Here is a 98,379-nt window from a genome sequence, read left to right on the forward strand (position 1 = left end):
AATACTGCTGTAAACTCTAATAGGGAAGTTAATGTATCCCAGCCTTGTGTGCCAAATGTGGAAGCACTTATCGCAAAAATACCGATTGGAGCGTAAAGGAGGATACCCTTCAAAATTCTGAAGAACAACTCATTCGCAGCTTCAAAAAATGTTTGCAGCTGGGCTCCATAGTTTTGGATTTTTTCCTCATTAGCAAATCTCATCCCCGAAATCGTAAAGCCAATGATGATTGCCAGGAACAGAATCGCCATTAAGTTTCCTGATGTAAAAGCCGAGAAGAAATTATCCGGTACAATATTGAAAATCACGTCTGAGATGGAAGGTGTCGCAGGCCTCTCAACCTCGGCATTAGGTAGTGAAAGGGAACTTCCTGGATTGATCCACAATGCAAGGCCGAGGCCGATCAAGACGGCAGCTGCCGTTGTCGCCCCATAATAAAGCACCAGTTTCCCGCCGGTCCTGCCTAGTTGCGCAGGATTCATTTGATTGACTGCAAGCACAACCGTCAGGAATACAACCGGAGTAGCAATGAGATTAAGCAATTTTATTAACAGTGTTCCAAAAGGTTTGAAAATCTCGGCCTCCGCCCCAAATAGAACACCAGCTAAAATACCAAGTACAAAGCCGACTGTCATTTTTAAAATGAAAGATGAATTTTTGTATGAATGCCAAATGTTCAATTTCTTGTATCGCCTCTTTTTCATAAAATTGTTATGCACTGGATAAATAGTACTAACTATTAAATTACACTTGTTCCGCACAGCAGACAATAGGATTAGCTATAAAAAGATATGATAAAGTTTAAGTTTTGATTGCAAAAACAAAAAAAGGGACTATAAGAAACCTATTTAGCGTGTTCTTATAGCCCTTATATTTTTGAAGAATTTCGTAACCACTTATTCAATACTACGCAGTTATACCTTCCGATCAAAAGCCTGTGGCGGCTGTTCTAGCCATTTTTCGGTGATTGTCAGGAGCAGGCCTTTTCCGTAAAACTTCTTCATTTGGGTGGAAATCATTGTGAATTTGGTGACGATATCTGTCCTCAAACTGGAGGTCAGAGCCTGGTTAATCATAATGAAGCAGAACATTCCCAGGCATGTATTCACGAAAAACAGCATCAGTTTATCGGAAAAGGGTGAATTTTTCACATCGAAAGTATTATAATCCCCTGAAGCTGAATAGGGGATGTTTTCTTTTTCAAAGACATCTCCCAGCGTTTCCAGGACTTTTTCAAGCGAGTCTCTTCCTTTGCTGAAATGCTGTTTAACATCTTTGTGGGAAGCGAGTTTACTGAAAGTGACAAGGACCATTTTCGAAAAGCGAGCTCGATGAATGACTCTTGACAGATTTGCAATCTCAGCGGCATTCACTGGCCTTGAGCGACCGAATAGGCCATTGAGGTATTTCATTTCATCAACCAGATCGACTGTATGGTCCATTGCCACCTGAGGCGATTTCAAAAAGACGCCTTGTGACAACATCAAATCAGTGATTTCATTTTGAATTTGGATGGTGTATTCTATAGCATTTTGAAAATAATTCCGGACATCCTTCCTGGTGCAATCGGGAAAGGCAGCTGGGTATGTACTCAATGACAGCATCGTCATATCATGACAAATATATAAGATGAAGGTATCAGAAAATACTTTATCAACGTCCAGCCTGACATCCTTTTCGGTGAAACCTAAAGGAATTGTCATGTTTTCTTTTATAAAAATTTCCTTAAGGTCATCAAGACTCTTTTGTGAGTACTCCACCATTTTTCCAACAATGTTTTTAACCTCGAGATTCTCTGCAGTTGCATGGAAATATTGAAAGAATCTTAGCTCCATACTGCTTTTTAAGTAGGAAGACCATAAATTCGATATCTCTGTCGAAGTCAGTTCTACATTTGTTCCACTCATGGTACTAGTCACTCCTTTGTTATTATTGTTCAACTTTTAATGAGATTTATTACAATTAATATAATTATTATCAAGATTTTACATTTTGGTTTTAGTCTTTCGACAGGGAACCTGATTTTACGGAATGAGATTACATAGAAAAATAAAGCATAGGAAAAACTTCATCAAAAGGAGGTAGGAAAAATGAAAAAGCTATTGTTTATGTTTTTATTGGCCATTTCGATGTTCACTGTGACAGGCTGCGGCAATGACGCACCGCCTGAGGAAGGGGAACAGCTGGAAGATGTTGAGGAAGAAGATGAAATTGGTGACGGCGAAGTAGATGATGAATAAGCAAGAAGAACTAAAGGGTCAACAGCTATTTTGCTGTTGGCCCTTTCTTAATGGATAAGAAAGTATAAATTTATCCACTTAGATTAGTCTCTAGCTCCAGCGCCTAGCCCCTCGAGACGTTTGTCTAGCTGCGACTCCTAACTCCTCGAGTCACTTCGGTCCTGCCAATGAAGTCAAAAAACGACTTCAATGTCAGGCCCTCCAGCGCTTGTCGGAGTTGGGCAGTCGCCTCCGCTTTTCGTTTTCGGTCCGCCCGATGAAGTCAAAGAGCGACTTCAATGTCAGGTCCTCCAACGCTTGTCGGGGCTGACCAAGGCGCTTGCGCTTTTCTTATGGTATTAGTGGACTATTAGGTAAGAGCCGTCCCTGCTTTTTGATTATTGAATAAGATATTTCAAGGTTTATCAGGTCCTAAGTCAAGTACCACGGTAGGCCACTTTACTATGAAAGGAGCAATTAACTTGGAAGTTGGTCCAATAAATGCGCTGAATGGGTTTCCGGTTTGGTATAAGGATGAAAACGGACTCCGGCTGCAATTAAACACAGACCCAAACGACCTCTTTTCAGGACTTACACCAGCTGACCTGCCTAATCCCGGACAACCAGTTTCCTTTCCGGACAATTTTCCTGCTGAAGCATTTTATTTTGCTGCAGAAGCAGAGATGGAAACAGGAACAGGTGAGCGGGCTCGATTAGTTTTGGCTATAGAGGCTGCTTTTACAAATGAAGTGCCAGCGGAAGGCGATCAGACTGTGTTTGGCCGAGTTCGTATTCGAGTGGATGGATTACAATCTGGTGTTGAGTATAAGGTTACCCACCCATATGGTGTGGACACTTTTATTGCTGAACCCGGCGGAGATGGTTTTGGTGAAATAAACTTCACAGAAGATATCGGTATATGTCCTCTTGAATTTGAACAAGTGTCCAATAGCCGTGTACATCCTTTTTTACAATGGGATCCATCCGTGGCTCCAGCACCGCCGGCGGGATACATCGGAGACCCGAATGTGTTGCATCCAGTGGTCGGCAGTACGTATGTTGACCAATTTGGAGAACCACAAAATATCTTCAGGATTGAGGGTCCTGGGATAGGGATTGGTTCCCCTGATCGTTCTGTTTCTCCCGGGTTAAATCCAGACAATGCAATTGAAACCAGGAATTTTTCATTATTAGGGAAGGTCTCCACCATTTCAGGAGTTGATGTCACAAGAACAACTTATACCTTAGCAGATGCCGGTGGCGGTTTTATCGATGTATTTGCCAAGTCAGATGTAACACCACAACAAATTGAGGTAACAGGGGATGGGATTGTCCCTACTATGCTCCAAGGAGGAAGTGGACTCTATTTTGGACGTGTGGCCTTTACTGGCAGCAACCCTCCAGGAACAGTGACGGTGACGAACATGGGGGATAATGACCCAGCGAGTATAAAGCAATCAGTTCCCGTTGATTTGATCACAGCCGCAGCAAATTATGACAACGACACACATACCCTGGAAGTAACCGCTGTTTCAAGTGATGCAGTCAATCCTGTTGTCCTTTCTGTACAAGATTTTGGACTTGGAAATATGCCTGTTCCTCCTGATGGTCCACTTACTTTGAATTCTGCATTTTTGCCTCCGAAGCTTACGATTCAATCAATAGCTGGAGGGGAAGTGGTTGTCCCGGTCATTGTTACTGGCTCGCCTGATTCACCAGTTGGTGTAAAAGCAAACGCAGGCCTTGACCAGACTGTATTGATAGGTTCACAGGTCTCCCTAAATGGAAATGGTTCAACGGGACCAATTACTTTATATAACTGGATCCAAACTGCAGGTGAGCCGGTAATATTGGAGAATGCGGATACTGCTGTGGCATCTTTCATGGCACCAGGAACACCGGGGATTCTGACGTTTGAACTAACTGTTGAAGGTGAGGGAGGTCCTTCCTCGGATACTGTAGATGTTGAAGCAGTTGATTCAGCTGCTGCGCCGGTTGCTGACGCAGGTCCGAATCAGTCCGTTCAACAAGGCACTCTCGTTACATTAAATGGAACCGCCACTGGAGATGTAACAAGCTATAACTGGATACAAATATCAGGTCCTGCTGTCCAAATCCTCAATTCTGCCGCAGCCAATGCCTCATTTACTGCACCAAAACAATTAGCTGAACTTACTTTTGAACTCACAGTCAGTGGCCCGGGAGGCAGTTCAACAGATTCTGTTCAGGTGTTCATAAATCCTGACAACTTAACGATCACCCGTGCTGAATATAGAACCAGAGACAATGAATGGCGAATCTCAGGGACTACGGATGTGCCAGGTCCAGGCGTTGCCATCACAATATACAACGGAAGCACATTAGATGGACCATTACTAGCACAAGTAGAAGCAGATGCTCTTGGACAATGGGAGTACAGGATTGAACCTTCTGCTGTCCAGCCTGACGAAACACGCTCTATTTCAGTACAATCCAGTTCAGGTGGAGCCTTACTTAATATCCCGGTTACAATTCGTCAATAAAAATGTTAAATGAGAGGTGAAAACGAGATGCAATATTGTTCTAGATGCAAAAGATGGTACTGCAGATGTGGTCAAGGAAGATGGAAAGATGAACCTAATTGTGAGCAAGGACCGGCTGGACCGAAAGGGGATCCGGGACCTCCTGGCCCAAGAGGTGAACGGGGACCCCAAGGTATTCCTGGACCTAAAGGTGACCCAGGACCAGCAGGACCAAAGGGAGAGCGAGGTAAAAAAGGCCCGCCGGGTCAAGATGGTGCACCTGGTCTCCAGGGTCCTCCTGGACTGCAGGGGCTTCAAGGACCCAAGGGAGATCCAGGTGAGCAAGGTCCTCAGGGAGAAAAAGGCGAACCAGGACCGGCTGGAACGCTCAGTACGAGTTTTGGTTTCGCCTATTCACCATCTACTAGTACACAAAGCGGCAACGTAAGACTCACAATTGCAGGTCCTCTACAGGACTTTGAATTAACAAGTGACGGTTTAAAAACATTAACATCGGGCATTTTCCAAATAACATATAAGGTAAATGTAATCAATGAGGTTGGCTCTGGCGAAGGAGCTAAATTCCACCTGGTGGTAAATGATTCAATCACAATCGGTTCGTCCGTGACCGAAGCTAATATGACAACAAATTTGCAGTCCACTCAGTTATTTTCACTGTTAGAAAATGATGTGATCAAACTGATCGCAACCATTCCTCAGGGTGTGAGTTTTTCTTTGCCAGCATTGCAAATTATAAAAGTAGGTTAATATTCTTAAAGAGCAAAGAGTTCTTCTTTGCTCTTTTTTTGATGACTAGCTTTTTTCTCTGACCTGCCGAATCTTACACACAATCAGATTGACAAATGACCAGTCAGTCAGTAAGATTATTATCGTCAATAAAGTCATTTTGAGGTAGGTGCAGTAGTGAGAAATTTAGTCAATTTTGTACTTGGAAATAAACTGGCCGTGTGGCTGCTTACGATTATCATCACCGTATCAGGAATCTATTCTGGCACACGGATGAACATGGAGACCATCCCGAATATTTCAATTCCATACCTGATGGTTATGGATGTATATCCTGGGGCAACTCCTGAAAAAGTGATGGAGGATGTCTCGATCCCGATTGAAAAAGCGGTAGAGGGTCTGGAAGACGTTAAATATGTCTATTCGAATTCATACTCCAATATGTCGAGCATCCAGGTAGAGTATGAGTACGGCATTGATATGGATGAGGCCAAGCGTGCTTTGCAATCGGCTTTGGATGCGGTCAAGTTGCCGGAAGGAGCTCAGGAACCGACCATCACAGCGATCAGTATGAATATGATGCCGGTAGCGGCATTGAGTGTCAGCAGTTCAACTGAGGATATTGTGGAGCTTACATCCACCGTTGGAGAAATCATTCTTCCGAAAATCGATAAAATCGATGGAGTTGCATCTGTCACTATGACTGGTCAGCATATCGAAGAAGTTAATTTAACGTACGATGAAGCAAAACTTGGGCAATTTGGATTAACGGAAACGAATGTAAAGGAAATGATTCAAGCCAGCAATCTGGGCGTTTCATTAGGCCTTTTTGAGTTCAAAGAAGGAGAGCAGGCCGTTGCCGTCGATGGCAAGTTCACAACAACTGATGAATTGAAAAACATGTTGATCCCGGTTACGCCATCAGCAGGCAATCCATCACCTTTTGTAAAACTTAGCGAACTTGCCAAAATTGAACTGGTTGGTAAAGTTCAATCCATTTCCCGCACAAATGGTGAAAATGCGATTGCCCTGCAGATTGTTAAGGAGCAGCAGGCGAATACCGTTGATGTAGTTAATGCTGTGAAAGATTTAGTAAAAGAAGAAGAGGCTAAAATTGATGGATTGGTTATTGAAGTATCGCTTGACCAGGGGAAGCCAATTGAAGAATCAGTTTTTACAATGATTGAAAAAGCTTTATTTGGCGGATTAATCGCAATCCTTGTTATCCTGCTTTTCCTGCGTGACTTCAAATCTACGATTATATCAATTGTCTCAATTCCAGTATCGATTTTTATGGCATTGCTGCTATTGAACTGGATGGACATCACGCTTAATATCATGACGCTTGGCGCGATTACTGTAGCGATTGGCCGTGTTATTGATGACTCGATTGTCGTCGTGGAAAACATTTATCGCCGTCTGCATTTAAAAGAAGAAAGATTAACAGGGCGGGCACTGGTGCGTGAAGCGACAATCGAAATGTTTAAGCCTATCCTTTCGTCCACACTTGTGACGGTTGCTGTATTCGCACCGTTGATCTTCGTAGGCGGGATGGTAGGGGAATTATTCACTCCATTTGCCCTGACGATGACATTTGCGCTCGGTGCTTCACTGATTGTAGCGATTACAATCGTACCAGCATTATCTCACTTTTTATTCAGGAAGAAGTTATATGGTGAAAAGTCTGAAAGCAGCCATAAGGAAGTTGGAAAGCTGGCTAATTGGTATAAGGGTGCATTGAATAAGTCTCTAAACCATAAGGTCATTACTTCACTCATAGCTGTTGTAATGCTTGTCGGAAGTCTTGCGCTGACACCAATCATCGGATTCAGCTTCATGGGCAGTGAAGAAGATAAAGTAATGTATCTGACTTACACACCTAAAGCAGGTGAGCTTAAGGATGAAACAATTGAAAATGTTGCAGAAGTAGAAGAAGAAATGCTGAAACGCGATGACATCGATATCGTACAGGTATCGATCAACGAAGAGGCAGATCAGATGGCGGCCATGATGGGCGGAGGAGCAGGCGGAGCATTAATGTACCTGATCTTTGACCCGGAAATGGAGAACTTTTCAGAAGTAAGGGATGAACTAGAAGATTATGTCTTCAACATTGGCAACAGCGGTGAATGGAAGAGCCAGAACTTCGGCGGAATGTCGATGCCTGAGAATGAAATCAGCTATACCTTGTACAGTGAGGATTTAGGCAAGTTAACCAGCACTGTTAAGATGGTGGAAGATGAACTGAAGACTGTACAAGGTTTGGAGGACGTAACTTCCAGTGCGGAAGATGCTTATGTAGAATACACCTTCAAGGTTGAACAGGATGAATTGCTGCAATATGGATTGACAGCAGGACAAATCGTTATGATGCTCAATCCGAACAAGTCAAAAGAGGTCTTGACGACTGTTGAAAAAGATGGAGATTCACTTGATGTCATTGTTCAGCAGGAGCAAGCAGAACAGCCTGAATCAATCGATGATATTCTTGCCACTGAAGTACAAACAGCGCGGGGTACCACTATGCCATTGTCTGAATTGGTGAAGGTTGAAGAAGGGTCAACAATGAACACCCTGGCCCGCAGCAAAGGCCAGTATTATGCTTCTGTATCAGGAACTGTCGTCAGTAAAGATATTTCAAAGGCAGCTGCAGAAGCTGAAAAAGCAATCGATCAATTAGATCTTCCTAAAGGAGTGGAAGTCGGAGTAGATGGCGTCCAGGCAGATATGACGGAAACATTCACCCAGCTAGGAGTTGCGATGCTTGCTGCGATTGCGATCGTCTACTTTATCCTGGTCGTTACCTTCCGAGAGGGTGTCGCACCATTCGCGATCCTCTTCTCACTTCCATTCGCAGTCATTGGATCGTTCGTTGGACTGCTTATCGCAGGTGAGACCATCTCTGTCTCAGTCATGATGGGTCTATTGATGCTGATTGGTATCGTCGTAACGAACGCCATCGTGCTTGTAGACCGGATCATTCACATGGAACGTGAAGGGCTCACAATGCGTGAAGCAGTCCTTGAGGCAGGCGCTACACGTTTACGTCCTATCCTGATGACAGCAATTGCAACGGTCGGTGCCTTAATTCCATTAGCGATAGGATCAGGCGGAGGCGGACTGATTTCCAAAGGTCTGGCGATTACCGTAATCGGTGGTTTGACCAGTTCGACACTATTAACCCTGATGATCGTACCGATTGTTTATGAAGTTTTATCTAAGATTTTTAAGAAAAACCGTAAGGAAGTTGTTGAAAACTAATCAAAAAGAGCCCTGGTGGATGACCGGTCGTCCTGCTAGGGCTTCTATCTATACTGAAGTCTCCTGTAATACGATAGGAATATCACCGAAACTTGGCTATAATTAAGCTTAATATCAAATAACGGAGGCTTCGAACATGTCTAATTTGCCTAATTGCCCAAAATGCGGCTCAGAATATACTTATGAGGATGGCACCCTCCTGGTTTGTCCAGAATGCGCCCATGAATGGGATCCTGCTGCTGATACTTCTATTGAAGAGGATAGCAAAGTGATCAAAGATGCGAATGGCAATGTCCTGAACGATGGAGACACAGTTTCTGTCATCAAGGACCTTAAAGTTAATTCTTCTGTGATAAAAATCGGAACTAAGGCTAAAAATATCCGTCTAGTGGATGGCGACCATGATATTGAGTGTAAACTTGAAGGATTTGGAGCAATGAAACTTAAGTCTGAATTTGTAAAGAAAATATAGAACAATTATCGCCAGGCATTTTGCCTGGCTTTTGTTTTGTTTCGCTCTCTTCTTCCTCTTTCGCCAGGTTTCGACTGTTTCAGGCTCTAACCATCAGATAGGGGAGGGGAGTTGTTCCATTCACCATACCCAATGACTTTTCGTATAGCTAACATCGGAAACAGAGTTGGGTTCTATATTAGTTGACGACATTTGATGTGCATGATTCATCGTACCTTTGATTAAAATATCTCCTCATAACTTACAAAGCGCCTAATCAATTTCCCCCTCGCAGTTTCTCAATATTCCCAGAAGCACCCCATCTGAATTAAAATCTTTCCGGATTTCTTTTTGTGCTGGCTAAAGTTTTTCTTTAGATACGAGTATACTCACAGAAAAATAATAAGTAAGGTGAGTAGGGGAGGTGAGATAAGGTGAGAATTTATGGGAATTAATTGAAATTAATAAGAACTAAAATCAAAGTATACAAACTTGTAAACAAGTATACGTTTTGTAAACAAGGTGTTTACAATTATGTTTACATGTATACAAAGTTGTATACATCTTGTTAAACCAACATGTATACAACTTTGTATTCATTGTGTACAATTATGTATACAATTAGTGTGAGATTTACAGCCTGTTTACATGTTTACATTTATATTTCTTTTTACTCGATTTTCTTGCAGTATCTATTATTTACCTTTACCTTTAAAATAGTAAGTGAGTATACATAAACTTAGATTATTGAAAAGGAATGATAGAAATGACGAAATCTAGAATTGCAGCTGTTGATGTTGGTAACGATTCTATTAAAGCTATTTTTGGAGAATTTGATAATGAGTTGAACATCCCTAATATCGTAGCAAGGGACACAGAAGACCGTCCTGTCATCGGTATCGAGGAGCTTGATACGAAGGATCCTCTCGATGGAATTCATGTTCGTGTCCACTCCCCTGCCCTGAAGGATAATAACGCTATTTATCGTGTCGGCAATCTGGCGACTAAAAGTGATAATGCGACAGAACTTGATCCTGGAAGCAGCAAGTCCGAGGAAGATCAGACATTGATTATGTTGTTCGCAACTCTCGCATTAGATGCAGTCAATGAAGATAATGCAAAGCTTTTTCCGAAAAACAAGAATGTCATCGATGCGAATTATACCCTTGGTACTGGGCTTCCGCTTCGTGAAGTCAAGGAAGGGAAAGATGCTGGCTACCGTTCTAAGCTGGTAGGTTCTGTCCACCAGGTAGAATTCCTTGTTACTCCTAAATACCAGGGTCTGAAAGTGAATATCAAATTTGATGAAGTAAAGGTTTACCCTGAGGGCTTCGCTGCTTATATCAATCTAGTAATGGACAATAGCCTGAAAATCATCAACAAAGACCTTATTGATAGAAGAATCCTTATTCAGGATATCGGCGGCTTATCAACAGATATCGCTGTAATCAAAAACCGCAATGTTGATGATGATAAGGCACAGGGCTTCAACCTTGGTGTATCTGAGGCATTAGAGCAAATCAGGGAAGAAATCCGCAGCAAGCATGGCGTCGAGTTAGACAGCCGAACAGATGTTGTAGAAATCATCACGCGCAAGAATGACCGCAACCACATCATGGTTAAGGGAAGCCGGACAAGCGTCCATGATATCACTGACCGTATCCTTCTCGAACTGGCTAAGAAGCAATACCGCCTGCTTCGCAATGTCTGGGCAAAGAACTCACAGACTGAGATCTGCTACTTTGTCGGCGGCGGCGCAACAGTTTTAAAAGAATACATTAAAACATTAAACAACAATCTTGATGGCTATAACATCGAATTCTTCGAGGATGAAAAAGAGAGCATCTGGATGATGGCCAATGCTTACTATAAGCTCATCATGGATTATGTTAAGAAATCAGAGAAGAGCAGCAAAGCCGCTTCTGAACCTGTTAAAAGCTAAAATAAGGTGATTTTATGAAAAAAACCAACCCAAATGAGATTAAGAGGGGACAGGCACTATCGTTCCGGATCCCATCTGATACACCAGACCATATCTTAAGGCATCTTCAAAAATTAAAAGAAACCGAGAGAAGAAATTTCTCCAGCAAGATTGCCGATTTTGTCTTGCAGGGTGTAGGGAATTCATATTCCAGGGAACGCGAAACGATTACCATCCCTCTCCCTCGCAATCTTAGCAAATCGCAACGGGATTGGATTAAGCATGAGCATTCAGAAGCTTTGCTGGGCAATATCGTGTATCACCTGATGACAGACCCAATACGGGCAACGGCACTGCTTGCATCATTGAACAGTAAGTCAACAGAAATTGATGAAGCCCTGTACCTTCAGGAAGAGGAAATGGACCTTCCACCGGTGAATGCAGCAGAGGATTCATCGGTAATGGAAGAGACTGCTTCAACGACTGAAAACGATTCAGTGGATGATGACCTTGATTCATTTGTCTGGGAGTCAATTGAGCAGGCTGATAAACCAAAAGAGGAAACCGAAGAGAAGGAAGAAGATTTGGACGACCTTCTTGGAGATTTCCTTGCTAAAATGAATAAATAACCAGAAACAACCCATGGGTGCAAAGCTGCCCATGGGTTCTTTTTTTATTGTTCACGGAAATTATAAAATCATTTAGGTGTGGATAACTGCCTGTGGTTTTCTTAATCCAGCTCCAGCGCCTAGCCCGTCGAGTCGCTTGTCTAGTATCGCCTACTAGAAACTCCGAAACTTCAACTCCGCCGGCAGAAGCAAAAAGCGCTTCTTTGGCGGAGTCTCCAGTTTCTGCGTTTCTGGACAGTCGGCTATACATTTCTATTTCGAGACGCCCATTGAAGTCAAAGAACGACTTCATTGGCCGTCCCTCCGAGGCACAGGACGTGCTAGACCCGCCAGCCACACGATGTGGCGTTTCAGGCGGGCAGCGCTTGTCGGGGCTGAACGAGTCGCTTGCGGTTTTTGTTCTTATTGATAAGATTGCTCAAGTTCGTCAATCAATGAACCGACATAAGAAACTGCTTTCCGCACTGGTTCTGGTGTCGACATATCCAGTCCTGCATGTTTCAGCAGCTCGAGTGGTTTCATGGTGCCGCCCGCACGGAGTACCTCAAGCCAGCGGTCTACAGCAGGCTGGCCTTCTTCCTGGATCAGCTGGGATACGGCCGTTGATGCGGTCAAACCTGCAGAGTAAGTGTATGGATACAAGCCCATGTAGTAGTGAGGCTGGCGCATCCAGGTCAAGCCGGCTCCTTCATCGATTTCCACTGTATCGCCCCAGAAGCCTTTAAGGACGTCTGTTTTGATTTCTGTCAAAGTTTTTGCTGTCAGGGCTTTGCCGGCTTCAGCATGGGCGTATACACGCCTCTGATACTCTGCCTCAAGCAGATGTGTGACAAAGTTATGATAGTACGTTCCCAGGAGCTGCAGAATGACCCAGCGGCTCATTTGCGCATCATCTTTATTTTTTTCGAGAAGATGCTGTGCGAGAAGCATCTCATTCATCGTGGATGGAGCTTCGATAAAATACATGGACGGTCGTACGTTCATGATGCGCTGGTTTTCGTTAGCCAGGTAGAAATGTCCAGCATGCCCGAACTCGTGAGCAAGTGTGAAGCAGCCGCGCATATTATCTGCCCATGTAATCAGGATATATGGATGTGATCCATATGGGCTTGAGCAGAATGCTCCTGTGGATTTGCCGACATTATCGGCAAGGTCTACCCATCTCTCTTCAAAACCTTTTTCAATCATAGCAGTATAATCTGAGCCCATTACTTTTAGTGCCTCTGTAATGACCGCACGGGCCTCTTCATAGGTGATTTCCGGATCAAATTCCGGGTCAAATGGAGCCTTTAAGTCACAGAACATCATTTTGTCCAGGCCTAATACCTTTTTCTTCAATTCTGCAAAGCGTCGCATATGCGGTGCCAGTTCTTTATAGATGATATCAATTTGGTTATTGTACATCTCGGGTGTTACCTGCTGTGACTCAAGGAGCATATGTGTAACGGATTCATAATTTCGCAGCTTTGCTAGAGTAACCTGTTTTTTAACCTCAGTTGCATAAGTTGCAGCAATTGTATTTTGATATTGTTTTAGTGTCGAGACAAAGGAATCATATGCTTTTCTGCGGACATATGTGTCTGGAGAAAATTCATAACGGCTCTCAAATAATGCGAAAGAGACTGGCAGTTCATTTCCCTCTTCATCCTGAATTGAGGAGAACTGCATGTCGGCAAGCTTAGCCATTCCATAAACATTGTAAGGAGCAGAATGGACCTCACCAAGCGCCGCTAGTACTTCTTCAGTTTCAGGCGACAGCTTATGCTTTTTGGTTTCTAATAGTTCTAATAAGTTCTTTTTGAAGGGTTCCAGAGCAGGTTCTTCCTGAAGGAATTCTTCAATTTTTCCATCCTCGAAATCCAGTATTTCAGATGAGATAAATGATAGAGCAGACATAGCTTGTGTGCCTATGGCTGCTACTTTAGCGGAATTTGCCTGATTCACAGGGTCGGTACCATCAGCAGATTGCTTCAAGCTTGCGTATGTACGGACTTTGACCAATTTTTTCGTTAGCTCTTCCTGAGCAGTAAGGCATTCCAGCAATGCCTTTGAACCTGTATGTAAGCTACCTTTAAAATCTGTCAATTTTTTGACGTCATCTTCAATCTCTTTCAACGCCGTCTCCCATTCTTGGTCAGTTTGGAATAAATCATCCAGATTCCATGTCAAATCAACAGGGACCTCAGAACGGACAAGGCGTTTTTCAATCGTTTTAGTCAAATTGATCTCCTCCTTTTATAAGTTAATATTACTACGATATTCGAAATAATTTAAGTTAAAGTTGAATTATTTAAAAAATTTTAAAAACTAACCGCATTAAATTCTATGGAAAAGGTGTTTTCTCTGGTTTATGATAATTAATAAATTCGCATTTTATAGGTGGGAGTCAGTTGATTCTAATAGATTACATCATAAATCTCTCTATGCTTTCTTTATTGATCAGTACTCCTTTAATAATCCGTTCATATTTGAACTTTAAGCCACTCAAGCAGCTGCGGATTTGGGCAGGATTATATGCGGGAATTGTTTCCTCCGTGCTCGTTAGCTTATCTTTCCAGGATCAAGGATATTCATATGATATCCGTTACGCCGTTATTATTTTGGTCTTTGCTTATCTTGGGCCAGGCCCAGGCATGATTACCGGCAGCTTTGCATTGGTGTCCAGGTTAATGGTATCTGAAAACTGGTTTCCAGCAATAGTTGGCTGGTTAATCGTCATGACGGTTTTGATCGTAATTCACAAATTTATTATTCATTTTAATCCAGTCAGACGCTACATAATTTTACTGTGTTCTTACATAGTCACTTATATTATTACGGTCCCGATTGTTTTAAACATAGTTAGAGACAATTCAGTTTTTCATCTTCAATATTTACTTTTTGTTTCAATAGGAGTTCTTTTGGGTGGATTATTAATAGAATCATATGAAAAGTTATATAGAATCATCCAGGAACGGAAGAGGATGGAGCAGACGCTGGAGGAAAGTGAATCAAAATATCGTCTCATCGCTGAGAATACATCAGATCTCATCATGGTAATGGATAAAGAGCACTCAATCAGTTACTTCTCTCCTTCTCATGAGCTGGCGTTGGGGTACAAGGTTCCAGAGCTTGAAAAAATGAAAATCTGTAAGTTGATTCACCCAGATGACGTTGTGAATTTCAGGGAAACAATCACAAAGATCATGGAATATAAAGAATCACTGCCAGTAGAGTTTCGCTTCCAGCATAAAAATGGAAAATGGTTGGATTTTGAGTCCCGCTGCATGCCGGTTATGGATGATTCTCAAACAATCGAGCATATTGTGATCATAAGCAGGGATATTTCTGAGCGCAAAAAAGCGGAAGAGATTCTTTTGCAATCCGAAAAGCTATCGATTGTGGGGGAATTGGCAGCAGGTGTAGCCCATGAAATACGGAATCCGCTTACGACAATAAAAGGGTTTGTCCAGTTGTATAGAAAAGAAAATGAATCGAATGAAATACACGACTTGCTTCTAAGTGAACTAGAGAGAATCGAAACGATAACAAGTGAAATGCTTTCTTTAGGAAAACCGCAGGCTATCCAGCTTAACCAGGCCAACTTGTGTGATTTAATCGATCATACTGTCGAATTCCTATCCCCGCAGGCCAATATGAAAAATATACAATTCATCCGAAGTTATCTGGGTACAGATTTCTTCATAACCTGTGAGAAAAACCAGATTAAGCAAGTGATCTTGAATATTTTTAAGAATGCTATGGAGGCCATGCCGAAGGGCGGAAATATTGATATTAAACTGCAAAAAGGGATAGATGGTGAATGTATTATTTCTGTTCAAGATGAAGGTTGCGGAATTCCAGAAGAATTGCTTCCGCGCTTAGGAGAGCCATTTTACACATTGAAGGAGAAAGGGACGGGGCTAGGGTTGATGATTTGCCATAAAATCATTAAACAGCATAATGGGACGATTTCTTATCATAGTAAGATAGACAATGGGACCTTAGTTGAAATAAGACTCCCCTTAGCGAATTAAGAAGGAGGATGGCGAAATCAGCCATCCTCCTTCTTGTTTTATTGGTCCAATGAATGGGAAGGTTTTGATCGTGCCTGATAGAATTGGTACAAAATCAGGGCAACCATCGATAAAACAATCCCTGAGATATAAGGCATACCAATGGCAATCGAGAACAGCCATCCTCCTAATGGAGGTCCAATGATCCTGCCGAGGGAATCAAAGGAAGAAAGCAATCCAGTCGTGCCGCCATGTCCGGTCGTTGATTTTTTTGTCAGCAATGAAGATACACTAGGGCGAATCAATCCATTTCCTATTCCAAAAATGGTCAGGAACAATGCGGCAGTACCAAATCCTTCTGTCAGGAGGATTAATCCGAAGCCTGCCGCAGAAATGATGATGCCCAGCTGGATGACAATGCCCTCGCCAAGCTTCTTTGTCAGCCTGCCGACAAGCCCTCCCTGTACGATAGCTCCTGCCAGTCCCATGATCATGAAAATATATCCTAACTCGACGGAACCCAGCCCTGCTTTTTCAGCCGCAAAGTAAGCAAATGTTGCCTCGAGTCCGGACAGAGAAAGTGAAACGAATAATTGAAGCAAGAACAGCATGGAAAGTGGTCCATTTAAAGCTTGCAGTAATGAGGTTTTCTCCTTATCCTGACTGCTGCGCTGTTCAGCTGAAAGCGACTCTTTCAATACAAAAGTAACGAATAAGAACGTAACCAAGGATGTCGCTCCTGCAAGATAAAAAGGGGTGCTCAGGCTTGATTGAGAGAAAACCCCGCCGATTGCCGGACCGAAAATGAATCCAAGTCCAACTGAAGCACCGATGATCCCCATGCCTTTTCCGCGGTCTTCCTCGGATGTGATATCTGCGACATAGGCCATGACAGTTGGCATATTAGCCGATGACAAAAATCCTCCGATGATCCTTGCCGCGAACAGCATCCAAAGCTCTGTGGAAAGTGCCATCAAGAAGAAGGAAAGCGACAGTCCCAGTATACCAACCATGATGACAGGCTTCCTGCCAATCCTGTCGGAAATACGCCCCCACATTGGAGCGAATAAGAACTGCATCAAGGAATAGACCGCCATCAATAAACCTAATTGAGTAGGTGTTGCCCCGATTTCTTCTGCGTAAAAAGGGATGACCGGAATAATGATTCCAAAGCCGACCATTACGAGAAACATAACTAAAAATAAAATAGGCAAAGCCTTTTTAGTATCCATCTTTATATTCACTCCATTATCTCAACGGTATCATTGCTTTTAAGTACACAATAAAAAAATTATATCAGAAACCCCAGAGGTATAGCGAAAATAACTTTTCGAGAGTGGAAACTTTCTTTCAGCTATCTAATGGCTTAGCATTTGGCTTTTTGAGTTATATAATTCAAAAGTTTGATTATTGTAGGAAGATTATTTCATTACTTCAAGTCTGAGCAAAGAATTTAATAAGACTTCTAGTACTGCGTTAAGGCTATTAAAGTTTGAATGAGAGGAAAATAGCAAGGCACGCCCTTCTTTGAGTCTGTCGATAAACTTCTGTAAAATGAAATCAAGAATCTTTTATGAAAAGGTGTAGTAATGAAAACATATATCGTCATCGGAGCAGGAATATTAGGCGCTTCCACTGCCTATCACTTAGCGAAGGAAGGTAAGAATGTAACGATCATAGACCGTGAAGAACCAGGACAAGCGACGGATGCTGCTGCTGGTATCATATGTCCCTGGCTGACCCAGCGCAGGAATAAGGCATGGTATTTCCTCGCAAAGAATGGGGCGGCCTTTTATCCATCACTGATTAGGCAGCTTGAAGAGGACGGCGAGAAGGAAACAGGCTATCAGCGGGTAGGTGCCATCAGCCTCCATCATGATCGGGAAAAACTTATGAAAATGGAAGAAAGAGCGACTGTGAGGCGTGAAGATGCTCCGGAAATCGGGGAGATTCGGCAGTTGAACCAGCGCGAAACAAATCAACTTTTCCCGCCATTATCAGAAGAGTATTCTTCTGTGCATGTAAGCGGTGGGGCACGGGTAAATGGACGGTTACTGCGAGATGCTCTTTTGAATGCTTCACAAAAACATGGAGCTTCCATGATAAAGGGAGATGCCCAATTAGAGTGGTCTAACGGGAAAGTGACAGGTGTTAAAGTAGAAGATACAAGATATGAAGCTGACAGCATCATCATAACCGCAGGGGCATGGGCACCTGAGTTGCTGAAGCCGCTTGGGATGGATCTCAGTATCGCCCCTCAAAAGGCACAAATCATCCATCTGAAGCTTGAAGGTTCAGAGACCGGAAGCTGGCCAGTCGTCATGCCGCCGAACAACCAGTACATTCTTGCGTTCGATGGAGGAAGAGTTGTCATCGGGGCAACACATGAAGACGAGAAGGGATTTGACTCCCGCCCGACTCTTGGGGGCATGCATGAAATCATCGATAAAGGATTGACGGTCGCACCGGGACTGGGAGATGCAACCTATCTTGAAACAAAAGTGGGATTCCGTCCGGTTGCACCGAATTTCCTTCCGATTATTGGTGCCGTTCCAGGTTTTGATAACCTATTCATGGCAAACGGACTCGGCGCTTCAGGTCTCACAGTCGGACCATATCTTGGAGCCCAGCTCGCCAAACTGGCATCAGGCGAAGACGTCGAACTAGACCTGAAGCAGTACGATGTCTCAGGAGCCATCAGCGACAATATTTCCTAGGCAATGAAAAAGCAAGCAGAAGAACCTTTGAATGAAGGTGCTTTACTTGCTTTTTTTTGTGTGTTTGTAGCGCTGAAATCAGGTTCTGCACTGCCCGGAATGAGCTGGAAAGTATGAAAAGGGTAAAAGGAGAGGCTCTGCACTGCCCGGAATGAGCTGGAAAGCATGAAAAAGGTAAAAGGAAAGCCCCTGCGTTACCCGGAAGGAAGCGAAAGCTAAGAAAGGGCAAAGGATACTTTAAATTGATCTCATTTGTGTAAGTGTATTGAAATCGGAAAATGGCTGTACTCTGCCGGGTAAAAAGCAGACATGTTAATTACCAAAAAAAATTATTTTCGGAAAGGCAATATATCGCTTATATGCGGGTATAACACTAAGGACATCCATTAAAATTTTTTATCAGTGTTTAGCATATAGCAGGAAGGAGCCAACATCATGCAGTGGAAAGGCAGAAGAGCGAGCAGCAATGTGGAAGATAGAAGAGGGATGGGTGGCGGAGGCATGCTCATGGGCGGCGGTCTTGGCGGCATCATCCTATTAGTGATCATGACATTCCTAGGCGGAGGCGATATGGGGGACGTCGTCAATAATATGACAAACGGTGGAAACCAGTCTCCTGCTCCTTATGAGCAGTCAGCGGAGGAAGAGGAACTTGCCCAATTCGTTTCAGTGGTCCTTGCTGACACAGAGGAAGTATGGTCCAAGGTATTCGCGGAAGAAGGCATGGAATATCAAGAACCAACACTTGTTTTGTATTCAGGAAGTGTCCAGTCAGCCTGTGGAATGGCTGGCTCACAAGTTGGCCCGTTTTATTGTCCGGGTGACCAGAAGCTCTACATTGACCTCAGTTTTTATAATGAACTTCAAACAAAATTCCAGGCACCAGGTGATTTTGCGATGGCTTATGTGATTGCCCATGAGGTTGGTCACCATGTTCAGACATTACTTGGAACGAGCGATAAGCTTAATTCACTCCGCGGGCGTTTGGACCAGACGGAATTCAATAAATATCAAGTCCGATTTGAGCTTCAGGCCGATTATTTAGCAGGCGTTTGGGCGCACCATGCCCAGGGAATGGGAGTCGTGGAAGAAGGCGACCTGGAGGAAGCGATGAATGCGGCCAGTGCGGTTGGGGATGACACAATCCAGAAGCGGTCCCAGGGTTATGTCGTGCCGGAAAGCTTCACACACGGGACGTCAGAGCAGAGGAAAAGCTGGTTCCAAAAAGGCTATAAAGCTGGCAACCTTGAACAAGGTGATACGTTTAACACCAGAGAATTTTAGGTACAGATAAGCATAGACCTTTTTTGGTCCATGCCATCAAGTTAACATTTGTGGGTGGCACCAACTTATAGAGTTTTACTCCTCAAAGGAGCAACGAATTCAATATAGGAAAGGAGCAATTCACAATGGGAACTCAAATTCGATCATTTTTCGCAAACGACACAGGTGATATACCTAATAATCCAACTTTACCGGTCATTGTTTATGAAGGTGTTTTTGATGACAACTTAAGCATGGAAGACCAATTTGAGCAGCATAACTGGACAGGCACTTGGACTGGCGATATTTACAATTATCATCACTACCATACAAATACCCATGAAGTCCTTGGTGTTAAATCGGGCAGTGCGACAGTCCAAATTGGCGGCGATTCCGGAGAACGTCTTGAGCTAAAAGCAGGCGATGTTGTCGTTCTTCCGGCAGGAACGGGTCACAAAAAAATAGACAGCAGCCAGGATTTCAAAGTTGTAGGTGCTTACCCAAATGGACGAAGCCCAGACTTGAAGGAAGAAGATCCTGGTGTCAGGGCTCAGGCATTATCTCAAATCAAAAATGTCCCTATTCCGGAAACAGATCCGGTATACGGTGAGACAGGTCCACTTCTTCATAAGTGGGTAAAATAATAGATATCAAAACAGGCAGCAGTTTGGTTTTACCACCAGACTGCTGCCTGTTTTTTAGGTGGATTTGTTTCTCTTTATACCTATACGGGTATATAATATCAATAAGTAAAACTCATGGTAGTTAATCATTTGGACAAAATAATTAGTCGTAGAAGATAAACGGAATGAAGGAAGGGAAGCCATATGGCTAAGAAGAAGTTTGTTTACTTCGTTTCATTGAGCTCTAATGTTCCTTATGTTTTGAAAAAAGCACTGAGAGACGCTGAGGAAGAGAACGAGGTTGCTATTTTCTTTGATTTGGACGGAGCGCGTGTCCTGGATAAACGATATTTAAAGATTATGGAGAGAACCCACAATATTGATTTGCAAAAATTGATGCAGCAGGCTTTGGATAAAGGCATAAAGTTTTTCGGCTGCCAGATGAATGTATTGATCGCTGATGGACTGGAGCTTGTTGAAGGCGCAGAGTTATCAGGAGTTGCAACCTTTTTAGAGACCGCTTACCAGGCGGATGCAGTACTAAGCTATTAATGGGAGTGAAAGCTTATGGAAAAGAAAAAAGTAGTGGTTATGGCACTTCATGATCAGCTGGAATCTGCGTACCCTCCTTTGAATGTGGCCGTGGGGGCTGCATCATCTGGGGCAGATGTCATCCTGGCATTTTCCCGCAGAGGAGTCAATATTCTGGATAAGCGATATGTATCCGTCCCGTCTGAGGACCTGGAGTACCTATCAAATGCATTGAACGACTTTGGCGTATCTTCCGTCCATGACCTTCTAGGATTCGCCGTAGAAATGGGAGCCCATCTCTATGTCGTGGATCTGGATGTAAACGATCGTTTTGATTTCATCCATCCCGCAGAACAGGTCCCAATCAAATGGTTACTAAACGAAGCAGCATCCGCGGATTTATTTATGCACTTTTAAAGACATATAAAGTTTGAAGAATGAACCTAACGGATGTATTTAGGCAGGTTTGGTGTTCAAAGGAGAAAAGCTGTCAAGAAAACCTTGTTATTGTGACAGGTTTGAGGTGCAAAGCAGAAAAGCTGTCAAGAAAAGCTCGTTATTATGACAGGTTTGGGGTTGAAAGCAGAAAAGCTGTCAAAAAAAGCTCGTTATTGTGACAGGTTTGGGGTTCGAAGCAGAAAAGCTGTCAAGAAAAGCTCGTTATTATGACAGGTTTAAGGTGCTAAGCAGAAAAGCTGTCAAGAAAAGCTCGTTATTATGACAGGTTTAAGGTGCAAAGCAGAAAAGCTGTCAAGAAAAGCTCGTTATTGTGACAGGTTTGGGGCTCAAAGCAGAAAAGCTGTCAAGAAAAGCTCGTTATTGTGACAGGTTTGGGGTTGAAAGCAGAAAAGCTGTCAAAAAAAGCTCGTTATTGTGACAGGTTTGGGGCTCAAAGCAGAAAAGCTGTCAAAAAAAAGCTCGTTATTGTGACAGGTTTGGGGTTCAAAGCAGAAAAGCTGTCAAGAAAATCTCGTTATTATCACAGGTTTGGGGTTGAAAGCAGAAAAGCTGTCAAAAAAAGCTCGTTATTGTGACAGGTTTGAGGTGCAAAGCAGAAAAGCAGTCAAGAAAATCCCGTTATTGTGACAGGTTTGGCCTTGCCAAGCGGAAATCCTGTCATAACGGCATAACCCTGCTAGCACAGAAAAAGACAGAGAGTCGCTTCTCTGTCTTTTGTTCTTGTCCTCATCCTGTTTGTCGGGAAAGCTCGTCCTTAAAGGTAACTTTATTTTTGCCAAGGTCCTTCGATTGGAGCAAGAGCTGGTCTGCAAAGATATACCCTTTTTCCATCGAAGTGTACTGGTTGACTTTAAAATAATACAATCCAAATGAAGAGGTTATTGAAACAGCATGCTTCTCGGATTGATAATCAACCTCCACTGAACTGATCTCAATCCCATGGCGAATCTTTTCCACAAGCTCGATGTTCTGGCTGAAGGATCTATTCCTTAAGATCAAGGTGAATTCTTCCCCTCCGCTCCGGAAAACATGATCGTCCTCAGACAAGTAGCTTTTGAGTGTATTGGCAAAATGCTGGATCACCCGGTCGCCAACAGCATGATTGTAGGAATCATTTATCAGCTTGAATTTGTCGATGTCGGCTACAACAATGCCAACCTTTTCGCCAGTATTGTTTAATTCAAACATTTTCTTATCCATGTATGCGCGGTTCGGGATCCCGGTCAGGAAGTCGGTATAGGCCATTTGCTCGAACTTGTCCCGCTCGATTTTGTTCTGGATGCTTTGCGATTTTGATTGGAAGGAACGGCTGACGAGATAGTTCAAAATGAATAATCCAACGACCATTTCCCATCGCTGTTCCTTTAGCAGCAGCAGCAGCAAGCCATTCGTGAATGCTGTTTTTCCAAGATCCAGCCAGTTATTGCTTTCTTTAAAAAACTTGATCGCCTGCTGCAGGCTCTTGATTTCTCCCATAATGTAAAAGGCGGTAGACAGGAAGGTATAGGAAATCAACGTGGTCGTTACAGCAAGGATGCACATGAGGATAAAGAATCCGAATGGGATATTCTCTATAAGTGGATATCCGAGCTGGAACAGAAAATAACCAATCGAGTAGATCAGAACATGAGCGCCTATATTGTAAAATGTATCGGAAAATTCACTTTCATCGGCGGTTTTCGAACTCTTCCTTGAAAAATAGACTGTGAAACGATAGATTGCTTCAAAAATGAACAGGCCAGCCGGACCTGCGAAAATCCCGAACGATAAACTATAACTAATGCCATAATCAAATTTCAGCGTACCATTTTTCGCTGTGATTCTTAGGTGATTATAAAGGGTTGAAAATAACCAATAGATAAATAGTGCTATAAAAAAATTGTTTTTATCTATAGTGAAGGTACCTAACCCAAAAGCTACGGCAACAGCAGTAAAGAATAACGTAAAATCATATAACCTAGCTTTCAGCATAGGTAAAAAATCCCCTTTCCCAAACTCTACCACATAATTTTATCCTATATATAAATCTAGTTGCAAAGTAATTTTTTGATTTATGGAAATTTTTGAACCATTTGTTTTGTCTATTGCATAACATAAAAGGCTATAATGGAATTATCGGCAAAAAAAGATTTTTGTTCATCCAATTGTTACTGACACAGGGATTTTTACAAGGTTTGTCGAATAATTTTATAATATATATTCAGAATATTTAATTAATAAAACAACTTTAATCATAAGGAGAGGGGTTAGATATGGATCTTATTTTTGGCGGGATATTAGTCCTATTATTGATAGCTGCTGTCAGTTTGTCATTGTATTATCAGCGGAAAAGCCGCATTAATCAATTGCCTCACAATAATCCGAAGGCTTTCCTGGAAAAAGGCCTTCGCCAGGAAGGCAAGAAGCTTGTGGCGGTAATCGGAGGTGATGTTGTTCATGGCAACATCAGCTACAATTTTGTCGATGACACAGCCAGGAGGAAAAACTGCAGGGATTATCAATTCATTAATGCCGGAGTGAATGGAAGTACCGCTTATGATGTTCTTCAGCGCTTGGACAGTATAATCGCTTGCCAGCCTGATTTCATAGTAATTTTAGTCGGGTTGAATGATGCTGCTGCTAAAATAGCCCCAGACCTTGCAAAGAAGAACATCAAGCTGGCTCAGCAATTGGAAAAACCGTCACTATTGGTGTATGAAAAGAATCTTGCGTTAATCGTCTCAAGGCTTAAATCAGAAACAACTGCGAAAATCGGGTTACTATCACTCCCTGTCGTTGGTGAGAACTTATTTTCGAAAGCAAATAAAGAAATTGATCAGTACAACGAGGTCATCAAAAAAACGGCGGAAATGACCAATGTACCTTACCTTCCTTTTAACGAAAAATTAAAGGCCTATCTAAAGGGGAAAGGACATACGAGGGGACGGTCGCTGAAGGACGGGACGAAGCTTTATGAAAAAGCGGTCATCGAGCATTTCGTGTACGGATACAGCCTTGACCGGATATCTGTCCGGAATGGATATTTGCTGCTGACTGACGGGATGCATTTGAACAGTACAGCGGGGATGATGGCAGCTCATCAAATTGAGTTATTCCTGAAGAAGAATGAATTGAAAGCAATCCAATAAAAAGGATACTGCATCATCTGCAGTATCCCTTTGGCTTTTATGCTACGACCTCGCTCATGAATGCATGAGTGTTTTCCTCTGTATCCTTGAAGAACACCATCCATGTTTCTGTATCGCCGATTTTAGCGACAACATGGGGCTCGCCAATGAACTCCACTCCACCTGAAAGCAGCTCTTCATACTTTGCCTTGATATCCTCAACCTGTAAATAGATGACCGAACTAGGATGAGCAAATTGCTCGTTTTCCGGTAGGGTCAACAGAAGACGGACGCCTCCACATTCGAAGAACGCCATTGTATCCGTATTGAATAATAACGGCAGGCCTAATTTCTCCTGATAAAAGGCAGTGGCCCTTTCAATATTTTTCACAGGTATGCCAATCTGGCCGATTTTTTGTACTGGATTTGACTGCATCACTTGCCTCCTAATAATGGTTTTTTAAAAACTCCTTGATATCTGTATGAATTGTTTCAAGGTGTGCCGGGGACGGAAAATGTCCCATCTGATATTGTTTCAATTCTAGCTGGTCACCTAAAATCCCTTCCGTTTTTTGGGAAATTTTGTTTGCTGGGAAAAATACATCTTCTGTCCCCGTTATGACAAGAGTGGGTGCACTGTAATCCCTCAATTCTTCCGCAGTCGTCAGTTTGGGCATTTCCTGTTCTAGGGTTGTGTGTTTAAAAATATTGCCGATGATGCTTTCATCCAGCTGCTTCATACTGTTGGAGGACATGACATCGGCGATTTTGCGAAGGCTCTTGGCCGAGCCGTTTATTTTGTAAAAAATCATCGGGAAAAGGATTTCCTTGATCATTTTAAGTTTTGAGCCAAGGCTTATTCCGGCAGGTGCGACAAGGACAGCGCACTGAATTCTTTCTGGCTTAAACGCCGCAAGCCTGAGGATAATGCCGCCACCGTAGGAAGGACCGATAAATGCACATTTTTCAATTTTATAATGGTCCATCAAATCGCCAATCCAGTTGGCAAAGCTTTCGTCTGAAGCAGATATTCTCGTTTCGTTACTGTATCCTGGATGTCCGATCGTGTCAGGTGCATAGACCTTATACTCGTCCAGCAAGCCTTTGAACCAGGACAAGGTGACTGGATTGATGCAATTGCCTCCCTGGAAAATAAATAGAGGCTTCCCGTCTTCCTTCCCCAATATCAGGACATGTGTACTCCCAAATCTCGTCTGAACGTAATCCCTGCTAATCAGTGAATCGAACTGGGTCAGATACTCTTCATATTGGTTAAGAATCTGCTCTTTTCCTTCCAGGCTTTTATAAATGGTTTTCATAGATTGATAACCTCTGCTTTAATATGGCTTAATTCATTGATAAGCTGTTGTTCGATCAGTGCAGCATCATCAGGGTGAAAGAGATGTGCCGATTTCTCCATCCAGATGAAATTTTTATCATGGTTCGTTTTCAGGGTGCTAAGATAGTCTTCTGCAAAGTGGGCATGAACATGGACATCCTTCCGTCCGTGGATGAAGGTGACGGGAACATCCACAGATGGCACATCTTTTTGCACATCAATCATTGGTATATTACGGATGAACTCGTCTGTGTAGATCAGTTTGAACCCGCTGTAAAACGAGTGGAATACATCTGTTACTCGATAATCACTTGAATTGAGCATACTCATGGACACTTTTAAAAGCCCTGGATGCTTGATTTGGCTATCGTTATAGACCATGGTGCTGTATTTCATCTGCCATTTTCGCAGGACACCCCATTGCTTATAGCCCTCTGTAAAAGGCGGATCGCCAACAGCTTCCAGTTCATTCAATGCTTTGAAGTCCCCGCGCCGTTTAGCTTCTTCTTTTGCCCAGGTGATGCTTTCCCGATCATTTTCAGTCCAGCTGATGATCTGCGAAATCCCTACATAGGAATGAAATTTTCCAGGATGCTTCTTCAGCAGGTACATGCCGATTAAGGTACCGAATGAATGAGCGGCAAGGAAGATTTTTTCCTGATGAAACGTTTCTCTTAAAAAGTCAGTCAGTTCTGCTGCGTCTGATACGAGTTGATCAAAGGTCATCGATGTTTGAGGAATATTTTTATGATAGGATTTGCCGGTGCCTCGCTGATCCCAAAAGACAACGGTAAAGTGCTTGACCAGCTCTTTCGTGTTGGTAGCGACAGTGTAGTTTCTTCCTCTTGAAGAGACACCAGGCAGGGGCATGGAAGGGCCGCCGTGCAAAAACAGCAGCACCGGGTTCTTTGGTGAGTGGGACTGGATGAGGATACTCTGCTTGATGCCGCCGAGTTTAATCGTATCAATTCGGTCAATTCCGTCTTCCGGAATATGAAAATCAGGCTTAGAAGAGAAAAAGCCCATTACATCACCTCGTTCGTTATACTATGTACATACATAGGTAAAATTCCATTTATTACTATATTACTTCAGTGCTAGGAAAATATCTCGAAAAAGCTGAAACTTTTTTTGCCTGGGAGTGCTCTAAAGAGTGAAAGGAGGTCAGGAAATGAAGGAAGCTAAGCTTGTGAAGAAAGCAATCAAGGGAAATGCAAAGGCGTTTGAAGCGTTACTGATTTTACATAGTGAAAGATTGTATAGGACCGCTTATTTATATGCAGGAAACAGGGAGGATGCCCTTGATATCGTCCAGGAAACCTCCTGTAAAGCATTTCTGGCAATAGAACAGCTGAAGAACGAAGACTACTTTTTAACATGGCTGACTAGGATCCTGATCCATTGTGCGTACGATGTTTTGAAAAAAAGAAAAAAAGAAATGCCAGTTGAGAAGCTCGTTGACCTGCCTTCGAGCAGTGAACATATGGTCGCAGAGAATCTCGATTTAATGGAGGCAATTACTCTATTGAGAGCTCAGCACCGGACCGCGATTATCCTGTTTTACTATCATGACCTGCCAATCAGCGAGATTGCCAGAACGATGGATGCACCTGAAAGTACGGTCAAAACCTATCTGCAGCGCGGCAGGAAGGAATTGAAAACTAGATTGGGAGGCGAGCACGATGGAAAAGAAAATGTTTCATGAATCGGTGAATCAGATCGAGGTTCCTGAAGAGGATGTCTTAAAAGCAATTAAGACTGGGGTCAACAAAGGGAACAAAATGAAGGCTAGGCAAAAACCGCGATTCAAAGTGATTGGAGTGTCAGTTGCTGCTGCCGCAGTCCTGTTCGTTACATCAGGCTTCATGGTGCCATCGGTAGGGAAGGTGATGGCGGATATTCCTTTCCTGGCGAAGCTTTATGAACATGACAAGGTTGCTGGAAATCTCGCCTCACAGCAGCTTATCACTGAATTGAATGAAAAGGCAGCTTTTGAAGGAATTGATGTGAGAGTTACAGATGCTTATTATGACGGAGCAATAATCGGCGTCACGTTTGATGTAAAAGGTGAAGTGAAGGGTAACGAGAATGAGATATATGCATTCTATGAAATTTTCGACCGAGATCCGAATATTTCAGAAACGATAGAACTGGTGAAGCTGCTGCCTGCTGAGGGAGGATACAAAGGGCATATCCAGTTAAGCTATCCAAGAGCAGAATTGCCGGCAGAAACCACTTTGCCATTCAACATTATTGGGATCGGAGAAATCAATGACAACTGGAAGGACGAACAGGGAAAATGGAATTTTGACGTGCCTATCAAACAGCTTCCATTCGAAACAGCTGCGCTTGGACAGGCAAGTGAGCTTGGTGATTATAAAATTACGTTCGATAAGCTGATTACCGGAAAATCTTCGACAGCCATTGAATACACACTGAGTTATCCTGAAGAAGGCCAAAGAGTGATGCTTGAACTGTTTGATGATAAGGGCAAGCGAATTTATGGCGGAACTTCTGACGGAAAACTAGAAAAGAAAATCGAGAATGGAACGGTAACCGAGAAAAGGCGGATCACAATCCCTATGGTGCCTGATTCAGATTTTATTGAAGTCCAGCCGGCAATAGATTCGGGAGGAAAGTTTGACTCTGTTAAAATAGATCTTTAAAAATGAGGCGCTGGAAGTCATCCAGCGCCATTAGTTTTGGATTTGTATTTTAGTGCTGCAATCTGTCCATAGCTTTCTGTGCCAGTTAATTCGAAATTCGCAGGCAGTGTGCCCTTCGGAAAAAGCAGGATTCCTTCCCCAATTAATTTCGGGATGATATAAAGCTCCATTACGTCAATCAGCTGTTTCTCTAGGAATTGCTGGACAAGCTCACCTCCGCCGACAAGCCAGACATACCCGTCGGACTGTTCCTTCAGACGCGGAATCAGGGATTCCAGCTCCTCATCTGTAAACGTGACATGAGAGTTGCGTTCCTGAGGATGACGAGATAAAACATAACACGCCTTACCACCATACGGAAATTCATCCGTCAGTCTTAAAACCTCTTCGTACGTTTTACGGCCCATTACTACAGTTCCAACCTTGCTGTAGAATTCACTGTAACCATTATCGCCAGCGCTTTCCACATCATCGAGCCAGTCAACGGCGCCATCAGGCCTGGCGATATAGCCATCGAGGCTCATCGCGATATAAAGTATCACTTTGCTCTTTTCCATCTAACATCCTCCAAGCAGGTGTATAATAACGATATTCTATCAAAAATGGGAGGCATATTCATGCTTGCGTTGAACATCCCAGGCAGAGGCCAATTTACTATTCATCATCTTGTTTTGGATTTTAACGGGACCATAGCTTTTAACGGTGAGTTGATTCCAGGCGTAGCTGAAAGAATCACACTTTTAAGCAAGGATGTAGAAATCCATGTGATTACTGCAGATACGAATGGAACCGTCGCCAGACAATCCAGCGGGCTGCCTGTATCGGTGCAGATTCTTCGCTCTGATGACCATACAGGTGAAAAAGGGGATTTCATCGCGGGACTAAATGGGACAGTGTGTATCGGGAATGGAGCAAACGATGCCTCCATGTTCGAAGAAGCTGATCTAGCGATTGCTGTGGCCGGAAGAGAAGGCTGTGCAACGGCGACACTGCTGAAAAGTGATGTTTTGATCGATAATATCCTTGATGCAATGGATTTATTGCTGAATCCAAACCGGATAATTGCTACTTTGAGGAAATAGATAGGGAAACATAAAAGGCTCATCCACAAAAGGATGAGCCTAAGCTTATTTTATCTTCTGTAATTCATCCAGGAAGGCTGGACGCCTTGGAAACTTGCTCATGAGTCCCTCAATCAGCTTGGTGCTGTTCGTTTCTCCGCAGGCTTTTTTATATTTCCTGATGTCCTTGCAGACTTGCTTATATAATCTCCGCTCAGATGCATTTTCAGCATCATGCATAATCATGTCTACGAATATATTGTTCACTTCCGGTAGATGGTGATCTATCAGGTAAGGGTATAATTCGACAATGCTTGAAGGCTTCGCAGTGGCGTATTCCAATATGCGATCTTCCAGTTTTTCCTCTGTAATAATCGTTAAATATAAGCCCCGGCTATGTCCATTTTCTAATTCAAAGAGCAGTTTCTCGAAAACTTCCTGCCATTCCTCCGGGCTAAAAAGGTTCTTTAACCTTTCATAATCCTTGTATTCATAATATCTAGTGACCAGTTCGTGCGCGAGTCTCCGCTGGCGTTCGAAATCTCCTTGCTGTTCATACACTTGATAGCGGTAATCCTTCCATTTATAGATCAAGCCAGCGTAGGAAGTATCCTGTTTTTCACCCTCTATGCAGAGCTGCTCTGCTTTTTCATAGTCCTTTCTTTCCAAGGACCGCTCAATCGCCTTTTCGCGGAATTTATCGTGTCTCAGGTTTTCCTCAATAAAGCCATCAATGGTGCTTTCTTCTGCACCAGATACCTCCAGAAGGCTAAGCTGAAGCTCTTTAATGCTCTGCTCTGTATGCCTCCGGCTCCATTCGTTTTGAGGAGTATTCTCTAACAGCTTGTCTAATTCTTTTTCCAATGTCGCCCTCAGTTTAGGCTCCTTGCCGAGTGGGATCATCGCCTCCAACAGGTTAAAGCGCCACTCATCCCAGCCGTTATATCGCTTGTTTTTCGCTTCCTTCAGCACAGTTTTGAAAATTTCCTTTTGTTCATCAGGGGAAAGCTCTTCCATCCCCATTTCGACTGCATTCTTGATCACCTTCATCGTTTTTCTGGTGACGAAGGTGATTTCACCGCCCGAATCGTCTGCGTACTGGGTCATGGAAACAACTGGCGGCATGATTTCAAGTGCGAGCTTCACAGCCTGAACATAGTTGCCGCGTTCGTTCTTCTTTTCAGCGTTATCGAGCACCATATAGGCTCCCTGCATCGCTTCATCCATCCGTCTCCAATGAATGAATCCGCTGCTTTTGGCTCCTTTAATATAATCCCTGATCAGAGCTTTCGCGGTCGTGATTTCTTCTTCCGGCGATGCGTATCTCAACAACAGCTGCCGCTCAACCTCCTCATGGCTCCTGGCAAACTGAAGGATGATTGAAACTAAATCCTCTTTGGATTCCTGTTTGAGTAACTGCTTTAAGTCTTTTTCAGAGCTTTCAACATCCTGGTTCTCAACTGGAGCTCCTTCTCTCAGCGCAAGGAAAACAGCAGCCTGGTGCTTGCAGGTTTCGCTCCAGTCATAGGGACAGCTGCAGCTAGCCTGTTTGATTACCCCATCACCTTCGAGGAAAATCTCGACACTGTAGGTTTGGGAGCCATGGACAGATGCCAACACTCTGTTTTCCTCCAAATGCTGCAAATTCTTGACGGCCCCTTTTTTAAAAAGCTTATGTCCTCGTTCTAAAATGACCGGTTCGAGGAAACTTTCAAAATCTGCAATGTTCATATTTCATGCCACCGCCTCATTCATTTCTTTTATACTATCATTCTAGCCATAAATTTACTTTTCTATCGTCTTCTATAAAAATATATAATAGATTCACACACTACTTTTACCATTATTAAGAAAATCTTAAGATTTATCCTCGGTGAATATTAAGGTTCACTGTCTAGAATAATCAATATCAAAGCTTGCCTGTATGGGAAGGGGGTTTTTCATGTGGAACAATACAATGTGCTGGTGGTTGATGATGAAAAAGAGATTCGTGATGCGATAGAAATCTATTTGAAAAATGAAGGAATCAGGGTGATCAAGGCAGCAGATGGAATCGAGGCGATCGAGAAGCTGAATGAGCAGCCGGTCCATCTGATCCTGCTCGATGTGATGATGCCGCGCCAGGACGGAATTACGACGACCTTCCGAATTCGTGAAGACAAAAATATCCCGATTATCATTTTGAGCGCGAAAGCAGAGGATACGGATAAAATTCTCGGGCTTCAGGTAGGCGCTGATGATTATGTGACGAAGCCATTCAATCCGCTCGAATTGATTGCAAGGGTAAAATCCCAGCTCAGGAGATATGTCACGCTCGGTACATATGAAGGGAAAGCAAAAGTGATCGACCTGAACGGATTGACTTTGGATCAGGCTTCAAAGGAAGTCACCGCGCATGGTGAGCCAGTCAAGTTGACGCCTATCGAGTACAAAATCATTGAACTGCTGATGACGAATGCCGGAAGAGTATTCTCCATCAATGATATTTATGAGCGGGTATGGAAGGAACCAAGCTATAACGCCGAAAACACGGTAGCAGTCCATATTCGCAAAATCCGCGAGAAAATAGAGATTGATCCGAAGAATCCAAGATATTTGAAGGTGGTGTGGGGGATTGGATATAAAATCGAAAAGTAAGCATTTGTTTGTCGTATGGGTGATTCTCATTGCATACGGAATTAGCGGGTTATTTTCAGCGCTGGGAAATGGGAGTCAATACATGCAGGGCGATTACCTTGAATCTGAGGAATATGCCAGTCAAATGAACCATTTTGTCACTCTGCTGCATGTCTATGAACTGAATAAAATGTCAAAAGAAGAGATGAAAAAAGAAATTACTGTATCCGAGGAAGAAATTGAGGAACACCGGATGCGGTACGGGAATCTCGGAGATCAGATTTCCAGCATTAACATGCAATATGAACAACAAATACAAGAGGCGGTCGATTCTGGCAATAAGGCCGTCGAAGAAGCGTTGACAAAGGAAAGAGATGCCAAAGTCGCAGATATAACGGAAAACTTCAATAGCGACGAACATGTCCATGCTAAAGTGATCAAAGAAAAGGAAAAAAGCATAGACGAGTTCTTCCTTAGACTGGAAGAATACCGCCATGACTTTCTTAACCTTGAGCAAGCCTACAAATATTATCTTAAAGACAGGAATACTGACGCTGTCTTTACGAACCTTAACCTCGGAAAAAATGACTCTGTTTCTGACTTTATGAATAATAAAGAAATGTATTATGTCCAGGATTACACAGCATTGCAAAATATGATTTCATACACAGGAATGATTGAGAACTTCATGCCCTATAATGAGGTGGCTGAGGAAATACTTCAAAAGCAAAACCACAATTTCACTGGTCAAATTGGTCTATCGAAACAAGCACCGGACAGACACTTTGCGATCAGTAATTATAAAGATTACCAGAAACGGCAGATGCTCTTTATCGGTTATCTGATCTCTAGCATCGGAGCGCTGATCATCAGCTACTTCCTGGCAAAAAGAAAACCGGCAACAGTGTTCGGCTCATTTGAACACTTGAAGCCTATCTATGGCAGAATTCCGCTGGATGTAAGGGCAGTGATGCTTTTATTGACAGGAGTCATCCTATTGCTGTCCATGACACTGATCAGTGAACAGTTTGTTTATTACCATTCTGACCTCTTCTCCTCACTGATTGAACTCGTCATCAGTCTAATAGCTGCAGCCTCGATGCTGGCGTTTGGATTTATCCAGCTGAAGTTTCTTTCAGAGTACCAAAAGGACTGGCCAAAGCTAAAGGAAGACTTGAATAACAGTCTTTTGGTAAAAAGCTACTATGCCATTCTTGATGCCTTTATTGTCAAGAGCATCGGACTCCAGCTGCTTGTCATCCTCGGAATCGCGTTTGGAATGGGCGTGTTGTTTGTTGGGCTCCTTATAGCATTCGGAAGAGATTTAATTCTTATTGCTTTCGCTTTTGGTGTGATAAGCCTTCCAATTTTCATCTTCATCATGAGGAAGGCAGGCTACCTGAATAAAGTAATGAAGCATACAGAAGAACTTGCTGCAGGCAATCTGGGTGCGGACATACCGGTAAAAGGGAAATCTGCGATCGCGAAACATGCGGCTAATATCAATGACCTCAGGAATACAGTAAAGGTATCCCATAAGGAACAGGCAAAAAGTGAGCGCCTGAAGACGGAATTGATCACGAATGTAAGCCATGACCTCAGGACTCCGCTGACATCGATCATTACGTATACAGAGCTTTTGAAAACACCGGATCTGGCTTCAGAGGACCGTGCCTCGTATCTCGAAATTCTCGACCGTAAATCCAAACGGTTGAAGGTGTTGATTGATGACCTGTTCGAGGCGACAAAAATGGCGAGCGGCAATATCGAACTTCACAAGGAAAAGGTCGATCTCAATCAGCTGCTGCAACAGGCATTGGCAGAGCATAACGAGGCACTGAGCCAGTCGTCCCTGCAACTGAGGGTTTCTCAGCCCGACCAGCCAGTGTATGCTTTTGTTGATGGACAAAAGCTGTGGAGGGTGTTTGATAACCTGATTGGCAATATTCTCAAATATGCTTTGGAGAATACGAGGGTCTATATTTCGGTAAAAGAAGAGCAAAACCAGGTTGTGCTTACTTTTAAAAACATCACAAAATATGAATTGGGCGAAGATTTGAATGAATTGTTCGAACGCTTCAAACGCGGCGACCAGTCACGTCATACAGAAGGGTCAGGACTCGGTCTCGCAATCGCAAAATCAATCGTCGACCTGCATGAAGGCTCGCTTGATATTGAAGTGGACGGTGACCTTTTCAAGGTAACGGTCATCCTTGAAAAACTAGATTAAACCAGAAACCCCCTTTGCTTTCCAGAGGGGGTTTCTACTTTTTTAAGCGGATTTTTAAATATAAAAACCTTGAAATAAAGACCATTATTGCATGGAAGGCAAGATTCCAGAGCTTGTTTAACCGCAATTTCAACAGGCCGGTCCGTTCCAGCAGAATATCCGTGCCGATGGAGCCTGTGAACATCATCAGTCTTGGGAACAGTCCCGGTTTTGCTGAATTTTTGACCAGCAATAAAGATCGAATCAGACTGTAGAGCGGTGCAAGGATAAAATGCTCCCGCCATGAGTGATGGATTCCCCTTCCAAACCTAACTTTCCTGTTGACCGCAGATATATAGAGCAAGGTTACCTCGATGACCTGTGTTGACAGGTATTGGGCGATTATCAGCGCCCATTCTTTTTTCGCGTTCAGCGCTTTGTGAAACCAATCGCTGATATAAAAATAGACATTCATTAAAAATACAGTGTAGTATGGCTTCCACCAATACGCCTTATAGATCTTCAAATGCAGGAAACAACGTTCAATACCATAATAAATCAGCGTGCTGCCAAGCTTCCAGTACCGGTTCTTTTTGTACAGTGTCAGGAGGGTTGCAGTAATGGGAACATATAATGCCTGGGAGAAAATAGCTCCAAGAATTTGGTCATGGGCCCGTTTTTTAAGGATATACGGTTTATATGCATACCCTTTGAACAGATTAAGAACCGGGTACTCAAACAAATATGCCATTCCTATATTGGAAAGCAGGAGGGTCCATATATTCTTTTGACGGCTACGTTTTGCGAAAATGACAAAAAGTAAAATATGGACGGCTGCCAGCAGCAGAAAGGGAAGGGAGTTCTTTTTAAAGAGCTTGTTTTTTCTCAAGGGACACTCCACCTTTTCAAGGTTGTAGTTATAATGTCCGCATATTCTTTGAAATTATTTATAGGGTACTTTTATCATGACTCCTGTAAAGACACATGGTAATATAGAAAAGCAACACAATCATTATGTTAAAACAAACAATTTTAGGGAAACTACTTGTATCTCTGTAGTGGTTTAGGAGGCTTTTATGAAAAAAACGGAGGAAATCTCAGAAAAGAAGCTGCTCGGGATTGCAGGTCTTGGCTGGATGTTCGATGCGATGGATGTGGGGATCTTGTCCTTTATCATCGCCGCATTGCAGGTTGACTGGAATTTGACGGGTAAGGAAATGGGCTGGATCGGCAGCGTGAACTCAATCGGAATGGCTGTCGGTGCATTTGTATTTGGCTTGCTGGCTGACCGGATTGGCCGGAAAAATGTCTTCATCATTACATTATTGCTATTTTCGGTCGGAAGCGGGATTTCCGCGATGGCAACGACTTTGTCATTCTTTTTATTGCTAAGATTTTTTATTGGAATGGGGCTTGGAGGAGAGTTGCCTGTAGCGTCCACTCTTGTTGCAGAGAGTGTGCCGGCTGAGAAACGGGGGCGTGTTGTTGTCCTGCTTGAGAGCTTCTGGGCTGCAGGCTGGCTTGTCGCAGCTTTAATCTCATACTTCATCATCCCGAAATTTGGCTGGCAAATGGCGTTAATTCTTAGTGCCCTGCCAGCATTGTATGCCCTTTACCTTCGTGTAAATCTTCCGGATTCACCAAGGTACCTGGCAGTTTCCAAGAAGGAAAGACTGACCATGAAGGAAAGCATTGCTGAGGTCTGGTCAAGGGAACACTTCAGGAAAACAGCGATGCTCTGGATTTTATGGTTCAGCGTGGTTTTTTCCTATTATGGAATGTTCCTCTGGCTGCCGAGCGTGATGGTCATGAAAGGCTTCACCTTGATCAAAAGCTTTCAATACGTATTGATTATGACCCTGGCCCAGCTTCCTGGATACTTCACAGCAGCTTGGCTGATTGAAAGAGCAGGCAGGAAGTTCGTGCTGGTTGTCTATTTAATAGGAACAGCACTGAGCGCCTATTTCTTTGGAACGGCAGACTCGCTTGCATTGCTGATCACTGCGGGTGTCCTGCTGTCATTCTTCAACCTGGGTGCCTGGGGAGCGTTATACGCTTATACACCAGAACAATATCCAACAACAATCCGCGGATCCGGTGCAGGAATGGCCGCATCCTTTGGCCGAATCGGCGGAATCATCGGACCGCTGATGGTCCCGTATTTATCAGCACAAAATCTATCGATCACTGCCGTTTTCACGATTTTCTGCATAGCCATTTTAATTGGTGCTGCAGCCGTCTTTTTCTGGGGTACGGAAACGAAGCAGAAGGAGCTTGCGTAATGGAAATAAAATCGTCCGCCACAACATTTGGCGGACGATTTTTTTGTTTTTCGAATAACTATAAAAATAGGTCCTAATACCTAGTTAATGTGCCGTTTTTTACTTGTAATAGAGAAAAACATTTCAAAATATAGCAATATATTCACTTATTTCTGAAAATTTTGCATGTTATACTTTTTATAGTTATTTCGTAGGATGAAGGGAGAAAGAGAATGAAATCTAAAATACTATCAATTTTAACAACAGGAGCACTGGCTCTTTCACTGGTTGCACCAGTAGCGGCTGTGCCGAAAGCAGATGCCGCAACAACAGCAAAATGGGATATTGAAAGATATGGGGACAGGGTTGACATTGACAGCCGGCTCGACCAGCTTTCAAAGGACGAAGACTTCCTGAAGAAGGCGGAGCAATCTATCAAGGAACAAGCTAAAGGCATTCAGTTCGGTGAAACAGTAGGAACTCAAAATAGCTCTAATGAAAGCACTTTTAGTTATGATGGGGGAACGAAGAAGTTTTTGAACAGAAACTTGAAATTCAAAGATTTTACCCTTCGCAGTGTGGGTGAAAACGTTGAAATTTGGGTAGCAAATGATCTAGCCTTCGGACCAAATGATCCAAGACCTGCACACATTGTTACTCAAGAGCAGGTGGACAAGCTTCGCGATGAGTTTGACAGCAATATTTACCCAAAGGCTACTGAATTTTTTGGTACACCTGATGTTCACGACGGTTCTCATTCTCCTCTTCCAGATATGGTAGGTCTGCCGGATGGCTATTATGAGGGCAGTGATAAAGTCATCATGCTGGTAGACAACATCCAGGATGATAACTATACCAACCCTGATTATCCTTTCTTCGTTGCCGGCTTCTACTGGCAGACTCTTGAGAACTATATGGATCGCAATATCATCACAATCGATACAAACAGCTGGGAAACACGCCTTGAAAGCACGTTCTTTGGAACAACAATCCATGAACTTCAGCACTTGATTCATGCTGACAATGATGGAGCAGAAGAAACATGGATCAATGAAGGGATGTCCACTTTCTCTGAATATCTTGGCGGATACGGACATGATGATCGTTCAATCAACTTTTATCTTGACCACCCGGAAAATTCACTTGTGAATTGGGATGACCACCGTTCTGCAACAACCGGTCCAGAGACCATTGCCGATTACGGACAGGTATATCTGTTCACACTTTATATGAACGACAAATATGGAAAAGAGTTTATCCGTGACCTTGCGACAAGCGATGTAGTGGGAATTGACGGTGTTAACCAAACTCTTGCCAAGCATGGATATACAGAAGACTTCACACAGGTATATCAGAACTTCATCACAGCACTCGCTCTGGACAGCAACCAGCCTGGAGAAGGTGTCTATAACTTTGACAGCATTGACCTACGTGACCTTGTGGTAGACAACGAAGGTACTAAGCGTGGCTATACTGTAGATTATGAAGGCGCACTTGATTATGAAAAAGACGGCGTTCCAGCATGGGGCGGCGATTTCAAGGAGCTTGACTTCGAGGATAAAATCGATGGTATTTCCTTTGATGGTGTCGACTTCCTGCCAACATTATGGGAAGCAGTAGAGGATCCAACAGATGAAACGAACCGTGTGCTTTGGGGCAACAAGGGTGATGAAGCAGACAATACATTGATTTTTGAGGCGGATCTTTCAAATGTCACAAACGCTACTTTGAACTTCGATCATTATCTTGATATCGAAGAGCACTGGGATTTTGGTGTAGTTCAGGTTTCAACTGACGGCGGAATGACATGGACAAGCTTGGCTAATGAAAATACTACTTCGGATGTCGTCGAAGAGGGCTATCCAAAAATCAAGGAAAACGTACCAGGATTCACTGGAAACGTAAAAGAATGGACAAATGAATCATTTGATTTAAGCGGATATGCAGGGCAAAAGGTTCTTGTATCCTTCCGTTACCTTACAGACTGGGGCTATAATGACTCTGGCTGGTTCATTGATAACGTCTCAATCCCGGAAATCAGCTTTAGCCAGGACGGTTCATCTACTGATGCGTTCACGTCCATGAATGAGATTTTAGGTAAGTACGTAGAGTACACAGTAACGTTCCTCAATGAGAAACAGGCTGCTGGCAAAAAGCCAGTTTATAAGGTAGTGACGGTCGATCCGTTCAATGTAACTGAAGAGGATGCTCTTCAGCTGAGACAGTTATTCAAGGATGGCAAGAACTATATGATCACAAGTTATGCAGCACCTGCAGATGATAAGAATCCAGTAGAATTCAGCTATGAAGTTCAATTAAGAGAGAAAAAAGGAAAGAAATAATTTAAAAAGCTGCGGCCAAAATATTTGGCCGCAGCTTTTCTCCTTTATTCAGCTATTTTTCCTGGTCAATATTATACCTTTACATGCCTAAACACATTCACCAAAAACAGAATGCCTCCGATAACGATGACAAGTGATCCAAGGATGGCAAAGACGGTGAAAATGACTCCCCCTATCAACATCGATAATGTGATTCCGCCTTGCATGACGGGTACCCCGATATTATGAAGCCAGAAATGCGTAGAGGCTAGCTTGCTGTTCCCTGCCGCGGGAAAAAGATAATAAATTGTCCCGAACAGGGCCATTGATACCCAGCCAAGGAGATTTAAATGGGCATGCACCGAAGTCAGTGTGAAGTCATGCACGATCCCCATAACAATTCCTAATATAATAGCAATAACAAAATAAACCGCAGCGACCTTAAAAAAACGAATACTCATACTGTTTCCCCCCTTCATATTTAGTTCTTTTAGATTATATTAGTTTTCTGAAAATTTATAACATAAGTACTAACTAAATAGGCGAAAAAAAATTTTAGCGATTTATGATAGTAAAATAATAATAAGTTCAGGATGACACAAAAATATCACCATTGGTTTTATCCTATTTTCGGAAATTCATGATATAATAGTGCAAACGTTTGTACACCTTCTAAAAGGAGATAAAAGCTATGAAAAGATTATTTGGGATTGATAGCTGGAAAATCGTCGAAACGGACTTGCATAAAGAAGATTTCCGCCTTGCAGAAAGCATCACAAGCCTCGGAAATGGCCATATGGGTATGCGCGGAAACTTTGAAGAAACTTATACTGGAGACTTCCATCGCGGTTCATATATTGCAGGCGTCTGGTTTCCAGATAAAACACGTGTAGGATGGTGGAAAAATGGCTATCCGCACTATTTTGGCAAGGTCATTAACTCAACGAACTTTATTGGCATAAAAGTATTTGTTGACGGAGAGGAACTAGACCTTTACAAAGCAGAAGTGAAGGATTACTACCGTGAACTTGATATGCAGCATGGTGTCTTGACGCGCCGTTTTACAGTCGTTCAGAACGGCAATGAAACTGAAGTGGAAGCAATCCGATTCCTGTCAGTTGCCGATAAAGAACTGGCTGTGATCAAGTATTCAGTTACTGCCAAGAACTATAATGGAAACGTTACCTTTGTTCCTTATCTCGATGGTGACGTGCGCAACGAAGACTCTAACTATGATGAAGACTTCTGGTATGAAATTAGCAGGGATGCTTCAGAACATAATGGCAGTCTTGTAATGAAAACGAAAGACAACCCATTCGGCACACCGACATTCCAGGTTGCGACAACTATGCAAACGGTTGTCGAAGGAAATGAAGCTAAGGTCGAAGTTAATGAAAAAGAAGAATACGTAGAAAATGTGATTGAAGTTAAGGCCGAGCAGGGAAAAACGGTAACACTTTATAAATATATTGCTGTCACAACAGACCGTGATTATGAAGCCGGTGAGCTTGTTTCCAAAGGCCGCGAAGTACTTGCGCGTTCCGTTGAAAAAGGTTTTGAAGAACTATTGGAAGAGCACAGAAAAGGCTGGCTAAGCCGCTGGGAAATCGCTGATGTTGAAATCGCAGGCGATGACGAGGCACAGCAGGGAATCCGTTTCAACCTGTTCCAGCTGTTCTCTACTTATTATGGGGAAGATTCCCGTTTGAACATTGGACCAAAAGGTTTTACAGGTGAAAAGTACGGCGGTGCGACTTACTGGGATACAGAGGCTTACGCAATTCCATTATACTTGTCTACTGCAGAATCAGAAGTTGCGCGCAACCTGTTGATTTACCGCCACAATCAGCTTGATGGCGCATACCATAACGCAAAGCAGCAGGGACTTAAGGGTGCACTTTACCCAATGGTTACTTTTACAGGCGTCGAGTGCCACAATGAGTGGGAAATCACGTTCGAAGAGATCCACCGCAATGGCGCGATTGCATACGCGATTTATAACTATGTAAACTATACTGGAGATCAAGATTATCTTCATGAATATGGAATCGATGTGCTTGCCGGCATCTCCCGTTTCTGGGCTGACCGCGTCCACTTTAGCAAGTCCAAGAACGTCTACATGATGCACGGCGTAACAGGCCCGAACGAGTACGAAAACAATGTCAACAACAACTGGTACACAAACCGTATCGCTGTCTGGACACTTCGCTACACACTTGAAGTGATCGAATCCTTGAAGCAAAACGGCCATGAGGCGCGCCTCGCAGGCCTAGAATTCTCTGATGCAGAGCTTGCAAAATGGCAGGACATCATTGAGAAGATGTACTTCCCGTACGATGAAGAAAATGGTGTATTCGTCCAGCACGATACATTCCTTGATAAAGACCTGATGACTGTTGACGAGCTTTCAGCTGAAGACCGCCCGATCAACCAGAACTGGTCTTGGGATAAAATCCTGCGCAGCTGCTTCATCAAACAGGCAGATGTTCTTCAAGGCTTGTACTTCTTCAATCACGAGTTCACGGAAGAAGAAAAGCGCCGCAACTTTGAGTTCTATGAGCCAATGACAGTCCATGAATCTTCCCTGTCCCCAAGTATCCACGCAGTCCTTGCTGCTGAACTTGGCATGGAAGAGAAGGCGTACGAAATGTACAACCGCACAGCGCGCCTTGACCTTGATAACTACAATAACGACACAGAAGACGGCCTGCACATCACAAGCATGACAGGTGCATGGCTGGGAATCGTCCAGGGCTTCGCGGGCATGCGTACGGCGGAAGGAACACTATCTTTCGCGCCGTTCATCCCTAAAGCATGGAATCAGTACAGCTTTAACATCATCTACCGCGACCACTACCTCAAGGTAGAAGTGAACCAGGAAAACGTCGTCCTCACACAGCAAGGACCAGAACTTGCGATGAAGCTTTATGGTGAAGACGTAACAATCCCGGCGGAAGGCAAGCTTTCTGTAAAATTGAAATAAATTATGATGAGATCTTTGGGGAAGCCTGAAGGTCTCTCTCTACCTACTGCGACCGCCCGGCACCATATCGCGGTTTAATAGACATTTTGTAGTGTGAATGGACCTGAAATGCCCAAGAACCAGGGTTTAATAGACATTTTGAAGTGCGAATGGACCTGAAATGTCCAAGAACCAGGGTTTAATAGACATTTTGAAGTGCGAATGGACCTGAAATGTCCAAGAACCAGGATTTAATAGACATTTTGAAGTGCGAATGGAATTAAAATGTCTAAGAACCAGGGTTTAATAGACATTTTGAAGTGCGAATGGATCCAAAATGTCTAATATCACTACAACAATATGATTCGTGAAGTTATGTGTACGAATCTTGAAAGGAGTTTGAACATGACTAGACCACTAAATGCGTTTATTTTTGACCTTGATGGCGTCATTACTGATACAGCTGAATATCATTTTTTAGCGTGGAAAGCACTTGCTGAGGATTTGGGCATTACTTTTACCCGTGAGGATAACGAGGAACTTAAAGGCGTCTCTCGGATGGATTCCCTCGAGAAAATTTTGGAGCTTGGCGGCCGCGCGGGGGACTTAACGGCTGAGGAAAAAGATGCATTGGCAGACAAGAAAAATGATCATTACCTTACGCTTATCCAGAACATCACAGCAGCTGATCTTTTGCCGGCGATCAAAGAGCTGATTACGGATATTAAAGCAAAGGGACTCAAGCTGGGCCTTGCTTCTGCAAGCAAGAATGCGTTCACCGTAATGGAGTCACTTGGAATGAAATCCGAATTTGATATTATCGTTGATGCGAAGACTGTCGTGAACGGCAAACCGCATCCGGAAGTTTTTCTGCGCGCAGCGGAAATGCTTGGTGTTGAGCCAGAAGCATGCATTGGTGTTGAGGATGCTGCAGCAGGCGTACAGGCGATTAAATCCGCAGGAATGTTCGCTGTCGCTGTGGGGCCAAAGGAAAGCTTCGAGAATGCCGATATCGTCTATGCCAGCACGGCTGAGCTTTCTTTAGAAAGAATTCTAGAAGTATATAATGCATAACTATTATGGAACCCGGTCGCGAATGCGGCTGGTTTTTTACTATTTTTGGATCAATGGGAGAATATTTGGGTTGAGTGAGAGATTACTTGCTTCTATTGAGAGATTTTTTCGATCCATCGAGAGAATAAAGCTTTTTATCGAGAGATTGACCGTATTATTCGAGAGATTATTCCTACTCAGCATTAAAAAAGCGATCACTCTGGGAGTGACCGCTGCAATTCATGGTAAAAAACATCTGGTTCGTCGACATTCAGGACGATTCGGTTCACTTTGCGTTTAAAGCCATAGATAAATAGGGCATTTTGCGGCTCATGCAGCAGGATTTCAAACATCGGCTTTTCCTGGATCAAATCAGGCACTCTGGCATCATAAAGTCCTTTTTGCTCTTTTTTGCTGAATTTTTCAGGCCCATCGTAATGTTTGATTTCCTTGATATTGCTTAAAGGCAGGTGCATTGAACTTGAAAATCCTGTCTGCAGTAAAAGATGGTCCTCTGTCAGCAAAAATGGTGACAGTCGTGTGGCTTGAAGCTCGGCCAGCATGAATAGAATGCCGTATATGTTCAAAATCAGCAGGATATAGGAAACAATAGGATTCCAGCTGTGCAGGAAGTAATGCAGGCCAGCCGATTCAATTGCGATGGCATGTATGATCATAATGTAGACAGCGTTCACACTTGTTTTTTTATGATAGGTAAAAGCCATGCCGTGATCGATTTGAACTTTCTTTTTCCATGAGAAGAGAGCGTAATGGAACATGGAAAATTCAGTGACAAGGATTCTGGCAGCAGTATGATCTGGAAGGCTTTTTTCTACAGCTTTTCGTATGTTGAAAAGAAAGAACGAATTTGTGCTGGCCAGTGTTTTATACTCTTTCAGCAGTTTCGGAAGCCTGGTGATGACGGTATAGGCAATATATAGTTCAAACAGCAGGAATGCGCCTTCCGAAACAATCAATAGATAGGGCAGGAAGGGGTAATCCGATAGATGTTGCTGGGGGACGATGAAGTAGGCAGCGGCAAATCCAGCAAATATGACGATTCCCATATACTTTAGTGCATATCTTTTGCGAATGATCATGAAGTATGTCAACAGAGGCAAAATGATTAACAGGTCCAGCAGTGAACCGATGACAGCGCCATCAGGTACTGGCCCGAACATCGATGTACGGTAAAGGATGTAATTCGTTGTTAGAATCAAAGAGGCTAAAATTACATAAAGCAGTAATCTTGGTTTTTTTACGAATGTATTTGTCATTATTATCCACCTCGATTTTATTATAACTGAATTCATAGTGCCAAAGTAGTAATTTTAAGGTGTTCGACAAAACTAGTGTTAGTAAAAATATTGAGAAAATTACTTAAGAAAATAGTGCCGGGAATAAACCAGATTACACCACCTTTAAAAAGGGAAACATGCAATTATGATACTTTTTGAAAGGACGGTGGATCGGTATGTACGATTGTCTTATAGTTGGAGGCGGAATTGCCGGGCTCCAGGCGGCGATACAGCTTGGGCGGTACGATCATAATGTGATGGTTTTGGATGCTGGTGACGGCCGGTCGGCGATTTGCCAGAGCTACCATAATATCCTTGGCTATCCGGATGGAGTAAGCGGACCTTACTTAAGAGAAGTCGGCCGTAAGCAGGCAGCGCAATATGGTGTTGAATTTGTGATTGGCAAGGCTGAGAGTGCCGAAAAGATAGAGAATAGATTCGAAGTAAAGGCAGAGAGCGGCGACACATACAGGGCGAAAACATTGCTTCTGGCCACAGGAGTCATGGATCGGATTCCGCCATTTCCGGAGCTGATGCCTACGCTTGGCATCAGTGTGTATATATGTCCCGACTGCGATGGTCATGAAGTGAAAGGCAAGTCCACCATCGTGATGGGTTCGGGCAATCCTGGTGCCAACATGGCACTGACCTTGAACTATTTTACAGATGAGCTCACGTATGTGAATCATGAAAACAAAGAAGTCGATGAGGAAATAATGGTTGAATTGAGGGAAAAAGGCATTAAGTATGTCGAGGGGCCGATTGAAAAGGTGCTCGCAGACGGACCTGACTTCAGGGGAGTTGAGCTCGCGAATGGTGAGAAGCTCACTTCAGAACGCGGTTTCATAGCCTTCGGCGGCAATGAAGTGAAATCGCAGCTCGCACAGCAGCTTGGCGTCGACCTTCATAAAAACAAGCATGTCCTAGTCGATCCGCGAACCAAAATGACCAATGTCGAGAACGTCTGGGCAGCTGGGGACCTTGTCGCCCATTCCGAGCAAACGACCATTGCGATGGGAGACGGCATGCAGGCCAGCATTTGGATTCATAAGACACTTTTAGCGGATAAGGGATAGTTTATTCGTCTTGAGCAAGGTTTTATTCCATGTTGGGAGCGATATAATCCTTGTTTAGAGCGGTTTAATCCCTGTTGTGGGTTCAGCTTAATCCTCGTTGAGAGCGATATATTTCCCGTTGAAAGCGATATAATCCTTGTCAGGCATAATGAAAGCCGCCACTCAATCTGCAGTGGCGGCTTTTTCCTATTCCAGGTCTAATTTTTTCAATGGCAGTTCAGCTGGTCCTTCTATGACATCTCCTTTGTAGGAGAAGCGGGAGCCGTGGCATGGGCAGTCCCAGGTGTTATCGCCATTGTTCCAGTTGAGTTCGCAGCCCATGTGGGTGCAAGTTGTATCGACGACGTGCAGCTTGCCGTTTTCGTCGCGGTACGCTCCTGCGCGCTTGCCATTAACTGTTACGACTGCCCCTTCTTCCTTCACCAGGCTCTCCGGATCCGTCGATGGCCGATCCAGTTTCCCTTTAACCAGTTCCTTTGCGACCAGGGCATTATCAGTTACAAACGTCGCCACATCCGGCTTGGCATGGAATCTTTGCGGTTCGAATAATTCCACATATGGATTATCTTTCTTCAAAACAAGATCGGACATGAGAAGCGCGGCATTGATGCCGTTGCTCATCCCCCATTTCCGGTATCCGGTAGCAACAAAGATATTTTCCGTGCTCGAAGAATATTTGCCGACAAAAGGGATTTTATCAAGGGTAGTCGGGTCCTGCGCGCTCCAGCGGAAAGGAATTTCCTTTACCCCGAACGTTTGCACAGCGAAAGCCTCTAGTGCCTCGTAATACTGGTGTGTGTTTTCTTCCTGTCCGGTAATATGGCTGTCTCCGCCAAACAGCACGAGCTTCTCGCCGTTCCAGTCGGTATACCGCAGGGAGCGTGACGGTGTCTCAGCATTGATATACATTCCTCCCGGGAACTCTTTTTCCGTCCTGACAGCAAGTACATATGAACGGTTGACCTGCATCCTTGAAAAATAGAACCCTTTTAAATCGTAAAACGGGAAGTGGGTACTGATGATCATCTGCTTGCAGCGAACCTTATGGCCGTCCCTTGTCGTGACGACAGGTTCAGAGCCTTCTTCCATATCGACTGCGGTTGTATTTTCAAAAATCTGTCCGCCCATTTCTGTAAAACGCTCCACAAGATGCTTAAGAAATTTCAGCGGATGGAATTGAGCCTGGTTGCGCATGACAATCGCAGCTTTTGCTTCTATTGGAATCGGCACTTCTGAAACATACTCGCTGCCCACCACGCCAAGTTTTTCATAGGCCTTGAATTCTTTTAGGAGCTTTTCCATTTCCTTGTCGGAATTCGTGTAGATATAGGCATCCTCTTCGGTAAAATCACAATCAATCTGCTGCTCTTTCACGATCTTCTTAACAAATTGCATCGCATCGTAATTGGCCTGGTAGTAAAGGCGCGCTTTTTCCTCGCCAAAATGGCTGATCAGCTCGTCATAAATCATGCCATGTTGTGCGGTCACCTTTGCCGTTGTATGTCCGGTTGTGCCATTCAAGATCGTGCCGGCCTCAATCACGGCCACCTTTGCTCCGGCTTTGGCCAGCAAGTATGCTGAAGTCAAACCTGTAATCCCGCCGCCAATGACTGCGACATCCACCTGAAAATCCTCCTGCAGCTTTGGAAAAGAAGGAAGTTCGGCTGTTTTACGCCAGTAAGGCTCAGGAAAGCGAGGCAGCTTTGAAGTGAAATCGTTCATTAACAATCCTCCTTAAAAATCTTAATAATAACTAATTTTTCCTGTATTGATAAAAAACATGCTTTTTTCTTTTACCCGCTTGAAAAAAGGAATAGACAAGTTTTTACCAAGTTGAGCGGATTGGCTAAGATGGTGATGGCTGCATGGTAAAATAAAAACATCAATGATTGGAGGGCCAATATGGATATTACAGTTGTCGGGACAGGCTATGTTGGCCTTGTCACGGGAGTTTGTTTTGCTGAAATTGGATACAATGTGACCTGTTTTGATATAGATGATCAAAAAATCAGTACTCTTTCAAAAGGGAGATGCCCGATTTATGAGCCGGGACTTGAAGAGGTGCTGAATAGGAATCTTAATGAGGGAAGGCTTCATTTTACAGCTGACTTAAAATCGGCCTTTGCAAGGGTGGCCTATATTTTCGTCGCGGTTGGGACGCCTGAAAACGAGGATGGCTCGGCTAATTTAGACTATTTAGAAGCGGCGGTTGCTGATATCGGAGCCAATTTGACCAGGGATGCTGTCGTTGTCATTAAAAGTACCGTGCCGGTTGGGACAAATGAGCGGATAGATCAAATGCTCCAGGACATCATTCCGGACAATATTCAGGTGAAAGTTGTTTCAAATCCTGAGTTTCTGCGTGAAGGGTCTGGCATTCTTGATACGTTCCATGCTGACCGGATTGTGATCGGCACGGATGACCGTGAAGCGGGCGGTGCGGTTGCGAGTATTTATGAACCTTACGGCAGGCCGATTATCCAGACAGATATCCGCAGTGCAGAGCTCATCAAATATGCCTCCAATGCCTTTTTAGCTACGAAAATCAGTTTCATAAATGAGGTTGCTAACCTGTGTGAGCACACAGGAGCAAATATTGAAGACGTGTCAAAAGGAATGGGCATGGACGAGCGGATCGGCAGCCAATTTTTAAAAGCGGGGATTGGCTATGGCGGTTCATGCTTTCCGAAGGATACAAAGGCACTGGAAAAGCTGACAGAGTACTATAACTATGATTTTAAAATTCTGCGTTCCGTGATTGAGGTGAACAGCAGGCAGAAACAGCAGCTATTTTTAAAAGCGAAGAAGATGTTAGGGAGCATGCGGGGAAAGAGGGTGGCGGTGCTTGGGCTTGCATTTAAGCCGCACACTGATGACATCCGTGAGGCACCCGCAATGGAGCTGATCGCCCAGCTTCTTGAGGAACAGGCTGACATTTCCGTGTATGACCCAGCAGCCGTTGAAAAAGTAGAGGAGTTATACGGCAGCCTGCTGTATTACGCTGATTCCGTGGATATGGCGATTAAAGGAGCGGATGTTGTCTTCATCATGACCGAGTGGCCGCAAATTACTGAATATGATTTAGAACGCTACCCATTACTCACGCGGGAGTCGGTTGTTTTTGACGGAAGGAATTGCTATGACTTGGCCGAAGCGGAGGCTGCTGGCTTAACGTACATTTCTGTCGGCAGGAGGGCTGTTAACGTAAAATGGAACCTGGATAATTCAGGATTTCAGGGCTGAGCCTGAAGAGACCGGGATTGAATCGTCCACCTTCCATAAGGTAAAATTATCCTAAATACCTTCAAGTAAGGAGGAACCAGGATGGCGAAGGTTAAAACGAACGCGATGAGAATTCTAGATACGCAGAATGTCCCGTATGAGATTCTTACGTATGATTCAAAGGATGGCAAGATTGATGGTGTTGCCGTAGCGGGGAAGATTGGCCGCGATGCTTCACAGGTATATAAGACACTGGTTGTTGTAGGTTCCAGCAAGGATATATACGTTTTTGTCATCCCGGTGGAAGCTGAGCTGGATATGAAAAAGGCTGCACGGGAAGCCGGGGAAAAGAATGTGGAAATGCTTCCTGTCAAGGACATCCAGAAATTCACCGGCTATATCCGCGGCGGCTGTTCGCCGGTTGGAATGAAGAAGAATTATCCGACATTTTTGGATGAGAGCGCCCGGGAGCTTGAGACCATCATCGTCAGTGCAGGGAAAATCGGTTTCCAGGTCGAATTGGCACCTGACCAATTGGTCAGTGCCATTGCGGGGAAATATGCAGACCTGGTGAAAACATAGATTTTTTGCCTAATAGGGTCAGCGTTCCGACTGGTACGTGTGTGAGAGCGGAAAAGCTGTCAAGAAAACGCTGGAATCGTGACAGGTTTGGGTGTGAGAGCGGAAAAGCTGTCAAGAAAACGCTGGAATCGTGACAGGTTTGGGTGTGAAAGCAGAAAAGCTGTCAAGAAAACGCTGGAATCGTGACAGGTTCACGTGTGAAACCCGAAAAGCTGTCACGATAGGTCATGAATTAAGACAGGTTCTTGAGGAACAGCATAATAATTCAGCAATAAACAGCCTCCGCGATAAGCGGGGGCTGTTCTCATACAATCTATTCTAGCTCAGCTGCGTTGATTTTAATCTCCAAACTGGCGATTTGCGATTGATAGAGTTCTTCATAGCTCTTGGCTGTGTCATAGGCGATCTCTTTTTCAGTAGCATTAGGCTTTTCTTTGACGACATCGTCCTTAAGAGTTTCGTAAATTTGCAATGTGAGCAGCTTTTCGGTGAAGTAGTTGTTCAGCCGGTTCTGGTAGGCATCTGCAGGGAAGTCAGAGACAAGCTGTGAGGCCGCTTCATTCTGTGCGACTTTGGTTGTGAATTCTTCAACGGTCTTTCTCACCTGAGCAGTTTCTACGTCCAGTCCTTTTTCCCTGGCAAGCAGGTACATTGTATGCTGCTCCATCATTTTTGATAGATTGACGTTGAAGTTATCATGATACTTTAACTGATCATCCCAATAGGCGAGTTTCTCCTTCAGTTCCTCGCCCTGCAGACTCTTTTCATCGACAGCACGGTTCAGCTCGATATCAACCTTGTTCATCAGCTGATAAAATTGCAGGTCTTCATAGGAAAGCACCTTACCGTTGATGGTGGCGACTTTGTCATCAGCCTGAAATCCGTCATTCGAGCTTTCCTCAGCGCCTTGCTCACTCGAGTTGTCCTCAGCGTTTTGCTCACTTGAACTTCCCCCAGCCACAGGTTCCTGTTTCTCTTGCTTGCAGCCCCCAAGAATCATACCGCCCACCAGCAGCAATAGTATCAGAAGTGTTTTAAGTTTCATGTTGGATCATTCCTTTTCCACTTCGAATGTAATCACATGTTCAAAAGCAGAGCCGTCGGCTGCTCCTTCGATATTGGCAATCCATTCACCCGCCATCGGCAGTTCGACGCTGGATTCATAAATACCATTTCCTTTGTCTACAAAATCAAGCTCAATGGTACCGTGATCCATTTTGGCCATCTCAAGGTAAGCAGCAAAGTCCAAACCGTCCACCGGCTCGCCATCCTTCATAACCTCAATGACGACTGGGTAGCTTTCGCCAGCCTTATACTTAGGCGCTTTCTTTAAATTGATTTCAAAATCGGAACCTGAGCTGCAGCCAGCTAGAAGAAGCATCAATAATACGAAGCCAGCGAGTAATTTTCTCATTTGTAATCCGCTCCTTTTAAATGTTCATTCAGGAATTCATCAACGGTATACTTTGTCATTTGTCCATCTTCCAAAAATGCGACATGGCTGCAGATTTGCTTGATTTCATCCATATGATGCGATGCCATGAAGATCGTCTTTCCGGACAGGGACTTCAGGATTTGCAGGATTTCTTCGCGGCCGAGCGGATCAAGTCCGCTTGTTGGCTCATCAAGGATCAGGACCTCTGTATCGTAATAAAGCATGACGCACAACCCGAGACGCTGGAGCATCCCCTTGGAATAGCCCTTCACCTGGTTATGCCGGTCTTCCCATAAAGAGACCATCTTCAGTTTTTCCTCGATCTTCTTTTCATCAACGTCACCAGTCCCAAGCGATGCAAAAAAAAGCATATTCTCTTCGCCGGTCAGGTGAGGGTAGAGGTGGAATTTTTCGGGGAGATAGGAAACGATTTTCTTCCAATCGCCCTTCTTATTTGAAAAGCCGTCCAGGGTGATGCTGCCTTTTTTAACAGGCTGCAAACCGAGGATCGAGCGAATCAGCGTTGACTTCCCGGCACCGTTCCTCCCGACAAGCGCACAGTATTCATTTTTCTCAATCGTTAAACTAATATTTTTCAAGACTTGCTTGTTTTTATAGGATTGCGATAGGTCCTTGATTTCAATCATGATTTTTCCCCCTTGCTGCGGAACAGGATGGAGAGCTCGAAGAACAGGATCATCCAGAAGGCCAGGTCAATCAACAGAAACTTCCATGGAGCCATCCAGATCATTTTTTCCATCAATCGTGACATATTGTTCAGAGAGAATAACCCTAGAGATGTTTCCAAGAAAAAGCGCAATGTGTGCAATGGATCCAGGAAGTAGAGCCACGAAAACAGTTTGACATTTTCATAGGAAACAGATGGTACGTATTGTATGAAGGCCAGGTCGATCAGGAAGACAAACAGGAACCATGTGAAAATCGTGGCGCCAATCAGCTGCATCTTCGTATTCGCCATGTTTCCCAAAAACAATCCCAGCTGGTTGAAAATCAACAGCAGTACGACAACCGTCAAGAGAAAATAAATGAAGCTGATTAATTGGAATTGCAGGAACCATTTCATCGCGATGGCTAGAACGAAGTACCAGCCGACAAACACGCCGATGACGACCGTCTGGATCGCAATGGTCTTTTTCAGCAACAGGCTTCGGTTCGATTCTTTCTTCGTCAGCAGGATCATCGATGTCTTCAGCTCTTTTTCCTGGAAGATCGAGAACGATGAAATGAAGAGCGCGAAGATCGGGACAAGGTAAATATTCATGTCGTATAGCGAGAGAAGAAAGGCGTCAAATCCGAGTTCATCTGGATATGAGCGTGCTTCCATCAACAGGAAGATGGACGTCAGCATGACCATGGCCAGGCCGAGCCAGAGGCCTTTCCCGCGTGACTGTTCAAGCCATTCCTTCCAAATGTAGTTCATGATAAACGACTCCTTCTCTTTTTGGTAAAAATCCAACCCGCAATCGCGAGTGCCGGAATGAACAGCAGCATCCATGGGGCGGATTTCTTTTCCTTCGCAATCAGCGGGAATTCATCCACGACCATAACTTTCTGGGTGCTTAAGACTTCATTGATTTTTTCATAGATTTTGATGGCCGGGCTTTTTAAAAATAAGTAAGCCAGCTCATTGTCCTCTACCAGTTTGTAGAGGGATGATCTATATTCAACAGGAGAGTCGCCAATCTGGTTCTGGTCCAGGTCGAGGACCGAAAGCTCTATGCCCCAGTAGTTGCCCATCCCGTTTAAATTCCATTGATTATAAGATTCGGCGCCAATCGTCAGGACATTGGCAATGTTTTGCTCGAAATGGTTTTTCGTGAATACCTGGGAAGTGGAAGTGGTCCATAGCTCCACACCGATGTCATTGTGGAAAAACTTGTTTCCCTCAATCTTGTTCTGCGTGGACTGCTCCAGGTAAATGCCGCGCTGGTTCAGGTAAAATTCATTGTCCAGGACGGTGTTGCTTGTGCTCGTCTGGATGATAAGCCCAAATGAGCGGGATCCCTGGTTAAAGGAAAATTGATTTTCCTTCAACAAGATGTTCTGGGAGTGCATGATGGCTGCACCGCCAGTGTTTTTATTAAAACGGTTTCTGTAAAAAGTATTATCGTTTGAGTACATATAGTGCAGGCCGTACCGAGTTTCACTTACATAATTGTTGCGGATTTCGTTTTTATCCGCGTATTCGACATAAATGCCGTCGCGTGTTTTGGAAATAGTGCTATCTTCAATAATGTTATTGGATGTGCGCACAAGCTGGATGCCATTTCCCTGGCTGCCAAGCTTGCCTGTGCCCTGCCCGGTGACTTTGATATTTTTGACGAGAGTGTGCTTAGAACTATTAATATAGAGACCATGGTAAACATCGTGGATAACTAGATTAATAAACTGGTTGTGCTCTCCCATCGTGCGGATCCCCGAGTATTCCTCGTCGGAGCTCCTGTTCAGGCTGCCGTGTTCAATCGTTAAGTTCTTCATTGTGACATTGGAGGCTTTGATCAGGACGACATTCCCTTTTCCGTCGCCGCGAATTGTCGTATCTTTTTTACCGATAATCGTAATCGGTTTCGTTATCTCGATATTGCCTTCATATTGCTTGTTCTCTAAAATCAAATCACCGTTAATTGGAGTTTCATCAATCAGCTGCTGCAGGGATACATCTGCCGAGACAGGCAGGGTGGATAATATCCAGACGCCTATCCCAACAAATAAGATCATCAGCCGGTTCATTTCCGACGCTCCAGCCAGAATGGCAAAAGTGTCAGCAGGAAGCCTGCTCCAAGAAGGAATGAACCTGTTGTAAAATAACTGTGTGTAACGAAGTTTGCAAGAATGTTTTCTCCAATAATCGGCGGTACGAATGGTTCAAGTTCGATTGGTGCCTTAGGGTCAAGTTCTGTTCCAAATTTCGTCAGCCAGCGATTCATGTCATAAATACCAAGGGCACCACCGACAACAAGCAGTGCTGGCGGTACATAAAGCAGGAACTTCTTTCTCACTAAAGCGACGATGATGATGATTGCCGCAAGCCCCATGATCAGGCCAGGCAGGTATTGCAATTCAGGAAAGCTTTCATTGCTGAAGGGCGCCATGCCGATGTAATGATTCAAGCCGTTTACGATATCGATGTCTCCTTCAAGCTTGCTGGGATAAACGATGATATCCAGCCCTTCCATATATTGCGGTGCGAAAAATTTCATCCCCCACCAGGGGAATTTGAGAGAGGCAAAAATCAGTGCTGCAGCCCCGAAAAGACTTGCCATAGAACCAGCAGATAATTTCTTTGCCATCTGAATCATCTCCTAAAAGAAATCCGCATGCGCTTTTTCTAAGAGCTGCTAAATTTCTGGATTTACAACTGGTGAAAAAAGGGAGAAAGGGTATCGGCTGAAGACTCAATACCCTTTTCCATATTCGTTTTGTCAGGTTATTTCGGTTCAACCAACAGGTATCCGCTCATTTCCTGGTGGAGGGCTGAACAGAAGTTTGTGCAATAGATTGGGAATGTACCAGCTTTTTCAGCGGTAAATTCGATTGTGCTCGTCTGGCCTGGCTGGACTTCGTAGTTCAGGTCGTGGTCCATGATGCCGAAACCGTGGGTGATATCCTGGTCAAGGTCGATGTTCGTCAGGTGAATGATGACCTTGTCACCCTGGTTCACCTTGATTTCATCCGGGCGCTTCGCTTTTGCGTCAAAGACGAACTTGGAACGCATGGCGATACCGTATACATGGACTTCATTTCCTTTGCGCTCAATCCGTGTGTCTTCTTGTTTCCAAACTGAGTGCTCGCGGTTTTCATCTTTCTCATAAATCTTGATGGTCTTGATCTTATCGCGGTGGATCGTCTGTGCGTAATGCGGTTCTGGATCGACTGGAGCCGTGTAAGTCAGGGACATCTTATCTCCAGAGATATCGATCAATTCCATTGATTCAGGGTGGGAAGGTCCAACAGACAAGAAGTTATCCTTCGCGATTTTGTTCAGAGATACAATCCATTTTCCATCCGGAGAGGCTGTGTCGCCCTCAGTGGCAGTGGAGTGTCCCGGTGAGTAGTGGACAGGCGTGCGGTCAACAATTTCACCAGTGTCGACTTTCCACTTCACGATTTCAGAAGAAATGAACATTGTATTGTACGCATGGCCTTTGTCATCGAATTGAGTGTGAAGAGGTCCCAATGCTCCCGGAGGATCAACTTCACGTTCTACAACCTTGTCATAAGGCAAAACAGGAATACCGAACTTCTCCGTTTCAAAATCGCCAGACTTGATCGCTTCAAATGCTTTTTCGAATGAGAATACAGTCATTAATGGTGCCAGCTTACCAGATGCGATGAAGCGTGTTCCGTCTGGAGTGACGTCAACTCCGTGCGGTGATTTTGCAACAGGTACTGCGTAAATGGATCCCTTGTGCTTGCGAGGGTCAATCATTTTTGCGCCATTGACTTCCTCATACTCACCAGCCGCAACTTTTTTCTCAAGTTCCTTCCAGTTAAGAAGGACGATGTAGTCGCGGTCATTCTGTGAAGCATTGATTTCGTTATTGGTCGTCGCGAATTCTGTGTTGTAAGTGGTCATGACAATCCAGTCGCCAGACATCTTTTTACCGGCGTCGGAAAGGTCATAGGACCATGGCGGAAGCATGATTTGGTAAGCCATATCGAGTTCCTTTTTTTGCTGGTCGAATGTGACCATTGAAACGACGCCTTTATATTTCTCCTCGAATTCATCCAATGGAGCATACTCTTTTCCAATCGGCACCGAGAAGCGGGTAGGCATGACGATGTATTCCGTGTTCTGTGTAACGAATGTTCCGGCATGCGGTCCGCCCATGTTTGGCATCTCCATGATGTCTGCTGTATGGAAGTTGCTTAAGTCGACAACACCTATCCGGTTATTGGCGACGTCATTCGCGAACACGAATTTGCCATCATATTCACCATTTGTCTCAGAAATGGCCGGGTGGTGGAAATCTCCCCATGTATAGCCGCCAAGCATTTCTTTCGTCTTCGTGTCAAAGCCATATCCTGTTGCAGGATCTGGAGAGAATACCGGAACGGTACGGATTTTCCTCATGGAAGGCAGTCCGTAAACGAATAGCTGGCCTGAGTGGCCGCCTGATGAAAGCATGTAATATTCGTCTAGCTCACCATAAGGTACATAGACCTTTTCAGCATTCGACTTGTTTGCGCTGCTGTCATTGCTTGCTGTACCTTTAGGCCCTGTTGAAAAATCAGCAAAAAATACTGTCGCCGCCATGAAGCCGGCTAGCAGCCCGGAAGCTGCGGGAACCCATTTTTTCATTAACACTGCACCACCTTTGGTTTATTTTTCAGAAGCTTCTTTCAACACTTTAACAACTTGATTTATTTCTTCCTCCGTCAACGGGTTGCCGCCGATTACGCCGGACATGACAGCTGAGGTAGGTTCTTTAAGGAATTCTTCAACTGGTTTGCCGTGTTTGCCTTCCACATTGGTGAAGGCATCGGAAAGATCGGGTCCGGTTGCTCCGCCAGTAAGGTTCAAGGCTTCGACTGAGTGGCAGCCAAGACAGCCTTTCGCTTGAAGGATGTTCTCCTCGCCAGCAGCAGTGGATGAGGTATCTGTGGATTCTTTTTCTTCCTTGGCCGTTTCGGCAGGCTTTGAAGACTCATTGACAGTCGTGACTTCTTGTTCCTGGCTCTTTCCAGGAATGACATCGAAGGCTATATAACCAATCCCGAGTCCAAGAAGAGCACTGATGATGAAATGGATGATAGGTTTATTCACTATTTTCCCCCCTTGATTGTTTTCCAAGGCTCTTTTCGCTCCAAAAATAAGGCATTGGAATCCAGCCATAAATCTGATTGAGCCTTTCACACTTACATCCTAACTTTTTGAAAAAAACGGTAGTGTGATGTACTGCACACATATTTGTGTTTATTGTGAATGATTTGTGAAAGCACTGTGAGGGGGTGTGAAGAACATCACTTGCCCGGGAAATAGTTCTCAAAATAGACAAATTCACGATGGTGTCTGGGCATTCACCCAGAACAAAATGGCTGCATATAGTATGGAGGATGCGAAAACTTGCCGTTTATAAGAACGGCTGGAGGGAGTGCGATTCTATGTCAGGAAAAATCCTGAACTTTTTTGCCGGCGGCAACACGGCACGCGGTTTTTACAGCTTATATGATTCCAGCTTGCGGGGCTTGTCACGGCTATTTATATTGAAGGGCGGACCAGGAACAGGAAAATCCTCGCTCATGAAAAAGATTGGCAATGAATGGCTTGAAAAAGGCTATGATGTCCAATTCCTGTATTGCTCGTCAGACAACAAATCAATCGATGGTGTGTTAATTCCCGAATTGAATGCCGGGATCGTTGACGGAACTGCGCCGCACGTCATTGAACCGAAGGCACCTGGAGCGGTAGAGGAATACGTCAATCTGGGTGAAGCATGGAATTCCAGCAAGCTTCAGGAACATAAGGAAACCATCCTTGAGCTTAGTGAAAAAATCAGTGAGTCATTCAATTCTGCCTACAGCCTATTTGCCGAAGCGTTGAGAATCCATGATGAGTGGGAAAAAATCTACATCGAAAACATGGATTTTGAAAAAGCGAATGAGCTGACAAACAGACTAATGGATCAGTTCTTCGGAGACAGTACATCTACAAATGGCAGCGGGAGGGTGTACGACCGATTCCTGGGTGCGGCCACTCCGGTTGGCGCAGTCGACTTCGTTCCAAACCTGACTGAGACAGTTGGCAAGAGGTACTTCATCAAAGGCCGCCCAGGCTCCGGAAAGTCCACCATGCTGAAAAAACTGGCCGCTGAAGCACAGTTGCGCGGATATGATGTTGAAGTCTATCATTGCGGCTTCGATCCGCACAGCCTGGACATGGTCATCGTCCGCGAGCTTGACTTCGCAATTTTTGACAGCACCGCGCCGCATGAATATTTTCCGGAAAGAGAGACGGATGAAATCATTGATATGTATACAGAATTGATCACTCCTGGTACGGATGAAAAATACGAAGCAGAGATCAAGGATGTTGGCGGAAGGTATAAAGCGAAGATGAACGAAGCAATTGCTTCTTTAGCGCATGCAAAAGAACTGCGCGACCAGTTGGAGGCCATCTACATCGAAGCCATGGATTTTGCCAAGGTAGACGAAATCACTGAACAGCTGCAAAAAGAAATTGAAAGCCTGAGTGCCAACTAGCACCGATTTGGGCGTTTTGCATACATTACAAGGAAGACTTTTAGAGAGGGGATATGAGTTTGTATTATAATAACTTCTACCCATATGGACCAAATCAGCAATTTGAAGATGATTATGGATTCTATGAGAATGAATTTAACCAGCAGGGAGATATGAGGACATTTGGTGGATTCCCGGGAGGGCCAGGCGGATTTCCAGGTGGTCCGGGTGGCTACCCAGGAGGACCAGGTGGCTTTCCGGGAGGTCCGGGAGGTTCACCAGGCGGAGGGCAGGGTGGAGGCCCGCCATCATCACCGCCGCCAGCATACGTGCCGCAAGAACAGGCAACAGCATTTGCAGTAGACCCAGGCGGGATCAGGCGTTGTATGTTCCGATTCACATACATCTGGCTGATCGATGGCAGAAGCTTCTGGTTCTATCCAGTCTTCCTCGGCCGCAATTCCGTTGCTGGCTGGAGATGGAGCCCCCGCCGCGGATGGGTATACTACGGCATGGACCTAAGACAGATTCGTTCTTTCCAGTGCTAGAAAAAACAAATGGAGCCCCTTGAGACAGGGGCTCCATTTGTTTTAAAAAATAATATGCGCAACCAATACAACGATTGGCAATGTTACAAGTGTACGCTGCAGGAAGATAATGAACAATTCTCCGAAACTGACAGGGATTTTTGATCCCAGCAGCAGGCCGCCGACCTCAGACATATAGATGAGCTGTGTGACGGAAACGGACGCAATGATGAACCTTGTCATCGGGCTTGCGATATCTGCACCAATAACGGAAGGAAGGAACATGTCCGCAAAGCCGACGATCAATGTCTCTGATGCAGCCCTCGCTTCAGGTACCTGCATTAGTTCAAGCAGCGGAATGAACGGCATCCCTAGCCATTGGAATACTGGGGTATATTCCGCGACAATCAGAGCCAGTGTTCCAAGCGCCATGACAATCGGCGCAACACCCATCCACATATCAAGGATATTGCGGATACCGGCAAGGAAGAAATCTTTAAAGCTCTTATTGCTGCTTGCTTTTTCGACAGCCTGAGCCATACCCCAGGAGAAAGGTGTATAGCCATCAGGAATGTTTTCCTCTGAATAATCGTTGTTCTGCTCCACATAATACGTATCCTGCTTCCTGGAAAGAGGCGGGATTCTCGGCAGGATAACAGCTGCAACAACGCCAGCCAGTGTTACGGTTAAATAAAATGGAACAAACATATGGCCCAGGCCAACCTGAGAAATGACGACGAGACTGAATGTGATGGAGACTACAGAGAATGTCGTCCCGATAACAGCGGCTTCTCTTCTTGTATAATAGCCTTCTTCATACTGCTTGCTTGTCAGGAGAACCCCAATCGTGCCGTCCCCAAGCCATGATGTGAGAGTATCGATTGAAGAACGTCCAGGCAATGTGAAAATAGGACGCATGATCTTGGCCATCAACGTTCCGAACAATTCAAGAAGGCCGAAGTTCAGCAATAAAGGCAGGAACAATCCTGCAAAAAGAAACACAGAGAAAAGGATTGGCAAAAGGTCGTTGAGCAGCAGTCCGCCTGTGTTAGGTGACCAAACTGCTTCAGGCCCTAATTGAAATAAAGTCATTACCGCAAAAATTGCCCCTAAAATCCTCGCAACAAGCCAAACAGCTGGTACATCAAACAATGCTTTTAGGAAATGGTTACGGTTAAGAATTTCCGGTCTGATTGTTTTTATTAATAGTGTTCCGATTAGAGTCAGAACGATGATCACAGTCATGATCGCTGGCAGTGTGCCGCCAAGCAGGTCCTGAAGCCATCCGGAAAGGACAGCGATCGGTATCGTTATTTCTCCGTTATAGGAGATTGGTAACATAAAGAAGAATATTCCTATTAATGAGGGAATGATGAATGCTAATAAGTCCCCGGTAGATCTTGTTTTACGCAATGGTTTTTCCAAAATGATTTCACCCTTAAAATACATATTTATAAGCCAAAAATTATTTTAATGCATAACCCCTTTTTTGCCAACACTTTTCTCGGTCCAATTCCTTCCTGTGTTATATTCTCCTAAAGCAAGCAAGCTAAACTCCAATCAGCCACCTTAATGTAAAATTCAATTTTTATAGGAGGATTCCTCCCGCAAAGCGTGAATTCTTAATAGGACTATTACCTTATTTAACCGAGGAGCAGAAGAATGAAAGTAACTTTGGAAAAAATAAGCCCAGATAAAAAGGAAGTACTGCGTAATCTTTATTCACTTTACCTGCATGAGTTAAATAAGAAAAGGTAGTAGGTTAATGGAAGATGAGTTTATGTGCAAATTTTATTTAAGAGGGTGAAGGTATGGGGTTAAGCTTTAAAGTGGCTTCAGAAACGGAGATCAATGAAATTTATGAATTAGCAGGTGAAAACCGTAAAGAAGCAACAAATCACGAATCAGATGATAATCAGCAAAAAATGATCGAAGCATATGAGCATTCCGCCAAGTATAATGCTTATTTTGTTTGCTTAATGAATGACAATACGCTTCTTGGATGGGTTCAAGTTGATAAAGCGTTCGATTACTTAACGGGTGATGAAATCGGCTGGATAAATGATATATATGTAAAAAAGCCATACAGAGGCAAGGGTTACTCCAAATTATTGATGGAAGAAGCCTTAAAGGAATTTAGAAAAAATGGATATAGTAATGTAAGACTGAATGTATATTCACATAATGAAAAAGCATTAAAATTGTATGAGAAAATGGGATTTAAGGATGTTAGTAAATTTATGAAAATATCTTTATAATCACTTGTTTTTTATAAAGTTATGAAGGCTACAGTTAAATTAAAAACGCTGTTGAAAATCTGTTTTCAACAGCGTTTTTTTATGTGAATTATTACTTCAAATACACTCTTGTTTCATATGGCTTCAGTATAAATGAAGATTCCTGTTCTTCAACCTTGTAGTTGTTAAGCAGCAATTGGCTTGATTCAAGCGGGAATCCGTCGAATTCGAAGGCTGCAGGCTCGCTGGATAGGTTGGAAAGCACAACAGCCTGCTTGTCGTCCAATGTTCTTGTATAGGCATAGATTTGTTCGTGGTCTTCGAGAACTAAATCGTATGTGCCGTAAGTGAAAATGTCATTGGCCTTCTTCATCTCGATCATTTTTTTGTAAAAATGAAGGATGGAGTCAGGGTCATTAAGCTGAGCTTCGACATTGACCTCTTTGTAGTTCGGATTCATTCCGAGCCATGGTATGCCCGTGGTGAAACCGGCATTTTCTGCATCGGACCATTGCATTGGCGTGCGCGAGTTGTCACGGCTTGTTGCCCAGATGAAATCCATGATTTCTTCATGCGGCACACCGTTTTCGCGGCGGATTTTGTAGAGGTTCTTGATCGCAACATCATCGTAATCCTGGATTGACGGGAACTGGACATTGGTCATGCCGATTTCCTGCCCCTGATAGATGAAAGGCGTGCCCTGCATCAGGAAATACATCGATGCCAGCGCAGTTGCACTTTCGCGCCAATAGGCCCTGTCATCGCCCCATGTCGAAACGATCCGGGCTTTATCATGGTTTTCAATGAATAGCGCGTTCCAGCCGTGGCCTTCAAGCCCTTTTTGCCAGCGCGTAAAAGTTTTCTTCAATTTTGCCAGGTCGAGTGCCTTCTTTTCAGAGTCCCACAGGTCAAGATGCTCAAATTGGAATACCATGTTGAACTTACCTTGTTCCTCGCCGACCCAAAGATCGGCTTCCTCGATGCTGACGCCATTTGCCTCGCCGACTGTCATGATATCGTATTTAGAGAATGTCTCCTCTTTAAGCTCCTCGAGAAAAGGCTGGATGCCATCTACATTCATATGCTTATCGAATGAAGAAACGTACTGAAGACCCTCAGGATTAGGCATGTCCTTCAAGCCTTCTTCCTTTTTGATATGGCTGATCGCATCGACGCGGAAACCATCGATCCCTTTGTCAAGCCACCAGTTGATCATATCGTATAATGCAGTACGGACCTCTTTGTTTTCCCAGTTCAAATCTGGCTGCTTGCGGGAGAAGATGTGAAGGAAATACTGACCTGTCTTTTCGTCATACTCCCAGGCAGATCCTCCGAAGATGCTTTCCCAGTTATTCGGCTCTGCGCCATCCTTACCATCGCGCCAGATATACCAGTCACGTTTAGGACTGTCTTTGGATTCGCGGGATTCGATGAACCATTGATGCTCATCGCTTGTATGGTTGATGACAAGATCAATGATCAGCTTCATGCCGCGTTTATGCGTTTCAGCAAGCAGCCGGTCAAAGTCTTCCATCGTCCCAAATTCATCCATGATATCCTGATAATCACTGATATCATAGCCATTATCATCATTAGGAGATTTGTACATCGGACAAATCCAGATCACATCGATTCCTAAGTCCTTTAAGTAATCAAGTTTTGAAATCATTCCCTGTAAATCGCCGATGCCGTCGCCATTGGAATCCATGAAGCTCCTTGGATATACCTGATAGGCAACAGCCTCTTTCCACCATTTGTGTTTCATATGAACCCTCATTTCTTTGTATGATCCTGATGTATCCCGTTATTTTACATTAGTCATTTTGCGCTGTCCAAGACTTACTTATGAATGTGACTGCATGATTTCCGCTCAATCATCCGTGCCGGGATTGTGATTCTTTTCGGCAATGTATCCGGATTTTTAATGATTTCTATTAAACAGTTAGCCGCTTCGAAACCTAACTGGAAGATGTCGATGTTAACAGAAGTCAGCTGCGGCCTCATATGTTCCGCAAGTGGTACATCATTGAAGCTGACAATCGAAATTTCTTCCGGCACCTTGATATTCAATTCCTCCGAATAACTCATCAGCTCGATGGCGGTAAAATCATCTGCCACCACGAGCGCAGTAGGCGGCTCATGAGAGGAAAGGAACCTTGTGATGCCTTCTTTTCCTTCTGATTTTAAGCACTGCTCATGGATTACATACTTTTCATTATATTGGATGTCCGCTCTATGAAGGGCTTGCTTATACCCTTCCAGCCGGTCAATTGTAAAAACATGCTCGAGGTTGAACCCGATAAAAGCAATCTTTTGATGCCCGAGCTTGATTAAATAATCAGTAACCTGTTTGGTAATATAAATATTGTCATTATCCACATAGGTGATCCGCTCAGCGTTCATGCTCGGGCGGCCTATGACAGTAAACGGAAACTTATGCTCCAGCAAGTAGTTCATGATTTTATCATCCGTTTTCGAATACAAAAGGATGATGCCGTCAACTCTACGGCCCTGGACCATCGAAATGACCTGCTGGTAAATCTCATCATCCGTTATGCCAGTCGTTAAATACACCCCGAATTGATGTTCATGGGCTTTCATGCTGATTCCCCTGATGACCTCGGGGAAAAACGGATTTTGCAATGCCTGGGTAGCCGAATTTGGCATAACAATACCAATTGTCTCAGTGCTCCTTACCACCAGGCTCCGTGCCTGGAAGTTCGGGTGGTAACCCAGTTCCTTCATCAACTTCCGTACACGCTTCTTCGTTTCTTCATTGATATGAGGGTGGTCTTTAATCACCCTTGAAACTGTTGAAGGTGACACACCGGCTGCCTTCGCTACATCTTTGATTGTGACTGCCATTGGTCGTCTCTCCTATAGAATCGATTATTTTACCGAGCCTTCTGAAACTCCCTTGATGATTTGCTTTTGGAGGAAGAAGTAAATAATGATGACTGGAATGATTGCGATCGTCAGTCCTGCCAGTGCCAGATGCCATTGTTTAGTATATTCCCCAAAGAAGAAGAACATCTTAAGCGGAATTGTTTCCATTCCTTGCTGATTGATGACAAGGGAAGGAAGCAGGTAGTCATTCCAAATCCAGATGATGTTCAGGATGGCCACAGTAACGGACACCGGTTTTAGCATTGGGAAAATGATATGCCAGAAAATCTGGAATCGGTTCGCCCCATCGATCGTTGCCGCTTCATCAAGAGATTTCGGGATTCCGCTCAAAGTTCCGTGATAAAGGAAGATCGACAAGCTTGCCCCAAAACCAAGGTACATGAAAACCAAACCGCCTCGGTTGAGCATTTCAAGCTTACCAAAAATCGAAACCAGTGGAATCATGACGGACTGGAAAGGGATAAGCATTGCCGCTACAAACAGCATGAAAATGATCCCGCTTGTTTTGCCTCCGCGCCTTGAAAGGGCATAGGCGGCCATTGATGAAAAAATGATGATGACGGTGACAGCCAGTACCGTGATCAATACAGAGTTAAAGAAGGTTTTAATAAAATCCAAACGTTCGAAAGCAACTGTGTAATTCTCAAATGAAAAAACATCCGGCAGCTTTAACGTATCCTCGAACATTTCTCGTTTCGTCTTGAAAGAGTTAACAATCATCAGGTAAAACGGGGAAAGCCAGACCAGGGCAAGGATGATGCCGAGAATCTCCAGAATGATTCTGCTCTGCTTCTTCTTTTTCATTACATCTCGACCTCCCGTTTTTTATTGATGTAAACCTGTGTAAGTGAAATAGCCGCAACAATCAGGAAGAAAATGACCGCTTTAGCCTGTGCGAAAGCCATCGCATTTTCGACAAATGCCGTTTTGAAAATCTCCATTGCAACCATCTGTGTCGAATTGTATGGTCCGCCGCCAGTAAGCGATAGGTTTTGGTCGTAAAGCTTGAAAGAGTTGGATAGTGTCAGGAACAAGCTGACGGTGAAAGCAGGCATGACCAGCGGGAACGTGACGTGATAAAACCGCTGGAAGCTGTTCGCTCCGTCAATTTCGGCTGCTTCAAGCAATTCCTGCGGCACTCCTTCAAGGAATGAAATGTAGATGACCATGATGTAACCAGCCATCTGCCAGCTCATTAATATCGCCATTGCCCAGAAGCCTGTTGTCTCAGTGGACAGCCACCCCTCTAAAGCTTCAACGCCAATCAGTTCACCGACGCTCGCGAAAACTTTCGTGAAAATGAATTGCCAGATGAAACCTAAGATCAGTCCGCCGATCAGGTTCGGCATGAAGAAAATTGTTCTCAGGATATTATTCGTCCTGAATTTTTGCGTGACAAGCAATGCAAGTGAAAGGCCGAAGAAATTGATCAGGAATACAGAAACAACAGTGAACTTTGTTGTGAACCACAGTGCTTCTCTGAATTCTTCCTCAGCAAAAAGCGCTTTATAATGTTCAAGGCCTACAAATGAAGGTGTCCTTATCCCGTTCCAGTCAGTAAATGAGTAGTACACGCCAAATGCAAGCGGCAAAATGACCACGAGAGCAAGTGCGAATAGAGCTGGAGCCAGGAAAAGCCAGTACCAGAGATTTCGGTTGCGCATCTGTAAATCCTCCTATTTATTGAGTCAGAAATTCTAGTGTTAAAGGAGCCTTTAAACATGCCCCCAATCGCTGCAGAAGAATTATGAAAAAACCGCCAGCAGGGCTTTTTCATAATTCCACATAAAGCAGCGGTTCTTTTACAGAAAAAAGATAGGAAACAAAACAGCCGCAGCCGTTCTATTTCCTTCTTTAGTCAAAGCTTATTACTTACGAGCTTCTGCCCATGCTTTGGAAGACTCTTCTACTAACTCGTCCCAAGTCATTTCGCCGCTCACATATTTCTGGATGTTGATTCCAAGCTTTTCTTGTCCCCAACCAGTTGGATAACCCATGAAAGTCCAAGCCAGTGTTTTGCCAGCTGAAGAGTATTCATAGATTTCTTTTGCCAGTGGATCAGAGATCTTGCCAGCGTCGTATCCTTCATAAGCAGGAATGAATTTGAAATCTTCGATTACTGCTGTTTTGCCTTCTTCAGAAGTATATAACCAGTCTAAGAATTCCTTAGCTGCTGCCACTTCTTTTTCGTCCTTGTTGCTGTTTACAGCCCAGTACATTGGCACGCCAACCGGGATTGAATCTTCTTTGTAGCCTTCAACTGGGATAGGAAGGATTCCTACGCCGCTGTTAGCAAGCTCTTCGTCGATTCCAGCGATTGAACCTGATACCCAGTTACCTTGCTGGATGATTGCTGCTTTGCCAGTTGAGAACAATTCTTCAACTTGCTTAGCATAGTCAAGGCTTACAGTAGGCTGGTCAGAGTATTTGTTCTGCAGGTCAAGAATCTTCTTGAATGCATCACCGTGTTCAAAAGTAACTTCCTTAGATTCGAAAGCATTGATTACGTTCTGATCAAACTCAGGTGCAAGGAACACGTTTGAAAGGTGAAGTCCTGTTACCCAAGTTTCTTTTGCTGGAAGAGCAAATACAGATGTCAGGCCAAGGTCCTTCTTCTTGCTGTCAAGCGTCTTAACAGCTTCTTCTAATGCGCTGTAGCTAGTGATGCTCTTTGGATCGATACCCGCTTTTTCAAAAATGTCTTTGTTATAAATGAAGCCATAGCCTTCCTGGTTGTATGGAAGTCCAAGTACTTTTTCGTCTTTTGTTACGCCTTCAAGAGTTCCGCTAAGAGCAGCTTTTGCAGCTTCTGTGTCAGAAAGGTCTGCCAGCTTATCCTTCCAGTCTTCAACGTCCTGCGGTCCGCCTACATTATAAATAGTAGGTTCATTGCCAGAAGCAAACTTGGATTTCAATGCAGCACCGTAATCTTCACCGCCGCCGACAGTTGTGATGTTGATGTCCACATCTTTGTTAGCTTCTTCATAAGCTTTTGCAATGTCTTCGAACTGATCCTTGAATTCAACCTTGAATTGGAAAATGTCAACGGTTACTTTGTCTCCATCTTTTCCACCTTCACCCGCAGTCTTGTCATCGCTTGATGAACATCCTGCAAGACCTCCGCCAATCAAAAGTCCTAGAGAAAGAACGGCTGGAAATAGCTTTTTTGCTTTCATTGTTGAGATACCCCCACATTTTTATATTTTTTGCATGCAACCACATGCGTTCCGAAAGCGTTTGCATATTTTTGCATTAAACATGAGATGATACTGATTTTACACAACACCTTTAAAACGCTTACATAATTGGGACGAGAATAGGTGGAAACCATGATGTAACTGAGGTTATGCACTTTTCTCCCTTAATGCCACCCTTATATGCAAACGATTGCAGCTTCGGATTCATAATAGCATATGAGTTTTAGAATGACAATATGAAAGTTTTTAAGATATTTAAATTTATAGATTATTAGTTCATGCCTGAAATGTGGGGATAATTCTTGGACATAATAATTGGAAAATTAGTATATACACGTATTATTTGCTGTCGAGAGTTTGAAGGTCTATCATGATTGTTAATACTGAAAAAATAACTATTGAAGGTGAAGATATGATTAAATGCATAGCTACAGATATGGATGGGACATTACTGACTGCTACCCAGCAGATTACTGCGGAGAACCGCGAAGCGATTTTAAAAGCAAAAGAGAAGGGAGTGGAAGTCGTTGTCGCAACGGGGAGATCGTTCGAGGAAGCAAGATTCGTTCTTGAGGAATCCGGTCTTAAACTGCCAATGATTTGTGTGAATGGAGCCGAGGTTCGTTCCGAGGATGGGGGAATTGTTTCTTCAAGCCCGTTGAATAAGGCGGAGGCCCGACAGGCAGCGCTAAGGCTTGTGGAAAGCGGCGTTTATTTCGAGGTATACACCAACAAAGGTACTTTTACCGAGGATGAGGATAAGGCGATCTCCATTATCGTTGATATTTTTTCAACCGCAAACCCTGAAGTGCCGATCGAAAAAATTGCCGAGGCTGCTGAGGAAAGAATGCATAAAGGACTCATTACAAAGATTGACCATTATGACGAATTATTCGAGGACGACCAATATGAGATTTACAAGCTGCTGGCATTTTCGCTAGATGATGACAAGCTAGAGGCCGCAAAGGATGGCCTGCAGGAAATTTCAGGGCTTGCGGTCAGCTCATCCGGGAGTGAGAACATAGAAATCACAAGTCTCGACGCTCAAAAGGGAGTTGCCCTGGAAAAGTTCGCAGCTTCAAGAGGAATCAGCCTGGAGGAAACGATGGCGCTGGGTGACAATTTCAATGATGTCTCGATGCTTGAAAAAGTTGGCAAACCAGTAGCGATGGGCAATGCCGCTCAGGAAATCAAAGAGCTTTGCGGCGAAGTGACACTGACAAATGAAGAAAGCGGCGTCGGAAAAGCGATTTTGAAGGTGCTGGAAGATTGATTTTTGACTGGATTTAGGACATCTGATATTAGTGGATTTTGACATTTGATTTTCAGTGGATTTGAACTTCTGATTATAGAATGGACTAAATATTAGACGGACTAAATATTAGAATGGAGTTTATATAGGAAGGGACGTGTGTCATGAAAAAATTCTCGTATGTGTTGCTAGCAGTGCTGATGATGATGGCAGGCTGTTCAACTGGCGGTGACGAAACGAAGCCTGCAGGTGAAGTGAATCAAAAACCAGAAGACAAAGAAGCGATTGCCCAGGCCGGCCAGCTTGAGGTTGTTGCAGAAAATCTGGAAGTCCCATGGTCAATCAATAAAAACGGCGAGACATTTTACTTGAGTGAACGCCCTGGTTCGATTGTAAAAGTGGAAGGCGACACCACTGAGCGGCAGAAGGTTATTTTTAAAAAGAAATTGTCACAAGCTGCTGAAGCCGGATTTCTTGGCTTTGTGCTCGCTCCTGATTTCAAGCAGTCGAACAAGGCATTTGCTTATTATACATACGAGAATGGCACCGGGCAGTTCAATCGGATTGTCGAACTGACTTCGAACAATGGGGAATGGGAGGAAGGCAAGCTGCTGCTTGATAAAATCCCGAGCGGACGCTTCCACCATGGAGGCAGGCTGAAAATCGGTCCAGATGGAAAGCTTTATGCCACGACAGGTGATGCGGCAACCAATCCGGAAATCGCCCAGGATCTAAATTCGCTCGGCGGTAAAATCCTGCGTCTGAACCTAGATGGTTCTGTTCCGGCAGATAATCCATTTGAAAACTCCTATGTATACAGCTATGGCCACCGCAATCCGCAGGGGCTGGCCTGGTCGGAGGATGGGACGCTCTATGCCAGCGAGCACGGCCCATCTGCGCAGGATGAAATCAATCTGATTCTAGCCGGAAAAAACTACGGCTGGCCCGTAATTACAGGAGATGACACACAGCAGGGGATGGAAGCGCCCATTTTCCACTCTGGAAGCGATACATGGGCACCATCAGGAATGGCAGCGCATGAAGGGAAGTTATATGTTGCAACTTTGAGGGGCAATGCATTACGAGAGTTCGATCCCGCCGCGAAAACTACGAGAGAAGTAGTCACCGGATTAGGGCGAATACGCGATGTGATCGTCAATGGTGATGAATTATATTTCATCAGCAACAATACCGACGGCCGCGGCACTCCAAGTGAAGGCGATGACAAGCTTTATCGCGTAAAATTGGAGGATTTACGATAAATATGGGGGAGGAGTACCTGAAGTGGTGCTCCTTTTCTTGTTTTGGAGAAGTACTGGAAGTAGTTATTGGCGAAAATCTGATTTTATTGGCGGAGTTCACAATTTTATTGGCGAAAATCTGATTTTATTGGCGATTTTCACATATTTATTGGCGAAAATCCATTTTTATTGGCGAACTGGAAATTACCCGCGATTTTTTCCAGTTCCAAAACAAAAACTGCACCTCCACTGTTAGTTTTGTGTCTAACAATGGGGGTGCAGTTTCATTCACGCCTGGTTTAATTTTTGCTGCTGTTCGGTCCTGCTAAACCATGCAGGATGAATTGGATGGTACGCTCTGTCTCTGCTTCATCATCCCACTGAGCTTCGGGCAGGATCATATAACGTGCGATCAAATAACCGAAAATCGCAGAAAATGTCATCCTGAATACGCTGTAAGCTGGAATCTCAATGATTTGCCCTTTTTCCTGATAATGCTCCACAAGCTTTTCGAATCGCTCGTAGATCCTCAATCCGATATGTTCCTTGAAAAGCTCCTTCAATTCTGGATGGAACGGGATTTCCTGCACCAATATTTTAACTGTCGGGAGGTTTTTAATCAGAAATTCACGGCGGTTTTCAAGCATTGCCTTAAGAAAGTCTTCCACATGCTCATAGTCCTGGTCGAGGACCTTCTTCAAATCTTTTATGATAAAAGGTGCCACAAACTTTGCCATCACTGGAGCGACAATTGCCAGCAGCAAATCCTTTTTTGTTTTGTAGTGTCTGAAAATCGTGCCTTCAGCGACGCCTGCCTTCTTGGCGATTTCACTGGTTGATGTAGCGGAAAACCCTTTTTCAGCGAAGGATTCAATCGCAGAAATGATGATTTTCTTCTGCTTATCCGTCAGTTCTTCTCCGTCCATCAACTCATCTATTTTAAAGTCGTGATCTGTCATCGTTTACTCCTTTCGCTACGGTCAAACTGCGCGGTGTTTCCGCAGTGCTAATATATTGAGGAATATGAACAAAGCGGAAAACCCGGCCAGCATTAACAAATTGCCATAGATGGCATCCCATCCATATCCTCTCACCATAATATCACGCAAAGCCTCGGCGGCATAATAGAGTGGCGTGATCGGTCCAAGCCAGCTCAGCCAATCAGATATCGTATCGAGATTGATCAGGCCAGAGAAGAAAAACTGCGGCACGATGATGATCGGGATGAACTGGATCATCTGGAATTCATTATTGGCAAACGCCGACAACAGGGTGCCGAGCGTCAGTGCTGTCATCGATAACAATAAGGTGATCAGCAAAACATAGATGAACGAACCTTCCATCAGCATCCCCAGGATATAGATCGCATACCAGGCAATCAGCGTGGCCTGCAGCATAGTGAAGATTCCGAAGCCAAGGACATAGCCGATGACGATTTCCCATTTTCGCAGCGGGCTCGAGAGCAATTTTTCAAGCGTGCCGCTCGTTCTTTCTCGTAAAAAAGAAATCCCGGAAATGATGAACACAAAAAAGAAGGCGAAGAAGCCAAGCAATACCGGGCCGAAATAATCAAACTGGCTCATATCGTCTGAGCCATGGATATAATCGACGTTCAGTTCCGATTGACCCTGTGAAGGCAAAAGCTCTTTTGTTGCCTGCTGGAACCATCTCATGACAGCACCGTTGACAGACGGATCGCTGCCTTCGAGTACAATTTTATCCAGCATAGGGCCTTCAAAAACAACATACCCATCGATTTCCTGGTTCAACGCATCCCCTTCTGCAGCTTTCACAGATTCATATTCTGTTATTTTTGCGTCATCAATATCGAGTTTCTCCATCACAGGGTCTGGAACATCGACCAGACCGACCTTCGGGATATAGTTTTCTCCGTTAAAAACAAGGTGAAGCATCGTCAGGATCAGGAGCGGGGCAACAAGCATCATTGCCAGTGTTCTTTTATCCCTGAGGAATTGCCGGATAATCCTAATCACTAAAGCTCTAATTCTCATGCTGGACACCTCCGTATGCTAAAAATGCTTCCTCGACGCTGGCAGAACCAGTCTTTTCCTTTAATTCCGCAGGAGTGCCGACCGCGATCAGAACACCATCTCGAATCAGTCCCAATCTGTCGCATTTCTCTGCTTCATCCATGACATGTGTTGTGACGATCAGCGTTTTTCCCTGTGCCTTCAAATCATAAAAACCCGACCAGATGCTCTGGCGCAGAACGGGATCGATGCCGACAGTCGGTTCATCGAGAATCAACAGCTCTGGTTCATGCAGAAGTGCTGAAGCGAGTGATAGACGGCGTTTCATGCCGCCAGAATAATTGGTTACCAGTTTGTTAAGATGCTCAGATAAGTCGACAAGCTGCATTACTTCTAAAATACGTTTTTTTCGATGCGTGCCCTTGAGCCCGAACAAGGAGGCAAAGAATTCAAGGTTTTCTTTAGCGGATAATTCGGTATAGAGTGCGTCCGATTGAGCCATATAGCCGATTCTTTCAATCAGCTTTAAGGAAGGCATGTTTTCGCCGAAAAGATAATTTTCACCTTCGCTGGGCGTTTCCAGACCGACGAGCTGCCGAACCAGAGTCGTTTTTCCTGCTCCGGAGGGTCCGAGCAACCCGAAAATTTCGCCGCTTTCAATTTCTAAGTTGATATTTTTTAAGACGTCTTGCTTACCATAGCGTTTACTTACATTCTTAATTGAAATAATCATGGAATTTTCACCATCCTTTTTAAAGTGAGTAATCACTCACTAACAGGATAACTGATAAACTTTGATTTGTATAGTGAGTAATCACTCACAAATTAATTTAAAATCCGACATTGTCCCCAAAATGCTTAATTCAATGTTTATGTGCTATCATACGAGGTAGAGATAACTGAAAATTTTTAAAATGGGGGAAGTGATCTCTTGTTTTTTAAAAAGAAGCGTATGGTGCTGTTTCTTGTTCCCATTCTGCTGATTATTGGCCTGTATTTCTATGACGCGAATTTAGATGTATACATGAATAAAACAGACGGAATAATTGTCCATAAAGACAAAGAGTTTCACCGAGGGTATGAGACCTATCAAAAATATTATGTGAATGGCGAGAAAACCTTTGAAATCGACCGCTTGATTGGCAAGACCGATAACAGCAGATTCCTTGGGTTCAAGGAGTCGGTGTGGAAAATCAAAGGGGAGCCGGAGGATAAGGTTGTGTTTGTTAAAGGCTTGATGATTGAGGGAGTTTATGAACGTAAGTAAAAAGTCCACCTAAAAAGGTGGACTTCATCATGAGAATTTATAGGTCCAGAAGCGTTCGTTGTTGAGCCACGCCAACGTTTTTGGATCCTTTTCTTTCAACTTATCAGCCATTTCTTCAAGCATCAGCTCAGTCTGGGAGCGGTGTGCACGAATGGCATCAAGCTTGATGTCCGCAACAGCACTTATATCATATACGATATCCGGCTCGCCAAGCTCTTCGACACAGTTGCGTGAGAACGCAACGCAATGAAGCTTCGGCCTGTCTGCTGCAGGGATTTTTTCGACTGCGCGCACCACTGCCGCACCTGTTGCCTCATGGTCCGGGTGGACGGAGTAACCTGGGTAGAAGGTGATGACGAGCGAAGGATCCAACTCGGTGATTAATGAAGACATCAGATTGGTCAGCATATCATCATCCTCGAACTCAACCGTCTTGTCACGGAACCCAAGCATGCGCAAATCATTGATTCCCATCGCACGCGCGGCGTCCTTTAGCTCCTTTTTACGTATAGCAGGAAGGGTTTCCCGGTTTGCGAACGGGGGATTCCCCATATTTCGTCCCATCTGTCCAAGTGTCAAACAGGCATAGGTGACAGGCGTTCCCATGTTTACATGGGAGGCGATTGTTCCGGAAACACCGAATGCCTCATCATCAGGATGAGGGAACACGACAAGTACATGCCTTTCTTTTTCCATCGTAAAATCTCTCCTTTCAGCCAAGTCCAAATAACTTATTCGAACGGTGTTTCGCTTATTTCAAGGGCAACGGCAAGCTTTCCGTTAAAATCATGGCCGGCCAGCAGCAGTCTTCCTTTATCATCAATTTCGAAGTGTGTGATTCCCTCAGCGTACACCCAGCCAAAAGGTATCTTCAAACCTGTCCGATACGGACCTTCACCCGTAATTTTCGCACGTTCATATGTTACCTTCGCATTGCGGATATACGCGCCTGATGAAAAGAATGACTCATTGTTGTGGGATGCGTACGCTCCATTTGTTGTTTCTAAATGGACATAGACTTCTTTGTCTTTAAAACGGTCCAGGGCGTCCTGGACTTCTGATAAAATCACCGGATCCATCTTTGTTCCTCCTTCCCGCGCTTAGAAGTTTTCAGTTTATAATAGCCGAATGAATGGCCTTCTATGAAAAATGTCCAGTTTCAGCGCCTAACCCCTCGAGTCGCTTCGGTCCGCCCAATGAAGTCAAAGAACGACTTCACTGGTCGGCCCTCCAGCGCTTGTCGGGGTTGAACAAGGCGCTTACACTTTTCTTATAAAAATCAATAATATCTATATTACTAAAAATTCCTTCTAAAAGCGAAATGTACGCTCGAAAGACTGAATAAACGTACCATCTAGTTTGAGAAGTATCATCAGAAATGATTTTACATATAGTGTTTAATCAGGAAGGCAAATGGAAAAAGTGAAGGAAAAGGAGGGAGCCTATGAATCATGCAAAGGCATTATTGATAAAAGGCATCATGACATTTGTTGTTCTTCTTCTATTAATGGGTAGTTTTGCAGCAATCGGTGATATTCTCGTCATTACGCTCGTTCTTGGTGCAATTTCCTATCTTGCCGGTGATTTGTTCATTCTTCCGAAAACTAGCAATCTTACCGCTTCACTATCTGATTTGGCCCTTTCATTTTTCTTGATATGGGGACTTGGATTGATGTTGTTCGAGCAAAGCGATGGCATTGTTTTTGCAGCACTATTTGCTTCAGTATTGATTGCTTCCGGAGAATGGTTCTTTCATAGTTATATGGCAGATCGGGTGCTTCGGATTAATCGGAAGATATAGTAACTATCGGACAAATTCTTGAGGAAATCCCGAAAAAGTGTCCGTTAGAAGGGCTCTATCGGACAAACACATGGGAATTCTCAGGAAAAATGTCCATTAGAAGGGCTCTATCGGACAAACGCATGACAATTATCAGGAAAAGTGTCCATTAGACGAGCTCTATCGGACAAACACATGAGGATTTTCAGGAAAAGTGTCCGTTAGAAGGGCTCTATCGGACAAATACATGAGGAAATCCCGAAAAAATGTCCGTTAGAAGGACTCTATCGGACAAATACATGACTTTTAAAAGTTATATCATTCATTAATGGTAAAAGAGACTGTCATAAGCTCAAATAATGAGCTTTTAAGACAGTCTCTTTTTTGTTTTACATTTATTCCCCGCGGTTGCCGCCTGCGTACTTGTTGTATGCCAGGTGAGCGGTTGGGCCTACGTATTCGTTCAGTCTGAAGCCGTGCTTGATAGCTTCGGTGATGAAGCCTTTCGCGACTTCCAATGCTTCAGCTACTGTTTTTCCTTTAGCCAGCTGTGCAGTGATCGCGGAAGCGAATGTGCAGCCTGCGCCGTGTGTAAAGCTTGTTTGGACTTTTTCTGATTCGAAAAGAGTGAAGTCTTTTCCATCATAAAGAAGGTCTACAGCTTTTTCGTGGTTCAGCTTGTTTCCGCCCTTGATCATGACGTTCTTCGCGCCTAGATCATGGATTTTCGCGGCTGCTTCCTTCATGTCATCGATTGTGCGGATCGGGCCGGTTTGTGCCAGCTGCCATGCTTCGAATAGGTTCGGTGTGACGACTGTTGCTCTTGGCAGCAGCAATTCTCTCATGGCATCTGTGTTTTCAGGCATCAAGACCTCATCTTCCCCTTTACATACCATTACAGGGTCGATTACCACTCTGTCCAATTTATGCTCATCAATTTTGCGTGCAGATAGCTCAATGATCTCAACCGTTCCGAGCATGCCTGTCTTCATTGCATCTATTCCAACGGAAAGAATCGTTTCCAGCTGCTTTTCGACGAGCTCAACTGGCTGTGGGAACACTTCATGGTGCCAGTGATTTTTAGGATCCATAGTCACAACCGTAGTAAGAGCAGTCATTCCATAAACGCCTAGCTCCTGAAAGGTTTTAAGGTCAGCCTGGATTCCAGCGCCGCCGCTTGTATCTGAACCTGCGATTGTTAACACCTTTTTCAAACTCATCTATACTACCTCCAATTTAAGAATGGCGACTGCCTGATCAGCACAAGGCATGTCACCTTCATCACTTTCTTATGATTATACCAATTCTATAGATTTAGACAAAGAATTGATTTGCAGGATGCCAGTATGGATAATATTAACTTTTGACGATTTTGTGGCATCAGGGCATTGACGTGATGAAAGTTACTGAGGGAAAAAACAAATTCATTTAGGATGGGTATTGTGAAAATTGACCCACCAAAGATTTTTCGTAAATGAAAAATCTCGATTTAAGAATTTGTTAAAGAAATAGACAATTTTCATCTATATTATTGTAACAATTGAAGCGGTTACAAACATGGGATTTCCAGTACATTAAGGGCATAGGGGTATTATCCCTTTTTGCATAGTGGAATGTTTTTTAAATATAAGCCTTGTGATGTGATCCGAATATAGAGTTTTACCAGCTTACAAGATTCATAACAGTCTTTCAATCCCATCACGCGAAGATGGCAGGGAAGAAGTCGATAGTTGCAGCGGAGCCCGGAGATGAAGTACCAGATAAGGGGTGAAGAACATGATCAAGAAAGGCTGTCCTGAAGAATATCCAATCAGCCTGAAGCTGAATGGATATGAGATTGCGGTATTCCAGCTGACAAATCAGGATTTGGAAGACTGGGTATATGGCTACCTTTTTTCAGAAGGTTTGATTGACGGGCCGGAGGATGTTGTCAGCGTCCAATTTAGCGAAAAGACCGGCACATTGAATGTGACGTTATGTAATTCTTTTGATCCTGAGCAGATGTTCTCAAAAAAGAAGCATTACACAGCCGGCTGCGGCCGGGGAGTGACTTTCTTTTCGATGACGGACGTCAAAAAGTTCAATAAAGTGAATTCCGATGAAACTTATTCGCTGACATATTTGTTGAAAAAACGAGCGGAATTCGCGCAGAATTCTCCGCTGTACCTGGAAACGGGCGGCATGCATGGCGCCTGTATCATTCTTGAGGATGGCAGCATTGAAGTCCGGGAAGATATCGGCAGGCATAATGCTGTCGATAAAATTATCGGCCACGCGATTCGAAAGCGTTTGCAGCCTGACCGACTCGTCCTTTTGACGACCGGCAGGGTTTCATATGAAATGCTCTCAAAAGCTGCAAAATTTGGTTTTGCCGTCATTGGCTCACGCACAGCGGCTACAAAGCAGGCCATCCAGCTAGCCCGATTCCTTAACATTGAAGTCGTTGGCTACTTGCGCGGGAAAATGGCGACTGTATATACATCTGCCAAAAGGATTAACGATGATTTAAACCCTCCAGCTTCCTCTGAGGATTTACTTGAAAGGGGGGAAGCCCAGCAAGTACTAAATTGACACCATCTGTGGGAATAGGGATGTTCTAAGCAACTATTGGGAAGGAGAGATAGAGATGGTTGAAATCAACCTGAATCGCCGGCAGTTCTTGAAGCTGTCAGGTGCCACTGCGGCGACCCTGGCGGTTGTCGAGTTGGGCTTTAACGAAAAAGAGGTCCACGCAAAATCAAAAGAACTCAAGATTGCCAAAGCTACTGTAACACCAACCATTTGCGCATTCTGCGGGGTAGGATGCGGCATTTTGGTACACACGAAAGACCATACTGTGGTTTATACGGAAGGGGATCCGGATAGCCCAGTCAACGAAGGTACACTTTGCAGTAAAGGTACAACAATCAGACAAGTCTACACTTCCGAAAAACGCTTAACAAAGCCATTATATCGAGCTCCTGGAAGCAAGAAATGGGAAGAGAAAAGCTGGGACTGGATGTATGAAACAATTGCAAAACGTACGAAGGAAACACGCGACAAAACATTCATCGAGAAAGAAAATGGCATGTTTGTCAATAAGACCGAAGCCATTGCGAGCTTAGGCGGAGCAGCTCTTGATAATGAAGAGACTTATCTGCTTGCGAAAATGATGAGAGGGCTTGGCGTCGTTTATCTCGAACACCAGGCACGAATATGACACAGTTCTACGGTTGCCGGTCTGGCACCTACAGTAGGGCGTGGAGCAATGACAAACCATTGGAGCGATCTGCAAAATACCGATTGTGCATTGATCATGGGCGGGAATCCTGCCGAGAATCATCCAATCTCTTTCAGATGGTTGACTAAAGCGAAAGAAAAAGGCGGCAAAATCGTCTCTGTTGACCCTCGTTTCACGAGGACATCGTCAAAGGCTGACGTCTATGCTTCGCTTCGTTCAGGAACAGATATTGCCTTCATGGGCGGAATGATCAACTATGCGTTAGAGAATAACTTGATCCACAGAGAGTATGTTGCTGAATATACAAATGCATCCTTCATTGTAAAAAAGGATTTCGAGTTCAATGATGGATTATTCAGCGGGTATGATGAAGCAACCCGCAAGTATGACAAAACGAAATGGGCTTTTGAAACGGACGAAGAAGGAAATCCGAAAAAGGATAAAACCCTTACACATCCGCGTTCTGTATTCCAATTGATGAGGAAACATTTCTCACGCTATGATGTCGACTCAGTTATTGCAGTAACCGGAACACCTAAAGAAGATTACCTGAAAGTCTGTGAAACGTTCTGTTCAACAAGCAAGATAGGTAAATCTGGAACGATCATGTATGCGATGGGTACAACTCAGCATACGGTTGGAACACAAAACGTCCGTGCTTTTGGGATCATCCAGCTGTTGCTTGGCAATATCGGTCTTCCTGGCGGCGGAATCAACGCGATGCGCGGCGAGTCCAATGTACAGGGTTCCACTGACTTTGCTCTTCTATATCACCTGCTTCCAGGATATGTTGGAACACCAACAGCCATCCCAGAGCATGCGACTTTAGAAGGCTACAATACAAAGGAAACACCTTCTGGCGGTTACTGGAGCAACAAGCCTAAGTTCCTGGTCAGTATGCTGAAGGCCTGGTATGGCCCGAATGCTACTAAAGCTAACGAATTTGGATATCAGTACCTTCCAAAAGGAAACAAGAACTACTCTCATATTAATTTGTTCAATGCTATGTATAAAGGCGAACTGGAAGGTGCGTTCTTATTCGGAACAAACCCTGTAGTCGGCGGCCCGAATGCAGGCAAGGAAAAAGAAGCGCTGTCCAAGCTTAAGTGGATGGTTGCCGTTGACCTATGGGAGACAGAAACATCTGCTTTCTGGCAAGAGGAAGCAGGCAGTGACCCATCGAAGATCGATACAGAAGTATTCCTTCTGCCGGCAGCAAGCTCGTATGAGAAAGAGGGCAGCGTGTCCAACTCTTCCCGATGGATGCAGTACCGCTGGAAGGCGATCGATCCAAAAGGAGAATCACTGGCAGATTTGGAAATCATCCATATGCTGGTCAAGAATATCAAGGCCCTTTACAAAAATGAAAGTTCAGCTGCAGCGAAGCAAATCAATGCACTGTACTGGAACTTTGGTGACGGCCACCATCCAGATATTGACCTTGTAGCAAAAGAAATCAACGGTTACGACCTGAAGACAGGAAAGCTTTTGAAAGGCTTTGGCGACCTTAAGGATGACGGTACAACAAGCTCTGGTAACTGGATTTATTCAGGCTTCTATCCAGAAGAAGGAAAGAACCGCGCTAAAAACCGTGACAACAAGGATACTGGCGGCGGCAACTTCCTGAACTGGGCATTTGCATGGCCTGCAAACCGCAGGATCCTTTACAACCGTGCATCTGCTGATCCAAGCGGAAAGCCGTGGAGCGACAAGAAAGCGGTCATCTGGTGGGATGAAAGCCAGAAGAAATGGACGGGAAATGACATTCCTGACTTCAAGCCAACAGTTGCACCAGCTGATCCAGGAGGAACAAATCCTTTCATCATGATCAACGGGGGTGTTGGCGGACTTTTTGCTCCTACCCTGAATGACGGACCGTTCCCTGAACATTATGAGCCGTTTGAAAGTCCGGTGAAAAATACCTTCTCGAGCCAGGAAATCAACCCGGCAGTTGTCATCATCGAGGGCGAATTCAACCTGAAAGGCGACGGCAAGAAGTATCCGATTGTCGGTACTACTTACAGGGTCTCTGAGCATTGGCAGTCCGGTTCGATGACACGCAACCAGGAATGGCTGTCCGAATTGTCAGGCCATATGTATATTGAAATGAGTGAAGAACTCGCAAAGGAAAAAGGCATCAAGAACAAAGATAAGATCATTGTCAGCTCGGCCCGTGGTGATATCACAGCTTATGCAATGGTTACCAAGCGCTTTAAGCCTCATATGATGAACGGCAAGAAGGTGCATCAAGTCGGCATGCCTTGGCACTTTGGCTATAAAGGAATCGCTACAGGGGATACAGCAAACCGCTTAACACCTCATATCGGGGATGCAAACACGACAATCCCTGAATATAAGGCATTCCTCTGTGATATAAGGAGGGCTGACTAATGGCGGAATATATTAAATATGTCGATGTAACGAAGTGTGACGGCTGCCGCGCATGTATGGTCGCCTGCAAAAACTGGAACGACCTTCCAGCTGAGCCGGAAGAGTTCCAGGGCAGTGTCCAATCACATGCAAATGTGACAGCGAACACATGGAACGTGCTGTCATTCATTGAACACGAAGATTCAAAAGGCAATCTGGATTATCTTTTCCGCCATTCCTCCTGCTTCCATTGCTCGGAGGCAGCCTGCGTAAAGGTTTGCCCGGAAGAAGCCATGCACTATACAGACTTTGGAACTGTCAATGTTGATAGTGATAAATGCGTAGGCTGCGGCTACTGCGTTCAGAACTGCCCATTTGATGTTGTACAGCTGGCAACATATAAAGACAAGAACGGCAAGGAATACAAGAAAGCTCAGAAATGCACAATGTGCGTCGATCGTCTTGAAGAAGGCATGCAGCCTGCTTGTGTGACGACTTGCCACACAGACGCAATGGAATTCGGCACAAAAGAAGAAATGCTCAAGAAGGCAGAAAAGCGCTTGAGCGAAATCAAGGATAAGTATCCTAACGCAATGATTTACAACCCAGAGGGAGTCGGCGGTACGCATACAATTTACGTACTGGCTGAAAAGCCATCTGTCTATGGACTGCCTGAAAAACCAAAAGTTCCAACATCAGCTGTTGTCTGGAAGGACTACGCACAGCCAATCGGCAAGATGATGCTTGGAGCAACAAGCATGGCGCTTGTAGGTGCATTCGTGTCCAATAAGCTATTCAATAAAGAAGGAAAAGGCCATGAAGAGGATGGAGGTGGCAGCCATGAGTAATACACAGTATTCAGGTGTAAAGGTAAAGCGGTTTTCGAAAGGCTTTGTAATCGCACATGCTGTAAACGCCATTTCATTCTTTGCGCTGTATATCACGGCTTTGCCAATGTATACAGAGTGGTTTGACTGGCTTTATCCGATACTGGGCGGACCAGAAGGAGCACGCCTGCTACACAGGATTTTCGCGATCGCCTTCATTACGCCTACTTTCATCTGGCTAATCATGGATCCGAAGGGCTTCCTGCGCTGGGGAAAAGAGCTTGTAACCTGGAAGAAGAGAGATTTACAGTTTTTCACTGAGTTTGTCAAAGAACTATTTGGCTTTAAATTCAAGCACGTAAAACAAACATTCTTCAATGCTGGTGAGAAAATAAACTCGATCATCCAGATCCTGACTGCGATCCTGATCATCGGTTCTGGCTTCCCGATGTGGTTCCCAGATTTGTTCCCGCAAGCAATTGTCCAATGGGCGTATGTTGCTCATAATGTCGGCTTCGGCCTTGCGATCGCTGTAGTGGTCGGCCATATTTACCTAAGTGTCATCCACAAAAACTCAAGACCAGGATACACTGGCGTCATTACAGGTGAGGTTCCGGCAGAGTGGGCGAAGGACCACTATACAGAATGGTATGAAGAAGAAGTCAAGAAGGGCAATTTCCCTGATCTTGATAAAAATAAGAACAAGAAAAAAGGCGCGTAGAAACCTTTGCTAGAGGGAATGGCAGCCCAGCCGGGCTCCATTCCCTTCAAAATTTAGAATATTAGAGTGAAAGAGGGGCTGCAGCAATGAAAAAGTCCGTTGTCTCAAAAGAGTACCAGAAATTGCAGAAAGATATCATAGAGTTGCAGGAGCGATGGAAGACTTCCCTGGATCCTGACTGTGTCCGGCCAAACCTTGATAAAGCGGCATTGGAGGCGGGAGTGCCTGTCACTGCTTTAGCGGCTATCGACTTTGATATTTCCCTATTCTTACAGTGGATAGAGGATATAGGCGAACTTTTATCGAAATACCAACCAGAGATTGAAAATTCGATGCAATCATTAAAAAGTCTATTGGATGAAGAGACGGCAAAGAGATGGATCGATGAAGCATTTGCTTTCAACTATATTTATTTTGCGAGTTTCGCAGAGGAAAACGATTTGGATGGATGGATTCCTCAATTCGTGGCAGAAACGGTGCTCCGTCCGTACCTGCAGCTGACTGCCACTAAGGTTCAGGATGAAATCCATCACGGTGTGCACGGTGCGGGCTGCCCTGTGTGCGGAGAACCTGTACGCCTTGCACAGCTTGAAGGAGAAGGAAAGAAGGTCCTGCACTGCCCGCGTTGTTCAGCTCACTGGAATGGCCGGCGCGTAGCCTGCTCACACTGCGGAAATAACGATCATGAAACAGTGAAGGTCCTGACAATCGAAGGCGAATCAGCTGCACAAATCCAGATTTGTGAAGAATGCAAGGGGTATACAAAGGTAATTGATACACGACAATATATTGTAAAGCCAACACCAGCAATGCTCGACCTGAATACAATCCACCTGGACTTTGTTGCCCAGGATCATGGCTATAAATCCGCTGGGGAAACAAAACAGACTAACTAAAAGAAGGTGCTGTGGGATGAAAGCCGGAGCGATCATTTTATCAGGCGGAAAATCTAGCAGGATGGGAAGTAACAAGGCTCTCCTGAAATTTCGGGAAAAAACGAATATTGAGAGAATTAAGGATGAGTTACAGCACGTATTTGATGATATAATTCTAGTAACGAATGATCCTGAAACCTATCAATTTTTAAATATTAAAATGGTAACAGACCAGTATCCGGGTTCTGGTCCACTTGCAGGAATCCATGCGGGACTCGAGGAATCAGACTACGAGGAAAATTTCGTTGTAGCCTGTGACATGCCATTTGTATCCTCAGAGCTAGCTTCAAGCCTTGTAAAAGCGCTTAAACACCACGATGCAGTCGTACCGGTCAGTGAAGGCAGACAGCATCCACTTTTTGCGGCCTACCAAAAACGGGTAGCAAGAGAAGCTAAGGAATGCATTGAAGACGGAAATTTGAGAATCAAGCATATGCTTGAAAAACTGGATGTCCGCTTTCTTGAAGAGGCAGATCTGCAGCTCTATTTCGAGGGCAGCCTTGATCGGGTGTTTTTCAATATGAACCATCCTGAGGAATATGAAGATGCAAAGAAATGGGCGGAATCCGGAGAATAGTTTTCAGGTGCTAGAAAGGATGTAAGTCAGCATGCAATTTTTCAAAGTGAAAAGTGTTGAGGAGACCTTTGCGTTAATTGACGAGAAAATTGGCAAGATCACGGAAACTGAAATCCGTCCTCTTGATGAGGCACTTCACTACATCCTGGCAGAGGATGTCACTGCAGGCGAGAATGTACCTGGTTTTGACCGCTCGACCGTCGATGGCTATGCCGTCATCGCCCGTGACACATACGGTTCATCTGAATCGATGCCAGGCTTCCTGAATGTCGCCGGCGAGGTCCATATGGGAGAAGAAGCGGTCAAGCCAGTAGGCAGAGGCGAGGCAATATACGTACCGACAGGCGGAATGCTGCCACCAGGAAGTGACAGCGTGCTGATGATCGAGCATTGCGAGGAAATCGGCGGGCTGTTGAATACGTACAAGCAAATCGCACCAGGTGAGAATGTCATCAGAAAAGGTGAAGACATCAAAGCAGGAGAAGTCCTTTTATCCGAAGGGACAAGATTGCGGCCGCAGGAGCTTGGGGCACTGGCGGCACTTGGTGTTTCCGAGGTTAAAGTCTACCGAAAGCTGAAGGCTGCATACCTTTCTTCAGGGGACGAAATCGTTCCTTTTGAAACGAAAACACTGGAAACAGGCCAAATCCGCGATATCAACTACTTGACCGTCAAGGGACTGGTCAATGAGTGGGATATCGAACTTATATACGGCGGAATCACACGCGATGATTATCAGGAATTCGCCAAAAAAGCCCGCGAATTGTATGAACAGGCTGACTGCCTGATTTTATCTGGCGGAAGCTCTGTTGGAACAAAGGATTATACAACCGAGGTCATCCAGTCACTTGGAGATCCAGGTGTCTTCGTCCATGGAATTTCCATCAAGCCGGGGAAGCCGACAATCCTCGCAGTTGCAGACGAAAAGCCGGTCATTGGACTGCCTGGCCATCCAGCATCAGCGATGATCATCTTCAAGCTGTTTGGCGAACGAGTTTTCCGAAGGCTGAAGGGAGAAAAAATCGAGCATAAGGCTGAACGGATTTTTGCCCGGATTGAGAAAAATATTGCATCTTCTCCAGGAAGATCTGATTATATCAGGGTTAGACTTGAGGAAAAGGATGGAGAATGGTGGGCCGAGCCGATCATAGGCAAGTCAGGCCTGATTACAACATTGGTAAAGAGCGATGGAATCGTCGAGATTGTTTCCGAAAAAGAAGGAATTTCACAAGGCGAATACGTTCCAGTAATTTTGACGAGATAGGGGGAGCCGCATCATGGATAAAATACGCTATAACAGAAAAATTTATCTTGAAGACAAGCCGAGGGCACAAGCCCGGAATGAAGTGCTGGCCGCGTTCGACCTGCCTCAGGAAAAAGAGTGGATCCCGGCTGACGGCGCCCTGGGCCGAATTACTGCTGAACCTGTCTTCGCCAATGTTTCAATGCCCTTTTACCATGCATCCGCGATGGACGGGATTGCCGTGAACGCCGAGGATACTTATGAAGCACATGAACAGCGTCCGCTTCATTTGAAAATGGGTGTGCAATTCGAATACGTTGATACAGGGAATGCGATCCCGGCTCAATATAATGCGGTGATTATGGTAGAGAACATCCAGGTCATTGATGATGAGACGATTGAAATCATCGAGCCGGCCACACCATGGCAGCATATCCGCCCGATTGGCGAGGATATCGTCCAGGAGGAAATGCTGTTCACCCAGGGACATCGCTTGCGTCCTGCGGATCTTGGGGCGCTCCTTGCAGCCCAGGTTACCGAGGTAGCAGTCGTCAAAAAGCCGCTGGTGACCATCATCCCGACGGGAAATGAGCTTGTCAGCGCAGACGCATCGCTGTCATCAGGCCGGATCATTGAATTCAATGGAACAGTTTTTAGCAACTATGTAGAAGATTGGGGCGGCAACCCGTATTTGCACCCAATCGTGAAGGATGAGCCGGAAAAAATCAGGGAAGCACTCCTGAATGCGGTTGAGACATCGGATATCGTCGTCATCAATGCCGGATCATCCGCTGGATCAAAGGATTATACAGTCCATATTCTTGAGGAGCTTGGCACTGTTTTTACCCATGGTGTCGCCACAAGGCCGGGTAAGCCTGTCATCCTTGGGAAAATTAAAGATAAGGTAGTGGTTGGTGTACCGGGCTATCCAGTTTCCGCGTACATGGCACTTGAGTGGTTTGTCAGGCCGCTCGTTTGTAAATATCTAGGTGTACCAGAACCAGAAAGGCCGAGGCTTAAGGTAAAGCTTGGCCGCAGGATTGTCTCCACGATGGGGGCGGAGGACTTTGTCCGAATGAATATCGGCTATGTGGATGGACAATTTGTCGCCAATCCGCTGACACGTGCGGCGGGCGTCACGATGTCGCTAGTACGTGCGGACGGCTTGCTCGTCGTACCGCCTGAGGAGCTAGGGTATGAACAAGGAGACATTGTCGAGGTCGAGCTATACAGTCCTGTCGAAGAGATCAAGAATGCGATCGTCTTCAGCGGCAGCCATGACCTGACGATTGACCTGCTGTCCTCCCAGCTAAAGAAGCAGCGGACCGACATGAAAATTGTTTCTTCCCATGTTGGCAGCATGGCCGGTTTAATGGCAATCAGAAAAGGGGAAGCCCATGTAGCGGGCATTCATTTGCTAGACCCGGAGACAAAAGAATATAATGTTACCTACGTAAGGAAATTCCTTGCCGGGCAAGACGCAGTCCTTTATCCATTTTTAAAAAGAACCCAGGGGTGGCTGCTTCCAAAAGGCAATCCACTTGGTATTGAGAGCGTAAGTGACATTGCCGAAAAGGGTGCAGATTATGCCAACAGGCAAAAGGGCGCCGGCACTCGCATATTGTTCGATTTATTGTTAAAAGAAGCCGGTTTAAGTGCAGACGATGTGAACGGCTATGACCGTGAAATGTTCTCACACTTGAGCGTCGCCGCAGAGGTGAAGGGAAATGATAACGCAGCAGGACTCGGAATCTTCCCGGCAGCCAGGGCAATGGGCCTTGACTTCATCCCGGTCTCTGATGAAAACTACGATTTACTGATGACAAAGGCATTTTTCGAAAGCGAAAAGGGTATCTGGTTAAGGACCGTAATCCAATCTGAAGCCTTCAAAGCCGAAGTCGCCAAAATCGGCGGCTACGCAGTCGTCGAGAATCCAGAGCCGGTTTACATTTAAGATATATAGGCTTTAACGGACAAACCGGAGGCAGAATCCGAGGGAAGTGTCCGATAGAGGGGCTCTAACGGACAAACGGGCGAGAGAAACCGGAGAAAATGTCCGATAGAAGGGCTCTAACGGACAAACAGGCGAGAGAAACCAGAGAAAGTGTCCGATAGAGGGGCTCTAACGGACAAACAGGCGAGAGAAACCGGAGAAAGTGTCCGATAGAAGGGCTCTAACGGACAAACCGGCACAGAACCTGGAGAAAAGTGTCCAATAAAAATTAAATCCTGATCCGGATCAGTTTATTGAGGTGATTTTGATGAATTATGAAATAGCGAAAGATCCAATCAACGTTCAATCTGTCATTGATAAAGTGGTCCAGCGTGAAGCGGGGGCAATCACAACTTTCATTGGCACTGTCCGTGAATTGACAAAAGGCAAAAAAACGCTTTACCTTGTATATGAAGCATACGAACCGATGGCTGTGAAAAAGCTGGAGCAAATCGGCACGGAAATCCAGGAGCGCTGGAATGGTGCTGAGGTTGCGATTACACACCGCGTCGGCAAACTTGATATCACGGATATCGCCGTGGTCATTGCTGTATCCACGCCACACCGCAACGATGCATATGAAGCGAATCGCTATGCAATCGAGCGGATTAAGGAAATCGTTCCAATCTGGAAAAAAGAGCATTGGGAAGATGGCGAAGAATGGATCGGCAATCAACTAGAAACTGTCCCATATCCGACAGGGAAACCGGAGGAGAAGGATCTCAATGAATAAAATATTATTCTTTGCTCATCTGCGAGACGAAGCAGGCCATGAATCAGTCGAAATAGAAGCAGTTGGCAAAACAGTTGCTCAGTTAAAAGAAATGGTTGCTGAAAAGTATGGTGTTCAAAAGCTCGATACTTCAATGACAGCGATCAATGAAGAATTTTCATCGAATGAAGAGGTTATTAAAGAAGGAGATACAATTGCCTTCATTCCGCCTGTATCTGGCGGTTGATCAGTCATAGCATATTACAGCGCCCCGTTCCGTTGACTTAATGGTCGACGGAATCAGGGCGTTTGTTTTACAAGGAGGGTTACACCTATGTCAGAAAGATATTCACGCCAGACTTTGTTTCCTCCAATTGGCAAGGCCGGGCAGGAGAAAATCGGCAGCAAGCATGTACTGATGATTGGTGCCGGAGCACTTGGTTCCGGGAATGCTGAGCTGCTGGTCAGGGCAGGTGTTGGCCGATTGACGATCGTGGACCGTGATTATGTTGAAGCGAGTAATTTGCAGCGGCAGCAATTATATACAGAGGAAGATGTTGCCGAGAAGCTTCCGAAGGCCGCTGCGGCGGAAAAAAGGCTCAGAGCGATCAACTCTGATGTTGAAATCAGTGCCCATATCGCCGACGCTACTCCAGAAAAATTGGCACAGCTAGTCGATGGAGTCGATCTCATCATCGATGCAACGGATAACTTTGAAACACGGATGGCGATTAATGATATTTCGCAAAAAAATAACATTCCTTGGATCTATGGTGCCTGTGTTGGCAGCTTTGGGATGAGTTTTTCGATCATTCCTGGTCAAACTCCATGTCTGAACTGCCTGTTAAAAACTGTTCCTCTTCAGGGGATGACTTGTGATACGGGAGGCATTATCGGTCCTGCTGTGCAGATGGTCATTGCTCATCAGGGAGCGGAAGCACTGAAAATCCTCGTAGAAGACTGGGATGCGGTGCGAACCTCATTCGTCAGCTTCGATCTGTGGCGGAACCAGTACAGCAGCATGAAAATGTCCAAGGCAAAGGATCCTGGATGCCTGAGCTGTGGTGAACATCCTGAATACCCTTATTTAGACGGTGAGAACATGACCAAGACGACCGTCCTATGCGGCAGGGATACCGTTCAAATCAGGCCGCCGAAACAGCAGCAGCTTAACCTGCAGGAAACAGCTGAAAAAATGAGGGATTTAGGCTATCAGGTTAAAGGGAACCCATATTTAGTATCCGTTGATATGGTTGACAACAGGATGGTCATTTTCCAGGATGGACGCGCCCTTATACACGGAACAAAGGACTTGGCCCAGGCACGAAGCATCTATCAGAGGTTTTTTGGTTAATTGTAATAAACGCGCAAACCCCCTGCCAAATCAGCAGGGGGTTTCTATATAAACGACCTCTATGGATCGGTTATGACTGTGCATTCAAAGTAGATTACTTTTCGTCAGATGCAACTAGCACAAGACGGCCTTTATCCAGCTCCATTTCATACTTCTCAGCCTCTTGTTTTGAAAGACCAAGAGATTCAAACTTATTGCGAAGCTCGTCTCCGCGGGATTTGAACATATTTCCGATGGAGTCAAAGAAGCCTTGCTCCTTGAATCCCATGCCACCTGTTTCAGTAGCCTTAGTCAAGTCCTCACTGCGCTTTTCATCATGTGCGAATATATAAATGTTTTCTTTACCAAATCTGGCAGCTTCAAAAGAGCTGATCTTTTCTGTAGCTTGTACTCCGTTTTCAACTACTTCTACTTTCAACATAGTATCTTCCTCCTTAAAATTTTTTACCTGTACTAGTTTTGGGAAGCTTTTTTAGCTTTCACCGTCTACACTATTTATATAACCGATATAAACTTTATTAAACATATTGGGAATTGTTCACATTTATTTTTTAGGCTTTGGTAAACTTGGCTGTTGCTTTTCGTTCCAGGCGCTTCGCTTTCCGCGGGGAAGAATTATGAAAAATCCCAAAATCCGGATTTTTCAAAGATCAAATTCTTCCTTGCAGTCGGGGAGCCTCCTCAGCGCTGAGGAGGCTCCCCATGACTTGCTCATCCCGTAGGACACTGATTGACTTCCTAGAATCTGCCCACGCACGATGAAAATGCGTTAGCATTTTCGGAGGAGTCTTCGCGCCTTCCACTACAATCAACAGGATGTAAAAACAACATTTAGCTTAAACAGAGTCATTTTTAAAATAATGGGTAGTTTGATAGAAATGAAGGGAGCTGGTCACGATTGAACTTTTAAATAATGGCTGGGAGCGGCTTTTGGCAGAGGAATTTGAAAAAGCCTACTATCTTGATTTGAGAGAGTTTTTAATAGAAGAATATCGAACCAAGACAATCTTTCCAGAAATGGACCATATTTTTAACGCTTTGAGGTTCACCGATTATGGAGATGTAAAAGTTGTGATTCTCGGACAGGATCCATACCATGGCCATGGACAGGCTCATGGTTTGAGCTTTTCGGTAAAACCTGGTGTTAAGATACCGCCTTCGCTGCGGAATATCTATAAGGAACTGAATGCCGACCTTGGCTGTGAGATACCGGACAATGGATATTTGAAAAAGTGGGCAGATCAGGGTGTGCTGCTTTTAAACACTGTCCTTACAGTAAGGGAAGGGGAGGCCAATTCACACAGAGGAAAAGGCTGGGAACATTTCACCGATAAAGTCATTACCCTGTTGAATGAGCGCGATAAGCTGGTTATCTTCATCCTCTGGGGAAAGCCGGCCCAAAGTAAATTAAAGTTGATTGACGAGGATAAACATAAAATCATCATGTCTGTCCATCCAAGCCCGCTGTCGGCAAGAAGAGGCTTCTTCGGCAGCAAACCGTTTTCCAAGGTGAATGAACTGCTGAGAGAACAGGGAGAAAAAGAGATTGACTGGCAGATTGAAAACTTGAAAGGGTAAGGATTAGGGGGGCCATATTTTCAGTTTGTCTAAAGTTTAAACTCTGGGGAACCAGAGTTTTTTACATGGCAAATATCTACATGTTTCACGTGGAACTTACAAATTTCTTCGGGATAGTAGAATCGAATCAACAAAGTTTCCGGTCAGCTTCATTCACAAAGTCGAAAAACCATGTGAATTGTTGTAGAATGGAACGGTACAATCATTGCATGATTCGAATACATATATAACCGCCTATGGAGGTGAGTCGATGAATATTTCACTGCAAAAGTTACTTTTGAAAATGGAAGAGGAGTTAAAGCAGGCAAAATCTGCGGAATCAGAGGCCGTGCGGCGGGAAAGAATCCACTCAATCAAAACGCTGTGCGAGCTCGTCCTTGATGAACCGTCGGGTGGAGGAATTACAGCTCCTGTGAAACAGGCAGCACAGCAATTTGTTTCGTCACAGCCGAGCATTCCTCAGCAGCAGATGCCGGTGAATCAGCCATCACCCATGATTCCACAGCCAAAAAAACTGGAAATGGAAGATAGCGCAAACGGAGACTCGCTGTTCGATTTCTAATTTTAAATAGAGGTGAAGATAATGAAGTTATTTATATTGATCGGAGCAATCAATGCCTTCCTGGCAGTTGCGCTTGGTGCATTCGGGGCACATGGACTTGAAGGCAAGGTTGAGCCAAAATATTTAGAAACATGGAAAACAGGCGTTACATATCAGATGTTCCATGCAACTGGGCTATTAATCATTGGAGTTTTGTTAGGGAAGCTTCCGGCAAGTGCACTTCTATCCTGGTCAGGCTGGCTGATGCTGATTGGAATCGTGTTATTTTCTGGAAGTCTGTATGTTCTGACCTTGACAAAAATCAGCGTCCTTGGTGCAATCACCCCGCTTGGCGGAGTATCTTTCCTTGCAGCCTGGGTATTACTGATGATTGCCGCTGTGAAGTACTTGTAATAGAAATAAATACAATAAAGATGAAAAGGAGCACGCCGTTTTGGAGTGCTCCTTTTAGCTTTATTATCTTGGTGGATAAGCAGTCAATCCCGCTCCGCCGCCGAAAGGATAGTCATACTCGATTTCTTCATCGAAAGTGACATAATCAAGGTAAATCATCGGCAGTAAGACACGTTTTCCTGTTTGCGGATCGCTGAGAATCAGATGGTCCCTTCCGGCTGCTTCGATAATCCCCTGGAAGATTTTCGCGTTCCACTCCGTGTTGTTTTCAAAAGTCGCGTAGACCGTAGCGAGCTTGCCTTTATTCAGGCGAAGGATATTTTCAATATAAGATGCTTCAATTGGCAGCATTCCCGGGACTTGAGCACCTGCTACTGCCCCTGGCATAGCGCCACCCTGCATACCAGGCATAGCACCGCCAGATTGCGCAGGGAAGGCTGTTGCCTGTGGGTACCCCGCTTGCCCCATCTGTCCCATTTGGCCCATCTGTGCCATCTGACCTTGAACAGATGCCTGATCTTCTTTGCCGCTATACGGCTGGTACATTTGTGGATATGTTCTGTAGTTATAATAGGGATTATTGTATTGAGTCATTGTGTAGCCTCCTTAAAAGTATTTTCCTTTCCTTCAAATTCACCTTTTTTTATGTAAATGGTGAATATGAGCTTTACAGGTTGGGAGTACAAGTAAAATGAATCCTCACTATTCAATACATATGAGGGAAGCTTGATTTTATGACTCGAACATTTTAATACAAAACTCTTTTCAATAGGAATTTTCATTAACATAATACATAAAAATCCCCAGGCAAATGCCTGGGGATATAATTTTTTTAATTATACATTTAAGTATGAAGCTACACGGTCTTCTTCAAGCAGGTTTCCTACGAAGAATGAACCGAATTCGCCATAGCGGGCGCTGACTTCGTCAAAACGCATTTCATATACAAGCTTCTTGAATTGAAGGACATCGTCTGCGAACAGGGTTACGCCCCACTCGTAGTCGTCGAACCCTACAGAGCCTGTGATGAATTGTTTAACCTTTCCTGCATACTGGCGGCCGATCATGCCATGGCTGCGCATCATGTTGCGGCGATCTTCCATTGGAAGCATGTACCAGTTGTCTTCGCCCTGGCGGCGCTTGTCCATTGGATAGAAGCAAACATACTTAGCCTTTGGAAGCTCAGGATAAAGGCGTGCAAGGATTTGCGGATTCTGGTATGGGTCCTCGCCAGCTGGCAGGTAATTGCTCAGCTCGACTACGGAAACATAAGAATGAGCAGGAATTGTGTATTCAGCAAGTTTGGACTTGTTGAATTCAGTCTCGATCTCATTCAGTTCTTCCATTGTTGGGCGCAGAATCATCATCATGAAATCTGCTTTTTGGCCAACGATTGTATATAGTGCGTGGCTTCCTTGCTTTTCTGACTGTGTCTTGTTCCATTTTTCAACAAGACCTAGGAATTCCTGTGTGATCTCCTGGCGCTCTTCTGCCGGAAGCATCTTCCAGGTTGTCCAATCTACAGTGCGGAAATCATGAAGGGCATACCAGCCATCTAAAGTTTGTGCTGCTTCAGTCATTTTATATCACTCCTAAAAATCATCAATATACCAATATCATATCATAGTTTCTCCATTCATCATGCTTATAAAACAATGATTGTTTATACTGCTAGGAAAAAGGATATTTTGTTAAAGATTGCAAATAGTAAAAGGGGCAGGATAACATGCTTGAAAATTTACAATAAAAAGACTTCAAGGTTGTAAACGATAACATTCTTGAATTTTAAGGTTGGTAAAGTATGCTAGAGGTATAGATAAAAGGAGGAGTCAGCATGAGTGATTTATTTGAAGGCTTGAAAGCCAAATTAAGCGGACAAAATTTACGGATCGTGTTTCCGGAAGGCCTCGACGAACGGATTTTAGCAGCGGCTGGCAGACTGGCTGCAGACGGTGTATTAACACCTATTTTAGTGGGCAATATTGAACAGATCCAGGCGAAAGCGGCCGATATGGATGTATCGCTTGAAGCGGTTGAAATTTACGATCCTGTAAATTTCGCAATGATGGATGAGCTTGTCGCTGCATTTGTTGAAAGACGTAAAGGGAAAGCGACGGAAGAGCAAGCACGCAAAATTTTGCTTGATGAAAATTACTTCGGAACCATGCTCGTGTACTCAAACAAAGCAGATGGGCTTGTCAGCGGCGCAGCGCACTCCACTGCGGATACGGTAAGACCTGCATTGCAAATCATCAAGACGAAGGAAGGCGTACGCAAGACTTCTGGTGTCTTCATTATGGTACGTGAAGATGAGAAATATGTATTCGCCGACTGCGCAATCAACATTGCTCCAGACAGCCAGGACCTGGCAGAAATTGCGGTTGAAAGTGCGAAAACAGCCAGAATGTTCGATGTCGAGCCGAGAGTGGCAATGCTCAGCTTCTCAACGAAGGGGTCTGCTGTTTCACCTGAAACTGAAAGAGTTTCTAAGGCAGTCGAAGAAGCAAAGCTCCGTGACCCGTTATTGATTGTTGATGGAGAGTTCCAATTCGACGCGGCATTCGTTCCATCTGTCGCTGAAAAGAAAGCTCCGGATTCAGTAATCATGGGCAATGCGAATGTATTCGTATTCCCAAGCCTTGAAGCAGGCAATATCGGCTATAAAATCGCTCAGCGTCTAGGAGGATTTGAAGCAGTTGGCCCGATTTTACAAGGCTTGAACCGCCCGGTAAACGACCTGTCACGCGGCTGCAGCGAAGAAGATGTGTACAAGCTGGCATTGATTACAGCAGCTCAGGCACTTACTAAATAGGATATTCCTTCATGCCGGTCGAATTATCGATCGGCATTTTTCTTGATTAAAATATAGATTTACACTTCGAGAAATGTCCAGCTCCAACGCTAGACGGGGCTGACCAAGGCGCCTGCGCTTTTCTTGAATATGCTATAATATCAACGGAAAGATTCAGAAAGAAAAGAGGAAATCACGATGGATGAGGCGCTCAATTTATTGCGTCAGGATAAATGGAGATTGATCGACCAGTCGGTGCTTGGTGCACACTTTCATGCTCTTCAGTCGTTCGGGACTGATGATACATTATGCGAATCGGTCGGTACAGGCCAGTCGCCAGCCACAGCGAGAGCTTGGGTGCACCATGACACGGTCGTCCTTGGCATCCAGGATACGAGGCTGCCCCATCTCCAGGAGGGACTGGATTATCTTCAGGAGCAGGGCTACCAGTATATTGTTCGCAACTCTGGCGGACTTGCCGTCGTGCTAGATGAAGGTGTCCTGAATCTATCGCTTATTTTACCTGAGAAGGAAAAGGGTATAGATATCAACCGCGGCTATGATGCTATGTGGTTATTGATCAAGGAAATGTTTGCTGATTTTAATAAAGATATAGAGGCAAGGGAGATTTCTGCGTCCTATTGTCCGGGAAGCTATGATTTAAGCATTGGCGGGAAAAAATTTGCCGGAATCTCACAGCGCCGCCTGAAAAAAGGGGTAGCCGTGCAAATCTATCTTTGTGTGACTGGGAGTGGAAGTCAGAGAGCAGAATTGATCCGTGAGTTTTATGCCACTTCTAAAAAAGGTGAACAGACAAAATTCATCTATCCGAATGTCCAGCCAGAAGTCATGGCGTCGCTTTCCGAACTTTTTGGTGTTGAAATGAGTATTCAGGATGTGATGCTGAGGTTCTTGAAATTCCTGAACGCCAACAGTGAGGAGTTGGTATCAGGCTACCTGGATGGCCATGAGATTGAACTGTTTGATCACTACTACAACCGGGTCATTGAGCGGAATGAGAAATTCCTAGAGCCAAGGAAGTAACAGCCCAATTCAGAATAATATATAAAAGCCGGAAAACAAATGTTTTCCGGCTTGTTTTAGGCTCTTTTCGGAGACCTTTCACAATTGAAATTTACATGTTCCTAATTTGAAAGTCTCATAAGAGCTTAAGAGGGGGCTGTTGCCATAACTCCTTCTCCATCTACCATCTATCTATTTAGCAACTAGATTTCTATTCCGCTACTTTTTCGAGATTGCCGTTGCGGTCCATCTTGAATTTTGTTGCCGAACGTTCTTCTTCTTCAAACAGGGTGAGCTTACGGGCGCGGTTCATAATTTTCATTAGTGTTTCATAATCTTCCTGCATCGTGTTCGTATTTTCTTCAAGCCTGTTTATTTTTCCTTGAAGTTCTTCGTTATGTTTCCTTAAACTATTGATTTCACGCTTCAATCTTTCATTCTCACTCTTATAAATATCGACCTGAAGCGATGAGCCACTTAGGCTTTGCAGGTAAGCAATCACATGTCCCATTGTCATGCCGGTTGGCGGGACAGTGTGGCGGACCGGTGTTGTATGTGTCGTCTGGGTTACAGTAGTTCTCGTCTCCTGGGCAGGCATTTCTGCCATTTCGGCAGCTGCTTCAGTAGAGTAATCTTTTTGTTCCTGCTTCTTGTTCATTAAATCTTGCATTTCAGCCATAAGTGCTGCGTCAATTTCCTTGTCGTCCTGTTCTAGCATGGACAGGTCAAAGGTTGGCTGAAATTCTTCCTGCTCCCCAACTGGCAGCGAACCTGTCAAACTTTCATCCAGCGAAGGCATCGGTGGATTGTAAAGCAGCTTCTTCTTGCCGCCTTGATCTTTCCCTAGGATTCTCTGTCTCTGCTTTCTCTGCTTTTTGGCAAGCTGCAATGCTTTTTCATAGTTATGCCTGACGACTGCGTTCCAGCGGAATCCGCAGGCGGCTGAAGTGCGGTCGAGCTTGTCGCCCACCTCTTCAAATGCGTTCAATTGTGTGCTGCCTTCCCTTACATGTCGCAGCACGGTTTCTGCTAGCAATAAATCATTTTCTTCCGTCCAGGCATCCTGGCGTGTTTTCATCCTTCTTCAACTCCCTTTTACTTTGATTCACTATAGAAACTTATAGTTCAATCTTGTCCGGAAATTGGAAAGCTTATACATCGTATAATGGAAGGATAGTAGATTTTTTGCGTAAAATACGTGTTTTTCATATAAATAGATAAGCAATAGGTCCTGTTCAACAGCTTGCATTCATTTTAAATAAGAGGTAAAATACGCTTTAGTTTAATACGAAAAGCGGAGGCGTACAGGCTTTCCTGATTTTTGCAGGGAAAATGCTTGTGATTGGAGAGGCTGGCGCTGGCGCTTGACAGTATTTATAGAAAGGGTTGTCCTAAATGGCAAACGAATTCCGTGTTTGCGACGATTGTCAGGCCGTAAACCTTAAAACATTGATTCCAAAGCTAAAGCAGCTGGATCCTGAAGCGACTGTCGATATCGCCTGCCAGTCTTATTGCGGACCAGGCAGGAAGAAAACATTTGCGTTCGTCAATAACCGGCCAGTTGCTGCACTGACTGAAGAAGAGCTTCTGGAAAAAGTCCAGAAGAAACTTAAGTAAGTTTTTATTTTTAATATAATGGCTTCCGAATAAAGGCCTATATAAATCACCTTTAAACAACAGTTTAGAGGTGATTTTTTTTCCGGAGAAACTTGCAAACTAGTTTAAAACACCGGGATTATAGGAATGAAAGGGAATAGGAAAAGTTTCTGCATTTGCATATGCAATTTTTGTAAAAAAATGCAGAAAATCGAGATGATTTGACGAACGAAACAGGCTATAATAAAAACAAGCTAATCAGGAAGAAGGAGAACGATGGGATATTCGGAAGAAAAATTACTTGAAGAAAAAGTTTTCAAAGATCCAGTACACCGCTATGTCCATGTCCGTGACCTGGTGATCTGGGATTTGATCGGAACGAAGGAGTTCCAGCGCCTGAGAAGGATCAAGCAGCTCGGCACGACGTACCTAACCTTCCACGGAGCTGAACATAGCCGGTTCAACCATTCACTGGGAGTCTATGAAATCACCCGGCGGATCGTCGACAATGCGTTCGCTTCCCGTCCTGAATGGGATGAAGGAGAACGCCTGCTATCATTATGCGCAGCCCTGCTCCATGACCTTGGCCATGGCCCGTTCTCGCATTCATTCGAGAAGGTATTCGACCTTGATCATGAGGATTTCACAAGGGAAATCATCCTTGGCGACACAGAAGTGAACCAAGTTCTTTCTAGAGTGGCGCCGGACTTCCCGAAAAAAGTCGCTGAAGTCATTGAAAAAACATATGAAAACAAGCTTGTCATCAGCTTGATTTCAAGCCAGATTGACGCTGACAGGATGGATTACCTGCAAAGGGATGCCTATTTTACCGGAGTCAGCTACGGACATTTTGATATGGAACGGATTTTGCGTGTGATGCGTCCGCGCGAGGACCAGGTCGTGATCAAGCAAAGCGGGATGCATGCTGTCGAGGACTACATAATGAGCCGCTACCAGATGTACTGGCAGGTTTATTTCCATCCAGTGACAAGGAGTGCCGAGGTCATCCTGACGAAAATCCTGCACCGTGCCAAACACCTTCACGAGCAAAACTACACCTTTAAACATAAACCGCATCATTTTTATTCAATATTTGAAGATCGCATGACACTCGAAGACTATTTAAAGTTGGATGAAGCCGTGTTCCTCTACTATTTCCAGATTTGGGAGGAAGAAGAGGACGAAATCCTGAGCGATTTGTGCCGCCGCTTCAATAACCGCAATCTATTTAAATATGTCGAGTTTGATCCTGCCAAGGAATACAAGAAGCTTGCGAAGCTTTTTATGTTATTCGAGCAGGCGGGACTGGATCCAGAATATTACCTGGTGGTCGATTCATCATCAGACCTGCCTTACGATTTTTACCGTCCGGGTGAAGAGGAAGAACGCCTTCCGATTCATCTGCTGAAGAAAAACGGCGAAATTCGCGAGCTTTCGAGAGAGTCTGATATTGTCGACGCCATTTCAGGTAAAAGACGGACAGACCATAAACTATATTATCCTTCCGATTTCCTGGAAAAGGGAAAAGCACGTCCTGAGATTGAACAGATTGCACAGATTCTTGAGCTGAACTTAGACAATGGGACCATTTGATACAGGAGTTGACGCGTTTTGCTAAAAGACCATGCTAAAATCATACATGCCATTTCAGTTTCCGGAGAGGTCATCGGCAGGAAAAAACTGCAAAAAATGATCTATATCGCAAAAAAGATGGAATTCCCGTTCCAGGAACGTTTCCAGTTCCATTTTTACGGACCATATTCCGAAGAACTTACATTGCGGATTGAAGAGCTTTGCAATATGGGCTTCTTGAACGAAGTGAAGGAAAAGAAGGGCGGCTACTACCAGTACCGCTATACATTGACCGAAGCAGGCCAGGAATTCCTCGGCGAAAACAGCGTCGAAATGCCTTGCCTCGGCGACTGCCTGACCGACATCAACGACCAGAATGCAAGATTCCTTGAACTCGTTTCAACTGTTTTGTATTTTGATAACTTGCCAGAAGCCGAAGTCCGGGAAAAAATCCAGACCGTCAAAAAGAGCCAGAAATACACCGATGAAGAAATCGACGAAGCCTATGCTTATATCGCGGGCTTGAAAACAAAGTCGAGGCAATTGTTGGCATAAGAAGATTTTTATTATGAATCGAGTATGGGACCTTTTATTGGGTTTTGTGCTCGGTTTTTCTTTATGTAAATACCAACTCGAAAAGAGAATAATGTGCGGATAAACCGGTTGAGAAGAGAATTATCGTCACATAAAAGAGAATAATGTGCGGATAAATTGGTTGAGAAGAGAATTATCGTCACATAAAAGAGGATAATGTGCGGATAAATCGGTTGAGAAGAGAATTATCG

Annotated in this window: 92 protein-coding genes and 1 pseudogene (1 of these 93 cut by a window edge); 54 read left to right on the forward strand and 39 right to left on the reverse strand. The window is 44.4% G+C overall.

Annotated elements, in window-relative coordinates; all coding sequences use genetic code 11:
• Positions 1-680 carry the 5' portion of a dicarboxylate/amino acid:cation symporter gene (locus J7E32_RS04340; RefSeq protein ID WP_214904134.1) on the reverse strand. 553 nt of this gene lie to the left of the window's left edge, so 680 of the gene's 1,233 nt are visible here — the first part of the coding sequence; its start codon is at positions 678-680; its stop codon lies off the left edge, out of view.
• 234 nt (positions 681-914) lie between these two features.
• The gene (locus J7E32_RS04345) at positions 915-1,907 is read right to left on the reverse strand and encodes a DUF3231 family protein (RefSeq protein ID WP_214904137.1); all 993 of its coding nucleotides are present in this window, start codon (positions 1,905-1,907) and stop codon (positions 915-917) included.
• A 183-nt stretch (positions 1,908-2,090) separates the two neighbouring features.
• Here J7E32_RS04345 and J7E32_RS04350 point away from each other — a divergent pair, with 183 nt between their 5' ends.
• From J7E32_RS04350 to J7E32_RS04380, 7 genes are all read left to right on the forward strand, one after another.
• Complete coding sequence (locus tag J7E32_RS04350; protein WP_198135646.1) at positions 2,091-2,240, forward strand: lipoprotein; 150 nt, start codon at positions 2,091-2,093, stop codon at positions 2,238-2,240.
• A 461-nt stretch (positions 2,241-2,701) separates the two neighbouring features.
• Entirely contained in the window at positions 2,702-4,741 is a 2,040-nt protein-coding gene (locus J7E32_RS04355) for a PKD domain-containing protein (protein WP_214904143.1), read from the forward strand.
• Between the two features lie 27 nt (positions 4,742-4,768).
• Positions 4,769-5,488 (forward strand): collagen-like protein, encoded by a 720-nt coding sequence (locus tag J7E32_RS04360; RefSeq protein ID WP_214904145.1) that lies wholly within the window; start codon positions 4,769-4,771, stop codon positions 5,486-5,488.
• A gap of 156 nt (positions 5,489-5,644) precedes the next feature.
• The gene (locus J7E32_RS04365; RefSeq protein WP_214904147.1) at positions 5,645-8,728 is read left to right on the forward strand and encodes an efflux RND transporter permease subunit; all 3,084 of its coding nucleotides are present in this window, start codon (positions 5,645-5,647) and stop codon (positions 8,726-8,728) included.
• 136 nt (positions 8,729-8,864) lie between these two features.
• Complete coding sequence (locus J7E32_RS04370; protein ID WP_214904150.1) at positions 8,865-9,200, forward strand: zinc ribbon domain-containing protein YjdM; 336 nt, start codon at positions 8,865-8,867, stop codon at positions 9,198-9,200.
• 745 nt (positions 9,201-9,945) lie between these two features.
• Positions 9,946-11,121, forward strand: a complete 1,176-nt coding sequence (locus tag J7E32_RS04375; RefSeq protein ID WP_214904153.1) for a ParM/StbA family protein — start codon at positions 9,946-9,948, stop codon at positions 11,119-11,121.
• Between the two features lie 14 nt (positions 11,122-11,135).
• Complete coding sequence (locus J7E32_RS04380) at positions 11,136-11,729, forward strand: hypothetical protein (protein ID WP_214904156.1); 594 nt, start codon at positions 11,136-11,138, stop codon at positions 11,727-11,729.
• Here the strand turns inward: J7E32_RS04380 and J7E32_RS04385 are convergent.
• Positions 11,713-12,021, reverse strand: coding sequence for a hypothetical protein (locus J7E32_RS04385; protein ID WP_214904160.1), 309 nt, complete (start codon positions 12,019-12,021; stop codon positions 11,713-11,715). The two genes, J7E32_RS04380 and J7E32_RS04385, sit on opposite strands and share 17 nt — an antisense overlap.
• A gap of 110 nt (positions 12,022-12,131) precedes the next feature.
• Positions 12,132-13,949, reverse strand: a complete 1,818-nt coding sequence (gene pepF, locus J7E32_RS04390; protein ID WP_214904163.1) for an oligoendopeptidase F — start codon at positions 13,947-13,949, stop codon at positions 12,132-12,134.
• A gap of 170 nt (positions 13,950-14,119) precedes the next feature.
• Here pepF and J7E32_RS04395 point away from each other — a divergent pair, with 170 nt between their 5' ends.
• The gene (locus J7E32_RS04395) at positions 14,120-15,745 is read left to right on the forward strand and encodes an ATP-binding protein (RefSeq protein ID WP_214904166.1); all 1,626 of its coding nucleotides are present in this window, start codon (positions 14,120-14,122) and stop codon (positions 15,743-15,745) included.
• Between the two features lie 38 nt (positions 15,746-15,783).
• On the opposite strand, the gene J7E32_RS04400 is transcribed toward J7E32_RS04395, so the two are convergent.
• The gene (locus J7E32_RS04400) at positions 15,784-16,956 is read right to left on the reverse strand and encodes an MFS transporter (protein WP_214904169.1); all 1,173 of its coding nucleotides are present in this window, start codon (positions 16,954-16,956) and stop codon (positions 15,784-15,786) included.
• 357 nt (positions 16,957-17,313) lie between these two features.
• Between J7E32_RS04400 and J7E32_RS04405 the strand changes: the two genes are divergently transcribed.
• The 5 genes from J7E32_RS04405 (at position 17,314) to J7E32_RS04425 (ending at position 21,275) form a co-directional block, all read left to right on the forward strand.
• Positions 17,314-18,441: an NAD(P)/FAD-dependent oxidoreductase gene (locus J7E32_RS04405; protein ID WP_214904172.1), complete on the forward strand. Its 1,128-nt coding sequence runs from the start codon at positions 17,314-17,316 to the stop codon at positions 18,439-18,441.
• A gap of 435 nt (positions 18,442-18,876) precedes the next feature.
• Positions 18,877-19,725, forward strand: coding sequence for a KPN_02809 family neutral zinc metallopeptidase (gene ypfJ / locus J7E32_RS04410; RefSeq protein ID WP_214904175.1), 849 nt, complete (start codon positions 18,877-18,879; stop codon positions 19,723-19,725).
• Positions 19,726-19,850: 125 nt separating this feature from the next.
• Positions 19,851-20,348, forward strand: a complete 498-nt coding sequence (locus J7E32_RS04415) for a cupin domain-containing protein (RefSeq protein ID WP_214904178.1) — start codon at positions 19,851-19,853, stop codon at positions 20,346-20,348.
• A 183-nt stretch (positions 20,349-20,531) separates the two neighbouring features.
• Positions 20,532-20,879 (forward strand): DsrE/DsrF/DrsH-like family protein, encoded by a 348-nt coding sequence (locus J7E32_RS04420; RefSeq protein ID WP_214904181.1) that lies wholly within the window; start codon positions 20,532-20,534, stop codon positions 20,877-20,879.
• A gap of 15 nt (positions 20,880-20,894) precedes the next feature.
• A complete protein-coding gene (locus J7E32_RS04425; protein WP_214904184.1) occupies positions 20,895-21,275 on the forward strand; it encodes a DsrE/DsrF/DrsH-like family protein in 381 nt (126 codons plus the stop codon).
• 768 nt (positions 21,276-22,043) lie between these two features.
• Here J7E32_RS04425 and J7E32_RS04430 read toward each other — a convergent pair.
• The gene (locus J7E32_RS04430; RefSeq protein ID WP_214904187.1) at positions 22,044-23,288 is read right to left on the reverse strand and encodes a GGDEF domain-containing protein; all 1,245 of its coding nucleotides are present in this window, start codon (positions 23,286-23,288) and stop codon (positions 22,044-22,046) included.
• Between the two features lie 281 nt (positions 23,289-23,569).
• Between J7E32_RS04430 and J7E32_RS04435 the strand changes: the two genes are divergently transcribed.
• Positions 23,570-24,445 carry an SGNH/GDSL hydrolase family protein gene (locus tag J7E32_RS04435; protein WP_214904190.1) on the forward strand — a complete coding sequence of 292 codons (876 nt, stop codon included), beginning with the start codon at positions 23,570-23,572 and terminating at the stop codon, positions 24,443-24,445.
• Positions 24,446-24,482: 37 nt separating this feature from the next.
• Here the strand turns inward: J7E32_RS04435 and J7E32_RS04440 are convergent, their stop codons facing one another.
• The 3 genes from J7E32_RS04440 to J7E32_RS04450 are packed head-to-tail and all read right to left on the reverse strand — an operon-like array spanning position 24,483 to position 26,789.
• Positions 24,483-24,860, reverse strand: coding sequence for a VOC family protein (locus J7E32_RS04440; protein WP_214904192.1), 378 nt, complete (start codon positions 24,858-24,860; stop codon positions 24,483-24,485).
• A gap of 10 nt (positions 24,861-24,870) precedes the next feature.
• The gene (locus tag J7E32_RS04445) at positions 24,871-25,743 is read right to left on the reverse strand and encodes an alpha/beta fold hydrolase (protein ID WP_214904194.1); all 873 of its coding nucleotides are present in this window, start codon (positions 25,741-25,743) and stop codon (positions 24,871-24,873) included.
• Entirely contained in the window at positions 25,740-26,789 is a 1,050-nt protein-coding gene (locus J7E32_RS04450) for an alpha/beta hydrolase (protein WP_214904196.1), read from the reverse strand. Before J7E32_RS04450 ends, J7E32_RS04445 begins: the two co-directional genes overlap by 4 nt.
• A gap of 145 nt (positions 26,790-26,934) precedes the next feature.
• Between J7E32_RS04450 and J7E32_RS04455 the strand changes: the two genes are divergently transcribed.
• Both J7E32_RS04455 and J7E32_RS04460 read left to right on the forward strand, forming a co-directional pair.
• On the forward strand, positions 26,935-27,468 hold the full coding sequence (locus tag J7E32_RS04455; RefSeq protein ID WP_214904198.1) for a sigma-70 family RNA polymerase sigma factor: 534 nt from the start codon (positions 26,935-26,937) through the stop codon (positions 27,466-27,468).
• A complete protein-coding gene (locus J7E32_RS04460) occupies positions 27,446-28,429 on the forward strand; it encodes a DUF4179 domain-containing protein (protein ID WP_214904200.1) in 984 nt (327 codons plus the stop codon). The genes J7E32_RS04455 and J7E32_RS04460 overlap by 23 nt, the downstream gene beginning before the upstream one ends.
• Positions 28,430-28,446: 17 nt before the next feature.
• Here J7E32_RS04460 and J7E32_RS04465 read toward each other — a convergent pair whose 3' ends face one another.
• Positions 28,447-28,986, reverse strand: a complete 540-nt coding sequence (locus J7E32_RS04465; RefSeq protein ID WP_214904202.1) for a dihydrofolate reductase family protein — start codon at positions 28,984-28,986, stop codon at positions 28,447-28,449.
• A gap of 60 nt (positions 28,987-29,046) precedes the next feature.
• On the opposite strand from J7E32_RS04465, the gene J7E32_RS04470 reads away from it, so the two are divergent.
• Complete coding sequence (locus J7E32_RS04470; RefSeq protein WP_214904204.1) at positions 29,047-29,511, forward strand: HAD family hydrolase; 465 nt, start codon at positions 29,047-29,049, stop codon at positions 29,509-29,511.
• Between the two features lie 45 nt (positions 29,512-29,556).
• Here J7E32_RS04470 and J7E32_RS04475 read toward each other — a convergent pair whose 3' ends face one another.
• The gene (locus tag J7E32_RS04475; RefSeq protein ID WP_214904207.1) at positions 29,557-31,221 is read right to left on the reverse strand and encodes an SWIM zinc finger family protein; all 1,665 of its coding nucleotides are present in this window, start codon (positions 31,219-31,221) and stop codon (positions 29,557-29,559) included.
• Positions 31,222-31,434: 213 nt separating this feature from the next.
• Here J7E32_RS04475 and J7E32_RS04480 point away from each other — a divergent pair, with 213 nt between their 5' ends.
• Both J7E32_RS04480 and J7E32_RS04485 read left to right on the forward strand, forming a co-directional pair.
• Positions 31,435-32,127, forward strand: a complete 693-nt coding sequence (locus J7E32_RS04480) for a response regulator transcription factor (RefSeq protein ID WP_214904210.1) — start codon at positions 31,435-31,437, stop codon at positions 32,125-32,127.
• On the forward strand, positions 32,105-34,336 hold the full coding sequence (locus J7E32_RS04485) for a HAMP domain-containing sensor histidine kinase (protein WP_214904213.1): 2,232 nt from the start codon (positions 32,105-32,107) through the stop codon (positions 34,334-34,336). The genes J7E32_RS04480 and J7E32_RS04485 overlap by 23 nt, the downstream gene beginning before the upstream one ends.
• Positions 34,337-34,370: 34 nt before the next feature.
• Here the strand turns inward: J7E32_RS04485 and J7E32_RS04490 are convergent, their stop codons facing one another.
• The gene (locus J7E32_RS04490) at positions 34,371-35,066 is read right to left on the reverse strand and encodes a hypothetical protein (protein WP_214904215.1); all 696 of its coding nucleotides are present in this window, start codon (positions 35,064-35,066) and stop codon (positions 34,371-34,373) included.
• A gap of 325 nt (positions 35,067-35,391) precedes the next feature.
• Here J7E32_RS04490 and J7E32_RS04495 point away from each other — a divergent pair, with 325 nt between their 5' ends.
• On the forward strand, positions 35,392-36,597 hold the full coding sequence (locus J7E32_RS04495) for an MFS transporter (protein WP_214904218.1): 1,206 nt from the start codon (positions 35,392-35,394) through the stop codon (positions 36,595-36,597).
• Positions 36,598-36,809: 212 nt separating this feature from the next.
• Positions 36,810-38,918 carry a choice-of-anchor J domain-containing protein gene (locus J7E32_RS04500; RefSeq protein ID WP_214904220.1) on the forward strand — a complete coding sequence of 703 codons (2,109 nt, stop codon included), beginning with the start codon at positions 36,810-36,812 and terminating at the stop codon, positions 38,916-38,918.
• Positions 38,919-38,989: 71 nt separating this feature from the next.
• On the opposite strand, the gene J7E32_RS04505 is transcribed toward J7E32_RS04500, so the two are convergent.
• The gene (locus J7E32_RS04505) at positions 38,990-39,358 is read right to left on the reverse strand and encodes a heme-copper oxidase family protein (protein WP_214904223.1); all 369 of its coding nucleotides are present in this window, start codon (positions 39,356-39,358) and stop codon (positions 38,990-38,992) included.
• A gap of 230 nt (positions 39,359-39,588) precedes the next feature.
• Here J7E32_RS04505 and J7E32_RS04510 point away from each other — a divergent pair, with 230 nt between their 5' ends.
• Entirely contained in the window at positions 39,589-41,880 is a 2,292-nt protein-coding gene (locus J7E32_RS04510; RefSeq protein ID WP_214904226.1) for a glycoside hydrolase family 65 protein, read from the forward strand.
• Between the two features lie 384 nt (positions 41,881-42,264).
• Positions 42,265-42,933 carry a beta-phosphoglucomutase gene (gene pgmB, locus J7E32_RS04515; protein WP_214904230.1) on the forward strand — a complete coding sequence of 223 codons (669 nt, stop codon included), beginning with the start codon at positions 42,265-42,267 and terminating at the stop codon, positions 42,931-42,933.
• A gap of 194 nt (positions 42,934-43,127) precedes the next feature.
• Here pgmB and J7E32_RS04520 read toward each other — a convergent pair whose 3' ends face one another.
• Positions 43,128-44,189, reverse strand: a complete 1,062-nt coding sequence (locus tag J7E32_RS04520; protein WP_214904232.1) for a hypothetical protein — start codon at positions 44,187-44,189, stop codon at positions 43,128-43,130.
• A gap of 197 nt (positions 44,190-44,386) precedes the next feature.
• Here J7E32_RS04520 and J7E32_RS04525 point away from each other — a divergent pair, with 197 nt between their 5' ends.
• On the forward strand, positions 44,387-45,286 hold the full coding sequence (locus J7E32_RS04525; RefSeq protein WP_214904511.1) for an NAD(P)/FAD-dependent oxidoreductase: 900 nt from the start codon (positions 44,387-44,389) through the stop codon (positions 45,284-45,286).
• A gap of 186 nt (positions 45,287-45,472) precedes the next feature.
• Here J7E32_RS04525 and J7E32_RS04530 read toward each other — a convergent pair whose 3' ends face one another.
• Entirely contained in the window at positions 45,473-47,008 is a 1,536-nt protein-coding gene (locus J7E32_RS04530) for an FAD-dependent oxidoreductase (protein ID WP_214904234.1), read from the reverse strand.
• Between the two features lie 180 nt (positions 47,009-47,188).
• Here J7E32_RS04530 and J7E32_RS04535 point away from each other — a divergent pair, with 180 nt between their 5' ends.
• The 3 genes from J7E32_RS04535 (at position 47,189) to J7E32_RS04545 (ending at position 49,412) form a co-directional block, all read left to right on the forward strand.
• Positions 47,189-48,529, forward strand: coding sequence for a UDP-glucose dehydrogenase family protein (locus J7E32_RS04535; RefSeq protein ID WP_214904237.1), 1,341 nt, complete (start codon positions 47,189-47,191; stop codon positions 48,527-48,529).
• An 81-nt stretch (positions 48,530-48,610) separates the two neighbouring features.
• A complete protein-coding gene (ybaK, locus tag J7E32_RS04540) occupies positions 48,611-49,090 on the forward strand; it encodes a Cys-tRNA(Pro) deacylase (RefSeq protein ID WP_214904239.1) in 480 nt (159 codons plus the stop codon).
• A gap of 145 nt (positions 49,091-49,235) precedes the next feature.
• On the forward strand, positions 49,236-49,412 hold the full coding sequence (locus J7E32_RS04545) for a hypothetical protein (protein ID WP_214904242.1): 177 nt from the start codon (positions 49,236-49,238) through the stop codon (positions 49,410-49,412).
• Here the strand turns inward: J7E32_RS04545 and J7E32_RS04550 are convergent.
• The 8 genes from J7E32_RS04550 to J7E32_RS04585 all read right to left on the reverse strand — a co-directional run bounded on the left by J7E32_RS04550 (position 49,404) and on the right by J7E32_RS04585 (position 56,313).
• The gene (locus J7E32_RS04550; protein WP_214904245.1) at positions 49,404-50,135 is read right to left on the reverse strand and encodes a hypothetical protein; all 732 of its coding nucleotides are present in this window, start codon (positions 50,133-50,135) and stop codon (positions 49,404-49,406) included. The genes J7E32_RS04545 and J7E32_RS04550 overlap by 9 nt on opposite strands.
• Before the next feature lie 6 nt (positions 50,136-50,141).
• The gene (locus J7E32_RS04555) at positions 50,142-50,504 is read right to left on the reverse strand and encodes a FixH family protein (RefSeq protein ID WP_214904248.1); all 363 of its coding nucleotides are present in this window, start codon (positions 50,502-50,504) and stop codon (positions 50,142-50,144) included.
• A complete protein-coding gene (locus tag J7E32_RS04560) occupies positions 50,501-51,172 on the reverse strand; it encodes an ABC transporter ATP-binding protein (protein ID WP_214904251.1) in 672 nt (223 codons plus the stop codon). The genes J7E32_RS04555 and J7E32_RS04560 overlap by 4 nt, the downstream gene beginning before the upstream one ends.
• Positions 51,169-51,966 (reverse strand): ABC transporter permease subunit, encoded by a 798-nt coding sequence (locus tag J7E32_RS04565; RefSeq protein WP_214904253.1) that lies wholly within the window; start codon positions 51,964-51,966, stop codon positions 51,169-51,171. Before J7E32_RS04565 ends, J7E32_RS04560 begins: the two co-directional genes overlap by 4 nt.
• On the reverse strand, positions 51,963-53,276 hold the full coding sequence (nosD, locus tag J7E32_RS04570) for a nitrous oxide reductase family maturation protein NosD (RefSeq protein ID WP_214904256.1): 1,314 nt from the start codon (positions 53,274-53,276) through the stop codon (positions 51,963-51,965). The genes J7E32_RS04565 and nosD overlap by 4 nt, the downstream gene beginning before the upstream one ends.
• Positions 53,273-53,836 (reverse strand): hypothetical protein, encoded by a 564-nt coding sequence (locus J7E32_RS04575; protein WP_214904260.1) that lies wholly within the window; start codon positions 53,834-53,836, stop codon positions 53,273-53,275. Before J7E32_RS04575 ends, nosD begins: the two co-directional genes overlap by 4 nt.
• A gap of 137 nt (positions 53,837-53,973) precedes the next feature.
• Positions 53,974-55,848: a Sec-dependent nitrous-oxide reductase gene (nosZ, locus tag J7E32_RS04580; protein WP_214904268.1), complete on the reverse strand. Its 1,875-nt coding sequence runs from the start codon at positions 55,846-55,848 to the stop codon at positions 53,974-53,976.
• Positions 55,849-55,869: 21 nt separating this feature from the next.
• Positions 55,870-56,313, reverse strand: coding sequence for a c-type cytochrome (locus J7E32_RS04585; protein ID WP_214904270.1), 444 nt, complete (start codon positions 56,311-56,313; stop codon positions 55,870-55,872).
• Between the two features lie 338 nt (positions 56,314-56,651).
• On the opposite strand from J7E32_RS04585, the gene J7E32_RS04590 reads away from it, so the two are divergent.
• On the forward strand, positions 56,652-57,749 hold the full coding sequence (locus J7E32_RS04590; protein WP_214904273.1) for a PRK06851 family protein: 1,098 nt from the start codon (positions 56,652-56,654) through the stop codon (positions 57,747-57,749).
• Positions 57,750-57,802: 53 nt separating this feature from the next.
• Positions 57,803-58,276 carry a hypothetical protein gene (locus tag J7E32_RS04595; protein WP_214904276.1) on the forward strand — a complete coding sequence of 158 codons (474 nt, stop codon included), beginning with the start codon at positions 57,803-57,805 and terminating at the stop codon, positions 58,274-58,276.
• A gap of 42 nt (positions 58,277-58,318) precedes the next feature.
• On the opposite strand, the gene J7E32_RS04600 is transcribed toward J7E32_RS04595, so the two are convergent.
• A complete protein-coding gene (locus J7E32_RS04600) occupies positions 58,319-59,680 on the reverse strand; it encodes a YjiH family protein (protein ID WP_286182703.1) in 1,362 nt (453 codons plus the stop codon).
• A 386-nt stretch (positions 59,681-60,066) separates the two neighbouring features.
• Between J7E32_RS04600 and J7E32_RS04605 the strand changes: the two genes are divergently transcribed.
• Entirely contained in the window at positions 60,067-60,513 is a 447-nt protein-coding gene (locus J7E32_RS04605) for a GNAT family N-acetyltransferase (RefSeq protein WP_214904295.1), read from the forward strand.
• A gap of 91 nt (positions 60,514-60,604) precedes the next feature.
• Here J7E32_RS04605 and J7E32_RS04610 read toward each other — a convergent pair whose 3' ends face one another.
• From J7E32_RS04610 to J7E32_RS04630, 5 genes are all read right to left on the reverse strand, one after another.
• Positions 60,605-62,257, reverse strand: coding sequence for a glycoside hydrolase family 13 protein (locus J7E32_RS04610; protein WP_214904298.1), 1,653 nt, complete (start codon positions 62,255-62,257; stop codon positions 60,605-60,607).
• Between the two features lie 74 nt (positions 62,258-62,331).
• Complete coding sequence (locus J7E32_RS04615; protein WP_214904303.1) at positions 62,332-63,357, reverse strand: LacI family DNA-binding transcriptional regulator; 1,026 nt, start codon at positions 63,355-63,357, stop codon at positions 62,332-62,334.
• 24 nt (positions 63,358-63,381) lie between these two features.
• Positions 63,382-64,203, reverse strand: coding sequence for a carbohydrate ABC transporter permease (locus tag J7E32_RS04620; protein WP_214904306.1), 822 nt, complete (start codon positions 64,201-64,203; stop codon positions 63,382-63,384).
• A complete protein-coding gene (locus J7E32_RS04625; protein WP_214904309.1) occupies positions 64,203-65,063 on the reverse strand; it encodes a carbohydrate ABC transporter permease in 861 nt (286 codons plus the stop codon). Before J7E32_RS04625 ends, J7E32_RS04620 begins: the two co-directional genes overlap by 1 nt.
• A 204-nt stretch (positions 65,064-65,267) precedes the next feature.
• Positions 65,268-66,575, reverse strand: coding sequence for an ABC transporter substrate-binding protein (locus J7E32_RS04630; protein ID WP_214904311.1), 1,308 nt, complete (start codon positions 66,573-66,575; stop codon positions 65,268-65,270).
• Between the two features lie 433 nt (positions 66,576-67,008).
• On the opposite strand from J7E32_RS04630, the gene J7E32_RS04635 reads away from it, so the two are divergent.
• Both J7E32_RS04635 and J7E32_RS04640 read left to right on the forward strand, forming a co-directional pair.
• Complete coding sequence (locus tag J7E32_RS04635; RefSeq protein WP_214904513.1) at positions 67,009-67,869, forward strand: Cof-type HAD-IIB family hydrolase; 861 nt, start codon at positions 67,009-67,011, stop codon at positions 67,867-67,869.
• A 143-nt stretch (positions 67,870-68,012) separates the two neighbouring features.
• A complete protein-coding gene (locus tag J7E32_RS04640) occupies positions 68,013-69,110 on the forward strand; it encodes a PQQ-dependent sugar dehydrogenase (RefSeq protein WP_214904314.1) in 1,098 nt (365 codons plus the stop codon).
• Between the two features lie 278 nt (positions 69,111-69,388).
• On the opposite strand, the gene J7E32_RS04645 is transcribed toward J7E32_RS04640, so the two are convergent.
• The 3 genes from J7E32_RS04645 to J7E32_RS04655 are packed head-to-tail and all read right to left on the reverse strand — an operon-like array spanning position 69,389 to position 71,813.
• Positions 69,389-70,048, reverse strand: a complete 660-nt coding sequence (locus J7E32_RS04645) for a TetR/AcrR family transcriptional regulator (protein ID WP_214904318.1) — start codon at positions 70,046-70,048, stop codon at positions 69,389-69,391.
• A gap of 21 nt (positions 70,049-70,069) precedes the next feature.
• Positions 70,070-71,101 (reverse strand): ABC transporter permease, encoded by a 1,032-nt coding sequence (locus J7E32_RS04650; RefSeq protein WP_214904321.1) that lies wholly within the window; start codon positions 71,099-71,101, stop codon positions 70,070-70,072.
• A complete protein-coding gene (locus J7E32_RS04655; RefSeq protein ID WP_214904324.1) occupies positions 71,091-71,813 on the reverse strand; it encodes an ABC transporter ATP-binding protein in 723 nt (240 codons plus the stop codon). Before J7E32_RS04655 ends, J7E32_RS04650 begins: the two co-directional genes overlap by 11 nt.
• A 198-nt stretch (positions 71,814-72,011) precedes the next feature.
• Here J7E32_RS04655 and J7E32_RS04660 point away from each other — a divergent pair, with 198 nt between their 5' ends.
• The gene (locus tag J7E32_RS04660) at positions 72,012-72,347 is read left to right on the forward strand and encodes a hypothetical protein (RefSeq protein WP_214904329.1); all 336 of its coding nucleotides are present in this window, start codon (positions 72,012-72,014) and stop codon (positions 72,345-72,347) included.
• Between the two features lie 27 nt (positions 72,348-72,374).
• Here J7E32_RS04660 and bshB2 read toward each other — a convergent pair whose 3' ends face one another.
• Positions 72,375-73,043 carry a bacillithiol biosynthesis deacetylase BshB2 gene (bshB2, locus tag J7E32_RS04665; protein WP_214904332.1) on the reverse strand — a complete coding sequence of 223 codons (669 nt, stop codon included), beginning with the start codon at positions 73,041-73,043 and terminating at the stop codon, positions 72,375-72,377.
• Positions 73,044-73,078: 35 nt separating this feature from the next.
• Positions 73,079-73,426, reverse strand: a complete 348-nt coding sequence (locus tag J7E32_RS04670) for a YojF family protein (RefSeq protein WP_214904334.1) — start codon at positions 73,424-73,426, stop codon at positions 73,079-73,081.
• Positions 73,427-73,791: 365 nt separating this feature from the next.
• On the opposite strand from J7E32_RS04670, the gene J7E32_RS04675 reads away from it, so the two are divergent.
• Positions 73,792-74,148, forward strand: coding sequence for a DUF2512 family protein (locus J7E32_RS04675; RefSeq protein ID WP_214904337.1), 357 nt, complete (start codon positions 73,792-73,794; stop codon positions 74,146-74,148).
• 374 nt (positions 74,149-74,522) lie between these two features.
• Here the strand turns inward: J7E32_RS04675 and pdxK are convergent, their stop codons facing one another.
• A complete protein-coding gene (gene pdxK / locus J7E32_RS04680; RefSeq protein ID WP_214904340.1) occupies positions 74,523-75,347 on the reverse strand; it encodes a pyridoxine/pyridoxal/pyridoxamine kinase in 825 nt (274 codons plus the stop codon).
• A gap of 556 nt (positions 75,348-75,903) precedes the next feature.
• Here pdxK and fdhD point away from each other — a divergent pair.
• The 12 genes and pseudogenes from fdhD (at position 75,904) to J7E32_RS04735 (ending at position 88,079) form a co-directional block, all read left to right on the forward strand.
• Positions 75,904-76,698 (forward strand): formate dehydrogenase accessory sulfurtransferase FdhD, encoded by a 795-nt coding sequence (gene fdhD / locus J7E32_RS04685; RefSeq protein WP_214904343.1) that lies wholly within the window; start codon positions 75,904-75,906, stop codon positions 76,696-76,698.
• A gap of 55 nt (positions 76,699-76,753) precedes the next feature.
• Positions 76,754-77,326: a twin-arginine translocation signal domain-containing protein gene (locus tag J7E32_RS23290; RefSeq protein ID WP_483297597.1), complete on the forward strand. Its 573-nt coding sequence runs from the start codon at positions 76,754-76,756 to the stop codon at positions 77,324-77,326.
• Positions 77,327-77,338: 12 nt separating this feature from the next.
• Positions 77,339-79,738: pseudogene (fdnG, locus tag J7E32_RS04690) on the forward strand (formate dehydrogenase-N subunit alpha); the annotation flags it as partial.
• Positions 79,738-80,565 carry a 4Fe-4S dicluster domain-containing protein gene (locus tag J7E32_RS04695; RefSeq protein ID WP_214904350.1) on the forward strand — a complete coding sequence of 276 codons (828 nt, stop codon included), beginning with the start codon at positions 79,738-79,740 and terminating at the stop codon, positions 80,563-80,565. The pseudogene fdnG and the gene J7E32_RS04695, both read left to right, overlap by 1 nt.
• A complete protein-coding gene (locus J7E32_RS04700; protein ID WP_214904365.1) occupies positions 80,558-81,265 on the forward strand; it encodes a formate dehydrogenase subunit gamma in 708 nt (235 codons plus the stop codon). The genes J7E32_RS04695 and J7E32_RS04700 overlap by 8 nt, the downstream gene beginning before the upstream one ends.
• A gap of 86 nt (positions 81,266-81,351) precedes the next feature.
• On the forward strand, positions 81,352-82,161 hold the full coding sequence (locus tag J7E32_RS04705; protein WP_214904368.1) for a formate dehydrogenase accessory protein FdhE: 810 nt from the start codon (positions 81,352-81,354) through the stop codon (positions 82,159-82,161).
• A gap of 16 nt (positions 82,162-82,177) precedes the next feature.
• Positions 82,178-82,777: a molybdenum cofactor guanylyltransferase gene (gene mobA, locus J7E32_RS04710; protein WP_214904371.1), complete on the forward strand. Its 600-nt coding sequence runs from the start codon at positions 82,178-82,180 to the stop codon at positions 82,775-82,777.
• Between the two features lie 31 nt (positions 82,778-82,808).
• On the forward strand, positions 82,809-84,041 hold the full coding sequence (locus tag J7E32_RS04715; protein WP_214904374.1) for a molybdopterin molybdotransferase MoeA: 1,233 nt from the start codon (positions 82,809-82,811) through the stop codon (positions 84,039-84,041).
• 13 nt (positions 84,042-84,054) lie between these two features.
• A complete protein-coding gene (locus tag J7E32_RS04720) occupies positions 84,055-85,974 on the forward strand; it encodes a molybdopterin biosynthesis protein (RefSeq protein WP_214904377.1) in 1,920 nt (639 codons plus the stop codon).
• Between the two features lie 307 nt (positions 85,975-86,281).
• Positions 86,282-86,746, forward strand: coding sequence for a molybdenum cofactor biosynthesis protein MoaE (locus J7E32_RS04725; protein ID WP_214904380.1), 465 nt, complete (start codon positions 86,282-86,284; stop codon positions 86,744-86,746).
• Positions 86,739-86,972, forward strand: a complete 234-nt coding sequence (gene moaD / locus J7E32_RS04730) for a molybdopterin converting factor subunit 1 (protein ID WP_214904383.1) — start codon at positions 86,739-86,741, stop codon at positions 86,970-86,972. Before J7E32_RS04725 ends, moaD begins: the two co-directional genes overlap by 8 nt.
• An 87-nt stretch (positions 86,973-87,059) precedes the next feature.
• Positions 87,060-88,079, forward strand: coding sequence for a thiazole biosynthesis adenylyltransferase ThiF (locus J7E32_RS04735; protein ID WP_214904386.1), 1,020 nt, complete (start codon positions 87,060-87,062; stop codon positions 88,077-88,079).
• Positions 88,080-88,173: 94 nt separating this feature from the next.
• On the opposite strand, the gene J7E32_RS04740 is transcribed toward J7E32_RS04735, so the two are convergent.
• A complete protein-coding gene (locus J7E32_RS04740; protein ID WP_214904390.1) occupies positions 88,174-88,500 on the reverse strand; it encodes a YflT domain-containing protein in 327 nt (108 codons plus the stop codon).
• A 476-nt stretch (positions 88,501-88,976) separates the two neighbouring features.
• Between J7E32_RS04740 and J7E32_RS04745 the strand changes: the two genes are divergently transcribed.
• The 3 genes from J7E32_RS04745 to J7E32_RS04755 all read left to right on the forward strand — a co-directional run bounded on the left by J7E32_RS04745 (position 88,977) and on the right by J7E32_RS04755 (position 90,612).
• Positions 88,977-89,657, forward strand: a complete 681-nt coding sequence (locus J7E32_RS04745) for a uracil-DNA glycosylase (RefSeq protein ID WP_214904515.1) — start codon at positions 88,977-88,979, stop codon at positions 89,655-89,657.
• A 250-nt stretch (positions 89,658-89,907) separates the two neighbouring features.
• The gene (locus J7E32_RS04750; RefSeq protein ID WP_214904393.1) at positions 89,908-90,219 is read left to right on the forward strand and encodes a YwdI family protein; all 312 of its coding nucleotides are present in this window, start codon (positions 89,908-89,910) and stop codon (positions 90,217-90,219) included.
• Between the two features lie 21 nt (positions 90,220-90,240).
• Positions 90,241-90,612 carry a DUF423 domain-containing protein gene (locus tag J7E32_RS04755; RefSeq protein WP_214904395.1) on the forward strand — a complete coding sequence of 124 codons (372 nt, stop codon included), beginning with the start codon at positions 90,241-90,243 and terminating at the stop codon, positions 90,610-90,612.
• A gap of 63 nt (positions 90,613-90,675) precedes the next feature.
• Here the strand turns inward: J7E32_RS04755 and gerQ are convergent, their stop codons facing one another.
• A complete protein-coding gene (gene gerQ, locus J7E32_RS04760; protein WP_214904398.1) occupies positions 90,676-91,206 on the reverse strand; it encodes a spore coat protein GerQ in 531 nt (176 codons plus the stop codon).
• 242 nt (positions 91,207-91,448) lie between these two features.
• On the reverse strand, positions 91,449-92,192 hold the full coding sequence (gene hemQ / locus J7E32_RS04765) for a hydrogen peroxide-dependent heme synthase (protein ID WP_214904401.1): 744 nt from the start codon (positions 92,190-92,192) through the stop codon (positions 91,449-91,451).
• A 254-nt stretch (positions 92,193-92,446) separates the two neighbouring features.
• Here hemQ and pta point away from each other — a divergent pair, with 254 nt between their 5' ends.
• Both pta and lipL read left to right on the forward strand, forming a co-directional pair.
• Positions 92,447-93,424, forward strand: coding sequence for a phosphate acetyltransferase (pta, locus tag J7E32_RS04770; RefSeq protein ID WP_214904404.1), 978 nt, complete (start codon positions 92,447-92,449; stop codon positions 93,422-93,424).
• 177 nt (positions 93,425-93,601) lie between these two features.
• A complete protein-coding gene (gene lipL, locus J7E32_RS04775; RefSeq protein ID WP_214904407.1) occupies positions 93,602-94,447 on the forward strand; it encodes an octanoyl-[GcvH]:protein N-octanoyltransferase in 846 nt (281 codons plus the stop codon).
• A 190-nt stretch (positions 94,448-94,637) separates the two neighbouring features.
• On the opposite strand, the gene J7E32_RS04780 is transcribed toward lipL, so the two are convergent.
• Positions 94,638-95,504, reverse strand: coding sequence for an RsfA family transcriptional regulator (locus J7E32_RS04780; protein ID WP_214904410.1), 867 nt, complete (start codon positions 95,502-95,504; stop codon positions 94,638-94,640).
• Positions 95,505-95,821: 317 nt separating this feature from the next.
• Here J7E32_RS04780 and J7E32_RS04785 point away from each other — a divergent pair, with 317 nt between their 5' ends.
• The 3 genes from J7E32_RS04785 (at position 95,822) to J7E32_RS04795 (ending at position 98,149) form a co-directional block, all read left to right on the forward strand.
• Positions 95,822-96,043, forward strand: a complete 222-nt coding sequence (locus J7E32_RS04785) for a YuzB family protein (protein WP_102264629.1) — start codon at positions 95,822-95,824, stop codon at positions 96,041-96,043.
• A gap of 255 nt (positions 96,044-96,298) precedes the next feature.
• Entirely contained in the window at positions 96,299-97,615 is a 1,317-nt protein-coding gene (locus tag J7E32_RS04790) for an HD domain-containing protein (protein WP_214904413.1), read from the forward strand.
• 18 nt (positions 97,616-97,633) lie between these two features.
• Positions 97,634-98,149 (forward strand): YwgA family protein, encoded by a 516-nt coding sequence (locus J7E32_RS04795; RefSeq protein ID WP_214904416.1) that lies wholly within the window; start codon positions 97,634-97,636, stop codon positions 98,147-98,149.
• The last annotated feature ends 230 nt before the right edge of the window (positions 98,150-98,379 follow it).

Origin of the sequence: Bacillus sp. ISL-55 (assembly GCF_018613155.1) — a bacterium.
Classification (GTDB): domain Bacteria; phylum Bacillota; class Bacilli; order Bacillales; family Cytobacillaceae; genus Mesobacillus.

What these genes read in the sequence shown, in the direction of transcription:
- ybaK (WP_214904239.1), top strand. Translation starts at nt 48,611, where the DNA reads ATGGCGAAGGTTAAAACGAACGCGATGAGAATTCTAGATACGCAGAAT.
- J7E32_RS04420 (WP_214904181.1), top strand. Translation starts at nt 20,532, where the DNA reads ATGGCTAAGAAGAAGTTTGTTTACTTCGTTTCATTGAGCTCTAATGTT.
- J7E32_RS04505 (WP_214904223.1), bottom strand. Translation starts at nt 39,358, where the DNA reads ATGAGTATTCGTTTTTTTAAGGTCGCTGCGGTTTATTTTGTTATTGCT.
- J7E32_RS04350 (WP_198135646.1), top strand. Translation starts at nt 2,091, where the DNA reads ATGAAAAAGCTATTGTTTATGTTTTTATTGGCCATTTCGATGTTCACT.
- J7E32_RS04750 (WP_214904393.1), top strand. Translation starts at nt 89,908, where the DNA reads ATGAATATTTCACTGCAAAAGTTACTTTTGAAAATGGAAGAGGAGTTA.
- J7E32_RS04720 (WP_214904377.1), top strand. Translation starts at nt 84,055, where the DNA reads ATGGATAAAATACGCTATAACAGAAAAATTTATCTTGAAGACAAGCCG.
- J7E32_RS04525 (WP_214904511.1), top strand. Translation starts at nt 44,387, where the DNA reads ATGTACGATTGTCTTATAGTTGGAGGCGGAATTGCCGGGCTCCAGGCG.
- bshB2 (WP_214904332.1), bottom strand. Translation starts at nt 73,043, where the DNA reads ATGGAAAAAGAAAGGCATGTACTTGTCGTGTTCCCTCATCCTGATGAT.
- J7E32_RS04380 (WP_214904156.1), top strand. Translation starts at nt 11,136, where the DNA reads ATGAAAAAAACCAACCCAAATGAGATTAAGAGGGGACAGGCACTATCG.
- J7E32_RS04595 (WP_214904276.1), top strand. Translation starts at nt 57,803, where the DNA reads ATGAGTTTGTATTATAATAACTTCTACCCATATGGACCAAATCAGCAA.
- J7E32_RS04670 (WP_214904334.1), bottom strand. Translation starts at nt 73,426, where the DNA reads ATGGATCCGGTGATTTTATCAGAAGTCCAGGACGCCCTGGACCGTTTT.
- J7E32_RS04700 (WP_214904365.1), top strand. Translation starts at nt 80,558, where the DNA reads ATGAGTAATACACAGTATTCAGGTGTAAAGGTAAAGCGGTTTTCGAAA.
- J7E32_RS04785 (WP_102264629.1), top strand. Translation starts at nt 95,822, where the DNA reads ATGGCAAACGAATTCCGTGTTTGCGACGATTGTCAGGCCGTAAACCTT.
- J7E32_RS04495 (WP_214904218.1), top strand. Translation starts at nt 35,392, where the DNA reads ATGAAAAAAACGGAGGAAATCTCAGAAAAGAAGCTGCTCGGGATTGCA.
- J7E32_RS04735 (WP_214904386.1), top strand. Translation starts at nt 87,060, where the DNA reads ATGTCAGAAAGATATTCACGCCAGACTTTGTTTCCTCCAATTGGCAAG.
- J7E32_RS04630 (WP_214904311.1), bottom strand. Translation starts at nt 66,575, where the DNA reads ATGAAAGCAAAAAAGCTATTTCCAGCCGTTCTTTCTCTAGGACTTTTG.
- J7E32_RS04490 (WP_214904215.1), bottom strand. Translation starts at nt 35,066, where the DNA reads ATGGCATATTTGTTTGAGTACCCGGTTCTTAATCTGTTCAAAGGGTAT.
- J7E32_RS04445 (WP_214904194.1), bottom strand. Translation starts at nt 25,743, where the DNA reads ATGAAAACCATTTATAAAAGCCTGGAAGGAAAAGAGCAGATTCTTAAC.
- J7E32_RS04740 (WP_214904390.1), bottom strand. Translation starts at nt 88,500, where the DNA reads ATGTTGAAAGTAGAAGTAGTTGAAAACGGAGTACAAGCTACAGAAAAG.
- J7E32_RS04640 (WP_214904314.1), top strand. Translation starts at nt 68,013, where the DNA reads ATGAAAAAATTCTCGTATGTGTTGCTAGCAGTGCTGATGATGATGGCA.
- J7E32_RS04755 (WP_214904395.1), top strand. Translation starts at nt 90,241, where the DNA reads ATGAAGTTATTTATATTGATCGGAGCAATCAATGCCTTCCTGGCAGTT.
- J7E32_RS04565 (WP_214904253.1), bottom strand. Translation starts at nt 51,966, where the DNA reads ATGAACTACATTTGGAAGGAATGGCTTGAACAGTCACGCGGGAAAGGC.
- J7E32_RS04430 (WP_214904187.1), bottom strand. Translation starts at nt 23,288, where the DNA reads ATGCTGAAAGCTAGGTTATATGATTTTACGTTATTCTTTACTGCTGTT.
- J7E32_RS04695 (WP_214904350.1), top strand. Translation starts at nt 79,738, where the DNA reads ATGGCGGAATATATTAAATATGTCGATGTAACGAAGTGTGACGGCTGC.
- J7E32_RS04615 (WP_214904303.1), bottom strand. Translation starts at nt 63,357, where the DNA reads ATGGCAGTCACAATCAAAGATGTAGCGAAGGCAGCCGGTGTGTCACCT.
- J7E32_RS04460 (WP_214904200.1), top strand. Translation starts at nt 27,446, where the DNA reads ATGGAAAAGAAAATGTTTCATGAATCGGTGAATCAGATCGAGGTTCCT.
- J7E32_RS04535 (WP_214904237.1), top strand. Translation starts at nt 47,189, where the DNA reads ATGGATATTACAGTTGTCGGGACAGGCTATGTTGGCCTTGTCACGGGA.
- J7E32_RS04725 (WP_214904380.1), top strand. Translation starts at nt 86,282, where the DNA reads ATGAATTATGAAATAGCGAAAGATCCAATCAACGTTCAATCTGTCATT.
- J7E32_RS04455 (WP_214904198.1), top strand. Translation starts at nt 26,935, where the DNA reads ATGAAGGAAGCTAAGCTTGTGAAGAAAGCAATCAAGGGAAATGCAAAG.
- J7E32_RS04590 (WP_214904273.1), top strand. Translation starts at nt 56,652, where the DNA reads ATGTCAGGAAAAATCCTGAACTTTTTTGCCGGCGGCAACACGGCACGC.
- ypfJ (WP_214904175.1), top strand. Translation starts at nt 18,877, where the DNA reads ATGCAGTGGAAAGGCAGAAGAGCGAGCAGCAATGTGGAAGATAGAAGA.
- J7E32_RS04715 (WP_214904374.1), top strand. Translation starts at nt 82,809, where the DNA reads ATGCAATTTTTCAAAGTGAAAAGTGTTGAGGAGACCTTTGCGTTAATT.
- J7E32_RS04345 (WP_214904137.1), bottom strand. Translation starts at nt 1,907, where the DNA reads ATGAGTGGAACAAATGTAGAACTGACTTCGACAGAGATATCGAATTTA.
- J7E32_RS04790 (WP_214904413.1), top strand. Translation starts at nt 96,299, where the DNA reads ATGGGATATTCGGAAGAAAAATTACTTGAAGAAAAAGTTTTCAAAGAT.
- J7E32_RS04645 (WP_214904318.1), bottom strand. Translation starts at nt 70,048, where the DNA reads ATGACAGATCACGACTTTAAAATAGATGAGTTGATGGACGGAGAAGAA.
- J7E32_RS04360 (WP_214904145.1), top strand. Translation starts at nt 4,769, where the DNA reads ATGCAATATTGTTCTAGATGCAAAAGATGGTACTGCAGATGTGGTCAA.
- J7E32_RS04610 (WP_214904298.1), bottom strand. Translation starts at nt 62,257, where the DNA reads ATGAAACACAAATGGTGGAAAGAGGCTGTTGCCTATCAGGTATATCCA.
- J7E32_RS04385 (WP_214904160.1), bottom strand. Translation starts at nt 12,021, where the DNA reads ATGAAGTCGTTCTTTGACTTCAATGGGCGTCTCGAAATAGAAATGTAT.
- nosD (WP_214904256.1), bottom strand. Translation starts at nt 53,276, where the DNA reads ATGAACCGGCTGATGATCTTATTTGTTGGGATAGGCGTCTGGATATTA.
- J7E32_RS23290 (WP_483297597.1), top strand. Translation starts at nt 76,754, where the DNA reads ATGGTTGAAATCAACCTGAATCGCCGGCAGTTCTTGAAGCTGTCAGGT.
- pta (WP_214904404.1), top strand. Translation starts at nt 92,447, where the DNA reads ATGAGTGATTTATTTGAAGGCTTGAAAGCCAAATTAAGCGGACAAAAT.
- J7E32_RS04450 (WP_214904196.1), bottom strand. Translation starts at nt 26,789, where the DNA reads ATGGGCTTTTTCTCTTCTAAGCCTGATTTTCATATTCCGGAAGACGGA.
- mobA (WP_214904371.1), top strand. Translation starts at nt 82,178, where the DNA reads ATGAAAGCCGGAGCGATCATTTTATCAGGCGGAAAATCTAGCAGGATG.
- J7E32_RS04510 (WP_214904226.1), top strand. Translation starts at nt 39,589, where the DNA reads ATGAAAAGATTATTTGGGATTGATAGCTGGAAAATCGTCGAAACGGAC.
- pdxK (WP_214904340.1), bottom strand. Translation starts at nt 75,347, where the DNA reads ATGAGTTTGAAAAAGGTGTTAACAATCGCAGGTTCAGATACAAGCGGC.
- J7E32_RS04465 (WP_214904202.1), bottom strand. Translation starts at nt 28,986, where the DNA reads ATGGAAAAGAGCAAAGTGATACTTTATATCGCGATGAGCCTCGATGGC.
- J7E32_RS04530 (WP_214904234.1), bottom strand. Translation starts at nt 47,008, where the DNA reads ATGAACGATTTCACTTCAAAGCTGCCTCGCTTTCCTGAGCCTTACTGG.
- J7E32_RS04655 (WP_214904324.1), bottom strand. Translation starts at nt 71,813, where the DNA reads ATGATTATTTCAATTAAGAATGTAAGTAAACGCTATGGTAAGCAAGAC.
- hemQ (WP_214904401.1), bottom strand. Translation starts at nt 92,192, where the DNA reads ATGACTGAAGCAGCACAAACTTTAGATGGCTGGTATGCCCTTCATGAT.
- J7E32_RS04425 (WP_214904184.1), top strand. Translation starts at nt 20,895, where the DNA reads ATGGAAAAGAAAAAAGTAGTGGTTATGGCACTTCATGATCAGCTGGAA.
- fdhD (WP_214904343.1), top strand. Translation starts at nt 75,904, where the DNA reads ATGATCAAGAAAGGCTGTCCTGAAGAATATCCAATCAGCCTGAAGCTG.
- J7E32_RS04470 (WP_214904204.1), top strand. Translation starts at nt 29,047, where the DNA reads ATGCTTGCGTTGAACATCCCAGGCAGAGGCCAATTTACTATTCATCAT.
- lipL (WP_214904407.1), top strand. Translation starts at nt 93,602, where the DNA reads ATGGATGAGGCGCTCAATTTATTGCGTCAGGATAAATGGAGATTGATC.
- J7E32_RS04500 (WP_214904220.1), top strand. Translation starts at nt 36,810, where the DNA reads ATGAAATCTAAAATACTATCAATTTTAACAACAGGAGCACTGGCTCTT.
- J7E32_RS04435 (WP_214904190.1), top strand. Translation starts at nt 23,570, where the DNA reads ATGGATCTTATTTTTGGCGGGATATTAGTCCTATTATTGATAGCTGCT.
- J7E32_RS04625 (WP_214904309.1), bottom strand. Translation starts at nt 65,063, where the DNA reads ATGCGCAACCGAAATCTCTGGTACTGGCTTTTCCTGGCTCCAGCTCTA.
- J7E32_RS04650 (WP_214904321.1), bottom strand. Translation starts at nt 71,101, where the DNA reads ATGAGAATTAGAGCTTTAGTGATTAGGATTATCCGGCAATTCCTCAGG.
- J7E32_RS04575 (WP_214904260.1), bottom strand. Translation starts at nt 53,836, where the DNA reads ATGGCAAAGAAATTATCTGCTGGTTCTATGGCAAGTCTTTTCGGGGCT.
- J7E32_RS04415 (WP_214904178.1), top strand. Translation starts at nt 19,851, where the DNA reads ATGGGAACTCAAATTCGATCATTTTTCGCAAACGACACAGGTGATATA.
- nosZ (WP_214904268.1), bottom strand. Translation starts at nt 55,848, where the DNA reads ATGAAAAAATGGGTTCCCGCAGCTTCCGGGCTGCTAGCCGGCTTCATG.
- J7E32_RS04635 (WP_214904513.1), top strand. Translation starts at nt 67,009, where the DNA reads ATGATTAAATGCATAGCTACAGATATGGATGGGACATTACTGACTGCT.
- J7E32_RS04475 (WP_214904207.1), bottom strand. Translation starts at nt 31,221, where the DNA reads ATGAACATTGCAGATTTTGAAAGTTTCCTCGAACCGGTCATTTTAGAA.
- J7E32_RS04520 (WP_214904232.1), bottom strand. Translation starts at nt 44,189, where the DNA reads ATGACAAATACATTCGTAAAAAAACCAAGATTACTGCTTTATGTAATT.
- J7E32_RS04405 (WP_214904172.1), top strand. Translation starts at nt 17,314, where the DNA reads ATGAAAACATATATCGTCATCGGAGCAGGAATATTAGGCGCTTCCACT.
- J7E32_RS04620 (WP_214904306.1), bottom strand. Translation starts at nt 64,203, where the DNA reads ATGAAAAAGAAGAAGCAGAGCAGAATCATTCTGGAGATTCTCGGCATC.
- J7E32_RS04375 (WP_214904153.1), top strand. Translation starts at nt 9,946, where the DNA reads ATGACGAAATCTAGAATTGCAGCTGTTGATGTTGGTAACGATTCTATT.
- J7E32_RS04605 (WP_214904295.1), top strand. Translation starts at nt 60,067, where the DNA reads ATGGGGTTAAGCTTTAAAGTGGCTTCAGAAACGGAGATCAATGAAATT.
- J7E32_RS04560 (WP_214904251.1), bottom strand. Translation starts at nt 51,172, where the DNA reads ATGATTGAAATCAAGGACCTATCGCAATCCTATAAAAACAAGCAAGTC.
- gerQ (WP_214904398.1), bottom strand. Translation starts at nt 91,206, where the DNA reads ATGACTCAATACAATAATCCCTATTATAACTACAGAACATATCCACAA.
- J7E32_RS04550 (WP_214904245.1), bottom strand. Translation starts at nt 50,135, where the DNA reads ATGAAACTTAAAACACTTCTGATACTATTGCTGCTGGTGGGCGGTATG.
- J7E32_RS04780 (WP_214904410.1), bottom strand. Translation starts at nt 95,504, where the DNA reads ATGAAAACACGCCAGGATGCCTGGACGGAAGAAAATGATTTATTGCTA.
- moaD (WP_214904383.1), top strand. Translation starts at nt 86,739, where the DNA reads ATGAATAAAATATTATTCTTTGCTCATCTGCGAGACGAAGCAGGCCAT.
- J7E32_RS04400 (WP_214904169.1), bottom strand. Translation starts at nt 16,956, where the DNA reads ATGGATACTAAAAAGGCTTTGCCTATTTTATTTTTAGTTATGTTTCTC.
- J7E32_RS04555 (WP_214904248.1), bottom strand. Translation starts at nt 50,504, where the DNA reads ATGAGAAAATTACTCGCTGGCTTCGTATTATTGATGCTTCTTCTAGCT.
- J7E32_RS04440 (WP_214904192.1), bottom strand. Translation starts at nt 24,860, where the DNA reads ATGCAGTCAAATCCAGTACAAAAAATCGGCCAGATTGGCATACCTGTG.
- J7E32_RS04675 (WP_214904337.1), top strand. Translation starts at nt 73,792, where the DNA reads ATGAATCATGCAAAGGCATTATTGATAAAAGGCATCATGACATTTGTT.
- pgmB (WP_214904230.1), top strand. Translation starts at nt 42,265, where the DNA reads ATGACTAGACCACTAAATGCGTTTATTTTTGACCTTGATGGCGTCATT.
- J7E32_RS04705 (WP_214904368.1), top strand. Translation starts at nt 81,352, where the DNA reads ATGAAAAAGTCCGTTGTCTCAAAAGAGTACCAGAAATTGCAGAAAGAT.
- J7E32_RS04370 (WP_214904150.1), top strand. Translation starts at nt 8,865, where the DNA reads ATGTCTAATTTGCCTAATTGCCCAAAATGCGGCTCAGAATATACTTAT.